Source organism: Pediococcus acidilactici (assembly GCF_016127815.1).
Taxonomy (GTDB): domain Bacteria; phylum Bacillota; class Bacilli; order Lactobacillales; family Lactobacillaceae; genus Pediococcus; species Pediococcus acidilactici.
On sequence record NZ_CP066046.1, the window covers coordinates 173,014 to 288,356 of the forward strand.

The 115,343-nt window shown below is 42.8% G+C and carries 120 protein-coding genes, 7 tRNA genes, 1 other RNA gene, 1 pseudogene, 2 riboswitches and 1 other annotated feature; of the genes and pseudogenes, 108 read left to right on the forward strand and 21 right to left on the reverse strand.

Features of this window, described 5'->3' with window-relative positions:
• Nucleotides 1–78: 78 nt before the first annotated feature.
• The 5 genes from nusG (at nucleotide 79) to rplL (ending at nucleotide 3,079) form a co-directional block, all read left to right on the forward strand.
• Nucleotides 79–627 (forward strand): transcription termination/antitermination protein NusG, encoded by a 549-nt coding sequence (nusG, locus tag I6H64_RS00820; protein WP_024862957.1) that lies wholly within the window; start codon nucleotides 79–81, stop codon nucleotides 625–627.
• Nucleotides 628–755: 128 nt separating this feature from the next.
• A complete protein-coding gene (gene rplK / locus I6H64_RS00825; protein WP_002832348.1) occupies nucleotides 756–1,181 on the forward strand; it encodes a 50S ribosomal protein L11 in 426 nt (141 codons plus the stop codon).
• 91 nt (nucleotides 1,182–1,272) lie between these two features.
• Nucleotides 1,273–1,962 carry a 50S ribosomal protein L1 gene (gene rplA, locus I6H64_RS00830; protein ID WP_002832347.1) on the forward strand — a complete coding sequence of 230 codons (690 nt, stop codon included), beginning with the start codon at nucleotides 1,273–1,275 and terminating at the stop codon, nucleotides 1,960–1,962.
• A 47-nt stretch (nucleotides 1,963–2,009) separates the two neighbouring features.
• Nucleotides 2,010–2,135: a sequence feature (ribosomal protein L10 leader region), on the forward strand.
• Between the two features lie 26 nt (nucleotides 2,136–2,161).
• Nucleotides 2,162–2,668 carry a 50S ribosomal protein L10 gene (gene rplJ / locus I6H64_RS00835; protein ID WP_002832346.1) on the forward strand — a complete coding sequence of 169 codons (507 nt, stop codon included), beginning with the start codon at nucleotides 2,162–2,164 and terminating at the stop codon, nucleotides 2,666–2,668.
• Between the two features lie 45 nt (nucleotides 2,669–2,713).
• Nucleotides 2,714–3,079, forward strand: coding sequence for a 50S ribosomal protein L7/L12 (gene rplL / locus I6H64_RS00840; RefSeq protein ID WP_002832345.1), 366 nt, complete (start codon nucleotides 2,714–2,716; stop codon nucleotides 3,077–3,079).
• A gap of 341 nt (nucleotides 3,080–3,420) precedes the next feature.
• Here the strand turns inward: rplL and nrdF are convergent, their stop codons facing one another.
• From nrdF to nrdH, 3 genes are all read right to left on the reverse strand, one after another.
• Entirely contained in the window at nucleotides 3,421–4,374 is a 954-nt protein-coding gene (nrdF, locus tag I6H64_RS00845) for a class 1b ribonucleoside-diphosphate reductase subunit beta (RefSeq protein WP_002832344.1), read from the reverse strand.
• Nucleotides 4,375–4,392: 18 nt separating this feature from the next.
• On the reverse strand, nucleotides 4,393–6,558 hold the full coding sequence (gene nrdE / locus I6H64_RS00850; RefSeq protein WP_008841876.1) for a class 1b ribonucleoside-diphosphate reductase subunit alpha: 2,166 nt from the start codon (nucleotides 6,556–6,558) through the stop codon (nucleotides 4,393–4,395).
• Nucleotides 6,559–6,650: 92 nt separating this feature from the next.
• Entirely contained in the window at nucleotides 6,651–6,881 is a 231-nt protein-coding gene (nrdH, locus tag I6H64_RS00855) for a glutaredoxin-like protein NrdH (protein WP_002832341.1), read from the reverse strand.
• Nucleotides 6,882–7,102: 221 nt separating this feature from the next.
• On the opposite strand from nrdH, the gene I6H64_RS00860 reads away from it, so the two are divergent.
• The 18 genes from I6H64_RS00860 to I6H64_RS00945 all read left to right on the forward strand — a co-directional run bounded on the left by I6H64_RS00860 (nucleotide 7,103) and on the right by I6H64_RS00945 (nucleotide 20,692).
• Nucleotides 7,103–7,708 carry a class I SAM-dependent methyltransferase gene (locus I6H64_RS00860; protein ID WP_008841874.1) on the forward strand — a complete coding sequence of 202 codons (606 nt, stop codon included), beginning with the start codon at nucleotides 7,103–7,105 and terminating at the stop codon, nucleotides 7,706–7,708.
• On the forward strand, nucleotides 7,701–8,192 hold the full coding sequence (gene tadA, locus I6H64_RS00865) for a tRNA adenosine(34) deaminase TadA (RefSeq protein ID WP_036685559.1): 492 nt from the start codon (nucleotides 7,701–7,703) through the stop codon (nucleotides 8,190–8,192). The genes I6H64_RS00860 and tadA overlap by 8 nt, the downstream gene beginning before the upstream one ends.
• A 44-nt stretch (nucleotides 8,193–8,236) precedes the next feature.
• Nucleotides 8,237–8,323: signal recognition particle sRNA small type (ffs, locus tag I6H64_RS00870), an RNA gene on the forward strand.
• 78 nt (nucleotides 8,324–8,401) lie between these two features.
• Nucleotides 8,402–10,138, forward strand: coding sequence for a DNA polymerase III subunit gamma/tau (dnaX, locus tag I6H64_RS00875; protein ID WP_056985080.1), 1,737 nt, complete (start codon nucleotides 8,402–8,404; stop codon nucleotides 10,136–10,138).
• Nucleotides 10,139–10,153: 15 nt separating this feature from the next.
• Entirely contained in the window at nucleotides 10,154–10,468 is a 315-nt protein-coding gene (locus I6H64_RS00880; protein ID WP_002832337.1) for a YbaB/EbfC family nucleoid-associated protein, read from the forward strand.
• 23 nt (nucleotides 10,469–10,491) lie between these two features.
• Nucleotides 10,492–11,091 carry a recombination mediator RecR gene (recR, locus tag I6H64_RS00885; RefSeq protein WP_002832336.1) on the forward strand — a complete coding sequence of 200 codons (600 nt, stop codon included), beginning with the start codon at nucleotides 10,492–10,494 and terminating at the stop codon, nucleotides 11,089–11,091.
• A gap of 425 nt (nucleotides 11,092–11,516) precedes the next feature.
• A complete protein-coding gene (tmk, locus tag I6H64_RS00890) occupies nucleotides 11,517–12,146 on the forward strand; it encodes a dTMP kinase (protein ID WP_005916032.1) in 630 nt (209 codons plus the stop codon).
• 15 nt (nucleotides 12,147–12,161) lie between these two features.
• Nucleotides 12,162–12,497, forward strand: a complete 336-nt coding sequence (locus tag I6H64_RS00895; RefSeq protein ID WP_002832332.1) for a cyclic-di-AMP receptor — start codon at nucleotides 12,162–12,164, stop codon at nucleotides 12,495–12,497.
• A gap of 6 nt (nucleotides 12,498–12,503) precedes the next feature.
• Nucleotides 12,504–13,514, forward strand: a complete 1,011-nt coding sequence (holB, locus tag I6H64_RS00900; protein WP_056985082.1) for a DNA polymerase III subunit delta' — start codon at nucleotides 12,504–12,506, stop codon at nucleotides 13,512–13,514.
• A gap of 4 nt (nucleotides 13,515–13,518) precedes the next feature.
• Nucleotides 13,519–13,866 carry a DNA replication initiation control protein YabA gene (locus I6H64_RS00905; RefSeq protein WP_002832330.1) on the forward strand — a complete coding sequence of 116 codons (348 nt, stop codon included), beginning with the start codon at nucleotides 13,519–13,521 and terminating at the stop codon, nucleotides 13,864–13,866.
• A 1-nt stretch (nucleotide 13,867) separates the two neighbouring features.
• Nucleotides 13,868–14,740: a 16S rRNA (cytidine(1402)-2'-O)-methyltransferase gene (gene rsmI / locus I6H64_RS00910; protein ID WP_008841869.1), complete on the forward strand. Its 873-nt coding sequence runs from the start codon at nucleotides 13,868–13,870 to the stop codon at nucleotides 14,738–14,740.
• Between the two features lie 33 nt (nucleotides 14,741–14,773).
• Nucleotides 14,774–15,511 carry an acyl-[acyl-carrier-protein] thioesterase gene (locus tag I6H64_RS00915; RefSeq protein WP_005916042.1) on the forward strand — a complete coding sequence of 246 codons (738 nt, stop codon included), beginning with the start codon at nucleotides 14,774–14,776 and terminating at the stop codon, nucleotides 15,509–15,511.
• A 44-nt stretch (nucleotides 15,512–15,555) separates the two neighbouring features.
• Nucleotides 15,556–16,548 (forward strand): UDP-glucose 4-epimerase GalE, encoded by a 993-nt coding sequence (gene galE, locus I6H64_RS00920; RefSeq protein WP_036685557.1) that lies wholly within the window; start codon nucleotides 15,556–15,558, stop codon nucleotides 16,546–16,548.
• A 162-nt stretch (nucleotides 16,549–16,710) separates the two neighbouring features.
• Complete coding sequence (gene tsaB / locus I6H64_RS00925; RefSeq protein WP_008841867.1) at nucleotides 16,711–17,439, forward strand: tRNA (adenosine(37)-N6)-threonylcarbamoyltransferase complex dimerization subunit type 1 TsaB; 729 nt, start codon at nucleotides 16,711–16,713, stop codon at nucleotides 17,437–17,439.
• Nucleotides 17,420–18,016, forward strand: coding sequence for a ribosomal protein S18-alanine N-acetyltransferase (rimI, locus tag I6H64_RS00930; protein WP_008841866.1), 597 nt, complete (start codon nucleotides 17,420–17,422; stop codon nucleotides 18,014–18,016). Before tsaB ends, rimI begins: the two co-directional genes overlap by 20 nt.
• Nucleotides 18,003–19,040, forward strand: a complete 1,038-nt coding sequence (tsaD, locus tag I6H64_RS00935; protein WP_008841865.1) for a tRNA (adenosine(37)-N6)-threonylcarbamoyltransferase complex transferase subunit TsaD — start codon at nucleotides 18,003–18,005, stop codon at nucleotides 19,038–19,040. The genes rimI and tsaD overlap by 14 nt, the downstream gene beginning before the upstream one ends.
• A gap of 15 nt (nucleotides 19,041–19,055) precedes the next feature.
• Entirely contained in the window at nucleotides 19,056–20,033 is a 978-nt protein-coding gene (locus I6H64_RS00940) for a serine hydrolase domain-containing protein (protein ID WP_002832322.1), read from the forward strand.
• Nucleotides 20,034–20,047: 14 nt separating this feature from the next.
• On the forward strand, nucleotides 20,048–20,692 hold the full coding sequence (locus I6H64_RS00945) for a redox-sensing transcriptional repressor Rex (protein ID WP_002832321.1): 645 nt from the start codon (nucleotides 20,048–20,050) through the stop codon (nucleotides 20,690–20,692).
• 295 nt (nucleotides 20,693–20,987) lie between these two features.
• On the opposite strand, the gene I6H64_RS00950 is transcribed toward I6H64_RS00945, so the two are convergent.
• From I6H64_RS00950 to I6H64_RS00960, 3 genes are all read right to left on the reverse strand, one after another.
• The gene (locus tag I6H64_RS00950) at nucleotides 20,988–21,635 is read right to left on the reverse strand and encodes a zinc ribbon domain-containing protein (protein ID WP_005918062.1); all 648 of its coding nucleotides are present in this window, start codon (nucleotides 21,633–21,635) and stop codon (nucleotides 20,988–20,990) included.
• A gap of 165 nt (nucleotides 21,636–21,800) precedes the next feature.
• The gene (locus I6H64_RS00955) at nucleotides 21,801–22,994 is read right to left on the reverse strand and encodes a hypothetical protein (protein WP_008841863.1); all 1,194 of its coding nucleotides are present in this window, start codon (nucleotides 22,992–22,994) and stop codon (nucleotides 21,801–21,803) included.
• A 15-nt stretch (nucleotides 22,995–23,009) separates the two neighbouring features.
• Nucleotides 23,010–23,462: a hypothetical protein gene (locus tag I6H64_RS00960; protein WP_002832318.1), complete on the reverse strand. Its 453-nt coding sequence runs from the start codon at nucleotides 23,460–23,462 to the stop codon at nucleotides 23,010–23,012.
• A 570-nt stretch (nucleotides 23,463–24,032) separates the two neighbouring features.
• Between I6H64_RS00960 and I6H64_RS00965 the strand changes: the two genes are divergently transcribed.
• From I6H64_RS00965 to I6H64_RS00980, 4 genes are all read left to right on the forward strand, one after another.
• The gene (locus tag I6H64_RS00965; protein ID WP_008841862.1) at nucleotides 24,033–25,784 is read left to right on the forward strand and encodes a MucBP domain-containing protein; all 1,752 of its coding nucleotides are present in this window, start codon (nucleotides 24,033–24,035) and stop codon (nucleotides 25,782–25,784) included.
• A 798-nt stretch (nucleotides 25,785–26,582) separates the two neighbouring features.
• Entirely contained in the window at nucleotides 26,583–26,927 is a 345-nt protein-coding gene (locus I6H64_RS00970; protein WP_002832316.1) for a helix-turn-helix domain-containing protein, read from the forward strand.
• Between the two features lie 202 nt (nucleotides 26,928–27,129).
• Nucleotides 27,130–28,020, forward strand: a complete 891-nt coding sequence (locus I6H64_RS00975; protein WP_008841861.1) for an ABC transporter ATP-binding protein — start codon at nucleotides 27,130–27,132, stop codon at nucleotides 28,018–28,020.
• Between the two features lies 1 nt (nucleotide 28,021).
• Nucleotides 28,022–29,260, forward strand: coding sequence for an ABC transporter permease (locus I6H64_RS00980; protein WP_036685554.1), 1,239 nt, complete (start codon nucleotides 28,022–28,024; stop codon nucleotides 29,258–29,260).
• A gap of 161 nt (nucleotides 29,261–29,421) precedes the next feature.
• Here I6H64_RS00980 and I6H64_RS00985 read toward each other — a convergent pair whose 3' ends face one another.
• Nucleotides 29,422–30,828, reverse strand: a complete 1,407-nt coding sequence (locus I6H64_RS00985) for a C69 family dipeptidase (protein ID WP_008841859.1) — start codon at nucleotides 30,826–30,828, stop codon at nucleotides 29,422–29,424.
• Between the two features lie 199 nt (nucleotides 30,829–31,027).
• Between I6H64_RS00985 and I6H64_RS00990 the strand changes: the two genes are divergently transcribed.
• A complete protein-coding gene (locus I6H64_RS00990) occupies nucleotides 31,028–32,356 on the forward strand; it encodes a nucleobase:cation symporter-2 family protein (RefSeq protein ID WP_036685551.1) in 1,329 nt (442 codons plus the stop codon).
• A gap of 126 nt (nucleotides 32,357–32,482) precedes the next feature.
• Here I6H64_RS00990 and I6H64_RS00995 read toward each other — a convergent pair whose 3' ends face one another.
• Together I6H64_RS00995 and I6H64_RS01000 are read right to left on the reverse strand one after the other, a co-directional pair.
• Nucleotides 32,483–32,629, reverse strand: coding sequence for a hypothetical protein (locus I6H64_RS00995; protein ID WP_002832310.1), 147 nt, complete (start codon nucleotides 32,627–32,629; stop codon nucleotides 32,483–32,485).
• A 72-nt stretch (nucleotides 32,630–32,701) separates the two neighbouring features.
• The gene (locus I6H64_RS01000; protein WP_008841857.1) at nucleotides 32,702–33,256 is read right to left on the reverse strand and encodes a folate family ECF transporter S component; all 555 of its coding nucleotides are present in this window, start codon (nucleotides 33,254–33,256) and stop codon (nucleotides 32,702–32,704) included.
• A gap of 65 nt (nucleotides 33,257–33,321) precedes the next feature.
• A riboswitch (THF riboswitch) is annotated at nucleotides 33,322–33,417 on the reverse strand.
• Nucleotides 33,418–33,544: 127 nt separating this feature from the next.
• Between I6H64_RS01000 and I6H64_RS01005 the strand changes: the two genes are divergently transcribed.
• The 9 genes from I6H64_RS01005 to I6H64_RS01045 all read left to right on the forward strand — a co-directional run bounded on the left by I6H64_RS01005 (nucleotide 33,545) and on the right by I6H64_RS01045 (nucleotide 40,853).
• Nucleotides 33,545–34,423 (forward strand): RluA family pseudouridine synthase, encoded by an 879-nt coding sequence (locus tag I6H64_RS01005; RefSeq protein ID WP_008841856.1) that lies wholly within the window; start codon nucleotides 33,545–33,547, stop codon nucleotides 34,421–34,423.
• A 53-nt stretch (nucleotides 34,424–34,476) separates the two neighbouring features.
• The gene (locus I6H64_RS01010) at nucleotides 34,477–34,890 is read left to right on the forward strand and encodes a hypothetical protein (RefSeq protein ID WP_005918087.1); all 414 of its coding nucleotides are present in this window, start codon (nucleotides 34,477–34,479) and stop codon (nucleotides 34,888–34,890) included.
• Between the two features lie 147 nt (nucleotides 34,891–35,037).
• Entirely contained in the window at nucleotides 35,038–36,600 is a 1,563-nt protein-coding gene (gene rny / locus I6H64_RS01015; protein WP_008841854.1) for a ribonuclease Y, read from the forward strand.
• On the forward strand, nucleotides 36,597–37,256 hold the full coding sequence (locus tag I6H64_RS01020; RefSeq protein ID WP_008841853.1) for an HD domain-containing protein: 660 nt from the start codon (nucleotides 36,597–36,599) through the stop codon (nucleotides 37,254–37,256). Before rny ends, I6H64_RS01020 begins: the two co-directional genes overlap by 4 nt.
• Nucleotides 37,257–37,268: 12 nt before the next feature.
• A complete protein-coding gene (locus tag I6H64_RS01025; RefSeq protein ID WP_008841852.1) occupies nucleotides 37,269–37,949 on the forward strand; it encodes a phosphatase PAP2 family protein in 681 nt (226 codons plus the stop codon).
• Between the two features lie 228 nt (nucleotides 37,950–38,177).
• Entirely contained in the window at nucleotides 38,178–39,080 is a 903-nt protein-coding gene (locus tag I6H64_RS01030; protein WP_008841851.1) for a cation diffusion facilitator family transporter, read from the forward strand.
• 209 nt (nucleotides 39,081–39,289) lie between these two features.
• Nucleotides 39,290–39,490, forward strand: a complete 201-nt coding sequence (locus I6H64_RS01035; protein ID WP_002832300.1) for a cold-shock protein — start codon at nucleotides 39,290–39,292, stop codon at nucleotides 39,488–39,490.
• Nucleotides 39,491–39,637: 147 nt separating this feature from the next.
• A complete protein-coding gene (locus I6H64_RS01040; RefSeq protein WP_005918101.1) occupies nucleotides 39,638–40,381 on the forward strand; it encodes a threonine/serine exporter family protein in 744 nt (247 codons plus the stop codon).
• Nucleotides 40,382–40,394: 13 nt separating this feature from the next.
• Nucleotides 40,395–40,853, forward strand: coding sequence for a threonine/serine exporter family protein (locus tag I6H64_RS01045; protein WP_002832298.1), 459 nt, complete (start codon nucleotides 40,395–40,397; stop codon nucleotides 40,851–40,853).
• A 180-nt stretch (nucleotides 40,854–41,033) separates the two neighbouring features.
• On the opposite strand, the gene I6H64_RS01050 is transcribed toward I6H64_RS01045, so the two are convergent.
• Together I6H64_RS01050 and I6H64_RS01055 are read right to left on the reverse strand one after the other, a co-directional pair.
• Entirely contained in the window at nucleotides 41,034–42,290 is a 1,257-nt protein-coding gene (locus tag I6H64_RS01050) for an LCP family protein (protein WP_036685548.1), read from the reverse strand.
• 166 nt (nucleotides 42,291–42,456) lie between these two features.
• Nucleotides 42,457–43,251 carry a lp_1002 family arylesterase gene (locus tag I6H64_RS01055; protein WP_008841848.1) on the reverse strand — a complete coding sequence of 265 codons (795 nt, stop codon included), beginning with the start codon at nucleotides 43,249–43,251 and terminating at the stop codon, nucleotides 42,457–42,459.
• A gap of 101 nt (nucleotides 43,252–43,352) precedes the next feature.
• Between I6H64_RS01055 and I6H64_RS01060 the strand changes: the two genes are divergently transcribed.
• The 16 genes from I6H64_RS01060 (at nucleotide 43,353) to rpoC (ending at nucleotide 61,842) form a co-directional block, all read left to right on the forward strand.
• Nucleotides 43,353–43,859: a GNAT family N-acetyltransferase gene (locus I6H64_RS01060; RefSeq protein WP_008841847.1), complete on the forward strand. Its 507-nt coding sequence runs from the start codon at nucleotides 43,353–43,355 to the stop codon at nucleotides 43,857–43,859.
• A gap of 29 nt (nucleotides 43,860–43,888) precedes the next feature.
• Nucleotides 43,889–44,066, forward strand: a riboswitch (Lysine riboswitch).
• A 110-nt stretch (nucleotides 44,067–44,176) separates the two neighbouring features.
• Nucleotides 44,177–45,640 carry an amino acid permease gene (locus I6H64_RS01065; RefSeq protein WP_002832292.1) on the forward strand — a complete coding sequence of 488 codons (1,464 nt, stop codon included), beginning with the start codon at nucleotides 44,177–44,179 and terminating at the stop codon, nucleotides 45,638–45,640.
• Nucleotides 45,641–45,716: 76 nt separating this feature from the next.
• A complete protein-coding gene (locus I6H64_RS01070; RefSeq protein WP_005918115.1) occupies nucleotides 45,717–46,349 on the forward strand; it encodes a deoxynucleoside kinase in 633 nt (210 codons plus the stop codon).
• Between the two features lie 282 nt (nucleotides 46,350–46,631).
• Complete coding sequence (gene serS, locus I6H64_RS01075) at nucleotides 46,632–47,912, forward strand: serine--tRNA ligase (protein ID WP_008841846.1); 1,281 nt, start codon at nucleotides 46,632–46,634, stop codon at nucleotides 47,910–47,912.
• 239 nt (nucleotides 47,913–48,151) lie between these two features.
• Nucleotides 48,152–48,224, forward strand: a tRNA-Val gene (locus tag I6H64_RS01080).
• Between the two features lie 34 nt (nucleotides 48,225–48,258).
• Nucleotides 48,259–48,340: transfer RNA gene (locus I6H64_RS01085), tRNA-Leu, on the forward strand.
• Between the two features lie 10 nt (nucleotides 48,341–48,350).
• Nucleotides 48,351–48,423, forward strand: a tRNA-Thr gene (locus I6H64_RS01090).
• 4 nt (nucleotides 48,424–48,427) lie between these two features.
• Nucleotides 48,428–48,499, forward strand: a tRNA-Gly gene (locus tag I6H64_RS01095).
• Between the two features lie 16 nt (nucleotides 48,500–48,515).
• A tRNA-Arg gene (locus I6H64_RS01100) sits at nucleotides 48,516–48,589 on the forward strand.
• A 196-nt stretch (nucleotides 48,590–48,785) separates the two neighbouring features.
• Nucleotides 48,786–48,859 (forward strand) — tRNA-Arg (locus I6H64_RS01105).
• A gap of 69 nt (nucleotides 48,860–48,928) precedes the next feature.
• Nucleotides 48,929–49,002 (forward strand) — tRNA-Pro (locus tag I6H64_RS01110).
• Nucleotides 49,003–49,336: 334 nt separating this feature from the next.
• Nucleotides 49,337–51,142: a pyruvate oxidase gene (gene spxB, locus I6H64_RS01115; RefSeq protein ID WP_002832289.1), complete on the forward strand. Its 1,806-nt coding sequence runs from the start codon at nucleotides 49,337–49,339 to the stop codon at nucleotides 51,140–51,142.
• A gap of 237 nt (nucleotides 51,143–51,379) precedes the next feature.
• Complete coding sequence (locus I6H64_RS01120) at nucleotides 51,380–51,844, forward strand: CtsR family transcriptional regulator (RefSeq protein ID WP_002832288.1); 465 nt, start codon at nucleotides 51,380–51,382, stop codon at nucleotides 51,842–51,844.
• Between the two features lie 26 nt (nucleotides 51,845–51,870).
• Entirely contained in the window at nucleotides 51,871–54,342 is a 2,472-nt protein-coding gene (locus tag I6H64_RS01125) for an ATP-dependent Clp protease ATP-binding subunit (RefSeq protein ID WP_002832287.1), read from the forward strand.
• A gap of 228 nt (nucleotides 54,343–54,570) precedes the next feature.
• Complete coding sequence (gene rpoB, locus I6H64_RS01130) at nucleotides 54,571–58,170, forward strand: DNA-directed RNA polymerase subunit beta (RefSeq protein WP_002832286.1); 3,600 nt, start codon at nucleotides 54,571–54,573, stop codon at nucleotides 58,168–58,170.
• 30 nt (nucleotides 58,171–58,200) lie between these two features.
• Nucleotides 58,201–61,842 carry a DNA-directed RNA polymerase subunit beta' gene (rpoC, locus tag I6H64_RS01135; RefSeq protein ID WP_056985084.1) on the forward strand — a complete coding sequence of 1,214 codons (3,642 nt, stop codon included), beginning with the start codon at nucleotides 58,201–58,203 and terminating at the stop codon, nucleotides 61,840–61,842.
• A gap of 75 nt (nucleotides 61,843–61,917) precedes the next feature.
• Here the strand turns inward: rpoC and I6H64_RS01140 are convergent, their stop codons facing one another.
• The 3 genes and pseudogenes from I6H64_RS01140 to I6H64_RS10260 form a co-directional block, all read right to left on the reverse strand.
• Nucleotides 61,918–62,865, reverse strand: coding sequence for a nucleoside hydrolase (locus I6H64_RS01140; RefSeq protein ID WP_008842366.1), 948 nt, complete (start codon nucleotides 62,863–62,865; stop codon nucleotides 61,918–61,920).
• A 28-nt stretch (nucleotides 62,866–62,893) separates the two neighbouring features.
• Nucleotides 62,894–63,379: a hypothetical protein gene (locus I6H64_RS01145; protein WP_232623527.1), complete on the reverse strand. Its 486-nt coding sequence runs from the start codon at nucleotides 63,377–63,379 to the stop codon at nucleotides 62,894–62,896.
• Between the two features lie 15 nt (nucleotides 63,380–63,394).
• A pseudogene (locus tag I6H64_RS10260) lies at nucleotides 63,395–63,685 on the reverse strand (prepilin peptidase); the annotation flags it as partial.
• A gap of 199 nt (nucleotides 63,686–63,884) precedes the next feature.
• Here I6H64_RS10260 and rpsL point away from each other — a divergent pair.
• The 38 genes from rpsL to rpsI all read left to right on the forward strand — a co-directional run bounded on the left by rpsL (nucleotide 63,885) and on the right by rpsI (nucleotide 85,555).
• A complete protein-coding gene (rpsL, locus tag I6H64_RS01150; RefSeq protein WP_002832281.1) occupies nucleotides 63,885–64,298 on the forward strand; it encodes a 30S ribosomal protein S12 in 414 nt (137 codons plus the stop codon).
• 15 nt (nucleotides 64,299–64,313) lie between these two features.
• Nucleotides 64,314–64,784, forward strand: a complete 471-nt coding sequence (rpsG, locus tag I6H64_RS01155) for a 30S ribosomal protein S7 (RefSeq protein ID WP_002832280.1) — start codon at nucleotides 64,314–64,316, stop codon at nucleotides 64,782–64,784.
• A 118-nt stretch (nucleotides 64,785–64,902) separates the two neighbouring features.
• A complete protein-coding gene (fusA, locus tag I6H64_RS01160; protein ID WP_008842369.1) occupies nucleotides 64,903–66,996 on the forward strand; it encodes an elongation factor G in 2,094 nt (697 codons plus the stop codon).
• Nucleotides 66,997–67,279: 283 nt separating this feature from the next.
• Nucleotides 67,280–67,588 (forward strand): 30S ribosomal protein S10, encoded by a 309-nt coding sequence (rpsJ, locus tag I6H64_RS01165; RefSeq protein WP_002832277.1) that lies wholly within the window; start codon nucleotides 67,280–67,282, stop codon nucleotides 67,586–67,588.
• A 27-nt stretch (nucleotides 67,589–67,615) separates the two neighbouring features.
• The gene (gene rplC / locus I6H64_RS01170) at nucleotides 67,616–68,254 is read left to right on the forward strand and encodes a 50S ribosomal protein L3 (protein ID WP_002832275.1); all 639 of its coding nucleotides are present in this window, start codon (nucleotides 67,616–67,618) and stop codon (nucleotides 68,252–68,254) included.
• Nucleotides 68,255–68,271: 17 nt separating this feature from the next.
• A complete protein-coding gene (gene rplD / locus I6H64_RS01175; RefSeq protein WP_002832274.1) occupies nucleotides 68,272–68,895 on the forward strand; it encodes a 50S ribosomal protein L4 in 624 nt (207 codons plus the stop codon).
• A complete protein-coding gene (rplW, locus tag I6H64_RS01180; protein ID WP_002832273.1) occupies nucleotides 68,895–69,182 on the forward strand; it encodes a 50S ribosomal protein L23 in 288 nt (95 codons plus the stop codon). Before rplD ends, rplW begins: the two co-directional genes overlap by 1 nt.
• A 19-nt stretch (nucleotides 69,183–69,201) precedes the next feature.
• Nucleotides 69,202–70,050, forward strand: a complete 849-nt coding sequence (rplB, locus tag I6H64_RS01185; RefSeq protein WP_008842370.1) for a 50S ribosomal protein L2 — start codon at nucleotides 69,202–69,204, stop codon at nucleotides 70,048–70,050.
• Between the two features lie 26 nt (nucleotides 70,051–70,076).
• Nucleotides 70,077–70,358: a 30S ribosomal protein S19 gene (gene rpsS / locus I6H64_RS01190; protein ID WP_002832271.1), complete on the forward strand. Its 282-nt coding sequence runs from the start codon at nucleotides 70,077–70,079 to the stop codon at nucleotides 70,356–70,358.
• A gap of 12 nt (nucleotides 70,359–70,370) precedes the next feature.
• Nucleotides 70,371–70,718, forward strand: coding sequence for a 50S ribosomal protein L22 (rplV, locus tag I6H64_RS01195; protein ID WP_002832270.1), 348 nt, complete (start codon nucleotides 70,371–70,373; stop codon nucleotides 70,716–70,718).
• A gap of 12 nt (nucleotides 70,719–70,730) precedes the next feature.
• Nucleotides 70,731–71,402, forward strand: a complete 672-nt coding sequence (gene rpsC, locus I6H64_RS01200; protein ID WP_004165509.1) for a 30S ribosomal protein S3 — start codon at nucleotides 70,731–70,733, stop codon at nucleotides 71,400–71,402.
• 2 nt (nucleotides 71,403–71,404) lie between these two features.
• The gene (gene rplP / locus I6H64_RS01205; RefSeq protein WP_002832268.1) at nucleotides 71,405–71,839 is read left to right on the forward strand and encodes a 50S ribosomal protein L16; all 435 of its coding nucleotides are present in this window, start codon (nucleotides 71,405–71,407) and stop codon (nucleotides 71,837–71,839) included.
• The gene (rpmC, locus tag I6H64_RS01210; protein ID WP_002832266.1) at nucleotides 71,829–72,023 is read left to right on the forward strand and encodes a 50S ribosomal protein L29; all 195 of its coding nucleotides are present in this window, start codon (nucleotides 71,829–71,831) and stop codon (nucleotides 72,021–72,023) included. The genes rplP and rpmC overlap by 11 nt, the downstream gene beginning before the upstream one ends.
• 26 nt (nucleotides 72,024–72,049) lie before the next feature.
• Nucleotides 72,050–72,316 (forward strand): 30S ribosomal protein S17, encoded by a 267-nt coding sequence (gene rpsQ, locus I6H64_RS01215; protein WP_002832265.1) that lies wholly within the window; start codon nucleotides 72,050–72,052, stop codon nucleotides 72,314–72,316.
• 46 nt (nucleotides 72,317–72,362) lie between these two features.
• Nucleotides 72,363–72,731, forward strand: a complete 369-nt coding sequence (rplN, locus tag I6H64_RS01220) for a 50S ribosomal protein L14 (protein WP_002832263.1) — start codon at nucleotides 72,363–72,365, stop codon at nucleotides 72,729–72,731.
• Nucleotides 72,732–72,764: 33 nt separating this feature from the next.
• Nucleotides 72,765–73,076 (forward strand): 50S ribosomal protein L24, encoded by a 312-nt coding sequence (rplX, locus tag I6H64_RS01225; protein ID WP_002832262.1) that lies wholly within the window; start codon nucleotides 72,765–72,767, stop codon nucleotides 73,074–73,076.
• Between the two features lie 27 nt (nucleotides 73,077–73,103).
• Complete coding sequence (rplE, locus tag I6H64_RS01230) at nucleotides 73,104–73,646, forward strand: 50S ribosomal protein L5 (RefSeq protein ID WP_002832261.1); 543 nt, start codon at nucleotides 73,104–73,106, stop codon at nucleotides 73,644–73,646.
• A gap of 18 nt (nucleotides 73,647–73,664) precedes the next feature.
• Nucleotides 73,665–73,850, forward strand: coding sequence for a type Z 30S ribosomal protein S14 (locus tag I6H64_RS01235; RefSeq protein ID WP_002832260.1), 186 nt, complete (start codon nucleotides 73,665–73,667; stop codon nucleotides 73,848–73,850).
• Between the two features lie 33 nt (nucleotides 73,851–73,883).
• Nucleotides 73,884–74,282 carry a 30S ribosomal protein S8 gene (gene rpsH / locus I6H64_RS01240; protein WP_002832258.1) on the forward strand — a complete coding sequence of 133 codons (399 nt, stop codon included), beginning with the start codon at nucleotides 73,884–73,886 and terminating at the stop codon, nucleotides 74,280–74,282.
• 26 nt (nucleotides 74,283–74,308) lie between these two features.
• Entirely contained in the window at nucleotides 74,309–74,845 is a 537-nt protein-coding gene (rplF, locus tag I6H64_RS01245; RefSeq protein WP_002832257.1) for a 50S ribosomal protein L6, read from the forward strand.
• 43 nt (nucleotides 74,846–74,888) lie between these two features.
• Entirely contained in the window at nucleotides 74,889–75,254 is a 366-nt protein-coding gene (gene rplR, locus I6H64_RS01250; protein ID WP_004166087.1) for a 50S ribosomal protein L18, read from the forward strand.
• A gap of 21 nt (nucleotides 75,255–75,275) precedes the next feature.
• The gene (gene rpsE / locus I6H64_RS01255; protein WP_002832255.1) at nucleotides 75,276–75,779 is read left to right on the forward strand and encodes a 30S ribosomal protein S5; all 504 of its coding nucleotides are present in this window, start codon (nucleotides 75,276–75,278) and stop codon (nucleotides 75,777–75,779) included.
• A gap of 13 nt (nucleotides 75,780–75,792) precedes the next feature.
• Nucleotides 75,793–75,975 (forward strand): 50S ribosomal protein L30, encoded by a 183-nt coding sequence (gene rpmD, locus I6H64_RS01260; protein ID WP_002832254.1) that lies wholly within the window; start codon nucleotides 75,793–75,795, stop codon nucleotides 75,973–75,975.
• 26 nt (nucleotides 75,976–76,001) lie between these two features.
• Nucleotides 76,002–76,436 carry a 50S ribosomal protein L15 gene (gene rplO, locus I6H64_RS01265; RefSeq protein WP_002832253.1) on the forward strand — a complete coding sequence of 145 codons (435 nt, stop codon included), beginning with the start codon at nucleotides 76,002–76,004 and terminating at the stop codon, nucleotides 76,434–76,436.
• Entirely contained in the window at nucleotides 76,436–77,734 is a 1,299-nt protein-coding gene (gene secY / locus I6H64_RS01270; protein WP_002832252.1) for a preprotein translocase subunit SecY, read from the forward strand. The genes rplO and secY overlap by 1 nt, the downstream gene beginning before the upstream one ends.
• Nucleotides 77,735–77,765: 31 nt before the next feature.
• The gene (locus I6H64_RS01275; RefSeq protein ID WP_002832251.1) at nucleotides 77,766–78,425 is read left to right on the forward strand and encodes an adenylate kinase; all 660 of its coding nucleotides are present in this window, start codon (nucleotides 77,766–77,768) and stop codon (nucleotides 78,423–78,425) included.
• Between the two features lie 152 nt (nucleotides 78,426–78,577).
• Nucleotides 78,578–78,796 (forward strand): translation initiation factor IF-1, encoded by a 219-nt coding sequence (infA, locus tag I6H64_RS01280; protein ID WP_002832250.1) that lies wholly within the window; start codon nucleotides 78,578–78,580, stop codon nucleotides 78,794–78,796.
• Nucleotides 78,797–78,823: 27 nt separating this feature from the next.
• Nucleotides 78,824–78,943, forward strand: a complete 120-nt coding sequence (gene rpmJ, locus I6H64_RS01285; protein ID WP_002832248.1) for a 50S ribosomal protein L36 — start codon at nucleotides 78,824–78,826, stop codon at nucleotides 78,941–78,943.
• A 25-nt stretch (nucleotides 78,944–78,968) separates the two neighbouring features.
• Nucleotides 78,969–79,334, forward strand: coding sequence for a 30S ribosomal protein S13 (gene rpsM / locus I6H64_RS01290; protein ID WP_002832247.1), 366 nt, complete (start codon nucleotides 78,969–78,971; stop codon nucleotides 79,332–79,334).
• Between the two features lie 20 nt (nucleotides 79,335–79,354).
• Nucleotides 79,355–79,744, forward strand: coding sequence for a 30S ribosomal protein S11 (rpsK, locus tag I6H64_RS01295; RefSeq protein ID WP_002832246.1), 390 nt, complete (start codon nucleotides 79,355–79,357; stop codon nucleotides 79,742–79,744).
• Nucleotides 79,745–79,827: 83 nt separating this feature from the next.
• Nucleotides 79,828–80,772: a DNA-directed RNA polymerase subunit alpha gene (locus tag I6H64_RS01300; protein WP_002832245.1), complete on the forward strand. Its 945-nt coding sequence runs from the start codon at nucleotides 79,828–79,830 to the stop codon at nucleotides 80,770–80,772.
• A 21-nt stretch (nucleotides 80,773–80,793) separates the two neighbouring features.
• Entirely contained in the window at nucleotides 80,794–81,177 is a 384-nt protein-coding gene (gene rplQ / locus I6H64_RS01305) for a 50S ribosomal protein L17 (RefSeq protein ID WP_002832244.1), read from the forward strand.
• Nucleotides 81,178–81,356: 179 nt separating this feature from the next.
• Nucleotides 81,357–82,199, forward strand: coding sequence for an energy-coupling factor transporter ATPase (locus I6H64_RS01310; protein WP_005918856.1), 843 nt, complete (start codon nucleotides 81,357–81,359; stop codon nucleotides 82,197–82,199).
• Nucleotides 82,175–83,038: an energy-coupling factor ABC transporter ATP-binding protein gene (locus I6H64_RS01315; RefSeq protein WP_005918858.1), complete on the forward strand. Its 864-nt coding sequence runs from the start codon at nucleotides 82,175–82,177 to the stop codon at nucleotides 83,036–83,038. The genes I6H64_RS01310 and I6H64_RS01315 overlap by 25 nt, the downstream gene beginning before the upstream one ends.
• Nucleotides 83,031–83,825, forward strand: coding sequence for an energy-coupling factor transporter transmembrane component T family protein (locus tag I6H64_RS01320; RefSeq protein ID WP_005918860.1), 795 nt, complete (start codon nucleotides 83,031–83,033; stop codon nucleotides 83,823–83,825). Before I6H64_RS01315 ends, I6H64_RS01320 begins: the two co-directional genes overlap by 8 nt.
• Nucleotides 83,826–83,832: 7 nt before the next feature.
• Entirely contained in the window at nucleotides 83,833–84,579 is a 747-nt protein-coding gene (gene truA / locus I6H64_RS01325) for a tRNA pseudouridine(38-40) synthase TruA (protein ID WP_002832238.1), read from the forward strand.
• A 125-nt stretch (nucleotides 84,580–84,704) separates the two neighbouring features.
• Nucleotides 84,705–85,148 (forward strand): 50S ribosomal protein L13, encoded by a 444-nt coding sequence (rplM, locus tag I6H64_RS01330; protein ID WP_024862984.1) that lies wholly within the window; start codon nucleotides 84,705–84,707, stop codon nucleotides 85,146–85,148.
• Nucleotides 85,149–85,162: 14 nt separating this feature from the next.
• Nucleotides 85,163–85,555, forward strand: coding sequence for a 30S ribosomal protein S9 (gene rpsI, locus I6H64_RS01335; RefSeq protein WP_002832236.1), 393 nt, complete (start codon nucleotides 85,163–85,165; stop codon nucleotides 85,553–85,555).
• A gap of 277 nt (nucleotides 85,556–85,832) precedes the next feature.
• Here rpsI and I6H64_RS01340 read toward each other — a convergent pair whose 3' ends face one another.
• Nucleotides 85,833–86,765 carry a DUF4767 domain-containing protein gene (locus I6H64_RS01340; protein ID WP_008841070.1) on the reverse strand — a complete coding sequence of 311 codons (933 nt, stop codon included), beginning with the start codon at nucleotides 86,763–86,765 and terminating at the stop codon, nucleotides 85,833–85,835.
• 173 nt (nucleotides 86,766–86,938) lie between these two features.
• On the reverse strand, nucleotides 86,939–89,467 hold the full coding sequence (locus tag I6H64_RS01345; RefSeq protein ID WP_081035575.1) for an SEC10/PgrA surface exclusion domain-containing protein: 2,529 nt from the start codon (nucleotides 89,465–89,467) through the stop codon (nucleotides 86,939–86,941).
• A gap of 499 nt (nucleotides 89,468–89,966) precedes the next feature.
• Between I6H64_RS01345 and I6H64_RS01350 the strand changes: the two genes are divergently transcribed.
• The 3 genes from I6H64_RS01350 (at nucleotide 89,967) to I6H64_RS01360 (ending at nucleotide 92,995) form a co-directional block, all read left to right on the forward strand.
• A complete protein-coding gene (locus I6H64_RS01350; RefSeq protein WP_036685148.1) occupies nucleotides 89,967–90,185 on the forward strand; it encodes a PspC domain-containing protein in 219 nt (72 codons plus the stop codon).
• A 320-nt stretch (nucleotides 90,186–90,505) separates the two neighbouring features.
• Nucleotides 90,506–91,606, forward strand: coding sequence for an alanine dehydrogenase (gene ald, locus I6H64_RS01355; protein ID WP_008841074.1), 1,101 nt, complete (start codon nucleotides 90,506–90,508; stop codon nucleotides 91,604–91,606).
• A 12-nt stretch (nucleotides 91,607–91,618) separates the two neighbouring features.
• The gene (locus I6H64_RS01360; RefSeq protein WP_036685173.1) at nucleotides 91,619–92,995 is read left to right on the forward strand and encodes an APC family permease; all 1,377 of its coding nucleotides are present in this window, start codon (nucleotides 91,619–91,621) and stop codon (nucleotides 92,993–92,995) included.
• A gap of 187 nt (nucleotides 92,996–93,182) precedes the next feature.
• On the opposite strand, the gene I6H64_RS01365 is transcribed toward I6H64_RS01360, so the two are convergent.
• Complete coding sequence (locus I6H64_RS01365) at nucleotides 93,183–94,019, reverse strand: hypothetical protein (protein ID WP_232623513.1); 837 nt, start codon at nucleotides 94,017–94,019, stop codon at nucleotides 93,183–93,185.
• Nucleotides 94,020–94,124: 105 nt separating this feature from the next.
• On the reverse strand, nucleotides 94,125–94,676 hold the full coding sequence (locus I6H64_RS01370) for a hypothetical protein (protein WP_008841077.1): 552 nt from the start codon (nucleotides 94,674–94,676) through the stop codon (nucleotides 94,125–94,127).
• Between the two features lie 400 nt (nucleotides 94,677–95,076).
• Here I6H64_RS01370 and I6H64_RS01375 point away from each other — a divergent pair, with 400 nt between their 5' ends.
• Nucleotides 95,077–96,378, forward strand: a complete 1,302-nt coding sequence (locus I6H64_RS01375; protein ID WP_008841078.1) for a Y-family DNA polymerase — start codon at nucleotides 95,077–95,079, stop codon at nucleotides 96,376–96,378.
• A 30-nt stretch (nucleotides 96,379–96,408) separates the two neighbouring features.
• On the forward strand, nucleotides 96,409–96,612 hold the full coding sequence (locus I6H64_RS01380; RefSeq protein ID WP_005918882.1) for a hypothetical protein: 204 nt from the start codon (nucleotides 96,409–96,411) through the stop codon (nucleotides 96,610–96,612).
• 564 nt (nucleotides 96,613–97,176) lie between these two features.
• On the opposite strand, the gene I6H64_RS01385 is transcribed toward I6H64_RS01380, so the two are convergent.
• The gene (locus I6H64_RS01385; protein ID WP_002832230.1) at nucleotides 97,177–97,398 is read right to left on the reverse strand and encodes a helix-turn-helix domain-containing protein; all 222 of its coding nucleotides are present in this window, start codon (nucleotides 97,396–97,398) and stop codon (nucleotides 97,177–97,179) included.
• Between the two features lie 143 nt (nucleotides 97,399–97,541).
• Here I6H64_RS01385 and I6H64_RS01390 point away from each other — a divergent pair, with 143 nt between their 5' ends.
• Entirely contained in the window at nucleotides 97,542–97,799 is a 258-nt protein-coding gene (locus tag I6H64_RS01390) for a helix-turn-helix domain-containing protein (RefSeq protein WP_005918884.1), read from the forward strand.
• A gap of 265 nt (nucleotides 97,800–98,064) precedes the next feature.
• Here I6H64_RS01390 and I6H64_RS01395 read toward each other — a convergent pair whose 3' ends face one another.
• On the reverse strand, nucleotides 98,065–99,183 hold the full coding sequence (locus I6H64_RS01395) for a DUF4767 domain-containing protein (protein WP_008841081.1): 1,119 nt from the start codon (nucleotides 99,181–99,183) through the stop codon (nucleotides 98,065–98,067).
• Nucleotides 99,184–99,229: 46 nt separating this feature from the next.
• Nucleotides 99,230–102,079, reverse strand: coding sequence for a DEAD/DEAH box helicase (locus tag I6H64_RS01400; protein ID WP_008841082.1), 2,850 nt, complete (start codon nucleotides 102,077–102,079; stop codon nucleotides 99,230–99,232).
• 396 nt (nucleotides 102,080–102,475) lie between these two features.
• Here I6H64_RS01400 and I6H64_RS01405 point away from each other — a divergent pair, with 396 nt between their 5' ends.
• From I6H64_RS01405 to rlmD, 11 genes are all read left to right on the forward strand, one after another.
• On the forward strand, nucleotides 102,476–103,084 hold the full coding sequence (locus I6H64_RS01405; protein WP_008841083.1) for an ECF transporter S component: 609 nt from the start codon (nucleotides 102,476–102,478) through the stop codon (nucleotides 103,082–103,084).
• A gap of 100 nt (nucleotides 103,085–103,184) precedes the next feature.
• Nucleotides 103,185–103,826 carry a glycoside hydrolase family 73 protein gene (locus I6H64_RS01410; protein WP_002832222.1) on the forward strand — a complete coding sequence of 214 codons (642 nt, stop codon included), beginning with the start codon at nucleotides 103,185–103,187 and terminating at the stop codon, nucleotides 103,824–103,826.
• Between the two features lie 21 nt (nucleotides 103,827–103,847).
• The gene (locus I6H64_RS01415) at nucleotides 103,848–104,420 is read left to right on the forward strand and encodes a xanthine phosphoribosyltransferase (protein ID WP_002832221.1); all 573 of its coding nucleotides are present in this window, start codon (nucleotides 103,848–103,850) and stop codon (nucleotides 104,418–104,420) included.
• Between the two features lie 33 nt (nucleotides 104,421–104,453).
• Complete coding sequence (locus tag I6H64_RS01420; RefSeq protein ID WP_002832220.1) at nucleotides 104,454–105,593, forward strand: ATP-grasp domain-containing protein; 1,140 nt, start codon at nucleotides 104,454–104,456, stop codon at nucleotides 105,591–105,593.
• A 90-nt stretch (nucleotides 105,594–105,683) separates the two neighbouring features.
• Nucleotides 105,684–107,957, forward strand: a complete 2,274-nt coding sequence (gene pcrA / locus I6H64_RS01425; RefSeq protein WP_036685151.1) for a DNA helicase PcrA — start codon at nucleotides 105,684–105,686, stop codon at nucleotides 107,955–107,957.
• A 75-nt stretch (nucleotides 107,958–108,032) separates the two neighbouring features.
• Nucleotides 108,033–109,190, forward strand: coding sequence for a CamS family sex pheromone protein (locus tag I6H64_RS01430; RefSeq protein ID WP_005918898.1), 1,158 nt, complete (start codon nucleotides 108,033–108,035; stop codon nucleotides 109,188–109,190).
• 19 nt (nucleotides 109,191–109,209) lie between these two features.
• On the forward strand, nucleotides 109,210–109,524 hold the full coding sequence (gatC, locus tag I6H64_RS01435) for an Asp-tRNA(Asn)/Glu-tRNA(Gln) amidotransferase subunit GatC (RefSeq protein WP_005918900.1): 315 nt from the start codon (nucleotides 109,210–109,212) through the stop codon (nucleotides 109,522–109,524).
• On the forward strand, nucleotides 109,524–110,984 hold the full coding sequence (gene gatA, locus I6H64_RS01440) for an Asp-tRNA(Asn)/Glu-tRNA(Gln) amidotransferase subunit GatA (protein WP_005918902.1): 1,461 nt from the start codon (nucleotides 109,524–109,526) through the stop codon (nucleotides 110,982–110,984). The genes gatC and gatA overlap by 1 nt, the downstream gene beginning before the upstream one ends.
• Nucleotides 110,984–112,411, forward strand: a complete 1,428-nt coding sequence (gatB, locus tag I6H64_RS01445) for an Asp-tRNA(Asn)/Glu-tRNA(Gln) amidotransferase subunit GatB (RefSeq protein ID WP_008841087.1) — start codon at nucleotides 110,984–110,986, stop codon at nucleotides 112,409–112,411. The genes gatA and gatB overlap by 1 nt, the downstream gene beginning before the upstream one ends.
• 27 nt (nucleotides 112,412–112,438) lie before the next feature.
• Complete coding sequence (locus tag I6H64_RS01450) at nucleotides 112,439–113,434, forward strand: diacylglycerol kinase (protein ID WP_005918907.1); 996 nt, start codon at nucleotides 112,439–112,441, stop codon at nucleotides 113,432–113,434.
• A 272-nt stretch (nucleotides 113,435–113,706) separates the two neighbouring features.
• The gene (rlmD, locus tag I6H64_RS01455) at nucleotides 113,707–115,074 is read left to right on the forward strand and encodes a 23S rRNA (uracil(1939)-C(5))-methyltransferase RlmD (protein ID WP_008841089.1); all 1,368 of its coding nucleotides are present in this window, start codon (nucleotides 113,707–113,709) and stop codon (nucleotides 115,072–115,074) included.
• The last annotated feature ends 269 nt before the right edge of the window (nucleotides 115,075–115,343 follow it).

The following is a 115,343-nucleotide window of genomic DNA, read 5'->3' on the forward strand; positions in this document are numbered from 1 at the left end:
GGATAATTTTGTTATAATTTGATTGTTGGTAAAAACTTCGTGTCTACGGAGTTTTTTTATTTTGGAAAAGGAGCGCTAATTTTGGAATCTGAAGAAAAGAAATGGTACGTTTTACATACTTACTCTGGTTACGAAAATAAAGTTAAAAATAACTTAGATTCTCGGGCAAAGTCCATGGGAATGGAAGACTACATTTTTCGGGTAGTCGTACCGGAAGAAGAAGAGATTGAAACCAAGAACGGTAAGGAAAAAACGGTTAAGAAAAACGAATTTCCGGGCTACGTATTGGTGGAAATGGTGATGACTGATGATTCCTGGTACGTGGTCCGGAATACACCGGGCGTAACCGGGTTCATCGGTTCTCATGGTTCCGGAAGTAAGCCAACGCCGCTGTTACCTGAAGAAGTTGACCGGGTGCTTCGTCGTTTAGGAATGACGGCTCGTCACGCGGATATTAACGTAGAAGTCGGCGAACTAGTTACCATCGTTGACGGAGCATTCGAAGGTTTGACTGGTAAAATTACCGAAATCGACCACAATAACATGAAACTGAAGGTTAACATTGACATGTTTGGTCGGGAAACCAGCACCGAATTAGATATCGACCAAATCGACAAAATTGATTAATTTCTAGTTTGATAATTTTTTTGGTCTATGGTAATATATCGTAGTATGCCTTGCATACTTAATGTGGGAGAAGAAATATAAATCTTCATCGTGACCACACACGGACTTATTTTAAGGAGGTACGTCTCGTGGCAAAGAAAGTAGCAAATATTGTTAAATTGCAAATTCCTGCAGGAAAAGCAACTCCAGCTCCACCAGTTGGACCAGCTCTTGGACAAGCAGGTATTAACATCATGGGATTCACAAAGGACTTTAACGCACGTACAGCTGACCAAGCTGGTATGTTAATTCCAGTTGTGATTACCGTTTATGAAGACCGTTCATTCGACTTCATTACAAAGACACCACCTGCTTCAGTTCTATTAAAGAAGGCTGCTGGTGTAGAACATGGTTCCGGCGAACCTAACACAAAGAAAGTAGCTAAGGTTACTTCTGCACAAGTTAAGGAAATCGCTGAAACAAAAATGCAAGATCTAAACGCTGCAGACGTTGAAGCTGCTATGCGCATGATCGAAGGTACAGCTCGTAGCATGGGCTTCGAAGTCGAAGGCTAATACGAAACTGTCGGATACTCTACTAAAGTAGATGTATCAAAGTGGGAGGAAAATCCGCTATAACCACATTTGCTAGGAGGAAAACACACAGATGGCTAAAAAAGGTAAAAAGTTTCAAGAAGCTGCAAAGCAAGTAGATTCGCTTAAAGCATACGCACCAAAAGAAGCTCTTGAATTAGTTAAGAAAATTGATTTTGCAAAGTTCGACGCTACTGTTGAAGTAGTTTACAAGTTGAACGTTGACACAAAGCAAGCTGACCAACAATTACGTGGTGCCGTTGTTTTACCAAACGGTACTGGTAAAGAACAAACCGTAGTTGTATTTGCTAAGGGTGCTAAGGCTGACGCAGCTAAGGCAGCTGGTGCAGACGTCGTTGGTGACGATGACTTAGTTCAACGCATCCAAGACGGTTGGTTAGACTTTGACGTTGCCATTGCAACTCCAGACATGATGGGCCAAGTAGGTCGTTTAGGACGGATCTTAGGACCTAAGAACTTAATGCCTAACCCTAAGACTGGTACAGTTACAATGGACGTTGAAAAAGCAGTTGCTGATTCTAAGTCTGGTAAGGTTACATACCGTACCGACCGCGACGGTAACGTTCATATGCCAATTGGTAAGGTTTCATTCGAAGCTGACCAATTACTTGGTAACTTACAAACAATCAACGATACAATTGTTCGTTTACGTCCAGCATCTGTTAAGGGTGCTTACATCCAAAACGTTTCAGTTGCATCAACGTTTGGACCAGGAGTTAAGGTTGACTTTACTCAATTCTAAATTCTCTTGATTAGTTCTTCGGTCTGTGATATATTATCAAGAGTGAGTTATAACTGAATAATTTACCTAAGACTCAGGTGGCCTTGTTTTGGCCTTAATATATTGCCTGCCGAGGAACGTATGAATTAATTCGTGTCTCAGAGTCTTTGAGTCACGAATTTTTTTATAGTTCAAACAAATCTCCAGGAGGTGAAACACATTGAGTAAAGAAGCTATCGCAAAGAAAGCTGCAATTGTTGATGAAGTTGCAGAAGAAATGAAGAACGCTGTTTCCGCAATCGTTGTTGATTCACGTGGTTTAACAGTTGCTGAAGTAACTGACTTACGTAAACAACTTCGTGATTCTGGAATCAAGTTCCGCGTGATCAAAAACAAGATTTTGACTCGCGCTGCTGAACAAGCAGGTTTTGAAGGTATGGATGATATTTTCGTTGGTCCTTCAGCCGTTGCATTTTCTGCTGAAGATGCCGTTGCCCCTGCTAAAATTTTGAAGCAATTTGCTGACAGCAACGACAACCTTTCCATCAAGGGTGGGGTTATCGAAGGTAAAGTGGCTGATATTGATACAATCAATACCTTCGCTACGATGCCTAGTCGTGAAGACTTGCTTGCAATGCTTGCTAATGAATTCATGTCACCAGTACGTGACGTTGCATACGCTCTTAAGGCTGTTGCTGATAAGAAGTCTGAAGAAGACGCTGCATAATCATTACATTACATTTAATTACAATTAATATTGGAGGAAACAAAAATGGCATTAGATAAAGACCAATTTATTGAAGACTTAAAAGGTGCTTCAATTTCTGACTTAAACGATCTTGTTAAAGCAATCGAAGACGAATTCGGTGTTTCAGCTGCTGCTCCAGTTGCTGCTGCAGGTGCTGCTGGCGGTGCTGCAGAAGCTAAGACATCATTCAACGTTGAACTTACTGGCGCTGGCTCAGCTAAGATCAAGGTTATCAAGGCAGTTCGTGAAATCACAGGCGCTGGCTTGAAGGACGCTAAGGACATGGTTGATAACGCTCCTACAGTTATCAAGGAAGACCTTTCCGAAGACGAAGCAAACGACATGAAGGCTAAGCTTGAAGAAGCTGGTGCTACAGTAGAAGTTAAATAAGTTTAATTTCTACAAAAACCACCTTATCCCGGTTATACCGGAATATAGGTGGTTTTTTTGTGCTTTCATAAACGGGATATGGTGGATATTAATGTGGTACTTTTGTGGGTACATGGAAATCAGTGTACCCACCTATGTACTTTAAAGGACGTAAGAGCAATTGGAGCATTATATAAGTAAACTTCCAAACGTACTGTGGTAAGGACTTGTTAGCGATGTTAAAAGGGAGGTTAGGTAGAGAGAAAGACAATGGATTTTATAGAACAAAAACAGCGCCCAGAATTTTCATCCTGAGCGCTGTTAATTTTTAGGGATTATTCGAATGTTAGTAAATTAGTTGATTAAATTTCGTAGTCTTCGTCACTCATTGGTTCTACGTTACCTAGACGGTAGCCATTACCAACTTGAGAGAAGAAGTCGTGATTAGATGTTCCGGTAGAAATTCCGTTCATGACGATTGGGTTAACGTCAGCTTCCGTATCGGGGAAGAGCGGGTCTTGACCCAAGTTCATTAACGCTTTGTTAGCATTATAACGGGTGAAGGTTAACACTTCTTCCGTCCAACCAACTTGATCGTAAACTTTATGAACGTATTTTTCTTCGTTAGCGTAAAGGTCGTATAAGAAGTTATACATCCAATCCTTAAGTTCTTGTTGTTCGTTTTCGCCAAGGTCTTTCATTCCTAATTGGAACTTGTAACCAATGTAAGTTCCATGCACAGATTCGTCACGAAGGATTAATTTAATGATTTCAGCAACGTTGTTTAGCTTGTTATGACCCAGGTAATAGAGTGGGGTGAAGAAGCCAGAGTAGAACAAGAACGTTTCGAGGAACACGCTGGAAATCTTCTTTTTCAATGGGTGACCATCATCATGATATAAGTCATAAATAAACTTAGTTTTGTTTTGGAGAAACTCTTCAGAGTCACTCCATTCAAAAATTTCATCAATTTCTGTAGGAGTATTCAACGTTTCAAAGATTGATGAATAACTTTTAGCATGGACAGATTCCATGAATTGAATGTTATTCAAAACGGCAGTTTCGTGCGGTGTCCGAACATCCTTACGTAAGGCTGCCATCCCGTCTTGTGATTGTAAGGTATCGAGGAGAGTCAAGCCCCCAAAAACGTGTCCAACCACCCATTGATGGTCCTCATCAAGTTCACGCCAATCACTAAGATCGTTAGAAATTGGAATTCGGGTGTCTAACCAAAATTGTTCGGTTAGCTTTTCCCAAGTTGCTTTATCAATCTGATCCGAAATTGCGTTCCAGTTGATTGCTTCATAATTTGCCATTATACAAATCCTCCATCGTTAAATTGAGCAGCTTTCACATTGGTTAACGCCGACTTCGCCATCATTATCCGTGAAGGTCCGAATGTAGTAAATCGACTTGATCCCTTCGTGGTGTGCGTAATTGCGCAGGATATTTAAATCGCGAGTCGTCATTTTGTTTGTTCGACCATTCTTCCAGTCGTAAATCCCGTCTGGAATGGTTGAGCGCATGAAGAAGGTCATGCTCATTCCTTGATCCACATGTTGTTGCGCAGCGGCGTAAATATCAACAACTTTGCGCATGTCAATATCATAGGCCGACTGATAATATTTTAACGTATCATTGGACAAATATGGGGCTGGATAGTAAATTTTTCCAATTTTCTTTTCTTGGCGTTCTTCGACCCGGTTAACGATCGGCTGTAAACTAGCTGTCGCGTCGTTAATGTAAGAAATTGAACCGGTTGGGGCAACCGCCATTCGGTTTTGATGGTAAAGGCCGTCTTGCATAACGGCTTGTTTTAGGTCTGCCCAGTCTGCGGTAGTCGGAATGTCGATTCCTTGGAAGAGTTCCTTTACCCGTGCTGACTTAGGTCCAAAGTCCTGAGCTAGGTATTTATCAAAGTATGAACCATCTGCGTACTTGCTCTTTTCAAAGTTGTGGAAAACTTGTCCGCGTTCTTTAGCAATCTTGTTGGAAGCCCGGAGCGTCCAGTAGTTAAGCAACATGAAGTAAACACTGGTGAATTCAACGGAATCAGGTTCGCCATAGTAGAGGTGGTTCTTTGCTAAGTAACCGTGTAAGCCCATTGCGCCAAGCCCAATCGTGTGGGCAAGGGCGTTTCCGTGTTGGATTGACGGTACTACGTCAATATCGGAATGGTCGGTTACGAAGGTCAACGCCCGAACCATGGTTTCTACCGATTTACCAAAGTGCGGAGTTGCCATCATATTAACAATGTTTGTGGAACCTAAGTTACAACTAATGTCGGTTCCTAACTCCGTGTAGTTTTGTTTGTTGTCAATTACAGAAGGAGTTTGAACCTGCATAATCTCTGAACAGAGGTTACTCATTACGATCTTACCGTAAATTGGGTTTTCCCGGTTGGCAGTATCCACGTTCACCACGTAAGGGTAGCCAGATTCTTGTTGGAGCTTCGAAATTTCATTTTCGATATTTCGCGCTTTAACTTTGTATTTCTTGATTTCCGGGTTGTTAACTAAGTTGTCGTATTCCTTCGTAATATCTACGTAAGCGTAAGGTTTACCGTAAACTTTTTCAACGCTGTAAGGGCTGAATAAGTACATGTCTTCGTCATGCTTAATCAATTCGTAGAATTTATCGGGAACTACGACACCCAATGAAAGGGTCTTAACCCGAATCTTTTCGTCGGCGTTTTCCTTCTTAGCTGAAAGGAAGGAAACGATGTCCGGATGGAAAACGTTTAGGTAAACTACACCGGCTCCTTGCCGTTGACCAAGTTGGTTAGCGTAAGAAAAACTGTCTTCGAGCAATTTCATTACGGGAACTACGCCACTTGCAGCGCCTTCGATTCCCTTAATCGGTGCGCCAGCTTCCCGCAGGTTAGTGAGGTTAATTCCGACCCCGCCGCCTAATTTGGAAAGTTGCAGGGCAGAGTTAATCGTCCGGCCAATCGAGTTCATGTCGTCATTAGCCTGAATTAAAAAGCAAGAGACTAGTTCACCACGATGTTTTCTACCAGCATTTAAAAAGCTAGGGGTAGCTGGTTGATAACGTTGGTGAATAATTTCGTCAGCAATTTGCATTGCTAACTCTTCGTCGCCATCACCAAAGTAAAGGGCGTTCATGGCAACGCGGTCAACGAAGTTTTCTAAGTAATATTCGTTATCGTTAGTCTTTAAAGCGTATTGGGCATAGAATTTATAAGCCGCCATGAAAGAGCGGAAATGGAAATTTTGTGCACGCAAATAATCGTAAAGCTTTTCAATGAAGTCAAAGGAATATTTTTCCATAAGTTCGGCTTCAATGTAGTCTTCCTTAAGGAGGTAGTCAAAGCGTTCACGCAGGCTTGCAAATTGCTTGGTGTTAGCTTGCACGTTTTCCTTTAGAAAGGCTGCAAGGGCTTCTTGATCCTTATGTAGCGGAATTTGGTTGTCAACGGGGATGTTGATTTCATTGTTTAAGTCGTAATAGGTAACGTCGGTTAGATCTTTTAAGCTCATATTTGGGTGTACTCCTTAAATTTCGAAATAAAAAAACGCTCCATCTGTAACAAAGGAACGTGGACACTAAATCAACAAACTAACAATTTAAATTAAATCGCTAATTTTTTTAACAAGTCTGGACGAAAACCAGCAATTGCATCATCTTCAGAAAATTGAACTACGGGAACGGCTTGGAAACCGCGGCCTTTTAATTCGTCAATATATTCTGGATGTAAGTTGATGTTGCGTTCTTCAAATTCAACTCCGTTTTCACTTAGAAAACGCTTGGTCATTTTGCATTGCATGCAATTGTTTTTAGTGTAAACAACGACTTTTTTCATGGTGACTCCCCCTCTTATTTATTCTTTCTGTCTGCATTTAAGTATACAACATTTCGGACCGATTTCAACAAAAAAGCACATCATCTTGTGGCTTTAACGGGTCTAAACCACCAGATGTTGTGCTACGTCGGCATTCGCCGAGCAATAAAAATTATTTTAATTAAGTTGGTATCCAAATTTACAATACGTTATCATACTAATAGAGATTGGAGGACTTTTCAATGACAGATTATTATTTCACGGAGAATCCTAACGTGGAACACGATGAAAAGCATTGGCGTTACACACTTTTGGGGCACGAATTAAATTTTGTGTCGGACAACGGAGTTTTTTCAAAGAACACCCTTGACTTTGGTACCCGGACATTATTAGAAGCTTTGCCACTGGATGTTCCCCAAAGTTCAATTTTAGACGTGGGCTGCGGATATGGTCCAATGGGAATTGCGCTAGCTAAGCAATTCCCTGAAGCACGAGTGGAGATGACCGACGTTAACGAGCGGGCGTTAGCACTTGCCGAGCGGAATGCAGAAGCCAATGGCGTAGCTGCACGTACACGAGTTTACCATTCGGATGCTTACGAAGCGGTAGCTAAAACTGATTTTACAACGGTCGTTTATAATCCGCCGGTTCGGGCCGGAAAAACGGTGGTAAACGCCATCATTACCGGTGCTAAAGAGCACTTAACGAAGGGCGGCCAGCTGATCATCGTTTTACAAAAGAAGCAGGGGGCGCCATCCGCAAAGAAATTAATGGCGGAAACTTTTGGCAACGTAACGGTATTAAAGAAAAGTAAAGGATATTACATTTTAAGAAGTGAACATGAGTAAATTAAGTGAAGCAGAAGTGCAATTTTATATGGGAGAGGCTTTAAAGGAAGCCCAGTTTGCCAAAATGATTGATGAAGTGCCGATCGGAGCCGTAGTGGTGCACGATGGCAAAATTATTGGCCGGGGACATAACCTCCGGGAACACTCCCAAGACGCGACCACGCATGCCGAGGTGTTGGCCATTACGGAAGCTTGCGCGTATTTACGAAGCTGGCGTTTGTGGGATTGCCAATTATTTGTCACGATTGAACCGTGCTTGATGTGTAGCGGGACAATCATCAATTCTCAAATCCCGGAAGTGTACTTTGGCGCACGGGATCCGAAGGCGGGCGCAGTCCGAAGTTTGTATACGGTCTTAGAAGATCAACGTTTAAATCACCAGGTGGAAGTCCGCGAAGGGGTGGCTGCAGACCAAGCGGCCGGGTTAATGAAAAGTTTCTTCAAGGCAATTCGCGAACGTCGAAAAAAAAAATCGGTAAAATAGTGGAAATTTTATTAAAATTCGAGTATCATAATTATTGCCGTAAGGCCTTGAGGCAAGGTTGGACTTACGAATTGTGTCAGGTCCGGAAGGAAGCAGCACTAAGTATGCTCTGGCTTGTGCCTTAAGTTATTGAGCAAATCAACGGAACTCTTAGTCCATCGGGGCTAAGGGTTCTTTCTTTAAAAACAGAAATCGGGGAAGGAAATTTAATGAGTTATCAAGCATTGTACCGCGTTTGGCGGCCGCAGAAGTTTGCCGACATGGTTGGTCAAGAAGTGGTTACCAGAACTTTGAAAAATGCGTTAATAACTAAGCAGACTAGTCATGCGTATCTGTTTACGGGTCCCCGGGGGACGGGGAAGACCTCGGCAGCTAAGATTTTTGCTAAGGCGGTTAACTGTCATTACTTAAAAGATGGCGAACCGTGTAATGAATGTGCGACTTGTCGGGCAATCACGGACGGTAATTTAAATGACGTGATTGAAATTGACGCGGCCTCGAACAACGGGGTCGAAGAAATCCGTGATATCCGGGATAAGGCCAAGTATGCGCCCACGGAAGCAGACTATAAGGTTTACATCATCGACGAAGTGCACATGCTATCCACGGGAGCCTTTAACGCCCTGTTGAAAACTCTCGAAGAGCCACCGACTAACGTGATCTTTATTCTGGCAACGACCGAGCCCCAAAAAATCCCGCTAACAATTATTTCGCGGACCCAGCGGTTTGATTTTAAACGCATCACCCCGACCCAAAGTTACGACCGGATGGTTTATATTTTGGAACAAAAGGGGATTGAATACGATCCTAAGGCGTTATCAATCATTGCCAAGGCTGCGGAAGGCGGAATGCGGGATGCACTCAGTATTCTTGACCAGGTCATCTCGTTTGGAAACGAAACGGTAACGATGGACAACGCGTTGCTGGTAACCGGGAGCGTTAACCAGCAGTTACTGGATCAATACCTAACCCAGATTTTCGAAAAGGATACTCCCGCAGCGTTAGAAACGTTGCACCAAATTTTGGACGAAGGTAAGGACGGTCAGCGGCTGATTGAAGATCTGATTGCGGTAGAACGCAACCTGCTTTTATACCAAGAAGATCCCCAACTAGTTAAGGAACAGAGTTTGAGCGACCTTAGCGAAGACTTTGTCAAAGAAGCGGACATGGTTAGCGGCAGCGAGTTGTACGAAATGATTGACACGTTAAACCAGATTCAACAACAAATGCGGTTTACAACGCACCCTGACGTTTACCTGGAAGTGTTGACGATTAAGCTCTCTCAGCGGTCCGCAACGCCGACGAGTGCGACAGCAGATAACGAAGAGGTGCAACAGCTTAAAAATGAAGTTGACCGTTTGCAGGGGGAAGTTAAGCGCCTCAAAGAGCGGGCAACTTCTGCCGCCTCCGCGCCTGCTAAACCAGCCTCCGCAGCGCCGAAAAAACGGGCTTCGGGAAGTCGCAACGTGAAGACGCCGGCCAACCTGACTAAAATTTACCCGATTTTGGAGAACGCCACTAAAGATAGCTTGGTGGAAATGCAAAATCTTTGGCGCGACTTGATGGATATGCTATCGGTCACGAAACGAGCCTTGATGCACGTTTCTAAACCAGTGGCTGCCAGCGAAGAGGGCGTCGTGGTGGCTTTCGATTATGACTTTTTGTTTGAAAAGGCTGTGGATAATGAAAGCTTGCGTAACGAATTACAACAAAATTTGGCTAAGCTAACTGGTTCAAATTACCAAGTTGTCTATGTTACAGTTGAAGAGTGGCCAACGGTGCGGGCAGAATTTATTAAAACGCACCATTTAAGTAAGGAAACCGAAAGTGCATCTAAAGAGGAAGCACCGTCCCAACCAACGACGGTGGCCCCTGAAGATAGCGCCGTAGTGGAAAAGGCTGTGGAACTATTCGGTTCCGAAAACGTTAATGTAAAAAATGATTAAAGGATGGTAATGACTATGCGTGGTGGAATGGGAAACATGCAAAATATGATGCGTCAAGTACAAAAGATGCAAAAACAAGTGACGGAAGAACAAGAACGACTAAACGAAACTGAATTCATCGGCGTTGCACCCGATGACATGGTGAAGGTAACCTTTACCGGAAACCATAAGATGAAGGACATCGTTATTAATCCAGAAGCCATTGACGAAGACGACCCCGACATGTTGCAAGATTTAGTAGTTGCCGCGGTTAACGACGCAATGAGCAAAATCGACAGTGAAACCAACAAGACCATGGGGAAATACACTAAGGGAATTCCCGGACTATAAAAGAATCGTAGGTGAGTGTCCGGATGCAATATCCAGAACCAATTGCTAAGTTAATTGATAGTTTTATGAAGTTACCAGGGATTGGCTATAAAACCGCGACCCGGTTGGCCTTCTTTACGCTTGATATGCAAAAAGATGATGTGACGGACTTCGCCAAGGCGTTAATTTCTGCACAACGTGACTTACGTTTTTGTAGCATTTGTGGCAACATCACGGAAGACGACCCTTGTGATATTTGCCAAGATGCAAGCCGGGACCAAAAAACGGTCCTAGTCGTTGAAGATTCCAAGGACGTAATGTCAATGGAACAAATGAAGGAATATCACGGGCTTTACCACGTGTTGCACGGCGTGTTGTCGCCAATGGACGGGAAGGGGCCCGAAGATATTAACATCGCGAGCTTGCTGACCCGGCTCCAGAAAAACGAAGCAATCAAGGAAGTAATCATTGCGACTAACGCCACTCCCGAGGGAGAAGCGACCGCAATGTATATCTCTCGATTGATTAAGCCTTCGGGAATTAAGGTAACCAGACTGGCGCACGGACTTTCCGTGGGGAGTGACATTGAGTATGCTGACCAGATGACTTTGTATAAAGCGGTCGAAGGTCGGACAGAGATGTAATGATCCGAGCACGGTAAGCCAATTTAAATGGGAACTTCTAAAGTTCCGGTCGTATCAAAGAGCTTCATGACTACGAAATTGGTCATGGGGCTCTTTTTGATTTAACGTTGGTTCTTTTGACCAGGGTTGTTAGAATAAAGTGGGAGCTGTGGAAAACTTTTTAGTTTACGAACAACTGCACTCCTCCCAGTAAGGCTGTGCAAAACTTAACCATTTGGTGGCAAATACAAAAACTGTGGGATTAAATAACTGACCGGAGAAATGCATTGCGCCAACTATTTTAAAAAATTTAAAATATCGTTGCTGACCGGCGTACCAAAGGCTAAACTAGGACGAGTTTTTAGAGTAGTTAATAGACAGTCTAGAAAATCTAAAGTAGAATAAAAATAATCAATATAAAAAAATCATAAGGTAGGGAATAACTGGTGAATGGGCATTTTATTTCATTTGAAGGGCCTGACGGGGCTGGCAAAACAACGATTTTGGAGGCGATGGTGGAGCATTACCGCACTCGACTTGTAGATCGGTTGACGGTGACCCGCGAACCCGGAGGCAACCCGATTTCAGAGGCAATTCGCGCAATTATTTTGGATAGAAATAACACGGAAATGGATGCTCGAACGGAAGCTTTGCTATATGCAGCAGCCCGGCGGCAACATTTAACGGAAACAATTCTACCGGCGTTAGCACGCGGTCAGGTAGTTTTCTGTGACCGTTACGTGGATAGCTCGATTGCGTACCAAGGAGCCGGACGTGAAATTGGCCCGGAAGCAGTCTACCAAATGAACTTGTTTGCTACGGAGGGGTGTTTACCGGAAAAAACTATTTATTTAGACGTGAGCGCTGAAGTGGGCTTAAAACGGATCATGACTCACCGCACCGACGATGTTGATCGACTTGATTTAGAGCAGCTTGATTTTCACGAACGGGTTCGTGACGCCTATTTAGCATTAGCCAAACGGTATCCGGAACGAATCGTGGTGATTGATGCTAGTCAATCAATTGGCGACGTAAAAAAAGCAGTTATCAATGTTTTAGACCAAATTTTAAAATAGTGGGGGAAACACATTATGGCAACCAAATTAGTTATTGCAATTGTTCAAGATAAGGACGCTAACCATCTTAGCGATCAATTTATTGACCAAAACATCCGGGCAACTAAATTATCGACTACCGGAGGATTTTTACAATCTGGGAACACCACCTTTTTAATCGGGGTGGAAGAAGAACGGGTTCCAATGGTTCTAGATACCATTAAAAAGGCTAGTCACTCCCGGGAAGAGTTCATGACCCCATCGGTAAATATGGACGTGAATATGGAAGGGGCAACCGGGTACCCAATTAAGGTCCAAGTCGGTGGAGCTACGGTATTTGTCTTGCCGGTTGACCAATTCGAACGGTTCTAAACGGCCTTGACAGCAGCAGTAAAGAATCCGGCCGTAACTAAACAACCCGCGGTCATCGAACGTTTCCAACAAATGATTGAAAACCGCCACCTCGCACACGCCTACTTGCTAACCGGCGCAAGCGGAACTGGCAAAAAAGAGGTGGCCCGGTGGGTTGCCGAGCGGCTATTTTGTCAAAACTTACAAGACGGGATGCCCTGTGGAAAATGTGAAGAGTGTCATCGAATTAGTACTGGGCAGCATCCCGACGTAGTAGAAATCGAACCCGACGGCCAGTCGATCAAGGTCGATCAGGTTCGATTTTTAAAGGCCGAATTTTCCAAAAGCGGGGTCGAAGGAAATCGGAAGGTTTTCATTATCGACCAGGCGCACTTAATGACTACCAGTGCGGCAAATAGTTTGCTGAAATTTATTGAGGAGCCGGCGGGGAACGTGACCGCCTTCTTACTCACGGAAAGCAAAAATTTAATTTTGCCAACCATCATGTCGCGAACGGAAATTATCGAGCTGAAACCGCTTCAGAAAAGTCAGCTAGTTGCTGAACTAACTGCGGACGGTGAGGTAACGGAGAGCACCGCCCATCTGTTAGTTCGGTTGACTAGCGACCGTGAAGAAATGCAGAGCTTGTTAGAAAATAATTGGATAGAAGACGCGCATAAGGCTCTTGAAAAATGGTTTGGTGCCGTTACCAAGGGCGATATGAGTGCATTTGTGGACGTCCAAACTCGGATTATTGGACTAGCTAAGGACCGGGAACACCAAGCAATTGTTTTAGACATGATGATGTTGTACGCGATGGATTTGTTGGCACTTAAGTTTGGTCAAGCCGACCTTACGTACCTTACAGATCAAGCAGCGCTACGCCAAGTCGCGGAGCAAACAACGGTCAGCCAGTTGCTTAAGGTTAGCGATTTACTATTGCCGTTACGCGGGAAGCTAAAGCAGAATTTGAATTTTCAGGGAATTGTGGAAAAAGTGACAATTGAATTATGTGATATTTTTAAAATGAGAGGGTGATAGTGTGGAGAAGAAAGATTTATTTGATCAAATAACAGAAGTTACGCACAACGCTGAGGATTTGTTAAATAAACTACACGAAACCCAAAGTGCCATGGTAGAAATCATGGAGGAAAATGCCGAACTTAAGATTGAAAACCAACACTTAAGGGAGCGGCTTAAACAGGCCACTGCCGCGGAACACGAAAATGAAGGAACCAAGAATACGAAGCACGGTTTATCAAAATCATTGCAAAATTTGGAAAAGCTTTATGCTAGCGGCTACCATATTTGCAACGAATTCTTTGGCAAGCACCGGCAAGACGATGAAGAATGTGCTTTTTGCTTAACCGTTATTTATGGAGATCGTTAATATGTTAACCCAAAAGAGTTTTACCCCGTCATCGGCGGGGTCTTTATATTTAGTGCCCACCCCCATCGGAAATTTAGATGATATGACGTTTCGGGCGGTCCAGATCTTAAAGGAAGCGGACCTGATCCTTGCGGAAGACACCCGCAATACCCAAAAATTGCTCAACCATTTTGCAGTTGACACCAAGCAAATGAGTTTTCACGAGCACAACACCCAGGAGCGAATTCCAGCGATTTTAGAAATGTTAGCGGATGGACGCACGATTGCCCAGGTTTCGGACGCAGGGATGCCCTCGATTAGCGACCCTGGAAAGGAACTGGTGCAGGCGGCCGTAAAAGCGGGCTTAAAAGTGATTCCGTTACCGGGAGCCAATGCTGGAACTACGGCTTTGATTGCTTCGGGATTAGCGCCCCAGCCGTTCACTTTTTACGGGTTTTTGGCGCGGAAACCTAAAGAACAACAGGCGGAACTAGAAAAGTTAAAGAACCATCCCGACACGTTGATCTTCTATGAAGCTCCGCACCGGTTGGCAAAAACGGTGAAGAACATCGCCACCGTAATGGGAACGGAACGACAAATGGTTTTAGCACGAGAATTAACCAAGCGTTACGAAGAATTTATTCGGGGTAGCGTAGCAGAAGTTCAGGAGTGGATTGCGTCCACGGAAATCCGCGGTGAATTCGTGGTAATGGTGGCGGGGAACCCCCATCCCCAGGCTGTGGAAAACCAAGACTGGGAATCGTTAACCATTAATGAACATGTGCAAAAGATTATTGATGAAGAAAAAGTCAAACCGACCATTGCAATTAAGCAGGTCGCTAAATTACGCGGACTCGCCAAACAAGAGGTCTATGACATTTATCATCAACTTTAACTTATAATGCAAAGCAGTATTTAGGAGAGAAAAATGGCTGGAAAGATACATGAAGAAGAACACTTGGTAACCTACTATGAAGGCGACCAAACGGGAACGATGACGGTTTCCATGATGGTAAACGTAATGCTGTTAGTATCGGATAACCAAAGCCAAGCCTTAGGCGTCGGTCCCGAGGTGGTGGATCAGACCGGGCTAGGTTGGGTCATCACCCAGTACGTAATGCAGCTACGGAGATTGCCTAACGTGGGCGAACGGATCGTGGTGGGGACCCAAGCGGTGAACCACAACGACTACTTCTGCCAACGGGATTTTTGGATTAAGACCCTGGATGGGGAAAAGATTGTGGAAACTACCGCGATGTTTGTTTTGATGGACCGCACTACGCGACGGATGCGCAAATTGTTGCCAGAAATCATCGACCCGTACGAATCGGATTACATAAAACGAATTGTCCGATTGCCTAAGTTACAAGAAATTACCGGGGAAACGAACCAGCAGGACTACGCCGTTCGTTACTTCGATATTGATATGAACCACCACGTTAACAACGCACGTTATTTTGAATGGATTTTTAATACCGTGGATGACGATATTTTAGATAACTACTTCCCTAAAATGGTTAACATTCGCTATCACGTCGAAATTCAACCTCACCAAATGGTGCATAGCGTCGTTGAGTTTGACCGGGACAGTTTGCAAAGCAGTCATCAAATTTCGGTAGGCGACACCTTATGCTGTGAAGCCAATGTTGAATGGGCACGGCGTTAAGGGTACAATTAACTTGTTTATAGTTTGGAATGGAGGAGAAGTTAATGAGTATACTTGTAGTAGGGGGCGCCGGTTACATCGGCTCTCACATGGTGAAACGACTAATTGAACAAGGCCAAGAAGTAGTCGTGGTGGACAATTTATCGACTGGTCACCGAAAAGCGGTTGACGAAAAAGCTCGCTTTTACGAAGGCGACATCCGCAACCATGTGTTTCTAAAGGGAGTTTTTGACCGGGAAAATATTGATACCGTGGTTCATTTTGCGGCCTTTTCAATCGTGCCCGAATCCATGGAAAAACCGTTGAAGTATTTTGACAACAACACCGCCGGAATGGTGGCGTTGCTTGAAGAAATGCGCGATCACGACGTTAAACGAATTATTTTCTCTTCCACGGCGGCAACGTATGGGGTTCCTGAAAAATCACCAATTGCGGAAAACGATCGCCAAGCACCGATCAATCCTTACGGGGAAAGCAAGTTAATGATGGAAAAAATCATTCGTTGGGCTGACCAAGCTTACGGAATTAAATTCGTGGCGCTACGGTACTTCAACGTTGCGGGGGCTTACCCAGATGGTTCAATCGGTGAAGATCATGGTCCAGAAACCCACTTGACCCCCATTATTTTACAAGTGGCAGCCGGTCAACGAGACCAATTGAAGATTTTTGGCGACGACTACAATACGCCTGACGGAACCAATGTTCGAGACTACGTACACGTTTTAGACCTGGTTGACGCCCACATTTTAGCGATTAACTATCTCAAAGCCGGCAACGATAGTGACGTATTCAATCTCGGTTCTTCAACCGGTTTTTCGGTTAAGCAAATGGTTGAAGCTGCACGAGAAGTTACTGGCGAACCAATTCCAGCTGAAATTGCCGAACGCCGTCCCGGGGATCCTGATTCACTAATTGCGGCTAGCCAAAAAGCGCGGGACGTTTTGAAATGGCAACCGCAATATGACGATGTTAAGGAAATTATTCAAACAGCGTGGAATTGGAAGCAACAACATCCCCGCGGTTATGAAGATCGTTAAATTTTAAATACGTTTTTATGATGATTATAGAAAACAATTGATAAAACATTTTACAATAGAGGCTGAGAAAAATTTTTTCTCAGCCTCTATGCGTTCCTATAGTTGTCGGAAGCCGGTTTCTGTAGGATAATGTGAGAAGGGACTAAAAGAGGAGCGAACTAAATGAAAATTTTAGCATTGGATACGTCTAACGTTGCACTCAGTGTAGCAGTACTTGAAAATGATCAATTACTGGCGATCCAAACTACTAACATTAAAAGAAATCACAGTAAACAGCTGATGCCAATTATTTCACAGACGCTAAAAACGGCAGAAGTTTCGTTAGCAGATTTAGACCGCATCGTGGTAGCCAAAGGCCCCGGTTCATACACCGGATTACGCATTGCGGTCACCACGGCAAAAACTTTAGCAATGACGTTGGAAATTGAATTGGTCGGCATTTCTAGTTTAGCAATGTTAGTGCCAAACGCACCTAACGACGGATTGGTAGTTCCGTTCTTTGATGCACGCAACCAAAATGTTTTTGCGGGAATTTACGAAAAGCATGGTATGGAAGTTACGCCGGTGGTTGCCGACCAGCACCTGAGTTTTGAATCTTTGCTGGCAAAAATCAATGAACTGGGACGATCGGTTTACTTTATTAATAACCATTTTGAAAAATTTCAACCGATGGTAGAAGACACTTTGCGAGTAATTGCTGAGCATTCGACCACGTTGAATAGCTTGCCGAACGCCTACGCGCTAGGTTTGCTAGGCTTGCAAAAACAAGCGTTAGAAAATTACTATACTTTTGTACCAGCATATTTACGAGTAACTGAAGCGGAAAGAAATTGGAAGGAAAAACATCCAAACGATGAGAGTAAAGAATCATATGTTCGACAAATTAATTAATTGGGCACAAGGAACCTTATTTAATCGAACGCGCCGGCTAAGGGAAGAAGCCTTCGAAATTGCACATCATAACGTGGTGATTGAAGGACAAAGCTACTTTGTGGCTCAGGCAACTAATACGGACATCCCCGAGATTTTAATGGTGGAACGGGCCGTGTATGATGGACAGACTTCCTGGGACCGGACGGCATTTGCAAACGAGCTAAGAAGAAAGGTCGACCGGTTATACTTGGTGATTCGCCATAATGACCAGTTGATGGGCTTTATCGGGGCTTCATTTAACGACCGGGCGAAGACTGCCCACATTACCAACGTGGCCATTCTTCCCGAATACCAAAATCAAGGGATTGGTTCGTTTTTAATTGAAGCAATTGTGCGGAAGGCCCAGTTTATTGAGTATAAGAAGGTTACCTTAGAGGTGCGGAAGAGTAATATTAATGCCCAGGCGTTATATTTGAAGATTGGTTTTGAAAACGTCGGTTTGAAAAAGGGCTATTACTTTGGTGACCATGAGGACGCCATCGATATGCAACTAGATTTATCGAAATGGCGGGGAGGATATCGTGGAACAAGATAGTTTAATATTAGCAATCGAATCCAGCTGCGATGAAACTAGCGTAGCGGTTATTAAAAATGGTGACACTATTTTATCAAACATCATTGCCACCCAAATTGACAGTCACCAACGGTTTGGCGGGGTGGTTCCAGAAGTGGCTAGCAGACACCACATTGAACAAATCACCCTGTGCATTGACCAAGCAATGAAACAAGCACAAGTCCAGCCAACGGATCTAAGTGCAGTGGCGGTTACTTACGGCCCCGGACTAGTGGGTGCCCTCTTAGTAGGGGTTTCTGCGGCGAAGGCCTTTGCGTTTGCAAATCATTTGCCATTGATTCCGGTTAACCATATGATGGGACATATCTACGCAGCTCGGTTCGTCAAACCAATTAAATTCCCTGCTTTAGCGTTGCTAGTTTCCGGAGGACATACCGAACTAGTATATATGGCAGCGGAAAATGAATTTAAGATTATTGGCGAAACACGTGACGACGCGGCCGGAGAAGCTTATGATAAAGTAGGTAGGGTAATGGGATTAAAGTATCCTGCCGGCAAAGCAATTGATGAATTGGCGCACCAAGGACAAGATACGTTCCATTTTCCACGGGCCATGGAGCACGATGACAACTTTGACTTTAGTTTTAGCGGGTTAAAGAGCGCGTTTATCAACACGGTGCACCACGCGGACCAAGTTCACGAAGAATTGGATAAAGCGGACTTAGCGGCTAGTTTTCAGCAAAGCGTGGTTGACGTGATTGTGGCCAAGACGATCCGCGCTTGCAAAGCGTTAGAAATCAAACAGTTGATTTTAGCGGGCGGCGTTGCTGCGAACCGGGGTTTACGGGATGCCTTAGACCAACAACTCAGCGCCCAATTTAATGATTTAGATTTCGTGAAGGCGCCCTTAAAACTTTGCGGCGATAATGGCGCAATGATTGGGGCAGCCGGCGAAATGCTGATGCGTCACGGAGTGTTTGCCGATTTGACGCTTAATGCCGATCCGAGCCTAGAGTTTGATTGGGAACCGGGCGCGACTAAATAAAAAGAGGTGGCAAAGATGACTGAGCAAATGCACCAGATTCATCAGGTGATTGAAAAGGGAATTCAACAACACTATATTAATGGAGCTTCGTACAGCTTCATTTTACCAAACGAAATTGAAAGCCGTTACGAAGGCGTGCAGGGCGGTAAGGAAGGCAACGTGTGCCTTGATCCTTCGATGATTTACGACGTCGGTTCAATGACTGAAGTAATTGCGACCACGACCCGGATTTTTCAGCTTTTAGCGATTCAAGAAATCCGGCTGAAAGATCCGATTAAAAAGTACCTGCCAGGGTTTTCCAACCCGGATGTCCTAGTGTTGCATTTGTTAACGCACACTAGTGGGATTCCGGTGGAAATTCCGGGAATGTACCGGTTGACCGGGATTGAATTTATCAATGCGCTTTACATGGTTGATACGGATTTTGAGCCTGGCGACCACGTGCAAGTTTCTCCGTTAAATTTTGCCCTTCTGGGAATTATCATTCGGACGGTGGACGGTTCCATTGACCGGGCGGTACAGGACAAGATTTTGTATCCGTTGGCAATGACTAACAGTGGGTTTAACCTTAACCGCCCTAAGATGCGTTTTGTGCCAACGAGAAACGATCCTAAACGGGGACAAATTCAAGGTCAGGTTGAAGATCAGTTAGGATTGTTGTTAAATGGAGAAAGCGGGCATGCAGGTCTATTTTCAACGTTAAATGATCTAACGGTTTTCACCGAAATGATGATTAATCGGGGAAGTTACCAAGGTAAAGAAATTCTTGATCCGCAGTTGTTTGATGGAATCAAGAAGGTGGATGTGGACGGCCAATCGCTCGGCTGGTGCCGTTTCAAGGAAAACCGCGATGTCTTTTATGGCAGCAGCCCAACCGGGTTAATTGCCTTTAATAACCAAAATAAACATGGTCTCGTTTTGCTACACGATTATATCGAGGATGAAAAAGTCCACGTGGCAATGCGTGACGAAATATTAAAAGTTGTTCAATAGAGGATGTGGAAAAAATGGCTAATTTTAAACTTTCAATTCCGACCACCCGTCGGTTACCTTTGTATTACCGCTATTTGCGGCGTTTATCAGACCAAAAAGTAGAAAAAGTTTCCTCCGCAATGTTGGCTGAATATTTACAAATTGATGCAGCAACCATTCGACGGGATTTTTCTTATTTTGGACAAATGGGCCGGCGTGGGTACGGCTACGATGTTCAAAAGCTTTTGGAACTTTTTGATGACGCGTTAAGACAAGATATTAACGCAAACGTTGCTTTAGTAGGGGTAGGGAACCTCGGACGGGCGTTACTAAACTTCAAGTTCCACCGGGTTGGAAATGCACGGATTACCGCGGCTTTTGACGTTGATCCTAAATTGGTGAATACGGTGCAAAACCAAATTCCAGTTTATGACATTAAAAACCTAAAGGAACAAATTAAAGAACAACAAATTACCGTGGCAATTTTAGCGGTTCCTGCAGAAAAAGCTCAAGAACTTACTGACCAGCTGCTAGAAGTTGGTATTCAAGGAATTTTGAACTTTACTACGGTTCCACTGACCGTGCCAGAAAAAGTGATTGTGCAAGACGTGGACCTTTCTGTGGAACTACAATCGCTAATTTACGGAATTAACCGGCGGGAAATTGAAGAATTAGAATAAATGTATTGAAGGCTTACTGTTTATATATTGCGGTAAGTTTTTTTATTAGCTTAAGAATGGATTATGGATACGTGGTTTTTAATTTAAAAGATAGGTGCATAAGTATATAAAATACTAAGATAGTGGAAAAATCTTAGGTTTGCTAAGAAAGGGATGGCTTTTTAGAAAAAGTTGGCATCTTGCTAGTGAACTTTAATTTGGTTGAGTTTCGTGCTCGTTGACTCAAAAAAAGACCAGAATTTGTGAAAAATTCTGGTCTCTTTTTATTTTGTAATTAATCAAATTTATAACTCGATTAGTTAGCTTGAGCGCCACACTTGTTGCAGAACTTAGCACCTTGAGCAAGCGGTGCGCCACAACTACTACAAAATGCGCTCGCTGATGATGCAGCATTATTTGCATCTCCGCTTACGGCGTTAACAATTTGTTGTGTGTTTTGAGCTCCTTGTTGAATTGTGCGGTCCGTTTGTGCTCGCACGTTGCGATCCGCTTGATATGTAGCTAATTTTTGGGTGAGTTTTTCTTCTAATTCTTCACTATGATGTGCTTCGAAGAAAGGTAAGTCAATTGTTTTACTAATTCCGGAACGTTCATAGTTAAACGTGGTTCTGATTCCACTACCAATTAAAAGCACCCCAACGATAATTGCGATTAGTGCCGAAAAGAATGATGAGCCCATTAGCGCTACTCCAATAATTGCAATTAATAATCCTAAAAAGATTGAGCTCAGCTTATATGATTTCGATGTGTATACGTTAGTAATTCCTGAAAGGGGAGATGAATCTTTTTGCTTACCGGCAGGAACCAAACCAAAGAAAACTGTATTTGGCATATTTACCCGTAAGAAGGCGTCATCTAGTGTAATACTTCCCTTTACCCAAAACGCTAATAAACTAACGGAAAACGCATCGCTATCGTTTTCAACAACTGCAGATTGTACCATTATTATTCCTCCTAAATTAACAGATATAACCATTATATATTCACAATTAAGGTTTTGTAAACCTCTTTTACAAAGTATTAGCAGGAGAAACAAGCCTGCCCTGCTGCATCAATAAAAAACTAGGAAATTTATCTAACTTTCCTAGTCTTCTTAATTAGCATTAACTTATTTTAGTTTCAAACCAGAAACTTCCAAGTTACGTTCGTAGGTCTTAATGGAATCACTAAGGGTAGAAACGTTGTCATCAGAAGTAATCTTTTTATCTTTGATGTTTAATTTACCATCGTTTAACGATAGGTTGTTTACTTCAACGGCAACATTTTCAGGTTCGTCATCGTCATCTGCGTCCGAAGAGTTGACGCTATAAATTGCAACAATTGATAATTTGTTGCTAGATGAAGTACTATTTTCGGATGCATCTGCGACTTCTACTTTGCTTGAAACTTCGTTGACGTCGTCATCGTAGTATTCTTCTTCATTTTCGTTATATGGAGTTACGTACAAGTTAACAAACTTGGATGTGTATTTTTCATCAGCGAATTGTTTGTCATCTGTGTAATCAGACATGACAGTGTCGGTGGCATCCGTAATGTCGTCAACGTTAGTAATTGATTTACTATCAATTAGTCCGGAAATCTTATACTTGAACGTTCTTGAACCAGTGTATTGGTGCTTACCACTACTATCTTTAAAGGCTGCTTTTGGAAGCGTAAGTGAAATAACATCTCCGTTGCTAAGGTGACCATTGTTTTTAACCTTAATGTTGCTGTTGATTAAGTCAGAATTTTTACTTGAAAGTGCAATTTGTCCCTTGCCATTAATTCCGAGGGCTTTGATTTTAAGCTGGTTAAAAATCTTATTGGAAGAAACTTTGGTAGTTTTTTTCAATCCCTTAACTGTGAACGTTTTTTTGCCGTCACGGAAAGGAAGTTCCGAATTGCTGTTTTTAAACGTTACGGTAACCTTATCGCCATTTTTAAGTTCGGTTGATTTCCCTTTGAATTCTAATCTAGTCGAAGAAAGGTCCTCTATTGATGATTGAATTTTATATTGATCTTCTGAAGAAAGCATACTGTAATCAAATGCGTCAGGATGAGACACAATTTTATTAATTACGTCTTTTTTTATGTGATCCTTTTGCAATACGCGCCGGGTCATGTACTTATTTACGGATTCGGCGTTACTTATTACCGCATCTCCATGTCCGTTATAACCATAGAATTTTACTTCAATCCGGGAAATGATGTTGTTGCTGTGGTAGTCGTATCCTATTTTTGCACCTGCAGCAATGATAATGATTGCAATCACGCCGTACACTAATTTTTTATTTTGGGTAATAAATGTTTTGAATTTATCCATTGTAATCTCCTTTAATTATTTCAAGACAAAGTAGAGCGTCACACTATAATCGTCATCGACTAATTCACTAGCGTCATCGTATCCAGCTCCCGCAAGGACTTTCTTCAAGTCAATATTCGCCCGATATGCAGGATGCCCTTTAAAAGTTACTTTATGAGCTGTATCGATGGTAGCTAAGCGTACTCCCCAGCTCTTCAAGAAAACCTTGCTTCCCTTAGCAGACCACTTAACTTTGCCAAAACCATCCATGCTGTCTTGGTTACCTGAAAACTTTACTTCATGGTCAGGTTTGAAAACCGCTTTTGCGGATTTATCGTAGGTTACGTCATCATCAGCACGCATTCCAACCGTCATGACTTTGTTTTGCACGGCGTATTGACCGCGATTGGCATAACGATAACCGCCGGCAATGGCGATTAAGATTACAACAATGATGGCGATCCACTTATGTTGTTTAATAAAATTCATTCCTTAACTCCTCCATAGTATTTTGGTTAATATAAGTATTTTGGCGACCGTCCTCGATACTTTAACTACTAGTCCAGATCGTACCTTTTAAGCAATTAATCCTAAGTAGATATAAGGGCTTTAATAAACACATAAAAAAATTCATTTCCTAGTAACCGAAAAAATAAATACTAAAAAATGGATTTGGATAAGGTGATTGATTTCTCAAAAGGTGACAATGACTAGTGATTAATTTCTTAATACGCAAACAATTCAATGAAAGACATAATTATTTACGTTACTAACTTGATATTCCCTCCCTATAAAAATTTTAGGTATTAGTACCGTAGACATTATAAAATGTTATCACTAATGTTTTTATATTCATATAGATGAAATGAAAAAATATGTATTATTTTGGGGCTTATTCTATGTTTTTTTAGACGATGTATCGAAAATGATAATATTTCAACATTTCTTGATGATTACTATAATAATTAAATAAATATGTAAATAATGTTGGAAATAATAAACCTTAAGAGGTAAAATGTGTTTGCATGCAATACTATACAATTTGTGAGGAGTAATAGAATGGAAACGAAAAAGAGATTTAAAATGTATAAAAGTGGAAAACGCTGGTTAATTGCGGCAGTTGTTGCTGGGGGAGTGGGAGTTTTTGCTAATACTAGTGTAAATGCCGATACGGTAAATGCAAATAGTAATGCTACACAAACTGAACAGGTTAGTAAAAATGAAAACGCAGACAATGGAACTGTTGAAAAACAACAGGATACCGTTGGTGAAAAGAATGATAATTCTATAGAGAAGGCAGTCCAAGCTAAGGCTGTAGATGACAATCAAGATGAAACAACTACTAATGATGATGCATCATCCGACTCTGATGTAAAGAATGATGATAACAAAGAAAGTATTAGTGATGATGTTGATTCTGAAGACGATTACGATTCAAATGATGATGTTGATTCCGAAGACGATTACGACTCAAATGATGATGTTGATTCCGATGATGACTATGATACCAACGATGACTATGATTCAGAAGAGGATGCGCCATCAATTTCTGTTGACGCCGTTAATAATGGCAAACACTATACGATTAACGCTCATGCTCCAGAAGAAAGTTGGAACGGAGTTGGACCACTGTTTGATAATGTAGTCGTTAATCCAGATGGTTCAGACCATACATATTCATTCTACGGTGGGGATTCCTCAACTAGTGCATACTATATTCGTAAGAGTAATGGTGATTATGCAGTTATTAACGGTAGTGACGTTAGCACTACCGTAGTAAACAACGACTTAAAACAAGTTTTTGTTGATTCTAGTACAGGACTTGAAGTTACTGAAATAGTCCATATCACCCAAGATGGTCAAATTCAACATACGGTAACAATTAAAAATGTTGGTGACCAAACACTTAATAATGTTAGTTTTGGTACCATGTTGGATACTATGTTAGACGATAATGATGATATTTCTTTATACGCTTCAGGTAATGGCGGCGTATTTATCAAAAATGACGAATTAACTTTGTATGTGGAAGCTTTACGAAATGCTCATGTCTATGCTGGCCAGTGGAATGGTAGTGAAAGTGATATTGCAGATCGTTTAAAAGTTTCCGGTAACTATGGAAAGTCACTCATTAATGATGTAGACTCTGCTGTACAATATGAAACAGATTTTCTTAACTTAGCGAAGGGTCAAAGCTACATTTATAGTTATGTAGAAAGACTATTTACTGCCCATGAAAGTCTGGGGCAAGTAACCGTTCATTATGTAGATGAGAACGGTAATAAGATTCATGATGATAAAGTGCTAGGGAATATTGTTGGTGAAGGATTTGATGAACAACCAATTAGTATTGATGGGTATGTATTTTCACGGACATTAGGAAATGCAAAGGGTGTATTTAGTAAGGACCCGCAAAACATTACCTTTGTATATACGCATAAAGAAGTAACTCCAGCAGAAAATAATCCTGAAACGCCTAGCCAAGATAAGCCGGAGAATCCAAGCGTACCAAGCACTGACGAAAATAAACCAGCTGAACCAAGTGTCAGTGCGCCGGATGTACAAACGCCAGAGGCACCTAGAAATAACAATGTAATACCTACAAATGTAAGTCATGTAACATCAGTAACCCCAACCCAAGTGACAAATAAACCACAGCTTACAGAAAATAATGTAAAGCAAACGAATTCGGTAACATTGCCGCAAACTGATGAAAACCCTCGCTCGGCTTCACTCCTGACTACTATTGGGTTAGTAATTAGTGGAATGATAGCTACGCTTGGTCTAACAATTAAGCGTCGGCACGATTAAATTGATAAATATTTGCTTTAAATCCACGGTTTTAAAAAAGCCGTGGATTTTTTTGCGTGTAGGTGAAAAAATCTAGTACACCTGAACAATTTAAATAATAACTGAGGTACTGGGCATAGAACGTTAACAAATAAAGTTGAACCTGTTTAAACACTATAAAGTGCTTGATTAACTATATATATATGCACGCATAATAAACTGTACAGTGATTTTGTTTAAATTTAAAAAGGTCGGATGTTAGGATTTTGATCATTGAATAAGTGCCGGAAATAAAACTTTTTTTATAAAAAATAAAGGTGCATATACAGAAGGAACGAAAATTAAAACTTATGAATTTTTAATGTGCAAATAATGTTACTTAAGAAGATGGATAACGGTTTGGAAAATTTATTGATTAAGTTCGGAGACAAATTTAAGATACGTAATCGATTTGATAACTATCTAAAAATCCTATCAAATCAACGTTGAAGATAATTGAAAGCCTACGTTTAAGGATGTGAAAAAAGATAAGTTGATTTGTTTTTTTTTAAAGAGGACGGTCTACTAGAAATTATTTTTTAACAGCGGTAAAATGGTTAAAAGTATAATAAACGATACATTAACTTTGGTAGACAAAGATTGTTCGGAATCGAATGGTAAAAGGTTAATTTTTTGGTAAGGTTCGGGGTTTTGAGGCGGTAAAATCGCGAACCTTTTTTGATTGTAATAATATATGTATATTGTCTAGTTGACTATATTTTGTTATCAACAGAACCAAAAACCTTTATTGTCGACTTATAACAAGACGCGAGGTGCAATATGAGTGCAAATATAAATATTGGAAAATTAATTAAACAAGTTCGTAAGGAGAGCGGGTTGACCCAAGAAGAGTTAGCTGAGAAAAGTGATTTATCAGTTAACTTCATTTCGCGAATTGAAAGAACTGATAACCAAAACATTAGCTGGAAGAATATCGAAGCAATTGCTGAAGCATTAGGGTTGAGTACAATTGAACTATTACAGGTCAATGAAAATCGGCAACAGCATCGGGGATTATATTTAACTAAGCTAATGCGGATTTTAGAAGATATGAATGAATTGGAAGCTGAAGAGTTGTCTAAGAACATCATTGATATTATTGAATTACTACAACGAAAAAAATAACGGTTAGCAATGTAGCGTCGGAGAAGTTACTCGTGCCTTAGTAATTAAAATAAAAATTATTTATTGATTAGACCGCAAAACCTGCACAAGGTTTTGCGGTCTTTTTAATACTTTTATCAATAAAGCGCATACATAGTTTATATGCTTTGCTATAATACCCATATTCAATGATGGGGATGTATTAGAAAGAGGGGAGTCATTAATGTTAGAAATTGACCAGGTTAGTAAATACTTTGGTACATATTGTGCCGTCAGTGAGGAGTCTTTTGTGGTTCATCCAGGTGAAATTTTAGGTTTGATTGGTCAAAACGGTGCGGGAAAGACGACTACTTTTCGGATGATTTTAGATTTTTTAACGCCTGATGAAGGGCAAATTAGGTGGGATGGAAAACCAATTAACCAGTTGAAACGCGACTGGATTGTGTACCTTCCTGAAGAACGGGGGCTATACCCGAAGATGACTATTGAACAGCAAGTACTGTTTTTTGGCCAGTTACACGGGATGAAGAAGCACGATATTTTAGCTCAGCTAGATGAATGGATGGATCGTTTCCAAGTTAAGGGGAAACGCAAAGAAAAAATTAAGAACTTATCCAAAGGAAATCAGCAAAAGGTCCAGCTGATTGCGGCATTGATATTCATGCCTAAGCTGGCGATTCTAGACGAACCTTTTTCAGGGTTGGATCCGGTGAACGCGGGGCTATTAAAGGAGGGAATTCGGTTCTTACGACAGAATGGTACCGCGATTATTTTTTCTAGTCACGATATGACAAATATTGAAGATTTGTCGGATCAGCTGGTGATGCTAAAGGACGGCAAAGTAGTTTTAAATGGGAAGGTCAATGAAATTCGCCAACAGTTTGGCGATACGCGGGTGTACTTGCAGACAAACCGATTTACCCAACCAGAGCTAGCGGCCATTCCGGGGGTACAACGGGTAAGTCAAAGGGCAGACCAGTTTATTCTGGAATTAGAAACGCCCGCGGTGGGCCACCGAATTTTTGAATTGGTAACTAAGGATGGCTACCTAAAAGAATTTAGCCAACAACCGCCTACTTTAGACGAAATTTTCAAAATTAAGGCTGGTGACTAAGATGAATAAATTAATGATTATCGCAAAACAAGTTTTAAAAAAGAACGTGACTAGTTTTTCTTGGTGGTCGCTGGTCTTATTGCCGCTGATTATCGCAGGAGTCATGGTGGGAATCGGTATTTATAGCGGACATAAAGACTCTAAAGCTACCGTAGCGGTGGTGGCGCCGTCAGAAATTGTACAGGAACTTTCTGCTACACAACACGCAGATTTGCGCTATCGGGGATACTCCTCTAAAAAGGATGCTGAACGAGCGCTAAAAAACACTAAGGTTGACGGGATCCTAACCATCGATGCGCGTATGCAACATTCAAAACTAACGGTCAATAAAGAGGGGGCCGACGTTGAAGAGACCGATATTCAACAAGATTTAGCGGTTTTAAATACGGCTAATACGGCCAAAGCACTCGGTTTAAGCCAACAGCAGCTAGCTCAATTGTTACGGACTCCGGAGCTAACTACGAAAACGGTTAGCCTTAAGAAGGGACGGTTAACCACGATCAATTCCGGCAACCGGCAACTCAGGATGATTGTTGCCCAATTAATTGCGTTACCAATGTACATTTTCTTAATTAGTTATGGAAACGTAATTGCCCAAGAAATTGGTACAGAAAAAGGTTCTCGAATTGAAGAATCAATTTTAACCGCGGTGAAGGCGAAAACCCAATTTTACGGCAAATTGCTTGGCGTGGGGATTTTGACTTTAATCCACCTACTGGTTTACCTGGTAGTTGGGGTGGTGGTTTGGTTAACCAGCGGCCAATCTGTCAAACTACACGATTTAATTAATCAAATCCCGTGGCACGAAATCGATTTGCCGTTCCTCAGTATTTCAATTGGCTTTTTCATCTTGGGGGTCTTTACGTACGCAATTTTAGCGGCCCTTTGCGGTTCACTGGTTACCAACCAGGAACAAATTGCGCAAGCAGCGGTACCAGCCACTTTAATCGCGATGGTGGGCTTCTTCGCGGCAATTCAGGCTCCGGATAGTCAAGGGATGGTGACGACTGTGCTAAGTTACCTGCCGTTTACCAGTCCGATGGTAATGCCAGTGCGTTATGGCGTTGACCAAGCGAGTCTGAGTGCGGCCGGGGTGGCTTGGATTATTAACGTGATTTTCTTGCTAGCTTTTTGTTGGTTAAGCGCGAACGCTTACGAGCGCAACGTGCTTGTTTATAACAACAAGGGAATTTTTAAGGCGTTGCGGCACAGTTTACAAATGCAACGTAAACGTCATTAACCGCAAAAAGAGAGAAAATATAACTTGGAAGTTTGCGAGTAGGCAATCAGCCTTAGATTTTGCAACGCTTACTATCAATATAGAGTTAACTAAATTAAAACGCTCCTTAAGAAATTAATCTTAAGAAGCGTTTTTTTAATTCTTTGAGTCGTTAACTAAAATTAGTCGTTTAAATTGTATCTTAACTTCATGTGAGCCGAACCTAAAGTAACCATTTCGCCGAGTAGCTTAGTTTGACGAGTGAAGGATTCGTGAGCTAATTTTTCGTTAGCTGCTTCCAAATACTTCACGGGATCGCTTTGCGTAGCGAAGTTTTGGTCGGTTTCATTTTGGATATGCCGGTAAGCACCCATTGCTTCAAGTTCAAAGGTGTTCCGCAAGTCAACGTACAGATCGTAATCGGTATCGCCAAGGAGGGCGGTTGTGCAGCTTAACCAGTACATGTTGTTAAGGTCGAACGTGCCGGTGGCATTTTTATAAACGTCCGGGGTATCGTTGACGTTTGCATAGAATGGAACCACCGTGTTAAATGTGTTGGCCCCGTATGCTAGCCAGTGGATACCGGCAATTTCAGCGGGCACGTCGTTACGAATTTGCAAGATATGCACGTTGTGGTTCCGGTTGATGCCGATTGGCCGGAAGAGTTTCTTTTGGTCTTCGGTACCGTTACCGTAAGGGTCGTATTCCGTATTTTCAAAATGCGAACTCAAAACAAACTTAACGTCTTCAATTGAAATCTTCTTGTCGGCGTGGCAAATGAACGGTAAGTCTTGGTCCATCGGGTCGTGTTCGATTTCCGGATTGAAGTATTTTTGTCCGTACCAAGTCCGCGGGTTGTTGTAAACCGTGTCTTTAATCGATGCACTACCGAAAATGTGGCGGAAGTTGTACCCATCGTAGTCGGGATTAAGGTGATATTTTTCGATCAAACCTTTTAAGTCTGCTGAGCACAAAGTGTCGTCAGAATTAAAGTCAAAGTGGTCGATGTTCATCCGGTTAGGAGCAACTACGTAAGCATCGTCAGGAATCCGTACCGCTGCCCAGTGGTGTCCGCCGATGGTTTCAAGCCACCAAACTTCTTCCTTATCAGAAAAGGCAATTCCGTTTGGTTCGTAGGTTCCGTATTCTTCTAATAGTTCACCCATCCGCAAAACACCTTCCCGGGCGCTGTGAATGTATGGTAAAACTAACGTAACGATGTCTTCTTCGCCAATCCCGTTTTCTACGTAAGGATCAATTCCAAGAATCCGGGAATTAGTGGTGATGGTTTCGGTAGCGGACATTGCAACGTTTTCGCTGTTGATGCCGGCTGCCGGCCAAATTCCGTTCGTTAAAATGGAGTTTGGCATGGAAGTGTAACGTAATGGATTATCGGGAAGCTTAACTTCCACGCCGCTGATTACGGCACGATAATTTTGGGGTTGTTCATCGGGATTAACAACGACAAAACGTTGGGGATCGAGGGCTTCATGGCCGTCGTCGTTCCGTGAAATAATCGTTGAACCATCGATGGAGGCCTTTTTACCAACTAAGATAGTGGTACAAGAACCGTGAATGCGTTTGTTCATTGATAAACACTCCTTTATTATTTTATATGTTCATTATATAACTTTTACACAAAACTCACAGGAACAATAGGCGAACAATATTTATTCGAAATACCCTTTAAGTAAAATAAAGTTCGTTATTCGTCTTTTTAAAAGCCGATTATTATGCTAAAATGTTCGTTATAAACTGAAAATGATTACTGATATAGTGGAGGATGAGATGAAGGAATTTGAGTCGCAAGTTTTACAAGAAGAACGGTTGTCGACGCCAAAGACAATTCTGCTGGCGTTTCAGCACTTGCTAGCAATGTACGCGGGGGATATTTTAATCCCGCTTTTGATTGGGGCAGCTTTAAAATTTAACGCCCAACAAATGACCTATTTAATTTCCGTGGACATTTTTATGTGCGGGGTAGCAACTTTCTTACAAATTAAGCGGACGCCGCTAACTGGGATTGCCTTACCGGTGGTGCTCGGCTCAGCTGTGGAATATTTGGCCCCGATGGAGCACATTGGAAACACCTTTGGTTGGGGATACATGTACGGGGGCGTCATTGCCGCCGGAATTTTTGTTTTCTTAATTAGCGGACTTTTCGCGCGACTACGGAAATTCTTTCCGGTAGTGGTGACCGGATCACTAATTACCTTAATTGGCTTTACGTTAATCCCGGTTGCTTTCCAGAATATTGGAGGCGGCAACGTTGCGGATCCGCATTTTGGAAGTGCTAGCAGCTTGATTTTAGGTTTTGTAACTGCACTAATTATTATTTTAATTCAAGTGTTCACTCACGGATTCGTTAAACGGATTTCAGTTTTGATTGGCATTGTAGCCGGGTCGTTAATCGCGGTTTTGATGGGATTAATTGATCCAACGCCGATCAGTCAAGCAAGCTGGTTAAAAATCCCGCTACCGTTTTACTTTGCGACTCCGAAGTTTGAATGGTCCTCCATCCTAACGATGTTGTTAGCCGCGGTAACTTGTATGATTGAATCTACCGGAGTTTACTTTGCTTTAGCGGATATCACGGAACGGAAACTAACGGCGGACGATTTAAAACGCGGGTACCGCTCGGAAGGGATTGCGGCAATCCTAGGCGGAATTTTTAACACCTTCCCGTATTCAACCTTTTCCCAAAATGTGGGAATTGTGCAATTATCCGGAATTAAAAAGCTGCGCCCGATCTATTTCTCGGCGGGGATGTTGTTAATTTTAGGATTGATTCCGAAGTTTAGCGCGATTGCAACGTTAATTCCTACGTCAGTCCTTGGCGGGGCGATGCTAGTAATGTTTGGCATGGTTGGAGCCCAAGGAATTAAGATGCTGGCGGCGGTTGACATGACGGTAAATAACCTATTAGTAATTGCGGTTTCAATTGGCGTTGGTTTAGGGGTAACTACCCAACCAACCTTGTTCCACATTTTACCGGCAACCGTGCAAACCATTTTAGATAACGGAATGGTGGTTGGGTGCGTGACGGCGATCATCATGAATCTTCTATTAAATGGTTCTAAGGGACTAGACGAAACGCGCGAATCCTCAGCCAAATAGCCTACGCACGTTAACAAAAAGCGACAGTTATGTTTGGATTGGGCATAATTGTCGTTTTTAATTTAATGAAGGCAAAAAAATAATACAGAAAAAGAGGTTGGAAAAATTCCAACCTCTTTTGAGTTCTTATTTAACTTTTGGTGTTTCAGCGATTGTATCAGTCTTGCCTTTAGCAAATTTTTGAATCGCTACGATCCGTGCTTGACGGCGACGACGTTCGCGTTTGCCAGAAACTTTACGTGCACGGGCGAATGAATTATATGGTGACTTCATGGTCTTCCTCCTCAGCAAAAAAATAATCAATTACTATTTTATGATGAATAATGGAGAAAAGCAAATAAATTATTAGACGGATTGCCGGCTAGCGTTCATCCGGGTCACAATTCGCAGTGCCAACTGACCAAATGCGCGAATTAACACCACCTGGATTGGCAACTGAATGATGTTGCTAATGATCCGTGCCGAATTGTAGTACGCAGCCGCCGCCGCGCCAAAGTAAATCGACTGCCAGATGAAGTTTAAGCCCATGGTAACCACCAACATAACGAGAAGGCGGGCAATCAAAATTCGCCACCAGTCAAACTTACCTTGATATAGGAAAACTGATTGAATGACGTTGCCCACCATGGCGCTAATGGCCCATACGGGAAGGTACGGACCAACCGGGTTAGAAAAGTAACCGACCGTGTCACTGACCAACCCAAACACAATTCCAGCCCAGGGGCCAAACAGCCCGGCAACGATGGCCGATGGAATATACTCGAAGCTAACCAAGGTAAACTGGGGCGTTAGATGGATGGTCGTGTAACGAGCCAACACTACATCTAAGGCCGCCAATAAAGCCATCATGGTTAGGTTTCGCACGGAAAAAACTCCCTTAATACTAAAAAAATCCTTCATGCAAATCCCTCCATTTCTTTATTGGCCGCAAAACGAAAAGGAAATAGCATGAAAATTCCCTCTTCAACGGCGAGATGCGGAACCGATATCGCTGCTAGGCATTCGTTCGTCGAACAACTCTCCGTCTCGACGACACTTAACGCACCGATTCCTACTCCATTGATAGAGCTAAATTCATTGTAGTCCCTTTTACTTGAATTTCAAGGAAAAAAGTTTTCGGTAAGCGAATCGGAAATTAGCTATAATGGAAATGAGTGAAGGAAGAAAGCACAAACGAATGGAGAAAATATGCGATATCGAATTGAAAATAATTTAGAAGAAATTATTAGTGCACAAAAAGTTTTACAACGGTTAGGAGCCAGTCAACGGTTAATGCAAAAAATTCGCCAAGCCGGGCGGTTAGTTGACGAAAACGAACGGACGGTGGCGTTAAAAGACAAGATTATGCCCTTTGAGCCCTTTTGGATTGAACTGCCGGATGAGGATTCTGACCCAGCGGTGCCAGTTAGTGATCAACCGCTCGACATTATTTATGAAGATGATAATTGGTTAGTGGTTAATAAACCTGCGGGCCTAACTGCGGTTCCCGGACCAAGTAACCGTACGGATACCTTGGTTAATCGGATTAAGGGGCACTGGCAAGCTAACGGAGCAGTTAACTTGGTACCCCATTTAATCACCCGGTTGGACCGGTTTACAAGCGGGATCACCCTCGTAGCGCGTCATCAAGTGGCTAACAGCCTTCTAAGCGAGCAAGTACGTCATCGAAAGATTAAAAAAACGTACCTTGCGCTAGTTGACGGGGTGGTTAGTGCTGAAAAAGGGACCTTTAACCAGCCGCTAGGACTAGCTGCCGATGGAATCCACCGGGAGGTTCAAGAAGGCGGACAAAGCGCCACGACCAGCTTTAAAGTGGTCCAACGTTTTGCAAATCAAACGTTGGTACAGGTTCATTTAAAAACTGGACGTACTCACCAAATCCGCGTACACTTTGCCAACGCGGGCCATCCGTTAGTGGGCGACCAACTATATGGTGGTCCCATGGATCGGGGAATTGAGCGACAGGCTTTGCACGCGCAATCCATCCGCTTTTTTGATCCGTTCACGAATCAGAAATTAGAGTTTACGGCTCCCTTGCTCGCAGACTTACAAGCAATCGGGATGTAGGCAGTTCCGGACAACTTTAAACGAGCAGAAAATAATTGATTGAAGAGGTAGTTATGACAACAGAAGGCAATTTTGAAAACATAAACGTAACGTTAGGAGATCCCGCGTTTGACGCAATGTTAATGCAGTTAAATCACGAAGTAAACAGCAGCAACGCGTCCGAATACAATTTCATGGGCAACTTGACCCAGGAAGTCGGTGACCAGGTTTGGGCGGTTCCCGCGTACTTGAGTGAAGATTACGCCTTATTTTTCCTATACACCGCGATTGAAACTGGCGATTGGGTAGTGGCCTTTTCGGAAGGAACGCAAACGGACGGGCAGTTTAACCTAGGCACGCCGTTGACCACTGGACAGGGATTGAACCGTTTGTACGAAAAGAATCCGAACCGGGCAAAGATGGTTTTGAGTTTTGTAAACGACTTGGAAAAAGCCGGTGAAGGCGTGTGGCGAATGGTGGAATTGTAAAACAAGCCCGCAAGTTTAGCTAAGAATCATTTAAGAGGCCCCTAGTCGATGTTTAAACATCTGGTAAAACGTTGGAATGGCCGGGAAATGGCCTAGTGGAATTATGCTATAATAAAATCCGATTATGAAGAAGAAGGGGGCAACGCGATGGTAACGATTTTAATCGTAATTTTGCTGGTGCTGGCACTAGGCGGCGGATTTTGGCGTCGGGCGCAAAAGCACCAGGAAGTTTTACGAGAAGCTCGGCAAGCAGCTAAAAAGCTGACTGCCCAGCAACAAGAAGCGACCCGCCAAGCAGTTCAAGAATATCAACAAAAAAGTCACCAAGAAACGGAACAGTACCGGATGACCATTAGTCAAGAACTCGACGATGATCAACGTGATAACCAACGCAAGGGTGCTTGGATTGAGCAACGAATGAAATTGTTGGAGCAAAAGCGCAATGCACTTGCCAACCGAGCAAACCTGTTATCACAGAAACGCCACGAGTTGCAGGACCGGAAAAATACGGTTAAGGAAACTTTGAAGCAGGCGGACCAGTTGATTACCGAACGCTGGCAAACGTTGCAAAATGTGGCCGATTTACCTGAAGCGCAGGCACGTGACGTGGTTTTACAAGCCACTAAGGAAGATGCGGAACAATCCCAAGAAGAGTTTGTTAACAATGCGGCAACCGAATTAGAAAGTTCAAAGGAACGGGAAGCAGAAGATTTGATTGCGTTGGCAATGGAACATAGTAACGTGGTCAGCGTGCAGTATGAAAATCACCGCGGCTTGGTTGCCGATAACCAAGAATACTTGGGGAAAATTATTGGTAACTCCGGACAAAATGTCCGAGCGATTGAAGCCTTAACCGGGGTAGACGTGATCATTGATGACCAAACGAAAGAAGTAATCATCAACGGATACGACCCGGTGCGGCGGGCTACGGCTATGGAAGTAATTAAATCTATTAAGGGTGAAAAACGGGTGCTTCCCGACACGATTGAACGGCTGGTGAACCAAGCTAACCGGACGATTGACGAACGCATTCGACATTACGGTGAAAATGCGGTTCGGGAATTGAAGTTGAAGCACGTGGCACCAGATTTGATTAAAATTATTGGGCGGATGCATTATCGAACTAGTTACGGACAAAATATTTTGGAGCATTCTATCGAAACGGCTAAACTAGCAGGAATTTTTGCTACTGAATTGGGCGAAAATGCTGCATTGGCTCGGCGTGCGGGGCTTTTGCATGATATTGGGAAATCTATTGACCGGGATATTGAAGCTACGCACGTTGAACTGGGAGTGGAGTTAACCACGAAATTCCGGGAAAACCCAGTGGTGATTAACACGATTGCTTCGCACCATGGAGACGTTGAATCTAAGTACGTAATTGCTGACCTTGTTGAAGCAGCAGACGCGATTTCTGGTGCTCGGCAAGGCGCTCGAAGCGAATCAGCAGCAGATTATTTGCAACGGATTAAAAGCTTAGAAGGGATTGCTAATGACCAGCCGGAAGTGCAGGAAAGTTACGCAATTCAAGCGGGGCGCGAGCTACGGGTAATCGTTTTGCCTAAGGAAACTAACGATCGCAGTATTAAGAACGTGGCTACTAACGTTAAGGACCGCATTGAAGATGAGGTTACTTATCCAGGACAGGTCAAGGTTACGGTGGTTAGAAAATTGGAAATTGTAGAATACGCGGAGAAAAAGCAAGCATGAGTCAAGATAATGTCGAACAATTAAACCAAATCAACCATTTTGTGATGAAGAAATTGCAAAACGACTTGACCGGACATGATTACGCCCATATTCAACGGGTGGTAAAGATGGCCCAAAAGTTGATGGATGATCGTGATGAGAAAATCAACCGTTTTGTGGTCATTGCGGCTGCCACGTTGCACGACGTGATTGACGAAAAGGTTGTTGAACAAACTAAAACTGCTGAAGACGAAGTGACCCGTTTTTTGCGGGAATTGGCGGTTAGTGACTATGACATTGCGCATATTTTCGATATCATTACGCACATGTCATTTTCGGATAATTTAGAACATAAGTATAAGCTTTCTTTAGAAGGGCAGATTGTGCAGGATGCCGACCGGTTGGATGCAATCGGGGCCATTGGAATTGCGCGCACTTTTTATTATGGGGGCGCGCACGGGCACATAATGTATGATCCCGAGATTGCGCCGCGTGAAGTAATGACGCATGCCGAGTATCGGCAAAATCAGTCGGTAATTAACCATTTCTATGAAAAGCTACTTAAGCTAAAGGACGAAATGAACACTCCATTAGCCCAGCAAATTGCTGAAAAACGCACCCAGCGGATGGAGTCGTTTTTAACGGAATTTATTGCCGAATGGAATCAAGAAAACTAGGAGGAGTTAGGGATGTTACGAGATATGCCTAATGTGCCAAAACGATTTGTGATACTAGCGGCGTTAGTGGTAATCGTTTTGGTAGCAGGGGTCAAGATGCAAAGCATGTTTATGCTTTTTGTGGACCAACTGTTTAGCAGCGCCGTACAAAGTGAATTTATGATGTTTTTAGAACCCGTGATGCGACTAATCACGATGATTGCCGACACTAAACTGGGGTTGATTTACGCAGTATTAATTGCGGCGTACTTGTGGTTGCGGCAAGGGCAACGGGTTGACGCAATTTGGGTGATTTGCACGATGTTTGGCGGAGCAGTTGTGGCGTACCTTTTAAAGGAATTTGTCAAACGTCCGCGGCCCACGATTGCACAAATTGTCCCTGAAACGGGATACAGTATGCCGAGTGGCCACACTTTTGAAGCGTTCTTAGTTTTAGCGTTTCTTTACCTATTTTTCGTACGGCCAATGGCAGAATCATCGTTGAAAAAAGCTTGCACCGCTGGGTTGGTAATTTGGCAGATTTTGGTAATTTGGTCCCGGATTTTTATGGGGGCCCATTACCTTACCGATACCCTAGTGGCGGTTGGCTTAGGAACCGTTTGGCTATGGGTGGCCATCATGTTATATCAAAGCTTGTACGATACGATCGCTAGCTACATAGAACCTAGCGTGGGTCGGCACCACCAGCGGTAGTAATTAGGATCCCTAAGAGCATAGTTAAAGCTTACTTGGGTGGAGTAAAGGGAGTTCTCCACACGGTAAGCGTTAATCGTACTTATATTACAAAGAGCTTCTCAAGAATTTTTAGATTCTTGGGAAGTTTTTTAATTTTAGAACGAAATTAATTGTTATTTCGAGAAGTATTGAAGGTGCTTTCTAAATGAAGGATAATAAGGTTAGTTGCAGTGGGGGTGAGTTTTTATGGAATTTAAAGATGACAAAGCTCAACACGGTTTGAGATTTTTGGAAGCGACGGTTTTAAATTTAGCAATCACGGCGGTTGAATTCGGGGGCGGATTGCTCTCCGGCAGTTTAGCGCTTTTGTCCGACGCGATTCACAACTTGGGCGACAGTGCCTCAATCGTAATGGCCTACGTGGCTAGTCGGATTAGTCAGCGAAATTCTAATCAGTCTAAGACTTATGGCTACCGGCGGGCAGAAATTTTATCGTCGTACTTTAACGCAATTTTTTTGTTAGTAATGTCAGCCCTGTTAATTTGGGAAGCAATTCGGCGGTTCGCTCATCCGCACCCGGTTAACGGCGGATTAATGTTAGTTGTAGCGGTAGTTGGTTTGTTAGCCAATGGTTTTTCAGCGTGGTTGCTACATAGCGGTTCGCACAATAACTTAAACCTAAAGGCGACCTATTTGCACATTTTAAGTGATGCATTTGCCTCTGGGGGAGTTATTTTAGGTGCGTTAATCATCAAAATATTCCACGTGGTTTGGGCGGACCCGTTGATGACCATTGTGGTTTCTGTTTACATTGCTTACAAGACGATTCCAATTATCATCGAAGCGACTAATATTTTAATGGAGGCGGGACCACGGTTGGATTATCGCGCGGTCAAAGCAACGGTACTAAGCGTTCCAGGAGTGGTTAATATTCATCACGTACACACTTGGATGATTGATGAACACCGGATTATGCTAACCGCCCACATTGCTTTAGAGGATCAAGAACTCAGCGAAGTTGAACCAATTTACCAAAAGATTAGAAAATTGCTAAAGGATAAGTACAATATCGAACACGCAACTTTGCAAGCCGAAGTCGATCGGGGCAAGGAATATCAGATCTTTACAACTAATAAAGACGACGTTTAGCGAGTGATATTTGATAGCGTTTTAATTTTTTTGAAAGAAATTAAGGATATTGCTGTTTTTTTTGAGAAGGGCATGCTATACTATAGATGTGCTTTTGGTTAGGTGCTTTTGGTCAGATTGTTTTATTGTGAACTATCCCCATTACTACCGGCTCAAGCTACAAATTTTAAAACAGCCATGCATCATGGTTTTACAGGAGGATGTTCATAATGGAACAAGGTACAGTTAAATGGTTTAACGCAGACAAAGGTTTTGGTTTTATTACTCGCGAAGATGGTAGTGACGTATTCGTTCACTTCTCAGCTATCCAAAGCGACGGCTTCAAGACTCTTGAAGAAGGCCAATCAGTTAGCTTCGATGTTGAAGAAAGCGACCGCGGACCTCAAGCCGTAAACGTTGAAAAAAACTAATTTAAAAAATTACTGAAAAAGCAGGGTGCTTCGGCGCTCTGCTTTTTTTGTGTGGTTTGGCGAAGAAATTACGTTATAAAAATAAAATCATTAACGAATCGCTGGCTTATTCGGTATAATGAAGAAGTTAAAGCGGAGGTGCGGTGGATGCGTGATTTAAAAAAAGTAATCAAAACTTGTCTGCTTGCTGGACGAATAATGATTGAAAATGGCTCCGAAATGTCGCGAGCCGAGGATACCATGAAACGGATTGCGATTAATTCAGGGATTGATGATTTACAATTATTCGGTACAATTACCGGCTTGATTGTTTCAGTTCCGGACTCGTTAACTTCCCAGGTGGAACAAATTACGCGGCGAGCCTTTGATCTAGAGAAGGTTTCTGCGGTCAATTCTTTTTCGCGAGAATACGCGGCAAAACAAATCACCTTAGACGAGTTTTACGAAAAGTTAAGCACGTTGGATGAAGCAACGCCGTTTTTCCCGTTTTGGCTGCAGGTATTGGGAGCTGCACTGGTAAGTGGGCCCTTCATGGTAGCTTTTTCAGGAAATTTGGTGGATTTAGGGGTCACTATGTTGGTGGGGGCTCTCGGGTACACCGTCTTTTACCTGAGTAACCGTCTTTTAAACGTTAAGTACATAAGCGAATTTTTTGCCTCGATCGTAATCGGTATTTTAGCGGTCTTAATCGTTCGAATGGGCTGGGGGCAATCGTTAGATGAGATTATCATTGGTTCAGTCATGCCCCTTGTTCCCGGAGTGCCCTTGACTAACGCGGTCCGGGATATTTTAAACGGCCATTTAGTTAGCGGACCAGCGCGCGGAGTGGAGGCCCTGTTATCCGCATGCGCAATTGGCTTTGGGATTGCGTTCGTATTTCGGTTCATATGATGGAGGAAGATTGATGCAGTTATTATTGGAATTTGTGATGGCGGGGATTGCTACGGTTGGGTTTGGGATTATTATTAACATCCCGCACCGGGCGTTGTTAACCGCTGGAATAATTGGTGGAATCTCTTGGGGAATCTACTGGGAAATGTTGCAATTTCACTTAGGGCTCGCATTAAGCTCCTTAACGGCCACGACGGTGATTGCCTTACTAAGTTTATTTGCGGCCCGGCGGTTGAAAATGCCAATGATTGTTTTCAGTATTCCCGGGATTGTGCCCCTGGTCCCCGGCGGACAGGCTTACCAAATGATTCGTAACTTTGCGTTGTCCAATACGCGGCTTGCCACCCATTTTATGTTGGAAGTGGGGGTAATTGCGGGGTCAATCGGGATCGGCTTTTTGATGGCTGAGTTCATTGACCGTTTGCAACGTAAATTAGTAGTGCGTTTCAAAAAGGTCCGGGAAAATAAATAAGGGCTACCGGTAAACAAAAAATAAATGAAATTGAAAAACGCCTCGCAAGGGTTGTGATACTCTTGTGGGGCGTTTTAATTTTAGAAGCTTCGCTGGTTAAACAAAATCAATGTCGAATTTTAAATTCTGCTTTGCAGATGTTCAAGTCAAACGAAGTCTTTTTAATTGTGTATTTATTGCTTAATAGCCTTGATAACCTTGGTATCCCGTAGTTACTCCCGTCCCTGTACTAGGCGTAGTGGGGGTAGGAGTTGCTTGGTTGTTAGGATCATTGTAGTTGGAAGAAGTACTGCTATTATCAGCACTAGATGTTGCATCACTTTCCTCAACTTCGCCGGTATACATGCTACTGATTCCAGTCGTACCGGTAGTTTTGTGTGGTAAATCAAGCGCATCGCGAATGAAGTTAGTAACGCGTTGCCGTTCTTTTTGCGGAACGTATTCATAAGAACCGCCGTTAATGGTGACCCCTTCACCTTGTAAATGAGTTGATTTCAAATGGTGGGTAGCAACCCGATAGTTACTTGAAAGGGCTAGTAACTCATTAAAGGTTAAATCAGTTTTAGTTTGTTTTTGCAGAGAATTTAAGAAGTTTTGGTTGAGCAACGCGGTGATTGAATCGCTCTTTCTTAAGATGGCCATCAAAACTTGGCGCTGCCGAGTTTGCCTTCCGTAATCTCCTTTAGGATCGTCGTAACGCATCCGGGAGTAATCAAGGGCAGCTTTACCATCAAGATGGATTTTAACCCCCTTCTTAACGTCGGCGTTGCCATACTTAAAGGTTAGCTTAGGGGTGACGTCAATCCCGCCTACACCGTCGACAATTTTTTCTAGTCCACCCATGTTGATTAATCCGTAGTAGTCAATTGGAACGTTTAACAATTTTTGAACCGCTCGAATGGCCGTTCCGGCTCCGCCAAAATCATAGGCAGAATTAATTTTGGATGGTGAATAACTGGAATATCCCGGGATTGACATTACGGTATCTCGGGGGATGCTAGTCAAAGTCATCTTCTTCTTTTTGGGATTTAACGTAGCGACGATCATTGTGTCGGTACGACCACGATAATTCCGGCCTAGCGCCCCAGTATCGGTACCCAATAATAGGATGGAAATCGGTTTGCCGTGTTTTAGCTCGCTGGAAACGTCCCGGGCTTTTTGAATGCGAGCACTATCAAAAATTGAATCGACCGCATTTTTAGCGGTATACCATTTTTTGACCCCGAAAACGATCAACAGGAGGGCGATAACGGCACAAACAACCCAGCGCCAAGGATGCCACTTCTTAGGCGGACGGGGATTACGTTGCCGTTTTTGCCGGCTGCCACTGGTTGGGTTATTTTGCTCCTCGGCGTTGGAATCATTTCCCTCCGGCGCAGAATTAAACTGGTTGCCGCTAAATCGGCTTAAATTGGAATTCCGTGAGTCTTCACTCATACAAGTTTCCTCCACAATGTTAAAAATCAATTACTAATATAATACCAAATTTATTTGGCGGTTTGATTGAATTAACTAAAGTTTAATATTTAGTGTATAAAAAAGTAGTTTTTGTGCTTTTGAAGAATAAAGGTCCATTTTCTTTACTAATGGAAAATAAGCCTCGTTATAGTTCGCGTAAAAAAGCTAATGCATTAGCAATCCAATCGGCAATGCGAGAATCTTGGTGACGCTCGTCGTAAGCCGTAGTTTCGTCAGCTAACGCCATTCCGTGAGGACCGTGGTGGTAAAGGTGTAGTTCGGTGGGCACTTGATGAGCTTGGAGCGCTAAGAAGTAGTCCACGGCGTTTTTTGAAGAAACTAACTGGTCGTCAGTGGTGGCCCAAATGAAAGTTGGAGCATTATCGGCGGTTACGTGTTGGTCAGCAGCAATCTCATCGGGGTTGTCAGTCCACTGCGCCAAAGTAGGTTGGTCAGGGAAGCCATCAAATGGGGTAATTACTGGGTAACCTAAAATAGTAGCGGCGGGCTTTAAGTCTTCTGCAGATAAGTGGGTTTGTGCTTGTAACCAGTCTGAAGACCATAAATTATTGTAATTAGCGACTACGTGCCCGCCGACGGAAAAGCCCATCAACATGACTTTTTGGCGATCAACGTGCCATTGTGCGGCGTTTTGTTTAGTAGTGGCGATTGCTTGCGCAGTTTCCAACAGAGGAGCCGGGAAGAGCGGTTGAACTTCGTCGACAAAAGAGTACCGTAAGATGGAAACTTGAAAACCAAGTGACAAAAAGCGTAGCGCAACTTTTTCGGATTGCTTAAAATCAATGTGAGTATAAGAGCCTCCCGGTACAAAAATTAGCGCAGGGTTAAGCGCGTCGGTAAGGCTGGGATCAACGTAGGAAATTAACTCTGCTTGAGATTGAGGATTTACCTGGTTAAGTGGTGTTTTAATTATTTGCATAAGATCGACTCCTTTTAAGTAGTAAAATATATTCACATAGATTATCTATAGACTATCTTAAATCTTTTTGAGTCATACGAAAAATAATTTGGGAGAAATAAATGAAATTTAAACTACGATACTTTGCAACGAGTGACTTTGCAGATTATCAAGTACTGATGAATAACGAAAAACTCGCGCGACTAGCGGGAATGCAAGTTTTAAAAACGGAATTAGAGCAGTGGCTAGCTTTTAAAGGGATGGTAGGCAGCCCGAATTTCCTAGCGATTGTTAACGAGGAAAACCGGTTGAGCGGTGGAATCTTTATTTTTCAGCAGGCGGAAGAAGCCGTTTTTGAACTAGGATATTTACTGGCTGAAGAGTATTGGAATCAAGGAATTATGTCGCGGGCAGTCCATTTTGCGTTGAAGAGTTTAAGGAATCGGCAATCAGCAACGGGGCGAACCGTAAAAGTTCAGGCCAACGTTTTAACGGATAACCAGGCCTCTCAGCGAGTTTTAGAAAAGAATGGTTTTATTCGCCAACCGGGGGTGTTTGAAAATGTATCCGGGTATGACGGCCGTGTCCGGAAAGAATATTTATACGAATTGAACCTTAAGCTTGCATAATTAATCAAGTTTGCTATAATTTGAATCACATCGAAAGAAGAGGTCGCCTCAATGATGAGTAGCCCTGGTAAGATGATTAAGCATCTGGGACCCAGGGAGAAAGGTAACGAGGCCGAAATGACTGCAGACTTAATTCTGCACGATTTGGGACTTGGTTGAATAAGCCAAGGACTGTCGCAATTACGGTTGCGGAGCGCTATCTACGATTTGACTAACGATTTTAAACGGTCTTTTTGTGTAAGTGCGCGCAAAAAGGCTTTTTATTTTGTTCTGGGATAATCACAGCGCCTCTTTTAATTTTTAGGAGGTTCTCTATTATGGCACAGTTACAAAAGCAGGCGAGCGGCAATCACGTCCAGCGGGCGCTGAAGACTCGTCACATCTCAATGATTTCACTAGGCGGCAGTATCGGGACCGGCCTGTTCGTCGCTAGTGGTTTAGCAATTTCTCAAGCCGGCCCGGGTGGTGCCCTACTAGCATACGTCGGGATGGGAATTATGGTGTACTTCTTGATGACTAGTTTAGGCGAAATGGCGACCTACATGCCAGTTTCGGGATCGTTTGCTACGTACGCTTCTAAGTACGTGGATCCTGCCTTTGGGTTTGCAATGGGATGGAACTACTGGTTCAACTGGGCGATTACGGTCGCCGTGGATATTAGTACGATTGCGCTGATTATGAAATTCTGGTTACCTAACGTTCCAGGATGGATTTGGAGTTTGATCGCGTTAGCGCTGGTAGTCCTGATTAATGCGTTAACCGTTAAAGCGTTCGGGGAAACCGAGTACTGGTTAGCCTTAATTAAGGTAGTTACCGTCTTTGTTTTCTTGGCAGTCGGAACTCTTACCATTTTCGGGATTATGGGTGGCCACGCAACTTACTTAGAAAACTTTGTATACCGGAAGGCACCGTTTGTTGGGGGAATTCCAGCAATCTTAAGCGTCTTCGTCGTTGCCGGATTCTCTTTCCAAGGAACCGAGTTAATCGGGATTACGGCTGGGGAATCAGAAACTCCGGAAAGCAGCGTTCCTAAGGCAATTAACCAAGTTTTCTGGCGGATTTTATTATTCTACATTTTGGCGATTTTCGTAATTGCCTGTCTCTTACCGTATACTAGTCCAGATTTGCTAGGAACTTCGGCAAGCGACGTTTCAATTAGTCCGTTTACCCTTGTATTCCGGCGGGCTGGTTTAGCAGGTGCAGCGGGGGTAATGAACGCCATTATCCTTACATCGGTGCTTTCTTCGGCTAACTCGGGGATGTACGCATCTTCACGGATGTTGTTCTCGTTGGCAAAGCAAGGTTATGCAGCGAAGATCTTTGGCCGGACGACCAAGCGGGGGATTCCTTACGTGGCGCTAATTGGAACCACCGTGGTCGGGTTATTAACCTTTATTACCAGCATTATGGGAACTAAGATTTACGCTTGGTTAGTTGCGGCTAGCGGGTTGACCGGTTTTATCGCCTGGATGGGGATTGCCGTATCTCATTGGCGGTTCCGGCGCGCATTCGTCAAGCAAAACCATGATTTGAGCGAATTGAAGTACCGGGCAAAATGGTTCCCGTTTGGACCGTTGTTTGCCTTCGTGTTAAGTATTGTGGTTATCTTAGGACAGGACATTAATTCCTTAATCAACCTTAACTGGCAGGCGATTGGGATTACCTACATGTCGGTTCCACTATTTATAGTGCTTTTTGCATATTACAAAATTAAGTATAAGACTAAATTAATTCCATTAGAGGAGATCGACTTAAGTCGGCCGAATATCACGAAAAAGTGATTTTTTCAAGATGTTGTTTTGCGTTCGTTTGGTGGTACAATATGTGGTGCTATTAAATGAAAAAGGGGTATCTTAAATGATTGCTTTATCAGGTCCAATCGGCGCCGGCAAGACGTCACTGACGGAATTATTAACCCAGCATTGGGGTAGCGATGCTTATTATGAATCGGTAGATGACAACAAAATTTTGCCGCTCTTCTATAAGGATCCAAAACGTTACGCATTTTTATTACAGATTTATTTTCTAAACAAACGGCTAGATAGCATCAAGCAAGCTAACGACGGATTTAGAAGCGTAATGGATCGCTCAATTTATGAGGATTCGTTACTCTTCCATCTAAACGCTGATTTAGGACGGGCGACCGAAACCGAAGTCAAGATTTACGATTCGTTGTTGAGCAACATGATGCAAGAGTTACCACGGCTTTCATACAAGAAAAACCCGGACCTTTTGATTCATATTGATATTTCGTTTGATACCATGTTAAAACGGATTAAAAAACGCGGTCGTTCATACGAACAGATTGAAAACGACCCGTCCTTATACGATTACTATAAGGAATTAAATCGGCGTTACGTATCGTGGTTTGAAAACTACGACCAAAGTGCCAAGATTAGAATTGATGGCGATAAGTATGACTTTGTGGAAGACCCTAGCGCACGTCAACAAGTTATCCAATTAGTTGAAGAAAAGATTTCGCAAATTTAATTGCGGAAGTTGCATCTTTTTTGTATAATACGGTTAACAATTAAATAGTTCAGTTGTTAACAAGGCGTTTTAAGTAGGTTTTTAGAGAGGTCCGGATGGTGGAAAGGGCTAACCGAAACTCCGGCGCTGATTAAACAAATGGGTAATGCCATTCGGTGATTCCGTTACCATCATGAAAGTGCGCCAGTAATGGTGAACTTGGGTGGTACCGCGAAAAGAGCCTCTTCGTCCCAATTGGGAGGGAGGCTCTTTTTATTTTGATTTTAGTAAGGAGGAATTTGCATGTTAGATTTAAAGATGATTCGTAACCATACTGATGAAGTTAAGGAAAAGTTAGCTACCCGTGGGGTTCAACCAGAAACGATTGACCAGCTATTGGCAAAGGATAACCAACGCCGGGAGTTGATTGTAAAGAGCGAAAGCTTAAAGAAAGTTCGAAATGACGTTTCGGACCAAATTTCCCAGATGAAACGTAACCACGAAGATGCTAACGAACCAATTCAAAAAATGCGGAAAGTTAGCCAAGAAATTAAAGAACTCGATGAGCAATTAGAAAAGGTTGCTGCGGAAGTAGAAGACCAAGCGGCCCACTTGCCTAACTTACCACATCCTGACGTACCGGTAAGCTTAACCGAGGAAGGCAGCGTTGAATTACGTAAATTTGGCACCCCTCGGAAGTTTGATTTCAAGCCCAAAGCCCATTGGGAAATTGGCGAAGATTTGGGAATTTTAGACTTTGAACGGGCTGCTAAGGTTGCTGGTAGTCGGTTTGTTTACTACGTTGGCGATGGTGCGCGTCTCGAACGTGCAGTTTACAATTTCTTCTTAGATCAAAACGTGGCGGCCGGATTTACCGAAGAAATCACGCCTTACATGGTTAATGATGCGTCGATGTTTGGAACTGGCCAATTTCCTAAGTTTAAGGAAACGCACGCTGGTTATGAAATTAAAGATGAACCACTAACTCTAATTCCGACGGCGGAAGTACCATTAGTTAACTTCTACCGGGATGAAATTTTGGATGAAGACCAGTTGCCAATTAACGTGACTGCACTTTCACCAGCCTTTCGTTCGGAAGCAGGAAGCGCTGGACGGGACACCCGTGGTTTAATCCGGATGCACCAATTTAATAAGGTAGAAATGGTTAAGATCACAAAACCAGAAGATTCTTGGCAAGAATTAGAAAAACTTACGCGCCACGCGGAAACCCTTTTACAAAAGCTAGGATTGCCATACCACGTGATTACGTTGACGACCGGGGACATGAGTTTTACGGCTGCAATGACTCACGACTTAGAAGTATGGATTCCAGCGCAAAACAAGTACCGCGAAATTTCAAGTTGCTCGAACACCACTGATTTCCAAGCGCGTCGTGCTCACATTCGTTACCGCGATGAAAATGGTAAGTTACAGTATGTCCACACGTTAAATGGTTCGGGACTTGCTGTTGGCCGGACGGTAGCCGCAATTTTGGAAAACTACCAAAATGAAGATGGTACGGTTACCGTTCCAGACGTTTTGGTGCCATATATGCAAGGAACCAAGGTAATTGGTAAAAATTAATAATTTAGGTTAAAAATAACGGCAGGGCTTGGTGTTTTATCCAAGATGCTTATAAATAAGGATTAATCTTTTATTGCAGAAGGTTAATCCTTATTTTTTTAACCATTTTACGTGCCGATGTAGTGGGCAATCATTCGTAGCAAACGGTTTAATTTAGAGTTTCGAAAAAAAGTTTAAAAAAGTGATTGACAACTAATGGTTTAATCCGTATTATATATAAATGTGTTCACGAGGTTTATGGAGGATTAGCTCAGTTGGGAGAGCATCTGCCTTACAAGCAGGAGGTCACAGGTTCGAGCCCTGTATCCTCCATTGAGATTATTCTCAGTGGTTTTAAATGTTACATGCGGGCGTGGCGGAATTGGCAGACGCGCAAGATTTAGGTTCTTGTATCGAAAGGTGTGGGGGTTCGAATCCCTTCGCCCGCATAGGGATTAAGCCGACTTAGCTCAGTTGGCAGAGCATCTGTCTTGTAAACAGAGGGTCGGAGGTTCGAATCCTCTAGTCGGCATTTTGCGGAAGTAGTTCAGTGGTAGAACATCACCTTGCCATGGTGGGGGTCGCGGGTTCGAATCCCGTCTTCCGCTTTAACTTAATAATTATGCACCCATAGCGCAACTGGATAGAGTGTCTGACTACGAATCAGAAGGTTGCAGGTTCGACTCCTGCTGGGTGCATCCTTTAAACGTCAATCGTTGGATTGGCGTTTTTTTGTGTCCTGAACCAACGTGACGGGAGATTCGGATTATTTTGAAATTGCCTAATTGGCAAAGTGCGCCATTGTGAAAAACAGCGATTGCGAAAATTAAGTTTTGTGATATAATTTTTAAGTGCTGGAAGGCTCTTGCGAGTATTCTTAACGATTGATTATTTGCACCCATAGCGCAACTGGATAGAGTGTCTGACTACGAATCAGAAGGTTGTAGGTTCGAGTCCTACTGGGTGCATTGATTAAGCATTGGTCAGCATGGCTGAGTAGTGCTTTTTCATTTTTAAGCTTCTAATACGAAGTTGCTCGGGAAATAGCTCAGCTTGGTAGAGCACCACGTTCGGGACGTGGGGGTCGCAGGTTCAAATCCTGTTTTCCCGATTTATCGATTAAGCGAATAAAGTGACTTTTTGATCATATTGGTCACTACCCAAGTCACCGAAATAAAAAGCGTTTTGCAAGAATTTTAAGTTCTTGGAAAATGCTTTTTATTTTTGAGCCTGAGCGGAAGTTTCCAGTACCTGTTGCGGAATTAGTTAGGGTAAGTGATTACTTATGAGATGAATTTATCTAGGGAAAAAATCCGAAACAGGGTGCTTAAAATCCACGATATTCGTTAGCGCAGACAAAAATGTTGACATAAAGTAAGTATAGTTGTAAATTAATATTTGTAATCGGTTACATCATTACAAATAAAAAATCGAGGTAAGTTTAGATGAGTGAAAAGACTGTACCAGCAAGTGTCGCAATGTTAAGAGTCCTTCAGGCTTGGGATATTAAACGTGTTTTTGGATATCCAGGTGGTTCGTTTAATTCAACAATGAACGCTTTAGACCTAGAAAAGGATCGAATCCAATATGTGCAAGTTCGCCATGAACAAGTTGGCGCCCTCGCTGCCGCTGCTGAAGCAAAGCTAACCGGCAAGATTGGAGTTGCCTTTGGTTCAGCAGGTCCCGGTGCGGTTAACATGTTGAATGGTTTATATGACGCTAAGGAAGACCATACCCCCGTGTTGGCACTAGTTGGGCAAGTACCTCATAGCAACATGAATTACGATTTCTTCCAGGAATTTCCTGAAGTTCCAATGTTCCAGGACGTGGCCGTTTATGACCGCTGCGTAATGACCCCGGAAAGTCTTCCATACGTGGTTGATAAGGCTATTCGGGCAGCGTACAAAAACCGCGGACCAGCGGTAGTGGTAATTCCTAATGATTTCGGTTACGTTCAGATTCCGGACGTAAATTATGCTTCGACTGCGTTATTAGAAAAGCAAACTCCTAAACAAACACCAACTGACGAAGAAGTAGATCAATTCTTGAAGATGGTTCGCGAAGCTAAACGACCAGTCTTCCACGTGGGTTCCGGAATTAAGGACCATCAAGATCTCTTGAAGAAAGTTGCTGAAAAACTACAAATCCCCGTAACCATTACTGGTCTAGCAAAAGGTAAGGTTGACGATGATTGGGAAGGTAACTTGGGTACCACTAACCGGGCAGCATCCAAGGCAGCTGACGAAGCCTTTGCAACTGCTGACTTAGTGATTGCGCTCGGCGCTGACTTCCCGTTTGCCAACCTAGTTTACCGGACTCATGATTTCAAGTTTGTTCAAATTGACAACGACGAATCTCAATTCGGACGTCATCACTTCTTGGACTTAGGAATCTGGGCGGATTCGGGCAAGTTCTTGGAAAAAGTTTTGGAACGGTCCGAAGCTGTTGAAAATCGGCCATTCTACCAAGCAACGGTTGCCGACATGCAAGATTGGAAAGCATACTTGAATAAGTTAATGAAGAAGGCGGACGGTCCGCTATCTTACGAACAAATTTATCGGGAAATTAACCGGATTGCGGATAAAGATGCGGTCTTTGGCATTGATACTGGTGACAACATCATCAACTCCTTCCGCTTCCTTGATTTGAAGGGCGATAAGCAGTGGACGATTTCTGCATTATTTGCCACGATGGGCTACGGAATTCCGGCTGCAATCGCAGCAAAACTTGCATATCCAGACCGGCAAGTGTTTAGTATTTCAGGAGATGGGGCAGCTTCAATGGTAATTCACGACTTGTTGACCGAAGTGAAATACCACTTGCCAATTATTAACATCATCACTTCTAACCAAACCCTTAACTTTATTAAGTCAGAACAAGATGATATTCAAATGAATCATTCTGGAATTGATCTTGAAGACGCTGACTATGCCAAAATTGCGGAAGCGATGGGTGCAAAGGGAATTACAATTAGAACCTTAGATGAATTACCAGCGGCCTTTGATAAGGCGTTAGAATATCAAAAAGCTGGCGAACCAGTAGTAATTGATGCTAAAATTACCGACCAACGGGGATTGCCTGTTGAAGAATTGGAATTCGACAATCAAGCGGCAAACTTCACCGAAAAGATCTCGGCTGCTTATCAAGCAACCCACGGTGAAAAGTCAGTCAGTGATTTCTTTAGCGACTACGATGGAGCCGAATTGAAGCCGTTAACGGATTACTTTGCTAAGTTTGGTGTGGAAAAATAGTTTACTAAGCTTGCATTTTAAACTCATTTAAAATAAGATAGAAACCTTCAGAAAAGAAGTGGAAGCGGAATTTAATTAAATTCTAAACGCCACTTCTTTTTGTGCTCTTAGCCCAAGAACGGAAAAATACCGTGAAACCGGTTAATACCGATAATTTTGAACAATATCTTTTACAATTGCCGACCAGTTTCGTATAATAATAGTCAATATTAGTCAAAGTAGGGAGAGGTGGTCGTTATGCAAGGACAGAATATTTCGGATATAATCGAGCGATACTTGAAAGAAATTTTAGCTGATTCGGAGGAAGTTGAGATTCGGCGTTCTGAAATTGCGGATCAGTTTGACGTAGTACCATCCCAAATTAACTACGTAATTAAAACCCGGTTTACCATCCAAAACGGTTATTTAGTTGAAAGTAAGCGCGGCGGCGGTGGCTATATCCGGATTGAAAAAGTTAAATTGCTAGATGATATTGACGTATTAGATTCGTTGATCCGGGTGATTGGCGATTCAATTAATGAACGAGACGCAATTTCTATTTTAAGCAGTTTATATGAAGATGCGGTTTTAAGTAAGCGGGAAGCTAATCTACTAGCTGCAACAATTGCCAAGAGTACCTTAAACATTGGCGATCGGAAACTAGAAGACCAGATTCGCGCAAAAATCATTATCGGAGTTTTAAATCACCTTCGATATGAGTAACGAGTTTAGAGAAAGACAGGTGGACAATGGAAAATTTATTTACTCCTAGCGCACGCAACGTGTTAATTATTGCTCAAGAGCAAGCCAAACGGTTTAAACATCCCGCGGTGGGAACGGAGCATTTACTATTAGCACTAACGATTGAAAACAACGGCGTTGCCCACAGTGTGTTAGAACAATTTAATGTCACCGAAATTGATGTAATTGAAGAAATTGAGCAGTTTACGGGTTACGGCAACTTACGCTTAACCAAAAATGATTACTTGCCATATTCGCCAAAGGCTAAAGAGATTTTAGCGAATGCGGGAGACCAAGCGCGGCAATTAAAAGCTGCTAAGATTGGTACAGAACACATTCTATTAGCGCTGATTCAAGATGAGACCATCTTATCTTCGCGAGTTCTGTTAGCGTTGGATACTGACGTTGCGGACGTCCGTAAAGTAACGTTACGTAAGCTGGGGGTTAACCCAGCAACCCAAAGTCGGCGTGCTAAGCAACGGGCGACGACAACGAAGGGAACTCCAACGTTGGATTCGGTTGCCCGGGATTTAACTGCCATGGCGGAAGCCGGCAAAATTGACCCAATGATCGGGCGAGAAAACGAACTCCGACGGGTTATTCAAATTTTGAGTCGGCGAACCAAGAACAACCCGGTATTGATTGGGGAACCTGGAGTTGGTAAAACGGCGATTGCGGAAGGTCTCGCACAACGAATCATTGCCGATGACGTGCCTGAAGATATGAAAAACAAACGCTTGATGATGCTTGAAATGGGTGCGTTGGTTGCGGGAACCAAGTACCGGGGCGAATTTGAAGACCGCTTGAAGAAGGTTATCGAAGAAATTCGCCAAGATGGCAAAGTTATCCTATTTATTGACGAATTGCACACCTTAATCGGGGCTGGTGGTGCGGAAGGTGCCATTGATGCTTCCAACATCTTGAAACCGGCGTTAGCGCGTGGAGAACTACAAACCATCGGGGCGACAACCCTAAATGAATATCAAAAATATATTGAAGCGGATGCAGCTTTAGAACGACGGTTTGCCAAGGTAGAAGTTGATGAACCTACCCAAGCAGAAGCAGTCCAAATTTTACAAGGAATCCGGCCAAAATATGAAGAACACCATAAAGTTCGGATTACTGATGAAGCAATTCAACAGGCGGTAAACTTGTCGGCTCGTTACATTTCCGATCGGTTCCTTCCTGATAAGGCGATTGATTTAATTGACGAAGCAGCCGCTAAGATTCGAATCGACGCTGCCGAAAAGCAGAGTAAACGAGAAACTGACGAAGATAAGTTAGCTCGGTTGAAGGCAGATAAGGAAGCCGCCATTGACCGCCAAGACTTTGAAACCGCGGCCGAAATTCGGAAAAAGGAAATGAAACTGCGGAAAAAGGTCGAACGAGCAGCTGCCCGGCAAGCAGAAGCGGAACAGCCAGTTGAATATAAGTTACAAGAAACTGGTGAAGACGTTGCTCAAATTGTTTCCGATTGGACCGGGGTGCCGGTTACTCAAATGAAGCAATCTGAATCGGAACGGTTGGTTAACTTAGAAAAAATCTTGCACGAACACGTAATTGGGCAAGACGAGGCCGTTTCTTCAGTAGCTCGGGCAATCCGACGGGCCCGGTCCGGATTGAAAAATCCTAAACGACCAATTGGTTCATTTATGTTCCTTGGCCCAACTGGGGTAGGGAAGACGGAGCTGGCGAAGACCCTTGCTAACGTAATGTTTGGTTCAGAAGATAACATGATCCGGATTGACATGTCGGAATACATGGAACGTTTTAGCACCAGCCGGTTAGTAGGTTCGGCTCCTGGATACGTTGGCTATGACGAAGGTGGCCAACTGACCGAACAAGTTCGGCGAAAGCCATACTCGGTAGTCTTATTTGATGAAGTCGAAAAGGCCCATCCGGACGTGTTTAATTTGTTGCTCCAAGTCTTCGATGATGGATTCTTGACCGATTCGAAGGGTCGCCGGGTCGACTTTAGAAATACGATCATCATTATGACTTCTAATTTAGGGGCGACGGCGTTGCGGGATGAAAAATCAGTCGGTTTTGGAGCCCAAAACATGGCTGATGATTACCAAGCAATGGCTGCAAAGGTTAAGGAAGTCTTGAAGCAAAGTTTCCGACCAGAATTCTTAAACCGGATTGACGAAACGATTGTCTTCCATTCCTTAACCAAGCCAGAGTTGCATCAAATTGTAAAATTGATGTCGAAGGATATTATTCGGCGGATGAGTGCGCAAGGAATTAACATGAAATTCACTCCAGCCGCAATTGACGTGGTAGCCGAAGCCGGGTTTGATCCTGAATACGGTGCTCGCCCAATTCGTCGAGCACTTCAAACACAAGTAGAAGATCAACTTAGTGAAATGTTGCTTGCTGGGCAAGTTAAGGTAGGCGACGACGTGACGATCGGGGCCCGCAACCACAAAATCACTTTTAAAGTGAAGGATGCTAAACCGGTAAGCAGTACAAGTAAATAAATGATTTGACAAAGCTTTTAAAAGAGCATAGAATATAATCTGTATGTTAAAGCTGGGTTAAATGAAACAGTGCGATCTATTGTCCGCAGTGTTTTAGAAAAAAAGCAAAAATAGTTTCTTGAATTAGGAACTGTTTTTGGTTTTTTTTTGCTAAAAAACAGGTGCTGGATCAATTTGTAATCAAATTGTAACATTTAACTTGTCTTAGAAATTGGAGAGGTGAATAACTTGGCAGGACATTTAGTTAAGTATGGTAAACATCGTACGCGCCGGAGCTATGCACGAATTAAAGAAGTACTCGATTTACCAAACTTAATCGAGATTCAAACGGATTCGTACCAATGGTTCTTAGACGAAGGTCTTCGGGAAATGTTCAACGACATTATGCCGATTGAAGATTTTGCCGGTAAATTGTCACTTGAGTTCGTTGACTATCAGTTGTTAGAACCAAAGTATACCGTTGATGAAGCTCGTGAACATGAAGCAAACTACTCTGCGCCATTGCACGTTACGTTGCGGTTGACTAACCATGAAACGGGTGAAATCAAGTCTCAAGACGTCTTCTTTGGGGACTTCCCATTAATGACGGAACAAGGAACTTTCATTATTAATGGTGCTGAACGGGTTATTGTTTCACAATTGGTTCGTTCACCAGGGGTTTATTACAACTTAGACGTTGACAAAAATAATCGTAATATTTGGGGCGCAACGGTAATTCCTAACCGGGGTGCTTGGTTAGAATATGAAACTGATGCTAAGGAAGTTTCTTACGTTCGTATCGACCGGACTCGGAAGATTCCAATGACGGAATTAGTTCGGGCACTTGGTTTTGGTTCTGACGAAGAAATCATTGATATCTTTGGTGGGTCAGACAGTTTAGACTTTACCCTTGATAAAGATGTGCATAAAAATCCGGAAGATTCGCGAGTTGCGGAATCCTTAAAAGACATTTATGAACGTCTTCGTCCTGGTGAACCTAAAACCGCGGACAGTTCGCGGAGCTTATTGACTGCGCGCTTCTTTGATCCAAAGCGTTACGATATGGCACCAGTTGGTCGTTACAAGGTTAACAAGAAGTTAAGCTTGAAGACCCGCTTGCTAGGTCAAACCCTCGCTGAAACCCTTGCTGACCCAGATACAGGGGAAGTATTGGCTCAAAAGGGTGACGTTGTTGACAAAGACGTAATGAAGAAGTTGGCACCTTACCTTGATCGTCAAGATTTCAAGATGGTTACTTACCAACCTTCTGATGAAGCGGTAGTTCCAGAACCAATGACGATTCAAGTAATTAAGATTCAAGACCCTAACGATCCTGAACGTGAATTAAAGATGATCGGTAATGGGAACATTGATTTGAAGCTCAAGCACATTACTCCTGCCGATATTATTGCTTCAATTAACTACTTCTTCCTATTACAACAAGGAATTGGTAGCACTGATGATATTGATCACTTGGGTAACCGTCGGATTCGTTCAGTTGGTGAATTGTTACAAAACCAATTCCGAATTGGTTTAGCTCGGATGGAACGGGTTGTTCGGGAACGGATGTCAATCCAAGATGCCGAAACCGTTACGCCACAACAATTAATTAATATTCGTCCAGTAGTGGCAGCAACTAAAGAATTCTTTGGTTCTTCACAATTGTCACAGTTCATGGATCAAACCAACCCGCTTGGCGAATTGTCGCATAAGCGTCGTCTTTCAGCTCTTGGACCAGGTGGTTTAACTCGTGACCGTGCTGGATACGAAGTCCGGGACGTTCACTATACTCACTATGGTCGGATGTGCCCAATTGAAACTCCCGAAGGTCCTAATATCGGATTGATCAATAACTTGGCTTCTTACGGAAAGATTAACCGTTACGGCTTTATTGAAACACCATACCGCCGGGTTTCTTGGAAAGATCACAAGGTAACCGACCGGATCGATTACTTGACTGCTGACGAAGAAGACCAATTCGTTATCGCCCAAGCGAACTCGCCGTTAAATGACGATGGTTCCTTCGTGGATGACGTAGTTATGGCTCGTCATGAAAGTGACAACATTGAAACCAGCATTGAAAACGTCGACTACATGGACGTTTCACCTAAGCAAGTAGTTGCGGTTGCGACGGCATGTATTCCTTTCTTGGAAAACGATGACTCTAACCGTGCTTTGATGGGTGCGAACATGCAGCGTCAGGCGGTTCCTTTGCTTGACCCTCACGCACCATTGATTGGTACTGGTATTGAATATAAAGCTGCACACGACTCAGGAGTTGCTTTGTTATGTCAACATCCTGGGGTTGTTGAATACGTTGATGCTCGTGAAATTCGGGTTCGTCGTGATGACGGTGCACTAGACACTTACAAATTGATGAAGTTCCGTCGTTCTAACGGCGGTAAGAACTACAACCAACGTCCAATTGTTCGGGTTAACGACAAGGTTGACGCCGACGATGTATTGGCTGATGGTCCATCAATGGAATTAGGTGAATTAGCGCTCGGTCAAAACCCATTGATTGCCTTCATGACGTGGCAAGGTTATAACTTCGAAGATGCGATTGCGATTAACGAACGCTTGGTTCGTGACGACGTTTATACTTCTATTCATATTGAAGAATATGAATCAGAAGCGCGTGACACGAAGTTAGGACCGGAAGAAATGACCCGTGAAATTCCAAACGTTGGTGAAGATGCATTGCGTAACCTTGACCAAGACGGAATTGTGCGGATTGGTGCTGAAGTCCAAGATGGCGACATTTTAGTTGGTAAAGTTACTCCTAAAGGGGTGACAGAACTTTCCGCTGAAGAACGGTTGTTACACGCTATCTTTGGTGAAAAGGCTCGTGAAGTTCGCGATACATCACTCCGTGTGCCACATGGTGGCGGCGGTATCGTCCAAGACGTGAAGATCTTCACTCGGGAAAATGGTGATGAACTTTCTCCTGGCGTTAACATGATGGTTCGAGTTTACATTGCTCAAAAACGTAAGCTTCAAGTTGGGGATAAGATGGCCGGCCGTCATGGTAACAAGGGTACCGTTTCGGTAGTTATTCCAGAAGAAGATATGCCATACATGCCAGATGGTACTCCAATCGACATTATGCTTAGTCCAATGGGTGTGCCTTCCCGTATGAATATCGGACAAGTTTTGGAATTGCATTTGGGAATGGCAGCTCGGAACCTAGGAATTCACATGACTACACCTGTTTTTGATGGTGCTCGTGACGAAGACATTTGGGAAGCCGTTGCCGAAGCTGGTATGGACTCCGATGCGAAGTCTGTATTGTACGATGGCCGAACAGGTGAACCGTTTGAACAACGGGTTGCGGTTGGTGTCATGCACTACATGAAGCTCGCCCACATGGTTGACGATAAGATTCATGCTCGTTCTATTGGACCTTACTCATTAGTTACGCAACAACCACTTGGTGGTAAAGCACAATTTGGTGGACAGCGTTTTGGTGAAATGGAAGTTTGGGCCCTTGAAGCTTATGGTGCAGCTTACACATTGCAAGAAATCTTAACTTACAAGTCTGATGATATTGTGGGACGGGTTAAGACTTATGAAGCAATCGTGAAGGGTGAATCAATTCCTCGTCCTGGCGTACCGGAATCATTCCGCGTGTTGGTTAAGGAATTGCAAGCTTTAGGACTAGACATGAAGGTTCTTGGAGAAGATAAGCAAGAGGTTGAACTTCGTGATATGGACGAAGATGATGATGAAGTTGTCAACGTTGATGCTCTAAGCAAGTATGCCGAAAAGCAAAAGGCGGCTAATGCTAACGAAGCTGACTCGTCAACAACGGAATCTACTCCTGTGGAAACTGAAAACAACCAAAATTAATTTTTATAAAAGAAAGAGGAGGTCAGTCCGTTGATCGATGTTAATAAATTCGAAAGTATGCAAATCGGTTTAGCTTCGCCTGATAAGATCCGGATGTGGTCGTATGGGGAAGTTAAGAAACCAGAAACCATCAACTATCGAACTTTAAAACCAGAAAAAGATGGGTTATTCGACGAACGCATTTTTGGACCGACTAAGGATTACGAATGTGCTTGTGGAAAGTACAAACGGATTCGTTATAAGGGAATTGTTTGTGATCGTTGTGGTGTTGAAGTTACTAAGTCAAAAGTTCGTCGCGAACGGATGGGACATATTGAACTTGCAGCCCCAGTAACTCACATCTGGTACTTTAAAGGTATTCCAAGTCGGATGGGCTTAGTGCTTGACATGAGCCCTCGTTCATTGGAAGAAATTATTTACTTTGCTTCTTACGTAGTTGTTGATCCTGGTGATACTCCACTTGAAAAGAAGCAATTGTTAACTGAACGTGAATACCGGGCTAAGTTAGACGAATACGGAAATCGTTTCGTAGCTAAGATTGGTGGGGAAGCTATCCAAGCCTTGCTACAAAGCGTGGACCTAGAAAAAGAAGCTAACTTACTAAAAGAAGAATTGAAGGAAGCCTCTGGCCAAAAACGGACGCGTGCCGTACGTCGTTTGGACATTATTGAAGCCTTCATCAAGTCTGGTAACCATCCGGATTGGATGGTAATGGATGCTATCCCAGTTATTCCGCCAGATCTTCGTCCAATGGTTCAATTGGATGGTGGCCGTTTTGCTACTTCCGACTTGAACGATTTGTATCGGCGGGTAATTAACCGGAATAACCGGTTGAAACGCTTATTAGACTTGAACGCACCGGGAATTATCGTGCAAAACGAAAAACGGATGCTCCAAGAAGCGGTAGATGCGTTGATCGATAATGGTCGGCGTGGTCGTCCGGTTGCTGGTCCTGGTAACCGTCCGTTGAAGTCACTCTCTCACATGCTGAAAGGTAAGCAAGGACGTTTTCGTCAAAACTTACTTGGTAAGCGGGTTGACTACTCCGGACGTTCGGTTATTGATGTTGGTCCATCATTAAAGATGAACCAAATGGGTCTCCCAGTTCCAATGGCAATGGAATTATTCAAGCCATTCATTATGAAGGAATTGGTTAGCCGGAACTTAGCTTCTAACATTAAGAACGCTAAGCGGAAAATCGATCGTAAAGACGAAGAAGTTTATGACGTTTTAGAAGATGTTATTAAGGAACATCCCGTGCTATTGAACCGGGCCCCTACTTTGCATCGACTTGGTATTCAAGCCTTTGAACCAGTCCTTGTTAGTGGTAAGGCAATGCGGCTTCACCCATTAGCTTGTGAAGCTTATAACGCCGACTTTGATGGGGACCAAATGGCGATCCACGTTCCGCTATCTAACGAAGCTCAAGCAGAAGCACGGCTCTTAATGCTTGCTGCTCATCACATTTTGGCACCTAAGGATGGTAAGCCAGTGGTTACGCCTTCTCAAGATATGGTTATCGGTAACTACTGGTTAACCATGGAACGTGCTGAAAGCGTTGGGGAAGGAATGATCTTTAACGACCTCGACGAAGTTAAACTTGCTTTGCAAAATGGTTACGTATCAATTCACACCCGAATTGGGGTGCGGGCAAGTTCAATGCCTGAAAAGCCATTTACCGATCAACAACGGCAACAAATTTTGATCACCACGGCTGGTAAGATGTTGTTCAACGACATTTTGCCAAAGGATTTTGTTTATCTAAACGCGCCAACTAACGAAAACTTAGTTAACGGTACGCCGGATGAATACTTCCTTGAAGCTGGTGAAGATATTCATGAACAATTGAACCAACGTCCGCTACTTTCACCATTCAAGTCTGGGTTCTTGAGTGATGTAATTGCGGAAGTTTACAAGCAATACAAAGTTACCGAAACTTCCTTGCTCCTTGACCGGATGAAGGACCTTGGTTTCTACCGTTCCACACTTTCTGGATTAACCGTGGGGATTGCGGATATTACCAACTTGCCGGACAAGCCTACGATTATTGCTGCAGCGCATAAGAAGGTCGCAACGGTTACTAAACAATTCCGTCGTGGTTTGATTACGGATGACGAACGTTATGAACGGGTTATTGGAATTTGGAACGATGCTAAGGATGAAATTCAACAACGGTTGATGGATACCTTCGATCCACAAAATCCAATTTTCATGATGTCGGATTCTGGTGCTCGTGGTAACATCTCTAACTTTACGCAGCTTGCCGGAATGCGTGGTTTGATGGCTGCGCCTAACGGTAAGATCATGGAATTGCCAATCTTGTCAAACTTCCGTGAAGGACTTAGTGTTTTGGAAATGTTTATTTCTACTCACGGTGCTCGTAAAGGAATGACTGATACGGCCTTGAAGACCGCTAACTCAGGTTACTTGACTCGTCGTTTGGTTGACGTTGCCCAAGACGTTATCGTTCGTGAAAAGGATTGTGGTACTGACCGCGGTCTATTGATCACTGCGATTGCAGAAGGTAACGAAATGATTGAACCACTTTACGACCGGATCCTTGGTCGTTACACCATGAAGTCAGTTATCAATCCAGAAACTGGCAAGGTGATCGTGGGTCAAAACGAAATGATCGACGAACGTAGTGCACAAGAAATCATTGATGCTGGTATCCAAGAAGTAACTATCCGTTCCGCATTTACATGTAACACGGCTCACGGGGTTTGTGAAAAGTGTTACGGCCGGAACATGGCTACTGGGGACCGGGTTGAAGTTGGTGAAGCAGTTGGTACAGTTGCTGCTCAATCAATCGGTGAACCAGGTACTCAGCTTACCATGCGTAACTTCCATACTGGTGGGGTTGCTGGTAACGCCGATATTACCCAAGGTCTTCCACGTATCCAAGAAATTGTGGAAGCTCGTAATCCTAAGGGACCTGCTGAAATTTCCGAAGTTACTGGGGTGGTTGAATCCATTGAAGAAGATCCTGCCGAAGGTACTAAGGAAGTTACCGTTAAGGGTGAAACAGATACCCGGACGTATAGCTTACCAATCACTGCCCGCATGAAGGTAGCTGAAGGTGACTACATCCACCGTGGTGCACCACTTAACGAAGGTTCTATCGATCCGAAGAAGCTTATCAAGGTTCGTGACGTACTTTCTACTGAAAACTACTTGCTCAGTGAAATCCAAAAGGTTTACCGTATGCAAGGTATTGAAATCAGTGACAAGCACGTTGAAATCATGATTCGTCAAATGCTTCGGAAAGTACGGGTTATGGATCCAGGTGACACAGATATTCTTCCAGGAACGTTGATGGACATCGACGACTTCAAGAAGGATAACTACAAGACCTTGATCGCTGGTGGAATCCCGGCAACATCTCGTCCAGTAATTCTTGGTATTACTAAGGCTGCTTTGGAAACTAATAGTTTCTTATCCGCAGCTTCCTTCCAAGAAACTACCCGAGTATTGACGGACGCAGCTATTCGCGGTAAGAACGATCCGTTGGTTGGTTTGAAGGAAAATGTTATTATCGGTAAGATTATTCCTGCCGGTACTGGAATGACAGACTACCGTCAAATTAAACCAGAAGTGGTTGGCGGCAATACTGAACAACCACAAACGTTAAGCGACGTTGAAAAAGAAATGAACGAAACAATTGAAAATTAATTGTGAATTTTAAAAGGGTGTTCCAAGTTATTTTGACTTGGAACACCCTTTTTTGTTAGGAAATGGAATTTAGTTTTAGAAGTTGCTGCGCAGACTTTGGGCGAGCTGGTCGAAGCGGTCGTAAAAGGCGTCTGCATTAACTTGGGTAACAAAGGTGACGGGACGACCCGTCGGATCCGGATACGTTTTTCCGGCTGAAATCCCCTTAGAAATCACTTTTACATTAAGCGGCTTGCTAGAAACTAGTTCAGGATACTTGCTAATTAAGGTGGTGAGCACGTCCCAAAGGTAGTAAGTTGAATTAGCTTCGAAAGAGTGCACTAATGAGTAACCCTGACCAATCAAGTCGAGAGCGGGGTACTGCCGTTGTTTTGCCCAACGTTGACGTAGCGCAGTGGTGAGGGGGACTTGATTAGTACTGTCTAGGCTGACGATAGTAATCGGTAAATCGCTATCGAATACAGTTTGCACTGCCTCGGGGTCCCAAAAAGCGTTCCATTCAGCAGTGCCGTCGTGTGCAGGTTCGGCTACGTTTCCGATCCCGTTCATTGAACCTCCCATCCAGAATAGCCGATCAATTTTGGCGGTGATGGTGGGATCAACTGCTAAAGCACGTGCTAAATCAGTCAATGGACCAGTCATTACGAGGGTGACTGGCACAGATGATTGCTGAAGTTTTTGGACCATGTCGAGGTGCGCCGGCTGTTTAGCTAACCGAGTTTGGGGATTACCCTCATTGAGGTGTTCATTTAAAATCGGGAAATCATCGAACGAAAATGCACTTAGCCGCCATTCCTTAGGAAATTGGTTGACCGGCCGGGAGTCGGATTGGGCCACTTCGAGTTGGCTAGGCGAACCGAATAGATCGATAATTTTGCGCGATGCCGAAACGGCGGGTTCGACGTAAGAGTCGGCGCCCACGGCACTAACCCCGACAATTTCCGTATCTGGAAAAGCGAGTAATAAAATCAACGAAACTAAATCATCAACGTTGCCGTCGTGATTGAAATAAATTTTTTGCATGATGGTAACCCCCTAAATTTGATTATGGTTATCTTAGCATAATTAGTTGTGGAGCTGAATGGTTAATATAGGTAAGGACTAACCAATTGGCGGCAAAAAGGCAGGGGACGAAGGCAACCATTCGTTGTTTGCTAACCATTATGCGCACTAACGCAATTAGGCAGGCTAAGCAAATAATTTCTGAAGTTACGGACGTCCCGAATAGGAGGGCGAGAAAAACCATTACTTCAAGGTCGCCTTGACCCATTTTTTGAAAAAAACGCTGGTTTTCAAAATTATTTAATAGTAAAACGGTTAATACCACGAGTGCTGCAAATTTCACACCGCTAAAGGATTGGTAAGTTTCAAATAGCGCGGGAAATAGCAAAATTTGGGAGTGGATTTGTCTAGTGGCGTAATCTTCTACACTAAGAAAACTTAGAATCAACAGAGTTAGAAGTGTAAAGGGTTCGCCAGTAGTTAGTTGTATGGTTAACCAAAAGCTGATCCCGCTAATGACTTCGAGACCCAGCATTTTGAGGGGAATCTGGTTTCCGCAAAAAAGACAGCGCCCCTTGCTAAAGCAGTAGCTAAAAATAGGGAATAAACAAAAGTAGGGTAGGGAAGTTAAACAATAATCACAATGGGAAGCAGGAAAAGTAATGGAGCCTCCGGTTAAGCGACGTTGATAAGTAGCCATTAAAAAAGATCCCCACGAACAACCAAAGTAAAAAATTAAAAAATGATAGAATAGTAACATTGCATTTGCCTCCTCAGTAACCGTAACTAAATATAAAACTACGAAACTAACGGAGCGTTTTTTTAATTGATTAACTTGCATTCAATAAAATTGCGTGATATTCTATTTAAGGTGCTTTTTGTGGACAGGTTCTCTGCGCAAATGCAGACATGCTGACTGGAAACGTTAGCCCTGGTACCCGTCCTGGCCATCTTTTTTTATAGCAAAAAAAGAACCGCCTGGATATGTGTACTTAAAAATACTTAAATTATTTTTCAATTATTTGGAAGGAGAAACATCGATGCCTACAATTAACCAATTGGTTCGTAAGGGTCGTCGTTCTCAAAGCTCGAAGTCAAAGGCTCCAGCTTTGAACTACGGCTACAACAGCATGAAGAAGTCTCAAGTTAATAATCCAGCTCCTCAAAAACGCGGAGTTGCAACACGTGTCGGTACTATGACACCTAAGAAGCCTAACTCAGCTTTGCGTAAGTATGCTCGTGTTCGTTTATCTAACTTGATCGAAGTTACAGCATACATTCCTGGTATTGGTCACAACCTTCAAGAACATAGTGTTGTCTTGATCCGTGGTGGACGTGTAAAGGATTTACCTGGTGTTCGTTACCATGTTATCCGTGGTGCACTTGATACAGCAGGGGTTACTGATCGTAAACAAAGCCGTTCTAAATACGGTACAAAGAAGCCTAAGAAGTAAGGAGGTCGTGTATAAATGCCAAGAAAAGGTCCAGCACCAAAACGCGAAGTATTACCAGATCCAATTTATAACTCAAAGCTTGTTACACGCTTAATCAACCGTTTAATGTTAGATGGTAAGCGTGGAAAAGCTTCAAAGATTCTATACAAAGCTTTCGATATTATCGAAAAGGAAACGGGTTCTCAACCAACTGAAGTATTCGAAGAAGCAATGAACAACATCATGCCTGTCCTTGAAGTTAAGGCTCGTCGTGTTGGTGGTTCTAACTACCAAGTTCCGATCGAAGTACGTCCAGACCGTCGTACAACCCTTGGTTTACGTTGGTTAGTTAACTACGCTCGTCTCCGTGGTGAACACACAATGTCAGAACGTCTTGCACGTGAAATCATGGATGCTGCTAACAACACTGGTGCATCTGTTAAGAAACGTGAAGATACACATAAGATGGCTGAAGCTAACCGTGCCTTTGCACATTATCGTTGGTAAAATTCAGTCGTTGCAATTACTTGTTGCAACCATTGATGACTATTATATGGATGCATATAGTAGTCATTTTTTCTAACAGGCTATTAATTGATTTCATTGGAAGGAGAAACTTTAAATAATGGCTAACAAACGTGAGTTTCCTTTAGAAAAGACTCGTAACATCGGTATCATGGCTCACATTGATGCTGGTAAGACTACCACAACCGAACGAATCTTGTACTATACAGGTAAAATCCACAAAATCGGTGAAACCCATGATGGTGCTTCACAAATGGACTGGATGGAACAAGAACAAGAACGTGGGATCACAATCACATCCGCTGCTACAACTGCAGCATGGAAAGACCACCGGATTAACATCATTGATACCCCAGGACACGTGGACTTCACTATCGAAGTTGAACGTTCTCTCCGGGTGCTTGATGGTGCGGTAGCCGTTCTTGATGCACAAGCAGGGGTTGAACCACAAACTGAAACAGTTTGGCGTCAAGCTTCTGATTACAACGTTCCCCGGATCGTTTTTGCTAACAAGATGGATAAGATCGGTGCTAACTTCGACTTCTCCGTACAATCATTACGTGACCGTCTTCAAGCTAATGCTTTACCAATTCAAATGCCAATCGGTGCCGAAGATGACTTTGAAGGGGTTATTGACTTAGTTGAAATGAAGGCCGACTTGTATGATGAAGACGAATTAGGTACTGAATGGGATACCGTTGAAATTCCTGACCAATACAAGGAAGAAGCTGAAAAACGTCGTGGCGAAATGCTTGAAATTTTAGCTGACGTTGACGAAAACATCATGGAAAAATACCTTGGCGGTGAAGAAATTTCTACTGATGAAATCAAAGCTGCTATCCGTAAGGGTACTTTGTCACTTGAATTGTTCCCAGTACTTGCTGGTTCAGCATTCAAGAACAAGGGTGTTCAAATGATGTTAGACGCTGTTGTGGATTACTTACCATCTCCATTGGATGTTAAGCCATACGGTGCTACAGATCCTGATACTGGTGAAGAAGTTCAATTGATTGCCGGCGACGACAAGCCATTTGCTGCTTTGGCATTTAAGGTTGCTACTGACCCATTTGTTGGTCGTTTGACATTTATCCGTGTTTACCAAGGTACTTTGGAATCTGGTTCATACGTATTAAATGCTACAAAGAACAAGCGTGAACGGGTTGGTCGTTTGCTACAAATGCACTCTAACCAACGTCAAGAAATCCCAGAAGTATTCTCTGGTGATATCGCTGCCGCAATCGGTTTGAAGAATACTACTACTGGTGATTCTTTAACTGATCCAGATCATCCATTACACTTGGAATCAATGCAATTCCCAGAACCAGTTATCGAAGTTGCCGTTGAACCAAAATCAAAGGCTGACCAAGATAAGATGGACGTTGCTTTACAAAAACTTGCTGAAGAAGATCCTTCATTCCGTGCTGAAACTAACCCAGAAACTGGGGAAACAGTTATCGCCGGAATGGGTGAACTTCACTTGGATATCATCGTTGACCGGATGAAGCGTGAATTTAACGTTGAAGCTAAGATTGGTGCTCCACAAGTTTCTTACCGTGAAGCATTTACAAAACAAACTTCTGCTCAAGGTAAGTTTGTTCGTCAATCTGGTGGTAAAGGTCAATATGGTGATGTTTGGATCGAATTCACACCTAACGAAGAAGGTAAAGGATTCGAATTCGAAGACGCTATCGTTGGTGGTGTAGTTCCTCGTGAATACATTCCATCAGTTGAACAAGGTTTGAAGGAAGCTATGAATAACGGTGTTCTTGCTGGTTATCCATTAGTTGACTTGAAGGCTAAGTTATACGATGGTAGTTACCACGAAGTCGATTCTAGTGAAGCTGCCTTCAAGGTTGCTGCTTCAATCGCTTTACGGGAAGCTGCTAAGACGGCTGCACCAGTTATCTTAGAACCAGTTATGAAGGTTGAAATCCGTGTTCCAGAAGAATACATGGGTGATATCATGGGTCAAGTAACTGCTCGTCGTGGTCGTGTTGAAGGTATGGAAGCAATTGCTGGTGCTGAAGAAATCCACGCATTTGTTCCACTTTCAGAAATGTTTGGCTATGCAACTACGCTTCGTTCTGCATCACAAGGTCGTGGTACATTTACAATGACCTTTGATCACTACGAACCAGTTCCAAAGTCAATCCAAGAAGAAATTATCAAGAAAAATGGCGGAAAAGCTGAATAATTTCTAAAATCGAAGTTCTCTTTTTTAACGTTTAAAGCGTTAGGGAAGGGAACTTCTTTTTTTGCAAAAAAATCGCTAAATGCCCTTGCCACGGGGGCATTTTTCATGTATCATAATCAAGTACCGTGTAAAAACGAGGGGGCATGCTGCCCTCCCCACGGTGGTGTATAAGCAGAGCGTTGATGTGAAAGGTTGCGACACACCCGGCCGCTTTGCCACAGGGTGTGGCGGTAATTTTCACGGAGCAAGTCTTATTTCTAAAATAGACGAGGGAGGTAACACAATGGCAAAACAAAAAATTCGTATTCGCCTTAAGGCTTACGAACATCGTATTTTAGATCAATCTGCTGACAAGATTGTTGAAACAGCAAAACGCACTGGTGCAACAATTTCGGGTCCAATCCCATTGCCAACAGAACGCACAGTTTACACTGTTTTGAGTTCTCCACACAAATTCAAGAAGGCTCGTGAACAGTTTGAAATGCGCACACATAAGCGTTTGATTGATATCGTTAACCCTACACCAAAGACAGTTGATTCTTTGATGAAGCTTGACTTGCCAAGCGGTGTAGATATCGAAATCAAATTATAATTTTAAAGCACAAACGGAGGTGTACTAATGACCACAAAAGGAATCTTAGGTAAGAAGGTCGGAATGACACAGGTTTTCACTGAAGCTGGTGAATTAATCCCAGTTACAGTAATCGATACTACTCCTAACGTTGTATTGCAACTTAAGACTGTTGAAAACGACGGTTATGCAGCAGCTCAATTAGGTTTTGACGACAAGCGTCAAGTATTGAGTAACAAACCTGAACAAGGCCACGTAGCAAAAGCAAATACAAATCCTAAGCGCTTCATTCACGAAATCAGAGATGTTGAGCTTGGGGAAGATGTTAAAGTCGGAGACAAGATCGCAGCAGACATCTTTGAAGCAGGTGACTTCGTCGATGTAACTGGTACAACTAAGGGACATGGTTTCCAAGGTGTTATCAAAAAAGACGGTCAACGTCGTGGTCCGATGGCGCACGGTTCTCGTTACCACCGTCGTCCTGGTTCATTGGGAGCAATTATTAACCGCGTGTTCCCAGGTAAGAAGTTACCAGGTCGCATGGGTAACAAGACAGTTACAATTCAAAATCTAGAAATCGTTAAGGCAGATACAGAAAACAACGTACTTTTGGTTAAGGGTAACGTACCTGGCGCTAAGAAGTCATACGTAGTTGTTAAGAGTACTGTAAAAAACACATCTAAATAAGAGAGGAGGACCAATAAATGGCTAACGTATCATTATTCAAACAAGACGGAACTCAAAACGGAACCGTTGAATTAAATGCCGACATCTTCGGTATTGAACCCAACAACGATGTGGTCTTTGAAGCCGTAGTTATGCAACGTGCATCTATGCGCCAAGGAACACACGCAGTAAAGAATCGTAGTGCTGTACGTGGTGGTGGTAAGAAACCATGGCGTCAAAAGGGTACTGGACGTGCTCGTCAAGGTTCAATTCGTTCACCACAATGGCGTGGCGGAGGAATTGTCTTCGGACCTACTCCTCGTTCATACGCATACAGCATTCCAAAGAAAATGCGTCGCTTAGCATTGAAGTCAGTACTTTCACAAAAGGTATTGGATGAAAGCTTGGTTGTTGTTGATGAATTTAAGTTCGAAACTCCAAAGACAAAGGACTTTGCTCAATCATTAAGCAAACTTAATGTTGAAAAGAAAGCTCTATTAGTTCTTGAAGAAGATAACGAAAGTGCTGTATTGGCTGCTCGTAATTTATCTAACGTAAAAATTGTTGAACCAACTGGTATCAACGTTTTAGATATTATGAATAGCGACAAACTTGTCATTACACAAAAGGCTCTTTCTCAAGTAGAGGAGGCTCTAGCATAATGGAATCACGTGATATTATTTTACGCCCAGTTGTTACCGAAGCATCCATGGCGTTGATTGACGACAAGCGTTACACGTTTGACGTAGATCCTCGTGCTACAAAGACTCAAGTTAAGAAAGCTATCGAAGAGATCTTTGATGTTAAGGTAATCAAGGTTAACATTATGAATGTTAAAGGTAAGTTGAAGCGCCAAGGCCGTTACGCTGGTTACACAAAGAAGCGTCGTAAGGCAATCGTTCAACTTTCAGAAGATTCAAAAGAAATCCAATTATTTGGTGAAGAATAAAAAATAGGAGGGAAACAACGTGGGGATTAAGAAATTTAAGCCAACAACGAATGCTCGTCGTGGCATGACACAATTGGACTACGCTGAAATCACAAAGAAGCGTCCAGAAAAGTCATTGTTGGAATCTCAAAGCCATTCAGCTGGTCGTAACAACTACGGTCGGATGACGGTTCGCCATCGTGGTGGTGGTAACAAGCGTCAATACCGGATCATCGACTTTAAGCGGATTAAAGACGATGTGCCAGCAACAGTTAAGGCAATCGAATATGATCCAAACCGTTCAGCTAACATTGCATTGCTTGTTTACGCTGATGGTGTTAAATCATACATCATTGCTCCTAAAGGTTTAAGAGTTGGCGACCAAGTTCAATCTGGACCTGAAGCCGACATTAAAGTAGGTAACGCGCTACCACTTGCAAACATTCCTGTTGGTACAGTTATCCACAATATCGAATTAAAACCAGGTAAGGGTGGACAACTTGTTCGTTCTGCTGGTACATCAGCTCAATTACTTGGTAAAGAAGGCAAGTATGCACTTGTTCGTCTTGCATCTTCAGAAGTTCGCATGATTCTTGCTACAAACCGTGCCACAATTGGTGCTGTAGGTAACGAAGAACACGAATTAATCAACGTTGGTAAAGCTGGTCGTAACCGTTACGCTGGTCAACGTCCACACGTTCGTGGTTCTGTAATGAACCCTAACGATCATCCACATGGTGGTGGTGAAGGTAAGGCACCTATCGGACGTCCATCTCCACTTTCTCCATGGGGTAAGAAAACAATTGGTAAGAAGACTCGTAACAAACATAACAAGTCAAACAAATTTATCGTTCGTGGTCGTAAACGCGGTCGCTTAGGTAATATCTAGAACAGTTTTCGAAGGAGGTCAAATTAATGGGTCGTAGTTTAAAAAAGGGACCATTCGCTGATGAACATCTTTTGAAGAAGATCGATGCACAAAAAGATCAAGAAAAGAAATCAGTTATCAAGACATGGTCACGTCGTTCAACAATTTTTCCAAGTTTCATCGGTTACACAATCGCTGTATACGATGGTAGAAAACATGTTCCAGTTTATATCCAAGATGATATGGTTGGTCATAAGCTTGGCGAATTTGTTCCAACTCGCACATTCCGTGGTCACGGTGGCGACGACAAAAAGACATCTGGAAAGTAAGGAGGATGAATCATGGCTGAACAAGTAACATCTGCACAGGCAACTGCAAAGACTGTTCGGATTGCCGCTCGTAAGGTTCGTCTCGTAGTCGATCTTATCAGAGGTAAAAGTGTCGCTGAAGCTTTTGCAATTCTTAAATTTACACCGCGCAGTGCTTCACCTATCGTAGAAAAGGTATTGAAGTCTGCAGTGGCGAATGCTGAAAATAACTTTGATTTGGATCGTGAAGATTTGGTAATTAGCAAAGTCTTTGTTAACGAAGGACCAACGTTGAAACGTTTCCGTCCACGTGCTAAAGGCTCGGCATCACCAATCAACAAACGGACAAGTCATATTACAGTTGTAGTATCAGAAAAATAGGAGGGATAACGCGTGGGTCAAAAAGTAAATCCTAATGGATTCCGTGTTGGTGTCATTCGTGATTGGCAAGCAAAATGGTATGCTGATAAAGACTTTGCTAAGTTCCTTGGCGAAGACATCAAGATTCGTGAATTTATCGCAAAGCAACTCACTGATGCTTCCGTATCTACTGTTGAAATTGAACGTGCTGCAAATCGTGTTAACATTTCAATTCACACTGCAAAACCAGGTATGGTTATCGGTAAAGGTGGATCAGAAGTTGAAAAGTTGCGTAAACAACTAAATGAATTAACTGGCAAACGTGTTCACATCAACATCGTTGAAATCAAGAAACCTGATCTTGAAGCAAAACTTGTTGGTGAAAACATTGCTGCTCAACTAGAAGGACGGGTTGCATTCCGTCGTGCTATGAAACAAGCTATGCAACGCTCAATGCGTGCCGGCGCTAAAGGTATTAAGACACAAGTTGCAGGTCGTCTAAACGGAGCCGACATGTCACGTGTAGAACACTATTCCGAAGGTAAGGTTCCTCTTCACACATTACGTGCTGATGTGGATTACGCTTGGGTTGAAGCTCGTACTACATACGGTCAACTTGGTGTTAAAACATGGGTTTACCGTGGTGAAATTTTACCTGAAGCAAAGGAAGCTAATAACAACTCTAAAGAACAAGGAGGGAAATAAGCATGTTAGTACCTAAGAGAGTAAAACATCGTCGCGAACATCGTGGACGGATGCGTGGTGCCGCTAAAGGCGGTAAGACAGTTACTTTTGGTGAATTCGGCTTACAAGCATTGACTTCATCATGGATTACTAACCGCCAAATTGAAGCTGCTCGTATCGCAATGACGCGTTACATGAAGCGTGGCGGTAAAGTTTGGATTAAGATTTTCCCTCATAAATCATACACATCTAAAGGTGTGGGTGTTCGTATGGGTAATGGTAAAGGTACTCCAGAAGGCTGGGTTGCACCAGTAAAACGCGAAAAGGTTATGTTTGAAGTTGCAGGTGTTCCTGAAGAAGTTGCCCGCGAAGCTCTTCGCTTGGCAGCTATGAAACTTCCTGTTAAGACAAAGATTATCGCACGCGAGGAAGTAGGTGGCGAATCAGATGAAGGCTAAAGAAATTAATGAATTAACCACTGACGAAATGATCAACAAGGAAAAAGAGTACAAGGACGAGTTATTCAACCTACGTTTCCAATTGGCAACTGGCCAACTTGAAAACACTGCTCGCCTTAAAGCTGTTCGCAAGAACATTGCGCGGATCAAAACTGCTCTACGTCAACAAGAATTAAACAAGTAAAAGAATACGAAGGGAGGACTTAGTCAATGAGTGAAGAACGTAACGCACGAAAGGTTTACCAAGGACGCGTAGTTTCTGACAAGATGGATAAGACTATCACAGTCCAAATCGATACTTACAAGACACATCCAGTTTACGGTAAACGTGTAAAGTACTCAAAGAAATATAAGGCACATGACGAAAATAACGCTGCAAAGAAGGGCGATATCGTAACAATCATGGAAACAAGACCTTTGTCTGCAACAAAGAGATTCCGTTTGCTTGATATCGTTGAAAAAGCAGTTATTATCTAGCTCATGTTTCGTATTCTGATACAAAATTGAAGGGAGGACACTAACTGTGATCCAACAAGAGAGTCGTTTGAAAGTTGCTGACAATTCTGGAGCACGTGAACTGTTGGTTATTAAGGTATTGGGTGGTTCCCGTGTTAAATTTGGTTACATTGGTGACGTTGTGGTTGCTACGGTTAAACAAGCAACACCAGGTGGCGTTGTCAAAAAAGGTGACGTTGTCAAAGCGGTTGTTGTTCGTACAAAACAAGGCGCACATCGTGCTGATGGTTCATACATCAAATTTGACGAAAATGCTGCAGTATTAATTAAAGATGATAAGAGTCCACAAGGAACACGTATCTTTGGCCCAGTTGCACGTGAATTACGTGATAAGGACTACATGAAGATTGTTTCTTTGGCTCCTGAAGTATTGTAATCGACCATCATAACGAAGGAGGTGCGCCATTAAATGTTCGTAAAAGTTGGCGACAAAGTTCGCGTAATCAGCGGAAAAGACAAGGGCAAGGAAGGTACCATCAAACAAACACTTGCTAAAAAGAACCGTGTTGTTGTTGAAGGCATTAACATGATTAAAAAACATCAAAAGCCTAACAATGCAAATCCTCAAGGTGGAATTCTTGATATTGAAGCACCAATCGATGTTTCAAACGTAATGCTTATCGATCCATCAACTAATGAACCAACTCGGGTTGGCTTCAAGGTTGTTGATGGTAAAAAAGTTCGTGTTTCTAAAAAAACTGGCGAAAGTATCGACAAGTAATCTAAACGGAGGGAGGAAAATAAATTCATGGCAAATCGTTTAAAAGAAAAGTTCGTTAACGAAATTACACCTGATCTAGTTAAGAAATTTGACTACACATCAGTTATGCAAGTACCAAAGATTGAAAAAATCGTTTTGAATATGGGTGTTGGTGATGCAGTTGCTAACTCAAAGAACCTTGATGAAGCTGTTGCTGAATTAGCACTTATTTCAGGACAAAAGCCACTTGTTACAAAGGCTAAAAAGTCAATTGCTGGATTCCGTCTTCGTGAAGGTATGTCAATTGGTGCCAAAGTTACACTTCGTGGTGAAAGAATGTATGACTTCTTAGACAAGTTGATCAACGTTTCATTACCTCGAGTTCGTGATTTCCACGGTGTTAGCCGTACTGCCTTTGATGGCCGCGGTAACTACACATTAGGTGTTCGCGAACAATTGATTTTCCCAGAAATCGATTTTGATAATGTTAACCGTGTTCGTGGTTTGGATATCGTAATCGTTACGACAGCAAACACTGACGAAGAATCACGTGAATTATTGGCAGAATTTGGAATGCCATTTGAAAAGTAAGCGAAGGGAGCAAACAAATTGGCTAAAAAATCATTAGTTGTAAAGAGTGAACGTCCTGCTAAGTTCTCAACTCAAGCATATACTCGTTGCGAACGTTGTGGCCGTCCACACTCTGTATACCGTAAATTCCATTTATGCCGTATTTGCCTTCGTGAATTAGCTCATGAAGGACAAATTCCTGGTATGAAGAAAGCTAGTTGGTAAAAAGAAATCAGAGTTAAAGGAGGGTAATACTGAATGTCTATGACAGATCCGATTGCAGACTTTCTTACTCGTATTCGTAATGCGAACATGGTTCGTCACGAATCTTTAGAAGTACCTGCATCAAAAATTAAGAAGGATATTGCTGAAATTCTTAAGAACGAAGGCTTTATCAAAGATGTTGAATATATTGACGATGACAAACAAGGCATCATTCGTGTATTCCTAAAATATGGAAAGAACAACGAACGAGTTATCTCTGGTTTGAAGCGTATTTCAAAACCTGGATTACGTTCATACGTAAAAGCTGATGAAGTTCCGAAGGTGTTGAATGGTTTGGGTATCGCAATCATCTCAACTTCTGAAGGTGTAATCACAGATAAAGAAGCACGCGCTAAGAAAATCGGTGGAGAAGTATTAGCTTACATCTGGTAATTTTTTAGATAAGGAGGTGCCGTTCAATGAGCCGTATCGGTAGAAAACCAGTTGAAGTTCCAGCTGGTGTTGAAATTAAACAAGACGGAAACGTCGTTACTGTTAAAGGACCTAAGGGTGAATTAACACGCACAATGAGTGCGGATATTAAAATGAACGTTGAAGGAAATGTTGTTACATTTGATCGTCCAAGCGATGATAACAAGATGCGCGCATTACATGGTACTACACGCGCTAACTTTAACAACATGGTTGAAGGAGTAACCAACGGTTTCGAAAAGAAACTCGAATTAGTCGGTGTTGGTTACCGTGCTCAACTTAAAGGTAAGAAGCTTGTTTTGAATCTAGGTTACTCAAACCCAGTTGAAATGGAAGCTCCTGAAGACCTTAAGGTAGAAGTACCTGACAACACACACATTAATATCAGTGGAATTAGCAAGCAACGTGTTGGTGATTTTGCCGCTGAAATCCGTGCCGTACGTTCACCAGAACCTTACAAAGGTAAAGGGGTTCGCTACGTTGGTGAATACGTTCGCCGCAAGGAAGGTAAGACAGGTAAGTAATCTAGCAGCTTGATATAGTTAGCTGATAATTTAAAAATATGAGGTGAAAATTTTGATTTCAAAACCAGATAAGAATAAGAAACGTCAACGTCGTCACGCACGTATTCGTTCAAAAATCTCTGGTACTGCAGAGTGCCCACGCTTAAATGTATATCGTTCTAACAAAAACATCTACGCTCAAGTAATTGATGACGTAGCGGGTGTAACGCTAGTTAGTGCCTCAACATTAGATAGCGAAGTTTCAGGTGGCTCAAAGACTGAAGCTGCTGCACAAGTTGGTGCTTTGGTTGCCAAGAGAGCTGTTGAAAAGAAAATCGAAAATGTCGTTTTTGATCGTGGTGGATACCTTTACCATGGTCGTGTGCAAGCTTTAGCTGAAGCTGCTCGCGAAAACGGACTTAAATTTTAAGGATAGGAGGGAAATACGTACATGTCTAAGTTTATCGATCCAGAAAAATTGGAATTGGAAGACCGCGTAGTTGCCATCAACCGGGTTACAAAGGTTGTTAAAGGTGGACGTCGTCTTCGTTTTGCTGCTTTAGTCGTTGTTGGTGACAAGAACGGTCATGTTGGTTTTGGTACTGGTAAAGCTCAAGAAGTTCCAGAAGCAATCCGTAAAGCAGTTGAAACTGCACGTAAGAGTTTGATCGAAGTTCCAATCGTTGGAACAACTCTCCCTCACGAAGCCATCGGTGTTTACGGTGGTGGACGGATTCTGATGAAGCCAGCTGCTGAAGGTTCTGGAGTTACTGCTGGTGGTGCTGTTCGTGCCGTTATGGAATTAGCCGGTGTTGATGATGTTACAAGTAAGCGTTTGGGTTCAAACACTCCAGTTAACGTTATCCGTGCTACTTTTGAAGGCCTTAAGAGCATGCGTAATGCAGAAGAAGTTGCTGCCCTACGTGGGGTTTCAGTCGATCATTTAGCTGAATAAGGAGGATATTCTGATGTCACAATTAAAAGTTACATTAATTAAAAGTGCCGCACATCGCCTCCCTAAACAAAGAAAAATTGTTAAGGAATTAGGTCTTGGCCGGGTTAACAGTTCGGTTGTCCTACCTAACAATGAGGCAACTCGTGGAGCAATTTTCCACATTGCACACTTAATCGAAGTCGAAGAAGTAAAATAATATTGTAAGATTGGAGGTTTCCTTGCATGAAGTTGAATGAATTAAAGCCTAGCGAAGGCTCACGGACTAGCCGCAAGCGGATCGGCCGTGGTGATTCAAGCGGTAACGGTAAGACAGCTGGTCGTGGTCAAAAGGGACAAAAGGCACGTGGAAAAGTTCGTTTAGGTTTTGAAGGTGGCCAAATGCCTCTTTACCGTCGGATTCCAAAACGTGGTTTTACAAACATTAACCGCAAAGAATACGCAATTGTTAATCTTGATGCACTTAACGTATTTGACGAAGGTGCTGAAATTACACCTGAAGCATTGCTTAAGGCTGGTATCATCAAGAAACAACTTAGCGGTGTTAAAATTCTCGGTAATGGTGAAGTTTCAAAGAAATTCACTGTTAAAGCTCAAAAATTCTCTGCGAGTGCTGTAAAGGCAATCGAAGCTGCTGGTGGTAAGACCGAGGTGATTTAATGTTTTCAACCGTCATCAATGCTTTAAAAGTGAAGGATATCCGTCATAAGATATTCTTCACACTTGGTATTTTGATTGTATTTCGGTTAGGATCATACATCACCGTTCCGGGAGTTAATGCGCATGCTTTGCAAAGCATTTCCTCTTCGGGATTAGTTGGAATTCTTAATACCTTTAGTGGTGGCGGATTGACAAACTACTCCATTTTCGCAATGGGAGTTTCTCCATACATTACGGCACAAATTATTGTTCAATTGTTACAAATGGACATTGTTCCAAAATTTGTGGAATGGAGTAAGCAAGGTGAGGTTGGCCGTCGGAAGCTTAATCAAGCAACCCGGTGGTTAACAATCGTCCTTGCTTTTGCGCAATCAATCGGAATCACTGCTGGTTTTAACTACTTGAGTCAAATGAATTTAGTTGAAACACCAAATGTACACACCTTCTTAACCATCGGGTTGATTTTAACAGCGGGAACGATGTTAACAACTTGGTTAGGAGATATGATTACAGAACGGGGTATTGGTCAAGGGGTTTCAATGATCATCTTCGCAGGGATCATTGCCCGGACACCAACTGGAATTCAACAAATTTATACTGAACAGTTTGTTAATACGCCGAAAAGTCAGTGGGGCCAAAGCTTCTTGTATGTTGGATTAATTTTACTTGCTGTTTTAGCCATTGTTATTTTCGTAACTTGGGTACAACAAGCAAGCCGTAAAATTCCAATCCAATATACACGCCGGGCTTCGGGTGCATCTGACAGCAGTTACTTACCATTAAAAGTTAACGTTGCGGGAGTTATTCCGGTAATTTTTGCTAGTTCGTTTATTTCAACTCCCCAGACCATCTTAATGGCGTTTGCTTCATCTCATTCAGAAGATGATTGGTACAATATCTTGACCAACGTGTTTAATATGCAAACGACGGATGGCGCAATCTTATACACCGTGTTAATCGTCTTGTTCACGTTCTTCTACGCATTTGTTCAGGTTAATCCCGAAAAATTAGCGGAGAATTTACAAAAGCAGGGCAGTTACATCCCAGGTGTTTGGCCTGGGAAGAAAACGCAAAGCTACGTTTCGAGTCTTTTGATTCGGTTGAGCGTAGTCGGAGCACTTTTCTTAGGTTTAGTTGCGTTAATTCCGTTACTTGCATCTAACATCTTTGGTTTGGATGAATCAATTGGATTAGGTGGGACAAGCTTACTAATCGTGGTCGGAGTTGCAATTCAGTTGTTTGACCAACTTGAAGGTCTAATGATGAAACGAGAATACATCGGGTTTATTCGTAACTAATTCGTCGTTTAGCAATGAAGGAGAATTACTAATGACTAAATTAAACCTCGTTTTGATGGGTTTGCCTGGTGCTGGTAAAGGTACCCAAGCTCAAAAGATTATTGAGGATTTTAAAATTCCGCACATCTCCACCGGTGACATTTTCCGTGAAGCAATGAAAAATGAAACCAAGATGGGGATTGAAGCTAAAAAGTTCATCGATAAGGGTGAACTAGTTCCCGATAGTGTAACTAACGGGATTGTCGAAGATCGTCTAGCAATGGACGATGTCAATGATGGTTTTATGCTTGATGGTTTCCCTCGAAACCTCGAACAAGCTAAGGCGTTAGACGAAATGACATCTCGCTTAAATAAACCATTGACGGCAGTGATCAACATTCATGTTGAACCTGAAGTCTTGGTTGAAAGACTATCTGGCAGATTTATTTGTAAGAATTGTGGAGCTACTTATCATAAGCTCTACAATCCACCAAAGGTTGAAGGAACTTGTGATGTTTGCGGACATCATGAATTCTATCAACGTGAGGACGACAAGCCAGAAACGGTAAAAAATCGAATTGCCGTTAACACAAAACTTAACGCGCCTTTGATTGATTACTATGAAGAAAAGCATCTCCTTTACAATATTAATGGCGATCAGGATATCAACGATGTTTATTCTGAAGTCAAAAAAGTATTAGAGGCTCTCTAATTTCGTGCTTGTTGGTACTATAGATAACGTTCATTGTTTGCAAATAGTTTTTTCGTATGGTAAGCTGATTCAGGTTTAGCTTCGGAATACATATTTTGAAGCTTTTTGTTGGTTTTTACTGTTAGAAAAGTTAATTAGGAGGCACAAATTTAGTGGCTAAAGATAATGTCATTGAAATTGAGGGCAAAGTCAAAGAAACTATGCCTAATGCGATGTTTAAAGTAGAGCTTGAAAATGGTCATGAAATTCTTGCCCACGTTTCGGGTAAGATTCGGATGCATTACATCAAGATTCTACCTGGAGATCGGGTTACGGTTGAGATGTCGCCGTACGATCTTACCAAGGGTCGCATTACCTATCGTTTCAAATAAGTTTTATTCGTTTAGGAGGATTTATTCATGAAGGTACGTCCATCAGTTAAGCCAATGTGTGAACATTGCAAGATCATTAAACGTAAAGGACGCGTTATGGTAATTTGCTCAGCAAATCCTAAGCACAAACAGCGTCAAGGAAAATAATTATTATACTTGGAGGTGAAATTTAATGGCCCGTATTGCAGGTGTTGATTTACCACGTGACAAGCGTATTGTCATCGGTTTGACATATATTTACGGTATTGGTAACACTACCGCTCAAAAAATCTTAAAGGACGCAGATGTTTCTGAAGATGTTCGCGTTCGCGATTTAACAGCAGATCAAGAAGACAAGATTCGTGCAGAAGTAGACAAGTATCTTGTTGAAGGTGATCTTCGTCGTACAGTTAGTCTCAATATCAAACGTCTCCAAGAAATCGGTTCATACCGTGGTATGCGTCATCGTCGTGGTTTGCCAGTTCGTGGACAACACACGAAGAATAACGCTCGGACACGTAAAGGTAAGAAAGTTTCTATCGCAGGTAGAAAAAAATAATTAAAGGAGGCTAAACATTTATGGCAACGAAAAGAAATACTCGTAAGCGTCGAGTAAAAAAGAATATTGAATCTGGAGTAGCTCATATCCATTCAACATTCAACAATACTCTGGTTATGATTACAGACCCTCAAGGTAACGCAGTTGCTTGGTCATCTGCTGGTGCACTTGGTTTCAAGGGTAGTCGTAAGTCGACTCCATTTGCTGCTCAAATGGCTTCAGAAGCTGCTGCAAAGGCTGCTATGGAACATGGTATGAAGAATGTTGAAGTTGCTGTTAAGGGACCTGGTTCTGGTCGTGAAGCTGCAATTCGTGCTCTCCAAGCAACTGGGCTTGAAGTAAGCGCAATTCGTGATGTTACACCAGTTCCTCATAACGGATCTCGTCCTCCAAAGCGCCGTCGTGTATAGAGTTCGGTTCTGTTTGAGGGCAAACTTTATAATGCATTCAAAGTCGAAATGCAGACTGCGTTTTGAAAGGGGTAAAAATTAGAATGATCGAATTTGAGAAGCCAAAAATTCATAAAATTGACGAAAATGACAATTATGGCCGATTTGTTATTGAACCCTTAGAACGGGGATATGGTACAACGCTTGGTAATTCACTTCGTCGAATCCTATTATCGTCGCTTCCAGGAGCAGCGATTACCAGTGTTCAAATTGATAACGTGTTACACGAATTCTCCACTATTGAAGGTGTTGTAGAAGACGTTACACAAATTATTTTGAACCTAAAGAAGGTTTCCTTAAAGATTGAATCTGATGACGAAAAGACGTTAGATATCAACGTAGTGGGACCTGCCAACGTTACTGCTGGTGATATTATGGGAGACGGTGATGTTACGGTTCTCAATCCAGATTCACCAATTTGTACTGTTGCAGAAGGAACGACATTCCATGCCGTTTTAACTGCTGATACTGGCCGTGGATATACTTCTGCGGACGAAAACAAGGCTCGAAAGGCGGATATGCCAATTGGCGTATTGCCAATCGATTCTATTTATACCCCAATTGAACGTGTTAATTATCAAGTTGAAAAAACTCGTGTTGGTCAACGAGATGACTACGATAAACTTACGCTCGATATTTGGACTGATGGTTCGATCACTCCTAGTGAGGCAACAAGTTTATCTGCTAAAATTTTAACTGAACACCTTGCTATCTTTGTAAACCTTAATGACCAGGCTAAAGAGACTGAAATTATGGTGGAAAAAGAAGAAACTCACAAGGAAAAAATGCTTGAAATGACAATCGAAGAGTTAGATCTTTCGGTTCGCTCATACAATTGCTTAAAACGAGCAGGTATTAACAGTGTTCAAGAATTAACTGATCGCACTGAGGCTCAAATGATGAAAGTTCGTAACCTTGGACGTAAATCACTTGTTGAAATCCAAGAAAAACTGAATGCTTTGGGCTTGAGTTTCCGTTCAGAAGACTAATCATAAGGAGGGTTCCCATAGATGAGTTATCGTAAATTAGGTCGTACAAGCTCCCAACGTAAAGCGTTGCTTCGCGATCTTACAACAGAATTAATTGTTAATGAAAAGATCGTTACAACTGAAGCCCGTGCTAAGGAAGTACGTTCTACAACTGAAAAAATGATTACATTGGGTAAGCGTGGCGACTTACATGCCCGTCGTCAAGCTGCAGCATTTGTTCGTAACGTCGTTGCTGATGTTACAGAAGATGGTGAAGATGTTAAAGTTTCTTCAGCACTTCAAAAATTATTTGCTGAATTGGCTCCACGTTATGCTGATCGTAATGGTGGATATACTCGTATCTACAAAACGATGCCACGCCGCGGAGACGGTGCCCCAATGGTTGTCTTAGAATTAGTTGACTAATTCTAAGCAATTATAAGAATAACAAAATCTATCACTAAGATATTGGTAGGGTGTTACGATGCTGGAGAAATCCGAGTCTAGCCCACGGCGAGTTTACGGACTTGCTACCTTTATCTTCAGTGATTTTTTTTGTATACAATGATAAAATTAGTTCCATATTGTATCGGGAGAGTAGGACTGTGGAAAACATTATTGAAGTAAAGCATCTTACGTATAAATACGCTAATAATGGTGAGAAAAAGGCACTGGATGATGTCTCGGTCGCTATTCAAAAGGGAACCTGGACGGCAATTGTTGGACATAACGGGAGCGGTAAAAGCACCTTAGCACGCACAATTGACGGATTGATGACGTTTCGGGAAGGCACGGTCACGGTAGCCGGAATTCCCCTTAGTGAGGATACGGTATGGGACGTCAGAAAAAAGATTGGCATGATTTTTCAGAATCCAGACAATCAGTTTGTTGGCGCCACGGTGGAAGATGACGTGGCCTTTGGACTGGAAAACTTAGGAATTCCTACTGCGGAGATGCACCAGATTGTTGAGCGGGTGCTTACTCAGGTGCGAATGAGTGACTTTAAGTCCCGGCAACCCGACCAGTTGTCTGGTGGGCAAAAACAACGGGTGGCGATTGCCGGAGTGTTGGCGACTAAACCGGAAATTATGATTTTGGATGAGGCCACCAGCATGCTTGATCCACAGGGACGCACGGAAATTATTCAACTAATCAACCAAGTGCACCAACAACAAGATTTAACCGTTCTTTCAATTACCCATGACGTTAGCGAAGCAATGCTAGCCGATCAGGTAATTGTATTAAATGACGGTAAAGTAGTTACTACGGGTACCCCTCAAGCGGTTTTTGCGGACAACCAGCTTTTAGAGCAGACTGGACTAGAAAAGCCCTTTAGCGGTCAGCTCTATGACGAACTCGTGGCCCATGGATTCAACGTGCCACTAGCATTAAAAATGAACGAAACTAAATTGGAGGAATGGGTATGTCAATTAAGTTCAAATCAGTAAGCTACGTTTACCAAGCCCATACTCCTTTTGAAAACCTGACGTTAAAGGACGTTGATTTAACAATTCCTGATGGCTCGTATACCGCAATCATTGGCCACACTGGTAGTGGAAAGTCGACGCTGATTCAGCACGTTAATGGTCTATTGAAGCCCACGACGGGGACGGTCGAGGTTGATAATCAAGTAATTGATGCAACCACAAAAAATAAGGCACTGGTGGCTCTAAGGCAGCACGTGGGAATTGTTTTTCAATTTCCTGAAAGTCAGTTATTTGCGGAAACCGTGTTGGACGACGTTAAATTTGGTCCGCTAAATTTTGGTTTAAGTGACGCGGAAGCGACTCAACGAGCTCAGCAGGCGCTTGCAAAGGTACACATGCCCGAAAACACTTGGCAAAAATCACCTTTTGAATTATCGGGTGGGCAAATGCGTCGGGTGGCAATTGCCGGAATTTTAGCAACCAACCCGGCAATCTTAATTTTGGACGAGCCCACGGCAGGTCTGGATCCGCAGGGACGGACCGAAATGATGGAGCTTTTTGCGGAATTACATGATCAAGAGCACTTAACAATCCTGTTAGTGACCCACCAGATGGATGACGTTGCCAACTATGCCGATCAGGTTGTGGTAATGGATGACGGACAAATTATTAAGGTGGGAAGTCCCCGAGCCGTTTTCAGCGCTCCAGAGTGGTTATTAGAACACCAGTTAGGATTGCCCCAGGTTACGGAGTTTGCCCAACGGTTAATGCAACGTGGATTCCACTTCGACCCAGTTCCGCTGCAAATGGGCGAACTAATTGAACAGCTTAAGCAGAACGGGGGCCGTGCACGTGAATAAGATTTTATTTGGGCGGTACATTCCTGGTCATTCTTTTATCCACCGAATGGACCCGCGCGCTAAGCTAATTTTAAGTTTGGTATACATTGTCGCCGTATTTCTTGCCAATAGTTGGGCAGCTTACCTAGCAAGCTTTGTTTTAGCAATGGTGATTATCGCAGCGTCGGCAATTGGTCCACGTTTCTTTTGGGACGGGGTAAAGCCGTTAATTGGGGTCATTTTACTGACGATGATTATCCAGGTGTTCTTTGGTGTCGGGGGTCACGTCTACTGGCATTGGGGAATTCTGTCCATAACCAGCAACGGACTTTTAAATGCCGTGTACATTGCGATAAGGTTTATTTTAATTATTCTAGTTTCTACCGTACTTACACTGACAACTTCTCCCTTGGAAATTTCGGGAGCGATTGAAGCCATCTTTATGCCGCTAAAGAAAGTGCACTTTCCGGTCTATGAAATGGCGTTAATGCTGTCGATTGCTTTGCGTTTTGTGCCAACGTTAATCGACGAGACGGAAAAGATTTTAAATGCACAACGGTCCCGGGGGGCTGATTTTAGCTCTGGGTCGATTTTGGTGCGTTTAAAGAAGCTTGTGGCCATCCTCATTCCACTGTTTGAAAGTGCCTTTAGTCGCGCTGAGGAGCTCGCTACGGCGATGGAATCGCGCGGTTATCAAGGTGGAGAAGGGCGCAGTAAGTATCGGGTTTTAAATTATACAAAAAATGATATTATCGGGACGGTAACGATGCTGCTTGCAGCAGTAGTGATTATCGCCCTTAGAAGATGAGGTTGACATGCGTTATAAGATTACAATGGCTTACGATGGGACTAACTTTGCGGGCTTTCAAGCGCAGCCTAACCAACGAACGGTTGAGGGAGTGTTAAAACGCGCGGTGAATAAAATTGCGAAGAACCCCCAACCTGAAATTCCAATTTTCGGTTCTGGTCGAACGGACGCCGGAGTCCACGCCTTTGGTCAGGTAGTGCATTTTGATTTGCCAATTGAAATGACGGCCAATAACATGTTGCACGCGTTGAACAGTATTTTACCGTTAGATACGCAGGTAAAAAAGGTGGAGATCGTGGACGAAGACTTTCACGCACGCTTTACCACCCATGGCAAACGATATCAGTACCGGATGGCGTTAGGGGAGTTTGTTGACCCGTTTAAACGCAATTACACCGGACATTGGAAATTTCCGATTAGCATTGAATTGATTCAACAAGCAATTAAAGATTTAGAGGGTACCCACGACTTTTCTAGTTTTGTGGCTTCGGGAAGCACGGCCAAAAATCACGTGCGGACCATTTACGAGGCCAAGGCTTGGAAGGATGAAGCCCAAAACGAAATTATTTTTGAATTTTACGGCAATGGCTTTTTATATAACATGGTGCGAATCATGGTGGCCGTTTTAGTTGAAATCGGTAGTAAACGGCGGCCAGTGGATGATATCCCGCGGCTTTTGGCGGTCAAGGATCGCAACCAAGCCCGGGGAACTGCCCCAGCAAGCGGGTTATATTTAAAAGAAGTCGATTATTAGATTTTTGATTGACTTTAACCGGGACTGTCAATATAATGGAAGTTGGTATTGTTTACCTCCACAAAATAAGCCCCGGAAACTTATTATAGTTGAGTTAAACAAAACAGAAATTGGAGGAAATTCAAGTGCGTACAACATATATGGCTAAACCAGGTGAAGTAGAACGTAAATGGTATGTCGTTGATGCGACCGATGTTCCTTTGGGACGTCTTTCAACAGTTGTTGCATCTATTTTACGTGGTAAGAACAAACCAACATACACTCCTAATGTGGATACTGGTGACTTCGTTATCGTTATTAATGCAGACAAGGTTAAGTTGACTGGTCACAAGGCGACAGACAAGATCTACTACCACCACACATTGCATCCAGGTGGTTTGAAGATGAAGACTGCAGGTGAAATGCGTGAAAAGACTCCTGAACGCTTGATTGAAACATCAGTTAAGGGAATGCTTCCACACAACTCACTAGGTCGTAAGCTTGGTTTGAAGTTGCATGTTTATGCTGGTACAGATCATAAGCATCAAGCTCAAAACCCAGAAAAGCTTGACATCACGAACTTAATTTAAGGAGGAAATGAATTTTGGCTGAAGCACAATATCGCGGCACTGGCCGTCGTAAAAACTCCGTTGCTCGTGTACGTCTTGTACCGGGAACCGGTAAAATCACTGTAAACGATCGTCCAATCGAAGAATACATTCCATTTGCAAACTTACGTCAAGTAGTTATCCAACCATTCGGCGTAACTGAAACAAACGGCAACTATGACGTTATTGCTAACGTTAATGGTGGTGGATTCTCCGGACAAGCTGGCGCAATCCGTCATGGTATTGCTCGTGCTCTTTTGGATGTTGATCCTGATTTCCGTGCACCTTTGAAGAAGGCTGGTTTACTTACACGTGACCCTCGTATGAAGGAACGTAAGAAGTACGGTCTTAAGAAAGCTCGTAAGGCTGCACAATTCTCAAAACGTTAATCGTTACTATACACAACGATTACAACACCTTCCAGAAATGGAGGGTGTTTTTTTGTGCAAAAAATCCGTTAACGGTATTTAGAGTTACAAATACCATTAACGGATGTGAAGAATATCAGTTTAGAAAAGATGTTTTCTGGATATATTTAAGGAATCGCTGGTATTCGGTATTTCACTTAAATATCGAATGATTACTTTTAGTTGTATTACAATTAGTAAAAAAGCGGTTGTAATTAGCTAGAAACGTTAGCAATTGATTTAGTAATAGTTACTAAATTTAGTAAGAACCAGTTCGTGTTACTGTTTGATATTCGGGTATATGACTACCAGCGTTGAATTGATCGCGCGGTCCACCTTCTAAAGAGCCTATTTCGGCGTGGATCCTAACTTGGTTATTTTTCTCTAACGTTAAAGTAAAGTAGTTAATACCTCTGGCGCCAGAGAAGGCCGAAATAACTAACCTTTGTGGTTTGTTGCTAACAAGTTGGGAATCTTCGCCTAGGCAATCTTTGTAAATACTATGTTGTAGAATTTGCATTCCTTCTTCAAAGGTTAACGGGGAGACTTCTGGAGTTTTTGAGGATGATGAAGTATTTTTCTGATTTGAAGAAGAGCGGACAATGCTATTAAATTTGTTGGTTAAATCATCATTTGGAGCTATTTCAAAGTGTACTAAACCATCGGGAGCGCCTTGGTTTTGCTCAGTGTAATATACAATCGGAGAGTTGTCTTGAATTGCAAATAAATAAATACAACCGCCAACTGTTGTCCCACCGTTAGTATTTTCATAAATAGCTACGACATTTACGTCATATTTATTAGTACCATCTTCTGACCATCCGGCAGAAAGCTTTTGATTGTTAAAAGCAGTTTTATTATCAGCGAAGTCATTGGGGTAATGTAAACCTGTATACGTAGTATTTCTCTTTGGGGTACATTGTACATAATTTTTCTGCGTAGTTTGATTCCAAGAGGCCATAAAGTCTGCTAATTGTACATCTTTGTTTTTATCCCAATTCGTTGTACTTTTAGTAGATTTGGAATTGTTGGAAAGAGCTTTATTTATATGCTTTCGGTTCTGTTTTGAAACTATCTTTGTAGCAGATTTTCTTGTATTGTTGCGGTTAGCATTTTGGTTATTATTTGAATTACAGCCTGTTAAAACTAACGGGATAATAGTTAACAGGGCTATAGAAATTAATTTTTTCATAATGGGATCCTCTTATTTTGAAATGTGGTTAAATGACTTCATCCGATGCTGTTTTAATTTACGCATCCTTACTAAGATATCTAATAAGCAAAAATCTCAGGCAAGAGATGTAGAAATCTGTCGCCTGAGATTAAATGTAAACTTTTTGATATATGGTTTAATTAGTTAGGAATTTAACCATGCTTACGTTTGTAGGTGGATACAAGTCCTAAACTAGATAAAAATATTCCGACTATGCCGAGCAAGGTCATCTTTTGTCCTTGTTTTTGTTCATCGGTTTGTGGTAAACGAGGTTGAACATTTGACTTATAGTCAGTATCATTCAAGCTTGTTGAAGGTTGATTGGTGGAAGCAACCGCTGCGTTGTTTTGCGAATTAGGTGCTCCAGCTTGGTTGACAGTACCATTAGCAGCATTGCCAGATTCTTGGTTGGAGTCATTAGCATTATCTGAATCAGCGTCGCTGCGACTAGTGTCGGAACCTTGATTTTGATTATCACCAGCAGCATTGCTGTTAGCATCATTATTGCCGGCATTGCTATCTGAATTATGGCTGTGGTCAGCATCCTGATGGCCGGAGTTGTTATTTGTGGCGGAATCATTATTAGAACCATTTTCATCAGAATTACCATTATCAGCATCGTGATGACCATCGGAGTCATTATTACCCGAATCATTGTCAGAATCATGGCTGCTATCAGAGCCATTGCCGTCTGAGCTGTGATCATCAGAACCATTATTATCGGAGTTATTATCCGAGTTGCCATTGTCAGCATTGTTCTTGGCATCAGCTAGAGCTTGTTCATCTTGAGCCAATTTAGCTTCTAGGTCCTTGAGTTGGTCTTTAAGCTGTTGAATTTTAGCTTCGGAATCAGCTAAAGCCTGTTGATGATCGGCAAGGGCTGCTTTAGCATCAGCCAAGGCTTGATTCAATTGAGCCGCTTTGGCTTGGTCGGCTTTTAAGGTCTTTAATGCCGCTTGATAAGCTTTAAGCTGATCGGCGTATTTAGCCGCAGCGTTAGCCAAAGCTTGTTTTGCGTCAGCAAGCTTATTTTGGGCAACTTGCAATTTAGCTTGGGCGTCCTTTAAAGCTTGGCTAGCTTTAGCTAGGTTATCATTTGCTGCTTTAACACCGCTTTGGGCATTGTTGTAATTGTAGTTAGCTTGTTGATAAGCCTTGGTAGCTTGGTTAAGCTGATTCAACGCGTTTTGGTAGTCGTTAACGGCTTGCGTATAAGCGGGGTTAGTTTCCGTGGTATCATAGCCGTGATTGACGTACGCGGTGTAAAGGCCGTTATTCAAGGCTTTTTCAGCTTCGCCGTTAGTACCAGTCCGGGCAACCCAGAAGTCAAAGAGGTAGGCTGTGGTATCAAAGCCAGTGCCATAGACATCGCCATAGTTTTGTAAGTTGAAGCTCATGTAAACTTGATCAGCTTCGTCAGAGCTGCCATACGTATGGCTTAAGAAGTTATCACGGTGACCCCAGTCCCAGTTACCATCGGCGAAGCACATTCCCGTGAGTTGTTGAAGCAATTCAACTTTTAGTTGGAGCATGGTAACGTCATTAGAACCGAGGATACTATCAAAGAGGTTTTCGCCACCACTGATAACGTCGTATTGATTGCCACCAGCCACGCGGCTAATGGCGTCATCAAGGTCGCTAGAGTTAGTATCGGTATGCACACCGGCTTCGGTTTGGTCTTTGACCCGCAAGTCGATGACGGCTTGACCGAGTTGTTGGACGGTATCCGACATTAAAATTGGTTTTAAGTCGTGTTGCGCCCGGAAGCTATTAATTAAAGCAAGGGCGTATTCAGCAAGTTCTTTTTGTTGCGTGGCGGTTAAATGCGTACCAGCTTTGATAACTGCTGAGGTGTCGTTAGCGCCGACGTACTTATACCAAGGATCGGAAGAAGCGTAATGATCTTGGTTCTTTTCAGCATCGGTTAAGCCATCTGGTTCAACTAGGTCAGTTGGTAAATCGGCATCGCTGTTGATTTCGCTTGGATTAGTTTGAGAACCCGGCTTAACGGGATGCGGATCGTGATGAACGTTGGTGGTTGCTGGCGTATTGTCAGCCTTATCTTTAGCAGCATCCGCTTTGTTTTGAGCGTCAGCTTTAGCTTTGGCGGCCGCGTCCCGGTCTTTAGCAGCTTGATTAGCGTCTTTTTGCGCTTGATCAGCATCATGCTGCGCTTGATTCTTATTAGCGGTAGCTTGGTCAACGTCGTTTTGCGCTTGGTCAGCATTTTGTTGCGCATCTTTAGCCGCGTTTTGGGCATCAGTATATTCATCTGGTTTTAAATCGTCGGCAGTTTGCTGATCGTTTTTGACTTGGTCATTAGCAGTGTCAGCAGCTTTTTGCGCGTTATCAACGTCTTGTTGCTTCCCGGCAGTCTGCTCGGCCAATTCGTCATGATGATTTTGTTCATTAACAGTGTCAGCTTGATTTTTAGCAATGTCGTCTTGGTCTTGGTCGACAGCTGCTTGAGCATCGTCGACGGCGTTAGTGTTCTGCGGAGTAACAGCACGGTTAGAATCACCAACGTTAGCCGAGACTTGCGTACTGCTAATTTCATCAGCATGAACGTTGGTGTTCAATACGGCAGTACTCCCCAAAACTGTTAATGCAATTCCAGAAACAAGCCAAAACTTACCTGCCTTAAACATTTTAAAGTGGACCTTGTCTGCACGTTTTTCCATAAAAACCTCCTAGAATTTTTTAAAATATAGTAAAGTACCATTTTCTGAACTTCGGAAACCTTTGACACGTTTAAGTTGGCTATTATGCAATTTTGGGAGCGTCCCTGAATGACTGCGTTTTCAAAATTTGTTTAGCTAAACAAAATTATGTATTGTGATTCAGGAAATTAGCAATTTTATTTACAAATGCTTACTCAACCGAATCCCGTGTAAAGATTCCTCTCAAGGAATTATAACCTTTATATATATACTCATCAACGTAACTTAGCAGTAAATATGCAAATGTACTGAAACTTATACATCACTATAGATAAGGACCTCTTTGAAGCTAAATTAATTTTGTTGATGAATATAAATGAGATTATCATTTAATAAATAGCGTTTTATCCCGGGATGCTAACCGACGGAAGACTTTTAAAAAGCCGTTCGTGAAGCATTAAAATATCGGGTAAATCATTTGAATGGTAAAATTGATAAAAATAACGAGGAGGGAAAACGTATGAAAATTAACATTCACCGTTCGGCAAATAATCGGTTATTGGCTGGAGTTTTAGGAGGACTATCGGAGCATTACGGATGGAACGCCAGTCACGTCCGAATAATTTACCTACTTGTAAGCTTCACACCTATTTTTCCAGGAATCATCGTGTACTTGATTTTATGGTTATTAATGGAAAACCCCGTGGATTACTCAAAAAAACGTAAAATAATTAATTAGTTGTAGAAAGAAAGATAATAAAATTGGTCTGGTTGTTTTTAGTGGATGAAATCAACCAGACTTTTTATTTGGATTCTTACTGCAATTTGCGCTTAAGTGTGTTATTCTGGAACCGAAAAAGGGTGGTTGGAGGTGACCAGAGATGTAAAATTAAATAGTAGTAAATGCTGAAATAACAATGTTTTTTAGCGATGTTGATAGAATATTCTACCCTGGATTTAAAATGATAACTTAGTGAAGTAAGGTACGTTTGAATAAGTAAATTGTACCGGTTTAATGATAGTCGTTAAGTTGTTCACAAAAGAAGGGAATGGAATCTCATGAAAATTGGTATACCTAAAGAAATTAAAGCGCAGGAGCAACGGATCGGAGCAGCACCAATCACGGTCGCTAATTTAATCCAGGCTGGACACGAAGTAATTATTGAATCAGGTGCAGGAGTAGGCTCAGGTTATCCTGACGAAGCCTACGAAGAGTTTGGAGCAAAAATCGGCTCGGTAGAAGATGTATGGGACTGTGAGATGATCATTAAGGTTAAAGAGCCTTTACCAGAAGAATACAAATACTTCCGTCCCGGGCTCATTATTTACACCTACTTCCACCTTGCAGCAGATCGGCGACTAACTGAGGAATTGCTAAAGAGCAGGGTTACCAGTATTGCTTATGAAACGATGGTCGGACCTAATGGCGATTTACCACTGCTCTTTCCAATGAGTGAAATTGCGGGAAGGATGGCAGTTCAAGTCGGAGCGCACTTCCTGGAACGGCCACAATCTGGCAAGGGATTATTGTTATCCGGAGTTACTGGGGTTCCTCGAGGAAAGGTTACCATCATTGGCGCTGGAACGGTTGGATTTAACGCCACTAAAACAGCAGTCGGTCTGGGAGCACAAGTCACGGTTTTAGACATCAATGCTCAACGACTAGCAGAAATCGACAACTTATTTAGTGGCAAAGTTCAAACGTTGATTTCTAATTCTTACAACATTGCAAAAGCAGTTAAGGAAGCCGACCTCGTAATTGGAGCGGTGTTAATTCCGGGCGCTTTGGCACCGAAGCTAGTTACTACCGCGATGGTTGATAGTATGGAACCAGGTTCCGTAGTGGTGGATATTCCAATTGACCAAGGTGGAATTTTTGAAACTAGCGTCAAAGCAACAACGCTTAAAGATCCGATTTACATCTCTCACGACGTAATCCACTACACGGTAGCTAACGTACCGGGTGCGGTACCAAAGACTTCCACGGACGCATTAACTAGTGCGACGGTACGCTACGCAATAATGATTGCTAACCAAGGTGTAGAAGATGCGGCCAATGACCGGACCATTTTGACGGGAATCAACACGTTCAATGGACAATTGACTTCTAAAGCGGTTGCGGATAGTTTAAATATCGAATACACACCGTTCATGAGTTAGTTGATGATCCTGATGAAAAATAAGATTAATTTAGACCTTATTTTCAAAAATGCTGCTAAAAGCGAAGAGGAACGAACTTTAAGTTTGTTTGATTTATCAATTTTGGGGATCGGCGCGATTATTGGAACCGGAATTTTGGTTCTGACTGGAATTGTGGCGGCCACCACTGCCGGGCCAGCGGTAGTTTTTTCCTTTTTGATTGCTGCATTGGCAAGTGGCTTAATTGGGTTATGCTACTCTGAATTGGCAACGGCAATCCCTAATTCTGGTAGCGCTTACGTATATGCCTGGGTTACCATTGGACAGCTAGTTGGTTTTTTAGCGGGTTGGACTCTATTGGGCGTGTACATGACTACGGCAGCGACGGTTGCCAACGGATGGACCGGCTACGTTCGCTCGTTCTTACACGAATTAGGAGTTAACCTACCGCACCAACTGTTGGTAGCGCCGTCCATGGGCGGTTGGATGAATTTACCAGCCTTTTTGATGATCCTTTTAATCACCTTCGTTTTAACGAAGGGAACGGGAGAAAGTAAGTGGATAAATAACGCGCTGGTTTTAGTGAAGTTGACGATCATTTTGTTATTTATCGTGGTGAGCGTCCCCAATGTCAAGACGGGTAATTGGAGTTCCTTTAACCCGTATGGAATTAAGGGGATTGTCACGGGGGCTTCGACCGTTTTCTTCACGTTTCTTGGATTTGACGCGCTAGCAACTTCGGCTGAAGACGCTAAAAATGTGCGTCATAACCTCCCGCGCGCGATTATCATCTCGTTAGTGGTAACCACCTCGCTTTACATTGTGGTCAGCATTGTAATGACCGGGGTGGTGGCTTATCCACACCTAAACGTTTCGGAAGCAATGGCGTATGTTTTATTGAGCAAGGGGCATGATTTAGCGGCGCAAGTGGTTTCCGCAGGAGCTATTTTGGGGATTATGGCGGTAGTTTACGCGTTTATTTACGCTAACTCCAACGTCATGAAGGCGATGAGCCGGGGCGGATTCTTACCCCAAAACTGGGCAAAGCTAAACCCCAAAACGCAAAGTCCTAACTTAACATTGTGGATTAGTGGATGTTTTGCGGCGTTGCTAGCCGGCTTTTTCGATTTACGAAATCTAGCGTTGATTGCTAACGTGGGCTCGTTATCGGTATTTTTCTTAATTTCCTTAATCGTGATTTTATTACGTCGGCAGTATCCGGATTTGCCACGACCTTTTAGAATCCCGTTTGGGAACGTAATCCCAATAGCTGCGATGTTAATTTGCGCGCTTTTATTGGCTAATATTACTTTTTCGGCATGGGAGTTTTATTTAGGATGGCTCGTGGTAGGATTTGCCCTGTACGAACTATATTCTAAAAACCACATTATTGAACGGACCGATATCTGATTGATCAGATGATAACGTTGATCAATCATAGGAATGAAGGAGCTAGGAACTAAGTAAGTTCCTGGCTTTTTAATTCCCAAGGATTTAAAAAGCGTGGATAAATAGTAGTTAAACCATTTACCCACACCCTTGTTTGTGTGACTTCAGTAATTATCTTTAATTGACATTGTTTTTCATACGTTCTCAATTACCATTCTGTCGCATTGTAATTGAGAACGGGCGCTTTGCTATTATATTCTATGAAGCCATTTGATGAACTAGTTTTTACGCCGATATGGTCTTTAGAATAGTAATGCAAATAAAAAGTATCGGTCTCGTGTGACAGGGGTACTTCAACTTTTAAAACATAATCGTTGTTGCCAAGTGGCTTACAAGACAAAACGGTGTACTTGGTTAGGTCGGCATAGGTTGTTCCTAGAGTGATAGAATGAGGCCTGCCGTGAAAAAGTTGCGCATATTCATAACGCTTACCGTCTGAATTAGTGAAAATTTTGTCGCTTTTCTTCCATTTGCCAATGAATTTAGTAGGGACTTGGTTGGTTTGGAAAGCAGATGATTTCGAAACTGTGTTGGAAGCGGACTTATTGGAAGAAGCACGGGTTATCGTTTGATATTCTGGCAAATTAACGTCATGAAGCTGAGTAAATTTTCCTCCGTCCAGAGTGCCAAATTTAGCATGAATTTGAACTTGATTAGTTCCAGTCATGGTTAAGGTAAAATAGTTGATTCCCTTAGCACCAGCGTAAGTGGAAATCACTAATTTTTGAGGTTGGTTACTAACAAGCTGAGGTGAGTCTGCAAGTAAGTCTTTATAGACACTTCGCCGTAAAATTTGCATACCTTCGTCGAAAGTTAGCGGCTTCCCAGTTGTGGGTGCGTTAGTAGAATGTTGTTTACTGCTATTAGCGGCTGGTGTCGTAGTGCGATGATTCTTGGATACTTTTTTGCTAGAGTGACTTGCGTTACCTGTACTGGTTGACGAATGGGAAGGCGCCGTACAAGCGGTTAATAGTAATGCACTCATAATAGTTATTAATAGCATGGACGTGTTTTTTGTCATAAAAATCACCTTTGATTTAGAATTTCACAAAAATTAATTGAATAACCATTAATAGAGGTTAGAACTTAATTATCTGATACGTTCTAGTTGAACGGTAGCATGGGCTGTTTTGGTACTGATGTCATCGTATGCTGCAAGGTCATTTTCGTTGTTTTCTACAGCGCTATCATCTTCGTATTGATAAGTAATCTCGCCCTTAATGGTTTTTCCACCATTAGACGCTTTCAAATTTTTAAGTTTAGCGATTTCTCCGTTACTAGGGGTGTCGTCAGAGTATCCGGTATTTAAAGTAATGGCATCCTTATTTGCCGTGTAAGACGAAGAATCGTTTTCTTGCGCACTGGAAATCAGGCTATTTAAATCAGAAAAATCCTCATCCAAATTGCTTCCTTTTTTGTAAGTGTCTTTATTAAAAATCAAAACTCCCGCTTGTTTGACCGTATCTCCGGATTTGTCAGGGCCTTCGACCATTATTTTATATGTATGGTTCTTAATGAGGTGGTCAACTTGACTATTTTGATAATGAACGAATACCCCAACTCCCAGCAAGAGGATAATAATGCCAATACCTATTTTTTTGTTTTTAGAAATGAATGATAAAAATCCTTTTTTTGAGTCCATAACGGTGATTCTCCTCCTAAAAAATGTGTGTGGTAACTTAATTTGATACTTCGGTCTTGTAGATAGCTAGTTAATTATCTAAATGTGTATCTGCGTATCTGTGTATTTTTTGAACCTCCTTATGTTTAAATAGTGATATAAATAGTTACACTTATGATCACTTTCGAACCTTGTTTTTGGCTATTGTAATGGAATTATCTCATTAAAAAAAGCCGTTTTCAATAATTGATAATTTTTGGTGACTTATTTTATTAATTGCTGATATGTTTTTATATTAATTAAAGGAGGTGGATCGATATAACGGCAAAAAATATTTTGAGGGCTAAGTATTTCTTGACCAATACGAACATTTGTTCGATAATGGTGATGAATAAGTTAGTTTAAAGGTGGCAATTAGCAGATGGATTATCGAAAGGAACCCCGGGGCGTGTTTTTTCTGATTGATAATAAATCCTTTTACGCCAGCGTGGAAGCAGTCCAGCGGGGACTTAACCCACTAGAGGCGGTGATGGTGGTAATGTCGGAACAAGCTAATACTAACGGGGGATTGATTTTGGCAACTTCACCAATGGCTAAGCAGATGTTTAATTTGCATGCAAACGTCTCCCGACAACGGGACTTACCCAATACGAACCAGCTTTGGGTGGTCCCGCCGCGAATGAATTTGTACATACAGAAAAACTTACAAATTAACAATATTTTTCGGCAATTTGTCGCTGATGAAGATTTGCTGCCATATTCAATTGATGAATCAATTTTAGACGTCACCCATTCTTGGCAATTATTTGGGCAAACTCCACGAGAAGTTGCCCAAAAAATCCAACGCACCGTTCGTGAGCAACTGGGGCTCTACACTACGATTGGAATAGGGGATAACCCGGTGCAAGCAAAGTTAGCGCTTGATCTTTACGCGAAAAAAAGTCCCGCGCTAATTGGCGAGATTCATTATGAAAGCGTGGCCCAAAAAATTTGGCCAATTACTAACTTAACTGAAGTTTGGGGAATCGGTAAACGCACTGAACGGCGGTTGAATCGGTTAGGAATCAATACAATGGAAGAACTTGCTCACGCCAATCCCTTTAAGTTAAAAGAAGCGTTGGGAATTATCGGCTGGCAACTTTACGCAACCGCGTGGGGGATTGACCGTAGTAAATTACAACAGCCGATCCAGCCTAAGGATAGTAGTGTGGGAAATTCGCAGGTTTTACCGCGCGATTATTGTCAACAGTTAGAAATTGAGACGGTAATCAAGGAAATTGGAGAACAGGTAGCAGCCCGGTTACGCCATCGCCAAAAGCAGACCCGGTGCCTCTCATTAGGGATTGGTTTTTCCTATGCGGCAAGCGTTGAGGATGGACGGGGCGGCTTTCACGTGGCCCAAAAAATTACGCCTACTAACGAAAACTTTGCGCTTACGCATGTCCTGATTCAGCTTTTTCGAGAAAATTGGCAAGGCGAAGCGGTACGAAATATTGCCGTTTATGCAAGTAAATTAGCTCCCGCAACTGGCCAGCAACTAGATTTATTTCACCCAGCTACCCAGCAGATTAAGCATTACGATATCGAAAAAGCCGTGGACAAAATTCGCCAACAGTATGGTTTTAAAGCGCTAGTATATGCACGAAGTAAAACTCCAGGCGCTACGGCGATTAACCGCGCCGGCTTGGTAGGAGGCCATAATGGCGGAAACGCGTACGAATAGTTTAATTACGATTCTTTAGGAGAAATTACAATGCGATACGATCGATTTACGGAAACGGATGTACAAGAATTTTTTGATTATTATTATGTTGACCGAGGCATCATTAAATGGCAGGGATACTATTTATCCGACCATTTAAGTGCGTTGAAAAGGGATGCTGAACAGCGAACGGCAAAACTACAATGGGATGAAAACCACCATGGGACCGGAGCAGAGCCAGGGAAAGGGTCATAAAAAAAGAACGTCCCGAGGAGGACGTTCAGCGGTTAGAAAGAAAAGATAACTCGATATATTTTTTGAGTGCGGAGAAGCATTAAAAAATACAAGCGAATTCGCAACTTTATGTTGCAACATTATAATAAGACAAATTGAGATTAAGTGCGTCTCAATTTTTTAGTTTTTGAGCTAAAATTACCAAAAACATGATAATGATATAAGGAATAACTTTTATTTAAGATATATCATTTTCGAGCGGAGATAAATGGGATTCTGAAACGAATATTTGTAAGGCATAATAAATTAAAACCAATATGTAACAACGTTATTAAAAATTTAAACTTTATTTGGCAAAAATAAAACCGCAATGAGTCTGCACGACTACATTACGGATGGAAACATTGCAGTAGTAGTAGAAGTTTATCTTCACGTTGGCTGACATGAATCGCGGCATATGGGGAATACCTAACTTCGGACAAGACTACTGCAATGATGTTTAAAATATAATTGCTAAATTTATAGTTAGTTATCAATAAGGATAATGCAACTAATTGATAGTGAACTGATATTTAATCGATTAACTCAGACATCCTTAAAAAAGATTTCTAAAGGTACGTTAAAATGCTCATGAATCAATTTGACTTCAGAGAGCTTAAATTCACTTGCGCCGTTTAACTTACGGTTCAGGGTGGTCCGGCCAATGCCTAAAAAATTTGCGACCGTTTCCTGTTTAATTTGATTTTCTTTTAGATAAGCTAAGACGCCGCGAAAATCCCGGTAGTTATCACACAAAAAAATCACCATCCAATTAGTTCGATTTTTTGTTCCTTTTAAAGATTCCTCTTGTGGGATTATAACCCTAAAAGGGTCTCCTTATCAATGCTTTGTACTCTATTCGGTATAAATGTACTAGAATTAATACATCTAGTAGTAAGGAGGATATACCTTTGATTTTTGGAACTATACTGAAAAATGCACGAAAGCAACGAAATCTGTCACAAATTAAGTTGATTCGTAGTATTCATGATGAATATGGCATTGACATATCAACTAGTATGCTTTCTCGTTATGAAGATGAATTAACTCCAATACCGAAGCGGATGTCAATCGAAGCGCTATTTGCATTGGCAGTTTATTTAGACTTGGATTTAAATGAATTAGCACGTGAAGAAATTAAACAAATCAGCAGTAAAAAACACCATTAACAGAGCTAGGACAACCTCCTGATTTGTTAATGGTGAATTAGTATAGAGGGTAATGATATATCGGGTAGTTTACGAGTGCTAACTGAAAACTAGTAATTAGGGCTGAATTCAGCATAATTACTGTTCCGGGTAAGCAGGATAAAATAATTTTTAACGTACCTTTTGAACCTAATTTTAAAATCAACAAATTTAAAATGCTTTTCGAGAATTTTTAAGTTCTTGAAAAGCATTTTTTAGTCTATTTTTGTTATGAAGGCGTAGGGGTTTAATTATCGCGATCAGTTGAGTAATGCTCGTCTTGGTGTTGTTTAGCGAGGTCCACGCTACGGTAATAGTGCGCAGTCAGCCACATGCCGGCCCCGCCAGCTTGAGTAAGGACGGTGAACGGCTGTCCGCCATCTTTTTCGGTACTAGTATAAAAGTACGTGCCGTCTCCAGCACCTTGATACCAGCCGCGGACGTTGACTACTTGCGAAACTTTGCTAGGGTCGTCAAATAAACTTCCAGAAGGGCTGTTTAACCCTCCGGCACCCCAATCGGTTTTAGCAGGATCGGGTTTTCCGCCGCCATTCAATACTTTCATGTCGGCTGCGGTACGGGAAGCTCCGTCGTAGGTCGGGGTTTTCACGCCGTCCGTATTAAGGAGGTTACCAGTAACAACTAATTTTTCTATTTTGCCATCGTCATCAGCGGAATACCAAGTTCCCTGCATCCATTGTGGAAAAACAAACTTAACGTAATGGTGCGTAGGAGCTACCGCTTTTTTAGAAGATGAGGACTTATTTGGCAACGCTACTTGCTGGCCTGCAACAATCTTAGCGAATCCTTGCCTAAGCGTCTGATTCTCAGTAGTGGTGAAGTGGGTAAGGTTGTCTGGCATTCCCTGGTTTTGGGAAGTGTGGTACACGACGGGTTTGCCATCTTTAATGGCGAACAGGTAAACGTGACCGCCTAAGGTACCTTGTCCAGGATCTTCATATACTGCTACGACGTTAACGCGATAATGTCCCTTCCCAGTGGGTGCCCATCCGGCGGAAAGCTTTTGATCATCAAAAGCAGTGCGTTGCTGTTTGAGATCGTCAGGGTAATGCAATCCGGCGTAAGTGGTGTTATGCCCGGGAGTACAAACAGTATAACTTTGATCCATCGTTTGACCGAAGGATTCCATAAAGCTGCTAAGTTGTTCAGCTTTCCGTTGATCCCACAGCGCGCTTGGGGTTGCTTTGTGGGTGGTTGAGCGTGCTTGACTCGATTTAGTGAGGTCCGTTGCGGTATTTTGGTGCACGGACGATGATGAAGAATTAGAATTTCCGCAGGCGGTTAGTAATAAGGCTCCCATTCCAATACTAGCTAACCAGCCGAAAGTTCGTTTTAAATTCTGCAAAATTACTCCTCCAAACTGAATAATTGTTTACAGTTTATAGTGTACCTTAATTAATGAGGTTTAGATACAGTTGATAGTCTACCGGGGTCCGCAATTGTAAGTTAGCTTTAACAATTGGCTTTTCGTGTCCATTGATTATCCGGGTCTGTTGTTCTAAAGACTGAAAATCAAAATCTACCAGGCCAAGATAGTAGAAATCCGCACCTTCGTCCTCACTTTTCTTCACGAAGAGGGGAAAAGCGATGGTTTGTTGCCGATTTCCCTTAAGAAGGTGGACCACTTCTTTAGAATCTAACTTACGAGGCGTTTTGGTGAACCAGCTTAACGTCTGGGTATCGTAGAAAACGTTTTGGTGGCGAGCAGCAACCGGAGACTGGGGCCGTTTTTGGTAGATGACAAAAAGCGGACAACTTCCTTGATTAGCTTTGTAGCCGTAAATCGCGGAAGATTGGTCTTTAGGCCAGCCCAATAAGCGGTTGACGTGTCGACGGGTGTAACGTTGGTTGCGGGTGAACTTCGTTTGTTGGTCGTATCGTTTGCTATTCCACATGCCAACTTGTAAGACATCGTCAACCAAGTCTTTAAAGTACGGATTTTGCTGGTATTGTGCCCAGAGCTCATCGTTAAGCTGATAGTAACCATCTTGCAGAGTAACCCAAGCTGTTTGCCCGTATTTAACTTGATCACGAGGCTGAAAATAACTTAAATCGAGATGGTTGTTTACCGACTGCAAAGTTGCTGGATCAGTATAAGTTCCCAGTTCATGAAGTTGGCTGACCAACGCTTGCTTAGCGTACCGGGGCTGTTTAAACAACTGTTGAAGCAAAACTAGTTCATGAATGCGCATGCCGTTTAAAAATTCTCGTGAAATTAGGCGTAAAAAGGCGTCTGCTGACTTAGTAAGGGGCTGTTCGTCATGCATTTTAATCAAAAACTGCTGATAGTTTTCGTACTTGTCGACTAAAACTTGACCATCTACCGAGCCGAATTTTTGAAAATCAGCCAATCGAGGTACACGTCCCAATTTGTTTTTCAATGCTTGATAGGCCTCGCGTAAGGTTGCCAACAGGGTGAGATTACTATGGTTGATCGACTGATAGATCCGTTCCTTAGCAATTCGACTAAAGTTAATGGAAGACAACCCGATGGTTTGGTTGGTGGCAATTTGTTGCCGAAGCCGATTTTTATTCAGGGATTGGTCACCAGTTAACGCAATTGGGATTAAGTAGTTGTTTTTGTAATTACCAATAAAGTCAATAATCGTTACAAAAGATTTTCCCGGAGCTTTTCTTAAGCCACGCCCGAGTTGTTGAATGAAGATGATGCTGGATTCGGTGTTGCGTAGCATAATCACTTGGTTAACCTTCGGAATGTCGACCCCTTCATTAAAAATGTCGACGGTAACTAAATATTCTAATTCACCCTTTTCAAATCGCCGAATGATTTTTTCACGCTCACTCACCGAGGTGTTTCCTGTCAAAGCAAGGGCGGGGTGCCCCTTTGCCGTCATGATTTGAGCGACCTCCGCGGCTTCAGCTTGGCGACTACAAAAAATTAAGCCATAAACTCGTTCTCCATCGTGACCATAGTAATCAATTTGTTCAGCCACGTAGTTCATCCGTTCTTGAGCGAGTAAATGGCGTAACGGAGTTTTCTCGTCAATTAACTGGCCCTGATATTCGTAATCGGTAATTCCTACGTAATGAAATTGACTGAGCATGTCGGATTCAATGGCCGCTTGTAAGCGAATTTCATAGGCAATGTGGTAATCGAAAAGCTCGTAAATGTTAAAATCATCCGTTCGTTCCGGCGTGGCGGTCATCCCTAAAAGAAACTCGGGCTGGAAATGGTCGATCACCCGTTGGTAAGTGGGCGCACCGGCTTTATGCGCTTCGTCGATTAAAACGTAGTCAAACGTGTCTGCGGGCAAAGACTGTAAAACTGACTCACGTGACAAGGTTTGAATGGTAGCAAAAAGATATTTACAGTCGGTATCGTGCTGATTTCCGGAAAGAATTCCGTAATCACTTGCCGGACCGCCAAGTACTTTTCGAAAACTACGTAAGGATTTACGTAGAATTTGTTCGCGATGAACAACAAATAAGAATTTGCGCGGGTTAAAATTCCGTACATCAAAAGCACCTAAGTAGGTTTTACCAGTTCCGGTAGCCGAAACGATAAGGCCACGCTTTGCCCCGGATTGCCGCAATTCGGTTAGTGAGGCGAGGGCATCCTTTTGCATGGTGTTGGGGGTTATCGTTGTCGCAATTAACGTTGGTAATTTAGTTGAGCCAAAACGAGGAGCGGCCTGGCGATAGGCTTCTTTATATTGGTCGAGCCAAGTTTTATTAAGCGGCTGGGCCGTTTGCCAGAGTTGCTCAATTTCACGATTAATGGTGCGAGCTAGCTGTCCATGACGCTGGGCAGTTAGTTTAATGTTCCATTCGTAGTTTTGGATTAAGGCCGCTTCGGTTAAATTAGCACTTCCAAGGATGAAAGTCTGGTACCCCTCAGGTTTATCAAAGAGGTAGGCTTTTGCATGAAAGTTTTGTTGCTGATCAATGATTCGAACTTCCACGTTAGGAATTTTAAGCAGCTCTTCAAAAACGTGCGGCTGGTTAAAATACAAATAAGTAGAAGTTAAAATTCGTCCGGTAATATTTTGGCTTGCCAAATCAGCAAATTGCACCTTTAAATCGGTAAGAACCCCGTTCGTGATGAAAGCCACCGCCAGGGTGAAACCAGTACAATTTTGCAATTCCTGTTCTAAATGAAGTTTAAGGTTGACCGTAGCCTGATTAGTAATTAATTGGGGAAGGTACTCATTGTCAGCCGGTAGCTGATAATTACTCAGCGCAGCTAAAATCGAATTATTAAAGTTGGGTTCAAGATTCATAAGAGCTCCTTAAATACGTAATTTATCAATGTTACATGTATTTTAACGCGGTTTAGGCAGAAGTAGCGTTAAATTTAATTTAAATCACTTTCGGGGGGAGTAATTGAGACTGTCAATAGCGTTCTGTAACCTAATTAGCAAGCTTTTATTGTGGAGATTTGTTAGGTAGATGGTTAAGATGTAGTTCTACCTTCCAGCCTTGTTAACTAAACGGGACTTTGCTACGAAGCCAAAACGCGCCCCATCCTCCAGTTCGTTGCGGTTAACCCAATTTTACGGTAAATTTAAAAAGCTAAATTCACCGTAAAATTACGTTAATCCTCACAAACTACCCAGAGGATGGTGCGCTCTCATGCTATAATATATCCAATCTTTTTTCAGCGAGGGGTTTACACCATGCAACAGGCAAATCATGCACGAAAAATCAGTATCCTAGCTTTATTTGCAGCCATTATTATTATTCAAAATTACGTGCCCTTAATCGGCTACATTCCAGTTGGTCCATTAGAAATTACTACCATTCATATTACGGTTATCGTGGCGGCAATTCTTCTAGGCCCCGTTGACGGTGGAATTATCGGCGGAATTTGGGGCCTGGTGGATTGGCTTCGCGCAATTACCGTTACTTCTAGCGCGTTAGGCAACGTAGTAATGGTTAATCCGCTAATTTCAATCGTCCCCCGAATTCTAATCGGGGTTATTACCGGCTGGTTAGTTAATTGGCTGATAAAAACGCGGGTTCCACAGCAAGCGACGTTCTTAATTGGCGCAATCGTCGGTTCTTTAGTTAACACGGTGTTAGTATTGAGCCTGATTTACGTCTTCTACCATAACGGTTCCCAAGTATACACGGCGCTCAATTTAAAAGAACTGATGCCATATTTACTAACGGTCGCCGGGATGCACGGTATTCCCGAAGCAATTGCTGCTGGAATTATTGCGCCACTACTAGCTACGCCACTCTTGAAGTTTTCTAAAATCGGGCAGCAACGTTTTAAGCAGTAAAAAATTATTTTTTGTTTAATCTCGGGGAACCGGACTATTATTTTTAAGGTGCTTCGGTTAAACTAAGAATGTACACTAAAATGGAGGGTCTTGACCACCAGTGGCGAAGAAAAAACGTAGGCGAAAGAATAACTTTTTTTATCAGCAGGGACAGTTAAAAGTTTCGTCAATTATTGGGCTGCTTTTAGTGGTATGCTTGGTAGTTGAACTGGGAATGAAGCTCCGCACGGAAGCTACCCAGGTTACGGATAACTTGACCACCACCAGTGCCACCGCACAGCGTCACCAACAGTTTATAAAAACAATTGCGCCATATGCTCAGCAGATGCAGCGGCAATATGGTATTTTGCCGAGCATTACGATGGCTCAGGCAATTCTAGAATCAGACTGGGGACAAAGCACGTTGTCCAAAAAGTTTAATAATTACTACGGAATTAAAGGTGACTCCGATCAGAACAGTCGTTATTTTAAAACGCAGGAATTTGTAAACGGCAAATGGGTCACGGTGGCGGCCCGTTTTAAAGTCTATTCTTCGTGGCAAGAATCAATGCGTGATCATTCGTTACTACTGGTGAACGGGACTAATTGGAATCCTCGGCAATATCAAGCGGTAATTACAGCAAGTGATTATAAGCAAGCTGCCCAAGCGCTGTACGACGCTCAATACGCCACGGATCCGGATTATCCAGCCAAGTTAATTAACTTGATTCAAAAATATAATTTAAATCAATATGATAAATAATAATTCAGGGGGAGTTACGGGATGAAGTTACTTGAAGACAAGATTAGATCAGAAGGAATTGTTTTACCACACAATGTCTTAAAGGTTGATGGCTTCTTAAATCATCAAGTTGATCCACAATTAATGTTTGAAATTGGAAAAGAATTCGCGCGGTTGTTTAAGGACCAAAAGGTAACTAAAATCTTAACCGTAGAATCTTCAGGGATTGCTCCCGCAGTAATGACCGGATTGGCAATGGATGTTCCGGTAATTTTTGCGCGGAAGCACAAAAGTTTAACGTTGAAAGATGACTTATATACGGCGTCAGTTTATTCATATACCAAACAAACCAGCAATCAAATTTCGATTTCTAAACGGTTCATTGATTCTAACGATCGGGTACTAATTATTGACGACTTCTTAGCTAATGGACAAGCCGTGTCCGGTTTATTTGACATTGCGGACGCTGCTAAAATCGACGTGGTGGGCGTCGGAATCGTGATTGAAAAGACCTTCCAAAAGGGAAGTCAAATCATCAAGGATCGCAACGTGCAACTAGAGTCCTTAGCTAAAATTAAGGCGTTAACTGACGATGGTCAAGTTGAATTTGAGTAATTATAGATTGAGGAACAGGCAGGATGATCAAAAGTGGAAAATGAGGTAATTACTTCGAAAAAGATTATTTATCCAGGTGATATGATTGGGATTATCGGCGAAGGGCGTTCCAGTGTTCAATTGGTAACCACCGCTAAGTCGATGGGCTTTAAAGTTTCCGTTTACGTCACGTCGGAGCAAAATGAAGTGGTTCACTATGCGGATAAAAGTTTCGTGGGAAGCTTAAACGATGGGGAAAAACTTCAACGATTTGCGGAACGTTGCAAAATTGTGATGTACGAATCTGAGATGGTCGATATTAAGATCATTAAATACCTACAACAATTTGTTTCCATCCCTCAAGGAACCCAGTTACTTGAGCTCAACCAAGATCGAATCATTGAAAAGGCCACGATGGAACAACTCGGAATTAAAACGGCACCGTACGTTACCATCGTCGATTTGGATGATTTATACGATTCGGTTAATGAGATTGGGTATCCCGGAATTTTACAACCAATCTTGAAAGATCCGTTGAATGAACAAAGCTTGCTGTTGGAAAGTGAAATTGACGTTCCCAAGGCGGCTCCATTGCTCGAACGGGGGACCTATTTACTACAATCATGGCCAGACACTGGTCGCGAAGTGGCGTTGAGCGTAGTAAAGGGCCAAAACCACCGGCAAAAAATGTTCCCAATGGTGGAAAATATCTATCAAAACCATCACTTAAAAGAAACCCGGGTTCCGGTAGATATTGATCCGCGGATTCAAAATAACCTATTGGAACAAGCAACGAAAATCGCCAATTCAATTGAATACGTAGGGGTCTTTTCAATTGTGTTCTACGTCCAAGATGGAGAAATTTACTTAAAACGGTTGATTCCTGGAATTCACCGTTCCCAAAATATCTTTAACTTAGCTTCGAATACGACGGTTTACGAAGAAACCTTGCGGGCCCTCAGTGGGATGGTGATCAGTGATATTCGGCTTCAAGTGCCGACCATCATGTTGAACGTTGCCGAACCGCAAATGCAAAAAATTAAAACACAGTGGTTAATCAAAGATAATTGGCACTTCCATTTCTATCCGCAGGTTAGCGAACACAAGGATGAAAATCACGTGGGCTACGTGTTGGCGGATGGCGACAACGTCAAGCAAATTCAAGAGCAAATTGATAATACAGATGTTTGGTAAAAGTCGCTTTAAAGTCGGTTAATGAACCGGCTTTTTTGCTATAATGGTCTGTGGTTGTTTTTTAGTTACAAATAGAGAGGATTGAACGAATTGCCTGAAAATGATTTATTAAAAGGTCTTAATGATATGCAACAGCAAGCCGTCCAAACAACGGAGGGCCCGTTGCTGATCATGGCGGGTGCTGGTAGTGGAAAGACACGGGTGTTAACGCACCGGGTGGCCTATTTGATTGAAGAAAAGGATGTAAATCCTTGGAACATTTTGGCCATTACCTTTACCAATAAGGCGGCTCGGGAGATGCGTGAACGGGTGGCTAATTTATTGGGCGAAGTGGCATCTGAAATTTGGGTCTCCACTTTCCATGCGTTGTGCGTACGAATTTTACGGCGTGACATTGAACAGATCGGGTACAACCGGGCTTTTTCAATCGCTGACCCTAGTGAACAACGGACGCTGATCAAACACGTACTTGCAGATTTGAATTACGATCCAAAAGTATACGATCCTCGGTCGGTATTGGGAAAGATTTCCAACGCCAAAAACGATTTAATGACTCCGGCAGATTACCAAGAAAATGCAAGTAACCCGCATGATGAGGCGGTTGGTAAGATTTATGACGAATATCAACGACGGTTAAAAGCCAATCAAGCGTTGGATTTTGACGACTTAATCATGCAAACAATTCGGTTGTTTGAACAAAGTCCCGAAACGTTGCAATTTTATCAAAACAAATTCCACTATATTCACGTGGATGAATACCAGGATACTAACCAAGCGCAATACCAATTGGTTACCATGCTGGCAAAAGGTTTTCGGAACCTATGCGTAGTGGGGGATTCTGACCAAAGTATTTACGGTTGGCGGGGTGCCGACATGCAAAATATTTTGAATTTTGAATCCGATTATCCCGACGCGCACACGGTTATGTTGGAACAAAATTACCGTTCTACCCAAAACATTTTGAACGCGGCTAACGACGTGATTGCTAACAACGTGGAACGCAAGCCTAAGCAATTGTGGACGGATAATGCTGAAGGGGCTAAAATTTCGTACTACCGGGGGCAAACCGGCAATGACGAGGTCCATTTCATTGTTCAACAAATTCGCAAACAAATTGAAGAAAATAATTTTGATTACGGTGATTTTGCAATCCTATACCGGACGAACGCGCAATCCCGATTGATTGAAGATACCTTCGTGAAGGCCAACATTCCTTATACCATGGTGGGGGGACATAAGTTCTACGACCGCAAGGAAATTCGGGACGTTCTCAGTTACCTCACGTTAATCGCTAACGAAGAGGATTCCATGAGTTTTGAACGGGTAATCAACGAACCCAAACGAGGGATTGGTGCAACTTCAATGGCTAAGCTACAGGCATTTGCGGACGAAAATAGTTGGTCGCTTTTACAAGCGGCGCGCAACGTGCAAATTGCTAACGGAATTGCTCGACGCACGCGCAACGCGATTGAAGATTTTGCCAAGACAATCGATGCTTTACGGAAGTCGGCCGAATTTCTTTCCATCACGGAATTAACGGAAACTTTACTAGATAAAACCGGCTACCGGGCTGCCTTGGAACAAACCCGAACCATGGAAGCGGAAGCTCGGTTAGAAAATATCAACGAATTCCTCACGGTAACCAAGCAATTTGACGAACAAAACGACGCGGAAGGGACCGAAGTTGCTGATGAAAATGGTGATAACGTTCGCTTGGTGGACTTTTTAGCAGACCTTGCCTTAGTTTCTGACCAAGACGATGTAGAAGAAGAACCATCGGCAGTAACGCTGATGACCCTACACGCGGCGAAGGGGCTTGAGTTCCCCGTAGTCTTCTTAGTAGGAATGGAAGAAGGGGTCTTCCCATTATCCAGGGCGGCTACCGATCCTGACGAACTTGAAGAAGAACGTCGGTTGGCTTACGTGGGAATTACCCGTGCACAAAAGAAGTTATACTTAACGAACGCTTATTCCCGGATGTTATACGGACGGACACAAAATAATCCTGCATCTCGCTTTATTGGGGAAATTAGCGCAGAATATTTACAAGACGAAAACGAACAGGTTCAAGGATTCAGCTCAAGCAGTAGAAACAAATATCCGTTTGATCGGGAACGAAACGCCCGGGCAACTGCTAGTGTTTACGGTACTCAACGGGCTAAAGTATCTACCAACCAAGGTACTGGCGCGGAAAAAGTTAGTTGGGCGGCCGGCGATAAAGTGCAACACAAAGCTTGGGGCGTTGGTACGGTGGTTAAGGTTTCTGGGACCGGCGAAGACGTGGAATTAGACATCGCCTTTAAAGATCAGGGGATTAAGCGTCTATTAGCAGCCTTTGCACCGATTAAGCGGGTTACGGACTAAGCTTAGCATTAGACAAGATGTGATTTATTTTAGCGGTATAATTAGGTATATAACGAAAGTTTGAGGAACTTTTCTATGAAAGTAACTAAAAAAATCAGTTTATTAGTTGCCACGTTATTACTCGGAGTCGGTTTGTCGGCTTGTGGGGGATTAAATAATTCTTCCATGTCGTCGGCAACCAATAACGTGACCGGTGAAAAAAATAAAAAGACAACTTATCAAACAACGGGCTCCTCTTCTGGACAATACGCCGGAGTGATAAAAAACGGAAAGTACGTGGTCAGCAAGTCCCGCGGGTTAACTGCGGATCAAAATGGCAACGTAAATAATACGAAGAGTTTTGAAACGGGCTTGCAAGACGTCTCCAAAGAAGTTTTTGCGCCATCCAAATACGTTTTCCAAGAGGGGCAATATCTTAGTTCGGATACGGTTCAAAGTTGGCTAGACCGGAAGTCCAAGAAGAACCCTGATGGTCTCAATCCGAAGGATAATGGTTCTAAAGATCCTGATAAGCGAAACCCAATTTATTTGCAAGCACTTGAAGAACAAGACTACATGCAAAAATCGGGGAACTCCTTGAAGTTGAAGGGGGTCACGATTGGACTAGCAATGAACACGGTCGACTATTATCAAAAGAAGCAGTACGGTGCAGAATACGAAACTAAAATTTCGGACGCGGAAATTAAAGAGCAAAGTACGCGGATTGCTAAAGAAGTACTGCAACGATTGCGGAAGAAAGACGAATTCAAAAATATTCCGATTGTGATTGCCGTTTATAAACAAGCGTCTAATGATAGTTTGACCGGGGGAACCTTTATCCGGTATTCTAATAATCAGGGCAATCAGCTAGCTAGTTGGAAAAACTTGGATTATAAGAACGTGGTTTACCCAATCGGGGATAACGAAAGTACGCCGAATAGCAACGATTCGACTGCTTTTGATAATTTCAAAACTCAAGTGGAAAGTTTCTTCCCTAACTTGAGCGGAATTACCGCGAAGGCTCGTTACAAAGGGGATTCAATGCAAGGAATGAGCGTGACGATTACCACTCAATTCTATAGTGAGACAGAAATTAATAGTTTCACGCAGTTTGTTTCGACCCAGGCGGAAAAATACCTGCCAAGCGGGGTAAATATCGACATTACGATTCGTTCGAGTGACGACGTTCAAAGCTTCTTATCCCGTTCATCAAAGGATAAGACCTTTAGTTCGCACGTCTTTACAAGCTATTAATTCTGAAAGGAAGCAAGCAATGACAGTTGAAAATAACATTACCAAAAACGACGTAGCACACGTAGCTACGTTGGCTAAATTAAAATTAGATGATGCCCAATTAGAAAAGTTTACAAATCAATTCGAGGACATCATCGACCTGGTTGAACAATTAAACGAAGTCGATACGACTGATGTGGAACCAACGTTCAACGTAACTGATCAATTGAACCGGATGCGCGAAGATCAAGCCGTTCGTTCAGGAGATAAGGAAGCACTCTTAAATAACGCACCCGATACTGAAGACGGGTTCATTCGGGTTCCCGCAATTCTTGATGAAAGTGAGGAAGCATAATGAAGTTTTTTGATATTACGGTGACCGAACTCCATCAAAAATTGGTTGACCGGGAATTAACCGTTACGGAGTTGGTATCCCAAACGTTAGACCAAATCGAAGCTGACCAAGCCGTTTTAAACGACTTTGTCACCATTAACCGCGACGAAGCTTTAAAACAAGCACAAGCAATTGACGAAAAGGGCGTTGACCCTGACAATTTGTGGGCGGGAATTCCCATTGCCGTCAAGGACAACATCGTTACTAAGGGCTTAAAAACGACCGCTTCTTCAAAGATGTTGAGTAATTTTACGCCCATTTACGACGCGACGGTAATTGAACGTTTAAAGGCTAACGACGTGATCGTTATTGGAAAAACCAACCTAGATGAATTTGCGATGGGTGGTTCAACAGAAACTTCTTTCTACGGCACGACCCGGAATCCGTGGGACCACACTAAAGTTCCCGGCGGTTCTTCTGGTGGCTCAGCAACCACGGTCGCGGCTGGTAATTCGATTGCCGCACTTGGTTCAGATACTGGGGGCTCCATTCGCCAACCAGCTTCCTATACCGGAATTGTTGGGGTAAAACCAACGTACGGCCGGATTTCACGGTACGGATTAATTGCATTTGGTTCAAGTTTAGACCAAATCGGTCCGATGACGAGAACGGTTAAGGATAACGCAGCCTTATTGAACATCATTGCTGGAATGGACGAACGGGACCTTACCAGTTCGGATAAGGAAGTTCCTGATTTCACGGCTAAGATTGGACAAGACATTAAAGGGATGAAAATCGCCCTTCCTAAAGAATACCTTGGCAAAGGAATTAATGAAGACGTTAAGGCAACCATCAAACAAGCCGTTCAAACGTTAACGGATTTAGGAGCAACGGTCGAAGAAGTTTCCCTACCACGGAGTAACTACGGGGTGGCGGCTTACTACATCATTGGTTCGTCAGAAGCTTCTTCCAACTTGCAACGTTTTGATGGGATTCGTTACGGTTACCGGGCGGACGACGTAAAGAACCTAGAAGACGTTTACGTAAAATCCCGTTCCGAAGGATTTGGCGACGAAGTTAAGCGCCGGATCATGTTGGGAACTTACGCACTTTCAGCTGGATCATACGATGCATTCTTCAAGAAGGCTGCCCAAGTGCGGACTTTAATCATTGACGACTTCAATAAAGTTTTCGAAAATTACGACTTAATCATTGGGCCAACTGCACCAACTCCAGCTTATAAAATTGGTGCGGAAGTTGATGACCCAACGACCATGTACATGAACGACGTGTTGACGATCCCAGTTAACTTAGCGGGATTGCCAGCAATGTCATTACCAGCAGGCTTCAGCGAAGGGATGCCGGTTGGTTTACAAATGATTGCTAAACCATTTGACGAACAAACTATGTATCAAGCAGGGGCTGCTTTTGAAGCGGCAACTAATTTTTACCAAAAACACCCTGAAACGGAGGACAAATAATGAATTTTAAAACCACTATCGGACTTGAAGTCCACATCGAATTAAAAACTAATTCCAAAATATTTAGTCCTTCACCCGTAGAATTTGGGGATCAGCCTAACGAAAATACTAACGTAATTGACTGGGGATACCCCGGCGTTTTGCCCCAAACTAACAAAGGGGTTGTGGAAGCCGGAATGATGGCTGCCAAGGCATTGCATGCTAACATTGCCCGGACCGAGCATTTTGACCGGAAGAATTACTTCTACCCAGATAATCCTAAGGCCTACCAAATTACCCAAGCGGATACGCCCATTGGAACGGACGGCTGGATTGAAATCGAAGTAGACGGTAAGAAGAAAAAAGTTGGGATTGCCGAAATGCACATCGAAGAAGATGCTGGTAAGAATACCCATAACCCTAACGGCTACTCCTACGTCGACTTGAACCGACAGGGAACCCCGTTAATCGAAATCGTTTCTAAACCAGACATCGAATCACCGGACGAAGCTTACGCATATTTGGAAGCACTTCGGCAACGGATTCAGTTTACTGGGATTTCAGACGTGAAGATGGAAGAAGGTTCCATGCGGGTGGACGTTAACATTTCCATCCGTCCGGAAGGCTCAAATACTTATGGTACCAAGGCCGAATTGAAGAATATCAATTCCTTTAACTTCGTCCGGAAGGGATTGGCTTACGAAGAAAAGCGGCAACAAAAGCTTTTGTTATCCGGTGGAGAAGTACGTCCAGAAACCCGGCGTTACGATGAAGCTACAGGTCAAACCATCCTAATGCGGGTTAAGGAAGGCGCGGATGATTACCGTTACTTCCCTGAACCAGATTTACCAAGCATCACCATCAGTGACGAATGGATCAAGGCGGTAGAAGATAAGATGCCGGAAATGCCTGGTAAACGGCGTGCGCGTTACGTTAACGAACTGGGCTTAAGTGACTACGATGCCATGGTGCTTACCCAAACGAAGGAAATGTCCGACTTCTTCGAAGCAGCAATTGCCTTTGATGCAGATCCTAAGTTGGTTGCTAACTACTTAATGGGTGACGTAAACGCCTACTTGAACGATCAAAAGGTTGACTTACAAGACACGAAGATTACGCCAGAACACCTTGCTAGCATGGTTAAGATGATCAGTGACGAAACCATTTCTTCGAAGATTGCTAAGAAAGTCTTCAAGGCAATTACTAAGGGTGAAGAACCAGTTAGCTGGGTAAAGGAAAAGGGCTTAGTACAACTTTCCGATCCAGCAGTTTTGAAGCCAATCATTACGCAAGTAGTTGATGATAACGAACAATCAGTAATTGACTTTAAGAACGGAAAAGATCGGGCCGTTGGTTTCTTAGTTGGGCAAATCATGAAACAAACTAAGGGACAGGCGAACCCGAAGGTGGTAAATCAAATCTTAATGCAAGAGCTCAACGCTCGTTAGTGGAATAGAAGCGGAGGAAAACGTGCGATGCGAAAACGTGCGCGTATTATATACAACCCGACTTCAGGTCGGGAAATGATCAAGCAGCATTTAGTTGAAATTCTGGCGGTATTTGAAAAGGCGGGATATGAGACCAGTGCATTTGCAACAACTCCGGAACCTAATTCTGCCAAAAACGAAGCGCACCGAGCTGCTAAGGATGGTTTTGACTTAGTTGTGGCAGCGGGCGGCGACGGGACCATTAACGAAGTGGTCAACGGAATCGCTCCGCTCCACCGGCGCCCTAAATTAGCAATCATCCCTGCTGGAACCACCAACGACTACGCCCGGGCTTTGCGGATTCCACGGGAAGATCCGGTGGCGGCCGCAAAGGTAGTGCTCCAAAATCAACGGATGAAGATGGATATTGGTAAAGCCGGTGATAACTACTTCATTAATATCGCAGCGGGTGGTTTGCTGACTGAATTGACTTACGACGTGCCATCCAACTTGAAGAGTATTTTTGGATACTTAGCTTACATCGTGAAGGGGGCAGAAATGTTGCCCCGGGTGAAGCCGGTCGAGATGGATATTGAGTATGACGGAGAACATTTCCATGGGCAAGCGTCCATGTTCTTCTTGGCGTTAACTAATTCAATCGGGGGCTTTGAACAAATTGTGCCCGACGCCTCGTTAGATGATGGAAAATTCACCATGATCATCGTGAAATCTAGTAGTTTACCTGACCTGTTACACTTGATGGTCAAGGCGCTTAACGGCAAGCATGTTGACGACCCGCGGATTATTTACCGGAAGGCGCGTAAGGTCGTCGTTAACCCGGTTAATGAACGGGTCATGGTTAATTTAGATGGCGAATATGGTGGTGACGCTCCAATGGTTTTCAAGAACTTAAAACGGCATATCGACATGTTTACTAATTTAGATAGTGTCCCGGTCAGTGAACCGGAAGACGATGAGTACCGCCAAGTTGAAGAACAATTTGTTGCTGAAGTTCAAAACCTATCACAGGATGATCAAGAGTGATTATGCACCGTGACTAACTACGGTTGATTACTTCTAATCGTCATGCATTAAAATCAAAAGTGTTTTTCAAGGAACCATAAAGCACTGGAAAGCATTTTGAACCATTAACTTAAATGAAGCTAAAATGTGGGACAAAAGTCAGTTTGCTCCGCTTAACCTGAAATCGGTAATTCCGGCAACATCAGTCGGAACCGGCGATTTCCGGTTAATGCTCACAAACTACCCGGCTTTTGTCCCACTCTGTTTATTAGATTATCAATAAGGGGAAATCAATGAAAATTAAAGCACCAGTAGAAAAAAACCAAACATATACGGTCGACATTACCGACTTAACTTATCAAGGAATGGGCGTAGCTAAAATCGAGCATTTTCCAATTTTCATTGCCGACAGTATCCCAGGCGAACAAATTCAAGTCAAAATCACTAAAGTGCAGAAAAATTTTGCGTTTGGCCGGGTGGAAAAGGTTCTAGTGGAAAGCCCAGACCGGGTTGCGGGAAACGATGCTACGTATACGCAAACGGGAATTGCACCGTTGCAACACATTGCGTACCCCGCGCAATTAAAATTTAAGCAAACTCAAATTAAAAACTTATTGCAAAAGTCCCACTTGGAACAAATTGAAGTTGCGGAAACGGTCGGGATGGAAAACCCAACGGGATACCGAAATAAAGCGCAGGTTCCGGTTCGAAAAGTTAAGGGACAGTTAGCCACCGGCTTTTTCAAGCGCGGCTCGCATGATTTAGTACCGATCGAAGATTTTTACATTCAAGATCCGGTAATTGACCAAGTAATCCTCCAAGTTCGAGACATTTTACGCGAATACCAAATTGAACCTTACGACGAAATTAACCAACGCGGCGTAGTGCGCAATATCATGGTTCGTCGGGGCCGGCGTTCGGGCGAAATTATGGTGGTGTTGATCACCCGCACCAGCTCAGTTCCCCATTTAGACGAAATTGCTGCAGCTATTTATCAAATTGATGGGGTAGTTAGCGTAATTCAAAATATTAACCCTAAGCAGACTAACGTTATTATGGGGAAGGAAGATCGCCTGTTAGCTGGTGAATCAGTTATTCACGATGAATTGTTGGGTCAAAAATTCATTATTTCAGCACATTCCTTCTACCAAGTTAACCCAGTGCAAACTGAAAAGCTTTACCAGCTAGCAATCGAAAAAGCCGGCTTAACTGGTAAAGAAACGGTCTTGGACGTTTATAGTGGAATTGGCACGATTTCCCTAGCGATGGCGCAAGCTGCCAAGAAAGTTTACGGAGTCGAAATTGTTAAGGAAGCCGTTCAGGACGCGAAGGTTAACGCCGTCCAAAACCAAGCTAAGAACGTTAAATTTGTGGTCGGCAAGGCGGAAGACCAAATGGCGAAGTGGCAAGCTGAAGGGATGCAACCAGATGTTGTGGTAGTGGATCCACCACGCAAAGGCCTCGACGAAAGTGTGATTGACGCAACTGTGGCAATGGCTCCTAAACGAGTGGTTTACGTCAGCTGTAACCCGGCGACTTTGGTCCGGGACATCGACCGGTTCCAGGCTCAAGGCTACAAAGTGGATCAACCAATCACGCCGGTAGACCAGTTCCCGCAGACGCCGCATGTTGAGAGCGTCACAGTAATGTCGGGGAGCTAGGCGACGAAGAGATTGCTAGAGACGCTCCATGCGATAGGACTCCAAGAAGGAGGAGCAAGGCGACGAGTGATTGGCAAGATCCGAACCGTTGAGAGCGTCACAGTAATGTTGAGGAGCTAGGCGACGAAGGAATAATAAGTTTTCTGTAAATGGAAACTAAAAGGCAAAATTAATTAGTTAAAATGCTTAGTGAACTAAAAAGTGTACCCCTATTGAATACTGGGGTACACTTTTTACATATGGCAGTTATTTTAATGATTACCCGCTAA

Coding starts and splice junctions, on each gene's coding strand:
- spxB (WP_002832289.1), top strand. CDS start 49,337: ATGAGTGAAAAGACTGTACCAGCAAGTGTCGCAATGTTAAGAGTCCTT.
- I6H64_RS01350 (WP_036685148.1), top strand. CDS start 89,967: ATGAAAATTAACATTCACCGTTCGGCAAATAATCGGTTATTGGCTGGA.
- rplE (WP_002832261.1), top strand. CDS start 73,104: ATGGCAAATCGTTTAAAAGAAAAGTTCGTTAACGAAATTACACCTGAT.
- I6H64_RS00955 (WP_008841863.1), bottom strand. CDS start 22,994: ATGGATAAATTCAAAACATTTATTACCCAAAATAAAAAATTAGTGTAC.
- rpsG (WP_002832280.1), top strand. CDS start 64,314: ATGCCAAGAAAAGGTCCAGCACCAAAACGCGAAGTATTACCAGATCCA.
- rplA (WP_002832347.1), top strand. CDS start 1,273: ATGGCTAAAAAAGGTAAAAAGTTTCAAGAAGCTGCAAAGCAAGTAGAT.
- rplO (WP_002832253.1), top strand. CDS start 76,002: ATGAAGTTGAATGAATTAAAGCCTAGCGAAGGCTCACGGACTAGCCGC.
- I6H64_RS01275 (WP_002832251.1), top strand. CDS start 77,766: ATGACTAAATTAAACCTCGTTTTGATGGGTTTGCCTGGTGCTGGTAAA.
- galE (WP_036685557.1), top strand. CDS start 15,556: ATGAGTATACTTGTAGTAGGGGGCGCCGGTTACATCGGCTCTCACATG.
- I6H64_RS01005 (WP_008841856.1), top strand. CDS start 33,545: ATGCGATATCGAATTGAAAATAATTTAGAAGAAATTATTAGTGCACAA.
- I6H64_RS01145 (WP_232623527.1), bottom strand. CDS start 63,379: ATGCTGGGTCTCGAAGTCATTAGCGGGATCAGCTTTTGGTTAACCATA.
- gatB (WP_008841087.1), top strand. CDS start 110,984: ATGAATTTTAAAACCACTATCGGACTTGAAGTCCACATCGAATTAAAA.
- rsmI (WP_008841869.1), top strand. CDS start 13,868: ATGTTAACCCAAAAGAGTTTTACCCCGTCATCGGCGGGGTCTTTATAT.
- I6H64_RS01125 (WP_002832287.1), top strand. CDS start 51,871: ATGGAAAATTTATTTACTCCTAGCGCACGCAACGTGTTAATTATTGCT.
- tadA (WP_036685559.1), top strand. CDS start 7,701: ATGAGTAAATTAAGTGAAGCAGAAGTGCAATTTTATATGGGAGAGGCT.
- I6H64_RS01055 (WP_008841848.1), bottom strand. CDS start 43,251: ATGCAAATAATTAAAACACCACTTAACCAGGTAAATCCTCAATCTCAA.
- rpsK (WP_002832246.1), top strand. CDS start 79,355: ATGGCAACGAAAAGAAATACTCGTAAGCGTCGAGTAAAAAAGAATATT.
- I6H64_RS01405 (WP_008841083.1), top strand. CDS start 102,476: ATGCAACAGGCAAATCATGCACGAAAAATCAGTATCCTAGCTTTATTT.
- rpsQ (WP_002832265.1), top strand. CDS start 72,050: ATGAGTGAAGAACGTAACGCACGAAAGGTTTACCAAGGACGCGTAGTT.
- rpsH (WP_002832258.1), top strand. CDS start 73,884: ATGTCTATGACAGATCCGATTGCAGACTTTCTTACTCGTATTCGTAAT.
- I6H64_RS01035 (WP_002832300.1), top strand. CDS start 39,290: ATGGAACAAGGTACAGTTAAATGGTTTAACGCAGACAAAGGTTTTGGT.
- I6H64_RS00940 (WP_002832322.1), top strand. CDS start 19,056: ATGACTGAGCAAATGCACCAGATTCATCAGGTGATTGAAAAGGGAATT.
- I6H64_RS01025 (WP_008841852.1), top strand. CDS start 37,269: ATGTTACGAGATATGCCTAATGTGCCAAAACGATTTGTGATACTAGCG.
- I6H64_RS01140 (WP_008842366.1), bottom strand. CDS start 62,865: ATGCAAAAAATTTATTTCAATCACGACGGCAACGTTGATGATTTAGTT.
- I6H64_RS01315 (WP_005918858.1), top strand. CDS start 82,175: ATGTCAATTAAGTTCAAATCAGTAAGCTACGTTTACCAAGCCCATACT.
- I6H64_RS00915 (WP_005916042.1), top strand. CDS start 14,774: ATGGCTGGAAAGATACATGAAGAAGAACACTTGGTAACCTACTATGAA.
- tsaB (WP_008841867.1), top strand. CDS start 16,711: ATGAAAATTTTAGCATTGGATACGTCTAACGTTGCACTCAGTGTAGCA.
- I6H64_RS00990 (WP_036685551.1), top strand. CDS start 31,028: ATGAAGGAATTTGAGTCGCAAGTTTTACAAGAAGAACGGTTGTCGACG.
- rimI (WP_008841866.1), top strand. CDS start 17,420: ATGTTCGACAAATTAATTAATTGGGCACAAGGAACCTTATTTAATCGA.
- rplL (WP_002832345.1), top strand. CDS start 2,714: ATGGCATTAGATAAAGACCAATTTATTGAAGACTTAAAAGGTGCTTCA.
- nrdH (WP_002832341.1), bottom strand. CDS start 6,881: ATGAAAAAAGTCGTTGTTTACACTAAAAACAATTGCATGCAATGCAAA.
- I6H64_RS01000 (WP_008841857.1), bottom strand. CDS start 33,256: ATGAAGGATTTTTTTAGTATTAAGGGAGTTTTTTCCGTGCGAAACCTA.
- I6H64_RS00980 (WP_036685554.1), top strand. CDS start 28,022: ATGAATAAATTAATGATTATCGCAAAACAAGTTTTAAAAAAGAACGTG.
- I6H64_RS01040 (WP_005918101.1), top strand. CDS start 39,638: ATGCGTGATTTAAAAAAAGTAATCAAAACTTGTCTGCTTGCTGGACGA.
- I6H64_RS01345 (WP_081035575.1), bottom strand. CDS start 89,467: ATGGAAAAACGTGCAGACAAGGTCCACTTTAAAATGTTTAAGGCAGGT.
- rlmD (WP_008841089.1), top strand. CDS start 113,707: ATGAAAATTAAAGCACCAGTAGAAAAAAACCAAACATATACGGTCGAC.
- rpmC (WP_002832266.1), top strand. CDS start 71,829: ATGAAGGCTAAAGAAATTAATGAATTAACCACTGACGAAATGATCAAC.
- I6H64_RS01070 (WP_005918115.1), top strand. CDS start 45,717: ATGATTGCTTTATCAGGTCCAATCGGCGCCGGCAAGACGTCACTGACG.
- I6H64_RS00945 (WP_002832321.1), top strand. CDS start 20,048: ATGGCTAATTTTAAACTTTCAATTCCGACCACCCGTCGGTTACCTTTG.
- I6H64_RS01360 (WP_036685173.1), top strand. CDS start 91,619: ATGAAAAATAAGATTAATTTAGACCTTATTTTCAAAAATGCTGCTAAA.
- I6H64_RS01340 (WP_008841070.1), bottom strand. CDS start 86,765: ATGAAAAAATTAATTTCTATAGCCCTGTTAACTATTATCCCGTTAGTT.
- nrdE (WP_008841876.1), bottom strand. CDS start 6,558: ATGAGCTTAAAAGATCTAACCGACGTTACCTATTACGACTTAAACAAT.
- rplD (WP_002832274.1), top strand. CDS start 68,272: ATGGCTAACGTATCATTATTCAAACAAGACGGAACTCAAAACGGAACC.
- nrdF (WP_002832344.1), bottom strand. CDS start 4,374: ATGGCAAATTATGAAGCAATCAACTGGAACGCAATTTCGGATCAGATT.
- rpmD (WP_002832254.1), top strand. CDS start 75,793: ATGTCACAATTAAAAGTTACATTAATTAAAAGTGCCGCACATCGCCTC.
- I6H64_RS00965 (WP_008841862.1), top strand. CDS start 24,033: ATGGAAACGAAAAAGAGATTTAAAATGTATAAAAGTGGAAAACGCTGG.
- rplX (WP_002832262.1), top strand. CDS start 72,765: ATGTTCGTAAAAGTTGGCGACAAAGTTCGCGTAATCAGCGGAAAAGAC.
- I6H64_RS01050 (WP_036685548.1), bottom strand. CDS start 42,290: ATGAGTGAAGACTCACGGAATTCCAATTTAAGCCGATTTAGCGGCAAC.
- I6H64_RS00880 (WP_002832337.1), top strand. CDS start 10,154: ATGCGTGGTGGAATGGGAAACATGCAAAATATGATGCGTCAAGTACAA.
- truA (WP_002832238.1), top strand. CDS start 83,833: ATGCGTTATAAGATTACAATGGCTTACGATGGGACTAACTTTGCGGGC.
- I6H64_RS00995 (WP_002832310.1), bottom strand. CDS start 32,629: ATGAAGTCACCATATAATTCATTCGCCCGTGCACGTAAAGTTTCTGGC.
- I6H64_RS01030 (WP_008841851.1), top strand. CDS start 38,178: ATGGAATTTAAAGATGACAAAGCTCAACACGGTTTGAGATTTTTGGAA.
- fusA (WP_008842369.1), top strand. CDS start 64,903: ATGGCTAACAAACGTGAGTTTCCTTTAGAAAAGACTCGTAACATCGGT.
- rplV (WP_002832270.1), top strand. CDS start 70,371: ATGGCTGAACAAGTAACATCTGCACAGGCAACTGCAAAGACTGTTCGG.
- I6H64_RS01400 (WP_008841082.1), bottom strand. CDS start 102,079: ATGAATCTTGAACCCAACTTTAATAATTCGATTTTAGCTGCGCTGAGT.
- I6H64_RS01120 (WP_002832288.1), top strand. CDS start 51,380: ATGCAAGGACAGAATATTTCGGATATAATCGAGCGATACTTGAAAGAA.
- rplC (WP_002832275.1), top strand. CDS start 67,616: ATGACCACAAAAGGAATCTTAGGTAAGAAGGTCGGAATGACACAGGTT.
- rplP (WP_002832268.1), top strand. CDS start 71,405: ATGTTAGTACCTAAGAGAGTAAAACATCGTCGCGAACATCGTGGACGG.
- rpsJ (WP_002832277.1), top strand. CDS start 67,280: ATGGCAAAACAAAAAATTCGTATTCGCCTTAAGGCTTACGAACATCGT.
- rpsM (WP_002832247.1), top strand. CDS start 78,969: ATGGCCCGTATTGCAGGTGTTGATTTACCACGTGACAAGCGTATTGTC.
- I6H64_RS01370 (WP_008841077.1), bottom strand. CDS start 94,676: ATGGACTCAAAAAAAGGATTTTTATCATTCATTTCTAAAAACAAAAAA.
- rplF (WP_002832257.1), top strand. CDS start 74,309: ATGAGCCGTATCGGTAGAAAACCAGTTGAAGTTCCAGCTGGTGTTGAA.
- I6H64_RS00860 (WP_008841874.1), top strand. CDS start 7,103: ATGACAGATTATTATTTCACGGAGAATCCTAACGTGGAACACGATGAA.
- rplW (WP_002832273.1), top strand. CDS start 68,895: ATGGAATCACGTGATATTATTTTACGCCCAGTTGTTACCGAAGCATCC.
- I6H64_RS01450 (WP_005918907.1), top strand. CDS start 112,439: ATGCGAAAACGTGCGCGTATTATATACAACCCGACTTCAGGTCGGGAA.
- I6H64_RS01375 (WP_008841078.1), top strand. CDS start 95,077: ATGGATTATCGAAAGGAACCCCGGGGCGTGTTTTTTCTGATTGATAAT.
- I6H64_RS01300 (WP_002832245.1), top strand. CDS start 79,828: ATGATCGAATTTGAGAAGCCAAAAATTCATAAAATTGACGAAAATGAC.
- recR (WP_002832336.1), top strand. CDS start 10,492: ATGCAATATCCAGAACCAATTGCTAAGTTAATTGATAGTTTTATGAAG.
- I6H64_RS01010 (WP_005918087.1), top strand. CDS start 34,477: ATGACAACAGAAGGCAATTTTGAAAACATAAACGTAACGTTAGGAGAT.
- I6H64_RS01065 (WP_002832292.1), top strand. CDS start 44,177: ATGGCACAGTTACAAAAGCAGGCGAGCGGCAATCACGTCCAGCGGGCG.
- I6H64_RS00975 (WP_008841861.1), top strand. CDS start 27,130: ATGTTAGAAATTGACCAGGTTAGTAAATACTTTGGTACATATTGTGCC.
- I6H64_RS01365 (WP_232623513.1), bottom strand. CDS start 94,019: ATGAGTGCATTACTATTAACCGCTTGTACGGCGCCTTCCCATTCGTCA.
- rpsL (WP_002832281.1), top strand. CDS start 63,885: ATGCCTACAATTAACCAATTGGTTCGTAAGGGTCGTCGTTCTCAAAGC.
- I6H64_RS01380 (WP_005918882.1), top strand. CDS start 96,409: ATGCGATACGATCGATTTACGGAAACGGATGTACAAGAATTTTTTGAT.
- secY (WP_002832252.1), top strand. CDS start 76,436: ATGTTTTCAACCGTCATCAATGCTTTAAAAGTGAAGGATATCCGTCAT.
- I6H64_RS01415 (WP_002832221.1), top strand. CDS start 103,848: ATGAAGTTACTTGAAGACAAGATTAGATCAGAAGGAATTGTTTTACCA.
- serS (WP_008841846.1), top strand. CDS start 46,632: ATGTTAGATTTAAAGATGATTCGTAACCATACTGATGAAGTTAAGGAA.
- gatA (WP_005918902.1), top strand. CDS start 109,524: ATGAAGTTTTTTGATATTACGGTGACCGAACTCCATCAAAAATTGGTT.
- rpsE (WP_002832255.1), top strand. CDS start 75,276: ATGTCTAAGTTTATCGATCCAGAAAAATTGGAATTGGAAGACCGCGTA.
- I6H64_RS00960 (WP_002832318.1), bottom strand. CDS start 23,462: ATGAATTTTATTAAACAACATAAGTGGATCGCCATCATTGTTGTAATC.
- dnaX (WP_056985080.1), top strand. CDS start 8,402: ATGAGTTATCAAGCATTGTACCGCGTTTGGCGGCCGCAGAAGTTTGCC.
- I6H64_RS01385 (WP_002832230.1), bottom strand. CDS start 97,398: ATGGTGATTTTTTTGTGTGATAACTACCGGGATTTTCGCGGCGTCTTA.
- I6H64_RS01045 (WP_002832298.1), top strand. CDS start 40,395: ATGCAGTTATTATTGGAATTTGTGATGGCGGGGATTGCTACGGTTGGG.
- I6H64_RS01430 (WP_005918898.1), top strand. CDS start 108,033: ATGAAAGTAACTAAAAAAATCAGTTTATTAGTTGCCACGTTATTACTC.
- rplQ (WP_002832244.1), top strand. CDS start 80,794: ATGAGTTATCGTAAATTAGGTCGTACAAGCTCCCAACGTAAAGCGTTG.
- I6H64_RS00950 (WP_005918062.1), bottom strand. CDS start 21,635: ATGGTACAATCTGCAGTTGTTGAAAACGATAGCGATGCGTTTTCCGTT.
- I6H64_RS00970 (WP_002832316.1), top strand. CDS start 26,583: ATGAGTGCAAATATAAATATTGGAAAATTAATTAAACAAGTTCGTAAG.
- I6H64_RS01020 (WP_008841853.1), top strand. CDS start 36,597: ATGAGTCAAGATAATGTCGAACAATTAAACCAAATCAACCATTTTGTG.
- I6H64_RS00985 (WP_008841859.1), bottom strand. CDS start 30,828: ATGAACAAACGCATTCACGGTTCTTGTACCACTATCTTAGTTGGTAAA.
- rny (WP_008841854.1), top strand. CDS start 35,038: ATGGTAACGATTTTAATCGTAATTTTGCTGGTGCTGGCACTAGGCGGC.
- I6H64_RS00895 (WP_002832332.1), top strand. CDS start 12,162: ATGGCAACCAAATTAGTTATTGCAATTGTTCAAGATAAGGACGCTAAC.
- ald (WP_008841074.1), top strand. CDS start 90,506: ATGAAAATTGGTATACCTAAAGAAATTAAAGCGCAGGAGCAACGGATC.
- I6H64_RS01060 (WP_008841847.1), top strand. CDS start 43,353: ATGAAATTTAAACTACGATACTTTGCAACGAGTGACTTTGCAGATTAT.
- gatC (WP_005918900.1), top strand. CDS start 109,210: ATGACAGTTGAAAATAACATTACCAAAAACGACGTAGCACACGTAGCT.
- rpmJ (WP_002832248.1), top strand. CDS start 78,824: ATGAAGGTACGTCCATCAGTTAAGCCAATGTGTGAACATTGCAAGATC.
- rpsS (WP_002832271.1), top strand. CDS start 70,077: ATGGGTCGTAGTTTAAAAAAGGGACCATTCGCTGATGAACATCTTTTG.